The organism is Aliidiomarina celeris (genome assembly GCF_003316875.1).
GTDB lineage: Bacteria > Pseudomonadota > Gammaproteobacteria > Enterobacterales > Alteromonadaceae > Aliidiomarina > Aliidiomarina celeris.
In genome coordinates, this window is sequence record NZ_QMIL01000001.1 from 1 (window position 1) to 115,343 (window position 115,343).

Consider the following 115,343-nt stretch of genomic DNA (forward strand, 5'->3'; position numbering starts at 1 on the left):
AAATCGATTCCACAATAATGCTGATGAGTGCTATTGTAAAAGTTCATTGGGTCTTCTCCTTTTTGGTTTGGTCGCCTCCCAGTTTAGCCAAGTTGGCTAAACTGGGGAGAAGGCTCAATGAGTATCAAGGCGTTTAAGACGGATTCACAACGCTTGGCATTTTGGGTTTGTAACAGGTTTAGTGTTTACGGCACAATGGTTTAGGTTTGGTGGTCGCGTTGTTCACCACTCAACGCGGCGTTATACGCTTTAGAGAAATAATTCAGGGGGAGAATTAAATGCCAAGAGAAAAGAAGTTAGAGTTAGGCGCAATCAATATTACGATGCATCCGCATTCACCAATCAAATATGTGGAACTATTCAAAGAGGTAAAAAACCTTCGCAACATTCAGCATATACATTCAGATAAATATGGAATGCTTACCTCGGTAAATTACCTTGATAAGAAAAAAGGTGAAACAAGCCCAATTACTGGTGATTTATATCGATTCACAAATATAAAAGTCGATGGTCAATGGTTCAATATAGATACTTATGATAAAGCGGAGGAAGAAGAGTTGGGAGAGGTGAAAATACCTAAAAACTTAAAACCTAACTCATCTAGATTCAGTTACCTATTTTTTCCTGAAGACCATCTCCTATTCTATGAGTGTTACTACGATGGGAATAAATTAGGGCCTACTAATGCAACTAAACTAGTTGATCGCCTGTTTAACCAACAGGAAATAAACGACAAATATGGAAAGATTGAAGTTACACATGTTCCATGTGTTGATGCATTATCCAAAGCATTGGGAATGAAAAAACTAGAAAAGCTAGATTTACACATAACCAGGCCAAATCCTGATGACCAAAGCGATGCGGAGAGAAAGTTTCTTAAGAGAATGAATAAGCTCAAAGTCGCTGAACAAAAGCAAGAATATAAGGCGATACCAGGGGAATCTATTGAATTAGATGAGGAGCTTAAAACCCTAACAAATATAGCTGCGAAAAACGGGGAGGTCTCAGCTAAAGGAAAGGATGAATTGTCAAAGCCTGTTTTTTATTCAACCTCAAAGCATCCTTGGATAGATAAGCTATATTATGACCCAAATGTTGAGTCGCCGTTCGATATGTTTGTTCTTAAAGCAATGGAAGTTAAAGATGAGATATTGTCATGGTTCAAGAGGCCGGGGTAATAAGTAGGTACTGGAAATCCTATGGAGGGTTCAAAGCTCTTTTTACCAGTGGGTATTTCTATGTATCAATAGTAATTACGATCTTTCTATTTCCTCACTGGCTAAATGGTGAGTGGTGGGAAATTGTGCTTTCTATTATGCCTAACGTATTGGGTTTCTCTCTGGGTGGCTATGCGATGTTTTTAGCCATTGGTGATGAGAAGTTCAGGAAGATTATAAGCGGCCCTGAAGATGATGGTGAACCATCGCCATTTATGGAGGTTAGCTCCGCGTTCGTGCATTTCATAGTTCTGCAGATATTAGCTATTTTCATGGCCATATTTGCAGATGCCTATAACTTCCCTTTGTCTAAGGATTGCGTATTGGTAAAAGAGTATTACGAGTACATTCGTGGTCTGTCTATAGCGGGCGCATTTCTTGGTTATTTTGTTTTCATCTATGCACTTTCTTCCGCCCTGTCAGCGACGTTTGCGATTTTACGTGTATCATCGTGGTATGACCATTATTCAGGTAGAGAATAGTCGCGTATAACAATGGCGGTTGAGAGGGACATACCTCCGCGGCGGTTAATTGTGTGCTTCAATAGCACACAATTCCCACCATTACGGCATGCCCCTCACCGCTGGCGTTGGCCTTCTAAGAACTCAAGTCCCAATAACTAAGAGGTTACGAAAATGCTCATCAGATTATTAGCATTTTTTATGTTTACAGCGTTCTTACTCACGCCGGTGGCGGTGAGTGCTGAGCCTGAGGATAACTCTGAGTTACAACGGTTGTTTGAAGCAGACCAGAATGCCCGACGCGATCCGAATATGAGCTGGGATGAAATCGAAGCTTTAGATGAGAGCAATCGCTCGGAGGTGCTGTCGATGCTTGCGCGTGGGGAGATAAGAACTGGGCTCGATTATTTTCATGCTGCGGTGATTTTACAGCACGGTGAGCGTGTTGAAGAGATACGTTTGGCCCATTCTTTTGCGACAATCTCAAATCAGCTTGGGTATGAACGTGCAAAGTGGATGCAAGCCGCTTCATGGGATCGCTTATTAATGTACTTTGAGCAACCTCAGTGGTACGGCACGCAATTTACGGTAGATGATGAAGGTAAATGGCATTTGTATGAGGTTCAAGTGGGGGCTGTAACCGACGATCAGCGAGCTGAATGGCGGGTTCCTTCATTGTCTGAATCTAAAGCGCGCGCTAGTCAACGTAATCAGAACTGAAACTAGCATCAATCAATGTCACAGCTCATTCTTTTTTGTTGACGATAGTGGTGCTGTTACCATCGTGCCTATCGACTAGCAACAACCTCAATCCAATGCTATAACTAGAATTACTTAAAATCCTGTCAGGAATATGGCGTCATTTTCCTGACAATTTCAAGGTTAAGCATGTGTCAGAAAGTATTGAAAATAAAGTAATTTCCCGCATTTATGCTAAAGGTAGGGGCTGGTCGTTTTCTCGAATCGACTTTTCGGATCTTGGTAGCGCTGATTCGATCGATCAAGCCTTGAGCCGATTAGCAAGATCGGGGCGAATTCGCAGAGTTCTTCGCGGGCTTTATGATTTTCCTAAATACAGCACTTTTCTGAAGCAAGAGCTTTCGCCCGAGCTGGATCAAGTAGCCATGGCGCTTGCTCGAAAGTTTGGGTGGACCATTCAAGTCTCTGAAAATACGGCTTTGAACTTATTGGGTTTATCGACACAGGTGCCGACCCGGTTTGTTTACCATTCCGATGGGCGCTCAACCCGCTACGTGATCGGGAATCAAACATTAGAGTTTGTGAAAAGCACGCTGAAGGATACTGGGCTAAAATACGATAAAAGTGCCCAGTTAGTGCAAGCAGTGAAAGGGCTTGGTCAAGGTGAGTTAAGTGATGATGAGCGCAGGTTACTTCGGGAGCAATTTAGCGACCAAGAACGTAAACGTATTTTGAAAGATACTCGCTACGTAACGAGTTGGGTGTACGACGAAATTAAACGGATATTAAAGGTAGTGCAGTAGCTAGTGCAATCGAAAACCTGATCAGGTTACAGCAACATATTTTGACTATCCGTGGTCTTTCGAGATGTTTATCGTATATGGTTTGGCCATTCTTATCGAATGATTATTATTCATTGATATAAAAGGTCTTTATAAATTGAATTCCTATCTCGAATGTCGTATATTTGGAGTCATCTTGTGTCGTAAATTTGTGGATTTTTGCTGTGTCTCTAAATTCGTTGAAAAGTAGAGTGAAATACCGGATTAGCCGGAGTAAAGACACTGTGTTTACTCCGAAGGATTTCTTTGATCTCTCTGATCGCGATCAAGTGGGTCGCGTTTTACGCCAGCTTGTAGAAGATGAATGTTTGATCAAATTTGGCCAGGGGCTCTACGCTAAAGCTAAGCGCTCATCATTAACGGGCAAATTGATACCGGTTAAGCCGTTACCTGAACTTGCCGTTGAAGCACTTCGTGATAAATTGAAAGTGAAGGTGGTACCTGCCAGTGATTTGGAACGCTATAACAGTAGACAAAGCACGCAAGTACCGACCGGACGAGTGATCGCTGTTAAAGGTCGTGTGTCTCGTAAAATGGCGTATGACGGTAAGTCGATAAAATATCAATATGTATCTTAAGCCGGAAATTATTGATGAAATCGCAGCTGAGTTGGCGATTGACCCTGCTTTCGTTGAAAAGGACTGGTATTCAGTACAAGTTTTAAAAGCGATTGCTGAACACCAAAGTGATTCGATTGAAACTATATTTGCTGGGGGAACAAGTCTTTCAAAAGGATACGGTTTGATTCAACGCTTCTCCGAGGATTTAGACTTCCGTTGTCGTTACCGAGTTAAAAGTTCAGGTAATCAAAATAAAAAAGCCCGTAGCGTTTATCGCTCAAGCGTACTCGAATGTATTCAAACCATCGACCACATTGGATTGGATGATACAAAAGTAGCTCAAGCGAGTAACTATATTAAGTTTCCATTAAGCTATCCAAAGCAGTACAGTCCTCACTCCTCGTTACGCCGTGATTTAGAAATTGAATTCAGCTTTACTCAACCACAACTCGAACCTCAACGCATGCCAATTCAGTCGATGGTTGCTAAATATACAGAAGCCACGCCGGAAACGAGCATCTTGTGTTTATCTCCAATTGAAACTGCTGCTGATAAGCTTAGTGCGTTGACATGGCGAATATTAAGGCGAAATCGTAACCACGAAAATGATGATCCGGCCATGGTTCGGCATTTGCACGATCTTTCTGCTTTAACGCCTATCTTTAAAGAAGAGCAAAGTTTATTTATTCAAACTGCTATAGACTCGTTCAACATCGACCAACAAAGCGGTAGGCGCGATACCAATGCTGAGTTTTATCCATCTCTAAAATCTGCGGTGGAACAGCTAAAGAGAGATGAGCTGTATGAAAAAGAATATCAACAGTTCGTCGATGCGATGTCTTATGCTGACGACGAAGACACGATTACTTTCGAACATGCAATTGCAAACTTTGAGTCAATGATTTCGCTATTCGATGTTTAATTTCAAATATGAACGTCCTAGCCTCCGAAGATATTTTACCCAGCTCAGCAAATAAGCTAAATTAAACCAATTGAATTTAAAGGATTAACGGAATGACCGAAGATCAGTTGGAACAGCAATGTTTGGCTTGGTTTGCCGAAGGAGGTTGGGAAATAGCGCATGGGCCGGATATCGCCCACGACGGCCCGACACCCGAGCGTACCGACTATAAACAAGTGTTGTTGCTTTCTGATCTTGAAGCGGCGCTTGCTCGCATTAATCCTCATTTGCCGGAAAGTGCGCTTGAACAGGTGGTTGCTCTAGTGGCGAAGCCTGAAAGTTTAGATCCGGTCGTTAGTAACCGTGCGTTTCATCGTTTGTTATTGGAAGGCGTGCCGGTTGAATATAAGCGCGACGAGAAAGTGGTTCACGATCGCGCATTTCTTATCGACTTTAATAACATCGTTGCGAATAGATTCCGCGCTATTAATCAATTTACCATTGAAGGGACAAAGCGGCCTCGACGCCCTGATGTGATTTGTTTTGTCAATGGCTTACCCATTGCGCTACTGGAACTGAAAAGCCCAAATAGCGAGAATGTGAGCATTTGGGACGCGTTTCATCAAATCCAAACCTATAAAGACGAAATTCCTGATCTGTTTGCCTATAACGAAGCCTTAGTTATTAGCGAAGGGTTTAATGCGCGGGTGGGCTCCCTCACAGCCAATCAAGAACGTTTTATGCCCTGGCGTACGGTAAAACATGAAGACGACCGACCGTTCTTCGAGTGGCAATTAGAAACCATGGTGCGTGGTTTTTTTGATCGCGAATTGCTGCTCGATTACATTCGCTTTTTCGTGATTTTTGAATCCGATTCAGGCCGCTTAATTAAGAAAATCGCTGGTTATCACCAGTTCCATGCGGTTCGTGAAGCTGTGCGCGCCACGGTAATCGCGGCTCGCGGTGACGACCTCACCCTGGAAGACAAACGCGCAACCTATGCTGATAAAGTAAAACCGGGAAGTAAAAAAGCAGGGGTGGTGTGGCACACGCAAGGCTCGGGGAAGAGTATTTCCATGTGTTGTTATGCGGGTAAATTGCTGCAACAACCCGAAATGAACAACCCCACGCTTATTGTGGTGACAGATCGAAACGATCTCGACGGCCAGTTATATGGCACCTTTACTGCGGCGAAAGAGTTATTAAAACAAGAGCCTGCGCAAGCGTTAGACCGAGACACCTTGCGAAAATTACTGGCCGAGCGCGAGTCGGGCGGCATTATTTTTACGACGGTACAAAAGTTTGCCCTGCTCGAAAACGAGCAGGGACACCCCATTCTGAATGATCGCCATAACATTGTGGTCATTTCTGACGAGGCGCACCGAAGCCAATACGGTTTAACCGCCACGTTGAAAAAAGACGGTACTTACAAATTCGGTTACGCTAAACATATGCGCGACGCCTTACCGAATGCCTCTTTTATTGGCTTTACCGGAACGCCTATTGCCAGTGAAGACAAAGACACGCGCGCAGTGTTTGGCGACTATGTGTCGATTTACGATATTAAAGACGCCATTGATGATGGCGCGACCGTTCCCATTTACTACGAATCGCGCTTGGCGAAGCTTGATATTAACCGCGAGCTTATTGAAGAGCTTTCTGATCAAGTCGACGAAGTGGTTGAAGACGAAGAAGATATTAGCCAGCGCGAAAAAACTAAAGGCGAATGGAGCCGACTCGAAAAACTGGTGGGGGCAGGGCCTCGGCTCAAGCAAGTGGCAGAAGACTTGATTGCCCACTTTGAAACTCGCCAAGAAACTCTTGAAGGCAAAGCAATGATTGTGGCTATGAGTCGCGAGATTTGCGCGCACTTGTATAACGAGATTGTTGCAATACGACCAGAATGGCACGACCCAGACCCGGAGAAAGGGGCGATTAAGATTGTCATGACGGGCTCTGCGTCAGATAAGTCGCTGTTACAGCCTCATATTTACAGCAAGCAGGTAAAACAGCGCTTAGAAAAGCGCTTTAAAGACGTGAATGATCCGCTAAAACTCGTGATTGTTCGTGATATGTGGCTAACAGGCTTCGATGCGCCTGCGTGTCATACCATGTATATCGACAAGCCGATGAAAGGGCACAACCTGATGCAGGCTATTGCGCGGGTGAACCGTGTGTTTAAAGACAAGCCTGGCGGATTAGTGGTGGACTACATTGGGATTGCCAACGAACTTAAACAAGCGCTGAAAACCTACTCCGACGCAAAGGGACGTGGCGAACCGACACATAGCTCTGAAGAAGCCTATGCCATTTTCCTTGAAAAGCTCGACGTGATTCACGGCATGTTGGCTAAAACGCCAGACTATCCCGGTATCGATTTCCGTGGCTTCGCGGAAAACCCGATGCCGTTGGTGATGCCAATAGCAAACTACGTCGTGCGTTTGCCCGACGGCAAGAAACGATTCCTGAATGCGGTGTTGGCAATGAGTAAAGCGTTTAGCTTATGCTCTACGCTTGATGAAGCAAAACCGTACAAGAAAGAAGCCGCGTTTTGGACCATGGTGAAGTCGGCTATTAGTGAACACACTGTGGTCGACAGAAAGCTGCGCGAGGAAAATAAGAATAGCGCCTTAAAGCAGATTCTGGATAACGCAATTTTGGCAGAGGGTGTTGCTGACGTCTTCGCGCTGTGTGGCCTCGATAAGCCCGATATTAGTTTGCTTTCCGACGAGTTTTTAGAAGACGTACGGCAAATGCCTTATAAGAACTTCGCGGTAGAACTTCTCGAAAAGCTGCTGCAAGACAACATTAAAGCCAAAACACGCAATAACGTGGTGCAGGAAAAGAAGTACTCAGAACGTCTTCAAGAAACGCTGCGCAAGTACAACAACCGCGGCATTGAAACCGCACAGGTGATTGAAGAATTGATCGCGATGGCGAAACAGTTTCAAGAAGAACTTGCCCGTGATGAAGCCCTAGGGCTCAACCCAGACGAAGTTGCTTTTTACGATGCACTCGCCAATAACGAAAGCGCAGTGCGTGAGTTGGGCGACGACATTTTAAAAGCCATTGCTGTAGAGCTGACTCAGCGACTTCGCGCCTCCACCACCGTCGACTGGCAGGTACGCGAAAGTGTGCGCGCGCAATTACGTATTCTTGTCCGCCGCACCTTACAAAAATATAAGTACCCACCGGACAAAACACCCGCGGCCGTTGAACTGGTTATGCAGCAAGCGGAAGCGCTTTCGAATGCGTGGACTGGTTAGGTTTTATTGTTAGGCTCAGAGTCGATAAAGCGGACTTTTTGATGAGTTTCCATATCGCGTTTCAATGCAAGAAGTACCGGGGCTCTGTCGGGGCCGGCGAGATACGCGATTTTCGTGGTGCCACAGTCGGGCGCTCAGATCGCGGTTTGTTCATCACCACCGGCACCTTCACCAAAGGCGCAATCGAGGAAGCCAACCGTGACGGTGTGCCGCCGATTGATCTTATCGATGGTGAGCAATTAGCCGATAAGCTGAAAGAGTTGGAGCTTGGTGTTAAAACTGAGTTGGTAGAGAAAGTTACATTGAAACCAGAGTGGTTTTTGTCCTTATAGCAGGGGAAAGGTCAGTAGCAGAAGCACAAACACAAATCGAGTACGCGGCTAATAAACCGTTTGGGAATGTTGGCTGGGAGGACTGCAAAGAATGTTAAGTGTAGAACTCCAGAGCGCCATTGCTAATCTGAAAATAAACGATGTTTATATCGATAAGATTGATGCTGTTGTCACAGACCGTTCTTTCAATTTCGATGAACAAAAATTCGATATTGAGCACAAGTTTGGTGTTAAGGCTTTTGAACTTAAAGATTTACAGGAGCAAAAAGCGGTTTGCTTTTCTTTCGAAGCAGGCGTGCGATGGCTCTCAAGCCCAAAGCGTTCGAATGAAACCGACGATGATAAAGACCAACAAGTCATAGCTCGAATCGAGTGTGTCATTGTTGGCTGTTATCTTATGAAAGAATTGGTCAGTGAAGAAGCACTCCGAGAGTTTGCGATTAAAAACTGTGGTTTTCACGTATGGCCATACTGGCGCGAGTTCTTAACGAGTCAAAGCGAACGTCTACGGTTACCACGCGTGATGCTGCCGATAACCCAGTTCCAAGCCCTTAACGATGGCGAACCGAAGAAATCAGGTACATCCAATTGATCTCCTGAAAAACAGCACCCACATCAGGAGAGTATTTGTATGACGAAGATCCGGCTAGTAAGTCAGGTATGCTAAATATTTTGGAGCCGCTCGGTAAGGTTCAGTTGGCTATCATGGTGAATGAAAGTACTTTGCCCGGAGCTTCAAAGTAGTAGTGCTGTAAACCTAGTGAGTGTTTCTGTATGCAGGAGCACTTGCTGAGCGGCACTCTGTGGCCCAAGAAAGAAATACTCACATTACTCTCTCGGTCTGGTTATCTCCTACAGGATTGAATAATAAACTCCGTTATGTGGCTTTTATCTTAAAATCCTCAGGCGTCAAATTGTGTCGTTCAACGTCTTTATCGTTAAAGCGACACAACCGATCGGCCTAAGCTTCTAAACTGCCCAAAAAACGCCACTGTTAGCTTATGAGCACGCGCGAAATTGGGCGGATCGGTTGCACCGATTTGCCGACAACGCCGAACAAGCAAAGGAAAACATTCTGTTCGCTGTTGAGCCGCCAACGGAAGAAACCCACGTTACCGCGTTCAATGAAGCATTAGCGTTCATTATCGACCAAGGCATGCAAACCGCTACAGACGACAACGCAATCATCGAGTTTGCGAAGCTTAATTAACAAGCCCACAGCCGCTTAGCAATCAGGAAGAAATATACAAGCGTCATCCCTTGTGAGCGAGCGGATGAACAGCTGAACCTGAAAAATGAGAGCCGACGCGTACATTACCGAAGTAATGAAGAGGCGTCGGGCGTATTAATAAGAAGTATAAGCGAACCTAGACAGTAGTCACATAAGTTTTTTAATGGGCAGGCTTGGTTTGCTGAAGGTGACTGGGAAGTATCACTTTTATGAAAATAATGCGCCAGTACTACGCTGCAAGCAGCCGCATATCAGCTCAACGCACTGCACACTATCAACTTGCTCAATGGCCTAAAGCCGTTTATGGTCTACTTTATCGAATAAATAATCAGCAAGCATGGGAATGCAAACGAGCATGCGCGTTTCGAACCACGCGAACACAGGGAGCCGTTCATGAAATCCTCAGTATTCATCGACCCTACAAGCCGTTTTTGGTTCTTGATACACCGCGCATGCTTAGTATACAAATGTTACGCGTAAAAGAACTTTGAGAAATGTTGAAAAGAGATGAGATACGAGCTTAGAAAGAAAATTGCTGAGGTTTGCGCCAAGAAGATTCTTCTCAAAGGTGATTCGGTCGGAGTATCATTTTATGCATTCTTTGCCAATAAAAACGATGACCCAGAGCTTCTAATGGAAGCTGCAACCTGGTGGATTGAGACACACCAGCTCGACCATTTTGAAAAGGCGCTGAAAATCAAGAGAATGGTAGAGGCGGGGCTTTGACGCAGATCCGGCGTAACAAAGCCATTAAGTTCGCGCACTTCGTGCGCCGGACCTCGTTTCACTCGGCCGCTTATGGCTGGCGTTAAGCCAAAAGGAATTCCGTGAATAAAGAGTTGCAAGAAATTCTGGCGGCAGCCAAAGACGTTGCTGTTCGCTTCAAAAATTTGACGGGTAAGCCACTTGGGATCACGGGCGAAATAGCTGAATTCAGCGCCGCCAAATTGCTTGCTTTGGAGTTGGCGGAGGCAAGGCAGGCTGGTTACGACGCTATCGATAGTTCAGGCCGAAAGATCCAAATCAAAGGTCGGTGCCTGCCAGAGAAGCCAGGGCCCGGGCAACGACTCGGATCAATTCGTCTCGATCATGAATGGGATAGTGTCCTTTTGGTTTTGCTGGACCAAAGTTTTGAGGTCATAGAAATGTGGGAGGCCGACCGTCCCGCAGTGCAAGAGGCAATCCTTGCTCCGGGCTCCAAAGCGCGAAATGAGCGGGGTGCCCTGGCTATTGGAAAATTCAAACAGATCGGAACCAAGGTGTGGCCTACAGACAAGGCTTAACAACGGCGTTAGGAGTATCGGATGAAGCTGACCCTATTTCTTTTTGCGGTGGCGCCTTTTTTCGTGTTTGCTCAATTGACATCGGAACAAGAGGCAATGTTTGAGCGAATGGAGGAGATAGATCGCTATATTCACCGTGCTCCGATATTCCTAGATCGCTCCTCCCAGAAGAGCCTTCGATCAACCGGGGAGATTCGTGATGAAAGCTGTGATGAGGTCGAGAACCCCCACGCGAATGGTCTTTTGACGTATTGCACTATTCAGTTTCAAGGAGATCTGGAAGTTCGGTATCGCGTATTTGGTGAGCCCCAAAGGCTTCATATCATTCGGGTGGATATTCAGTCTTCCCAGTGGAATTTGGAGCGTGATGTTGCGGTTGGCCAGCCACTAGAACGTGTAATTGAGGCCTTGGGGGAGCCGACGAAAAGAGAGCGAGAAAGATTGGTATACTCTGGCGAGACTGAGCAGGCAATATTCGAACTTGGTGATGGAAGCGTGACCCGGATTAGGCTGAAGTATTATGCAGGCTGAACTCCTAACCACAGCGTCAACGCGGATCGGGATTTCTGCTGACGCTCCAAAACCGACCGGTTACGCTGGGCGTTACAACGTCATTTCTTCCGCTTCAGGTCGCGGTAGAAGTTTTCGTGTGATCCCAGAGCCATCAGCTCAAGGACAAGAGCGCCATCATCAAAACTGTAACCCAGCAGAGTCAGTTGCTTATTCATTTTGAACTTATGGACTCGTAAAAAGGCCAGGTCTCCTTTCTTCTGCTCACCACTGTTGGGATTGGCCATTAGATCCTTAACGGCCAAATCAAGGTCTTTTTTCTGGTTGGGCTTGAGCTTCTTCACCGCTTTTTTGAAGGTAGGGGTTTGTAATACGCTGGTGGCTTTAACCAAAATCGTAAGCCTCCAGCTTGCCGGCGTCCCGCTCTGCTTGCGCGATGATGGCTTGCCTTACAAACTCGTAGGGTAAATCCGGGTTGTCTTCCATCATCTCGCCGATTTTTGCCCAATGTTCTATTTGCTTGGGCGGGGTTCTATTAAGTGCTTTAGCTATAATGGTGGCTTTTTCAATAAGGTTTTGATCTAAGCGAATGCTCTTGGTAGCCATTTGTACCTCCTACGTTGATTGTCTTATATTGTAGCAATATGCCACAATTGAGACAAGTTGTAACAAGACGCTGTTGTCGGACTGCTTTTCCGCTGGTGCTACAAAACAGCCGCAAAGAGCGGCGTTAGCTGGAATTGCCTTACCCAAAGTGATACTATAGTGTCACTTGAAATTTAGAACAGGGTGAACCCATGAAAGTTGAGCTAGTTACGAACCTCAAGCGCCAAGCTACAAAGATTCTGGCAGATCTGCGCTTGTCGAAAGAGCCCGTATTGATTACGGAGCATGGCCAGCCATCTGCATACCTTGTTGATGTGCAAGATTATGAATTCATGCAGCGTCGGCTTGAGCTGCTTGAGGGGCTCTCTCGGGGAGAGCGTGCTGTACTTGAGGGAAGAACGTATAGCCAAAGTGAGGCCAGAGAGAAAATGAGTAAATGGCTGAAGTAATCTGGACAGAGCCAGCCCTCCAAGAACTTGATGCTATTGCTGAGTATATTGCTTTGGACAATCCTGCTGCCGCAAGCGATCTCGTTAAGGAAGTTTTCGGTAAGGCAGAGCGTTTGGAAAATTTCCCCAAATCGGGGCGAATTCCTCCAGAGCTCCCGGATTCGGTATACAGGGAGGTAGTGGTTCCACCGTGTCGCATTTTTTATCGTGAGGATGAGCAGCGGGTTCTCGTCCTCTATGTCATGCGAGAGGAGCGGCAACTTCGTGCGTTCATGCTTGGAAACAGCTAACAATCTGCGTCATTCGGGGTTTTCGACCCCTGCGACGCTCACAAGTTCGCATGTTCCATTAGCTGTACAAGTTGGTTTTTTAGTCATATACTTGTCTCATTAAACGTACATGTGGAGGTTTTATGAGAATTGTATCTTTTACCGAAGCTAGAAATAGCTTGAAGAGCGTTTTGGATGCTGTTGTTAATGACGCAGATACAACCGTGATCACGCGTCGTGATTCTGAAGATGCCGTTGTTATGTCACTGGATTATTACAATAGCTTAATGGAAACGGTTCATTTACTTCGTTCTCCGGCAAATGCTGAGCACTTACATCGTTCAATTGCTCAGTTTAAAGCGGGTAAGGTGAGCCAAAGAGATTTAATCGATGAGTAGTCGTTTATTATCTTGGACTGATGAATCTTGGAATGATTATGTTTATTGGCAGACGCAAGACAAGAAAACACTTAAACGTATAAATAAACTCATCACGGATGTTAAGCGTTCTCCTTTCGAGGGCATAGGTAAACCTGAACCACTAAAAGAAAATTTATCTGGTTTTTGGTCGCGACGAATAGATGATACGAATAGGCTAGTTTATGCGGTTGATGATAGTGCTATCACAATCATTTCTTGCCGTTACCACTATTAATTTAGGCTTTATCGTCAGGCTGAGAATATCGTTCCTGCGTAAACCCTACGCTTAGGCACGACGCAAAAAACGCACCTACAGGAAACTGAGGTGCGTTTTTTTGTGGTTGTAAGAGCGCCGCTATTTAGCGTAAATGGCTGCCGCCTTGGCCGCGAACTACGTCTATGCGTTTGGTTATACGTTGTTTGAGTTCACTTACGTGCGAAATTATCCCTATGGTGCGGCCGCTGGCACGTAAGTTGGCGAGCACGTCGATGGCAAGGTCGAGCGCTTCGCTGTCGAGGCTGCCAAAACCTTCGTCAATAAAGAGCGTGTTTATTTTTATGCCGCCGGCGTACTGCTGCACCACGTCGGATAAGCCGAGCGCGAGGGCGAGTGCGGCCATAAAGCTTTCCCCGCCCGAGAGGGTGTTCACTTCGCGTTGCTTGCCGGTGTAACTGTCGCTGATCATGAGGTCGAGGCCGCCTTGTTGGCGTTGGTCGCCGCCATGGGTACGGCGCACTAATTCATACCGTTGTTGCGACATTTGTGCCAGCCGTAAAGAGGCTTCGCGTAGCACATCGTCGAGCAAAATAGACAGCACAAAGCGGTTAAGGCTTATGCGACCGGTGCGTGTGCCTGAAAGGGTGTCGGCTAAATTGCCAAGTACAGCGTAACGCTGCTCTAGATTGGCGCTTTCGGCTGCGCGGTTTTGGTAGTTTTGAATACTCTTTTGCAGTTCATTGTAGCGTCGGTCGAGGCTTAGCCATTCGTTATGGGCGTTGTTTTCGGCGCTTGCGGCGCTTTGTGTTGCCGCTGCTAATTGGGTTAAGTCGGGTTGTTCTTGCGCGCCAATGGCTTCTTGTTCTGCTCTAATATTACTGTTTACCTCGACCACTTTGTTGCGATAGGCGTCGTACTGCTGTTGTAGTTGTTCGGCTTGGTGCGGCGTAATGAGTGCAGCGAGGAAATGATCAAGATCGTCAAACGAGGAAGCCGCAAGCGCTTGTTGCCAGGCGTTTTCATGCTCGCTGAGCTGTTGTTTGGCGTTGTTCAGTTCAATGCTGGCGTTCGTTGCTATTGTTTGTGCTTGCTGTTGCTTTGTTTCTGCAGTTTTTAGCTGTAATTGTGCCTGATCAAACTCTTGTTTGAGCTGGTTACGTTGTTGCTCTCGCTGCTGGGCTTCCGCCTGCAAGCGCTCGATCGAGAGCGTGCGAAGCTCTCCTTGCGGGTCGAGTGTATGGAGCTGACTCTCGTTGCGCGCTTGTTCAGTTTGAGCGGTTGCTAGCTCGGCGCTGAGCCTAGTCAATTGCTGCTCTTGAGCGCTTATTTGGGCATTGAGTTCAGTTATTTTAGTTTCGGTGCTGGCTTCTGCTTCGCGATCCGCGTGCTGGGCGCGCTCAACGTCTGTGAGTTCCGTAAGTGCGCTTTGTAATTGTTCGCTGCTCACGTGGGCGAGTTCGCCCAGCGATTGGCGGAACTCGATCTGTGCAATTTCGGCGTTTTTAACTTCGCGTTCGGCTAAATTAAATGCATTTTGTGCCTTTTGTTCGGCGTTTCTTTTTTCATTTAAGTAGCTTTCGGCCTGATCAAGCTGCGCTTGGCTCACCAGTTCATGCTCCGCTTCTAGGTGAGCGGGAGCGGGGTGCTCGGTGCTACCGCACACCATGCAGGCTTGGCCGGGTTGTAACTTCTGGGCGAGCGCTTGTGCTTGTTCTTGGTACCAACGCAAGAATAGTTTATCGCGCTGGCTTTGTGCGTGCTCGGTGTCTTTTTTTGCCTGAGCTAACGGTTGCTGTGTGGCGGTAAGTGCATGCTGTTGCTCGGTCACCTTGGCGGCGAGCTGTGCTAGCTGTTGGAGCTGCTGTTGTTGGCTCTGTAGTTTTTGTCGCTGCGCTTCGGTGTTTTGGTGTTGTTTTATGCGGGCGCGCAGTTCTGTTAATGCGGTGGTTGCCGCGCTGTGTTCGGCTTTTAGCTGTAGTAGGGTGTTTTCGCCGGTGTATTGAGCTTTTTGTGCGCTTTCTACTGCCTGTTGGTTTTGGGTAATACGGGTAAGCAGTTGCTGTATTTGGCCAACGGTTTGTGCTTGCTTCTGTAGCTCTGGAATTTGTAAATTCAGTTGCTCAATTTGCGCGGGGAAGTCGGCTACGGCCTGTGCCTGCGCTTGCGCGTTTTGCGCTTCGTTATTGGCGTGCTCGGCGTTTTCTAATGCTTGCGTATGCAACGCGGTGCGGGTGTGTACTGCCTTTGTGCTTGCCTCAAGTGCTTGCCAGAGGGGCTGTAAATGCAATGCCTGTGCGTGGCTTTTTAGCTGCTGTTGAATAGCCTGCATGGGCTCTTGTTGCTGATCAAGCGACTGTTTAATGGCTTGGTAGGCAGCAAGCTCGCTAAAGCGCTTGGCAAGGGCTTCGGCTTTGGTGTATTGCGTTTGTGCCTGTTCAAGCACGGCACGCGCCTGTGCATGGGCGGCTTTAGCTGCGGCTAACGGCTGCTCTTGCTGTGCTAATGCACAAACTGCAGCTTCGATACTGGGCTGGCTCATGTCGGCAAGCTTTTGGTGTAACTCTTTATTGAGTGCACTGTAGTCTTGCTTAATTTGCTGCGCCCGCTGCGCTACGGCCTCTTCAATGCGCTTGAAGCGCTGTGTTTGAAATAGGCTTTCGAGTACCGCCTCACGATCAGCCGCCTTGGCCACCAATAACTCGCGAAAACGGCCTTGCGGCAACACCACAACCTGGCGAAATTGATCAAGGTTAAGGCCAAGTAATGCCTCAACTTGTTTGCTCACGTCGCCTACTTTATTGCCCAGTAATTCTGCGGTTTCCCAGTTTTGCGCCGCGCTTTCTGTGCTCGGCGTGAGACGATACAACAAGGCTGTGGCTTGCCGTGTGGTTTCGCCGCTGCCCCGTTTGGCCTGTACGGTTTGAGTGGGTTTACGCTCAAGCCGGTAGGTGTGTTCGCCGTAACTAAAAATAAACACTACTTCGGTTTCAGTTACGCTCGACGCGTGGTCGCAACGCATGTTTTGCCCGCTGCGGTCGCCGGTGGTACTGCCAAATAGAGCGAAAGTCATGGCGTCGAGCAGGGTGGTTTTGCCCGCACCGGTGGGCCCGTTAATAAGAAACAGCGGGTTTTCGCCGAGCGCAGTAAAATCGACCTTTTGTTCGTTTGCAAAAGGGCCAAAAGCGGTCATAGCAAGATAAATCGGTTTCATTTGTGGTTCCTATGCGCGTTTACTGCTGCGTTCGGTGTCGGTATTGTTTAACTCGGTTAACACGTTTTGCAGGATTTGCCGTTGCTCGTCGGTTAAATGTTCATTGTTCATGGCGTGATAAAAGTCGTTAATTATGTCCATTTCTGAGCGCGCCAGTTGTGCTCTACTACGTTCCGAGTTTGTGCTGCCTTCGTTGTTACGCACTTTCACCAAGTCGAGAATGTTGGGGTATACCTCACGCAGCGACGCCATGGGGTCGAGCAGCGCTTCTTTGTTGGTGAGTTTTACTTGCACGTAGTCGTGGTTGTTTGGATCTTTTTTGCCTTGCGCGAGCAAGTCGGCCAGTTCACCTTCAATAATGCGCACGTTGCGTTTCGGCTCTAGCGGCACATGTTCAATGTTGCAGCTTTGGTCGGCATGAAAAGAAACAATGCTCACCCCTTTGTTGTGGTTTACCTCGGAAAAGCTGTATTTCAGTGGCGAGCCGCTGTAGCGAACATGCGAGTAACTACGGTGTTGAGCCTGGTGCAAATGGCCGAGGGCGGTGTAGTGAAAGTCTTTGAATAAATCGGCGCTCACGCATTCGGCGCCGCCAATGCTGAGTGAACGTTCAGAATCACTTACACTCGCGCCGGCAATAAAACTATGGCTGATTACCACATGGGTGGCGGAGTGCGGGTAGTGGCGGGCAATGTGCTCGTGCAAGAGCTGGGTAACATGCTCTTGTGCGCTTTGGTGGTCGGTTGTTTTAACCTTGTAATACTGGTTCACATGCTCAGGATCACAATAAGGTATTCCCCAGATAACAAGGTCGGAGCCTTCAGCCTCTGAAAGAATAACGGGTTCAAGCAGTTGGTCGAAGGAGGTGAATAGGTGCAAACCACTGTGCTTCAGCAGGCTGGAGCCAAAACCAAGGCGCTGCGCGCCGTCGTGATTGCCAGAAATCATAATCACCGGAATATTATGCTCGCCAATAAGGGTGTTGAGTGTGCGGTCGAGTAAAGCAACGGCGTCTGCGGGCGGTAGGGCGCGGTCGTAAATATCGCCGGCCACAATAACGGCGCTTACTTGGTGGTTTACCGCCTGCTGAATAATTTCTTGCAAAATATAGGCTTGGTCGTCGAGTAGTGACTGCTGATTAAAAATGCGGCCTAGGTGCCAGTCGGAGGTGTGAAGAATTTTCATAATGCGCCCGTTTACTGTGCTATTTTTCAATGGTGCTTACTTTAACGGATTTAACCGACGAATCGTGTCGTTACCCAAAATAAAATAACGGCGCGACAGGCGTTGTCGGTTACCACACATAGAATTAGAAAAAAGCTGAGGAGGGCGCAAGCATGACATCTTTCGAATTTATTAAAGGAAAATACCCACAACTGTTTGAATTGGCGACTGACGCGGAGCGCTACGCGTCTATTGATCATTCAGTGTTTGTACTCAAAATTCGTCAGTTTTTAGAAATTTGGGCGCATGAGATTGACTATATTCACTCGCACGCGCTTGCCCTTGAAGAGTCGCTGTTCGAAAAGCTCAACCGCATGGAAAAGTGGCGTTATGTAAATGCCGAAACCATTACTATTGCCCACAACCTAAGAACACTGGGTAATTTGGGCGTGCATGTAGGCTTTGATGAAGAGCAGGGCTTTCGCCATACCGTAACCTTGACCGGGCACGACAAACAAGAAGCGTTAATTGGCTTGCACCGCTTGTGTTTGGCATTGCTCAACGACGAGGATCTCGCCCGCCACTATGGCTATGAGCCTTCCACCACGGCGGTTATCGACTCTATAGTGGCGGCTGCATTTTGGGGCGACGCGGAAAAGTGTTTGCGTATAGCCCAACAAATTCACAGTAACTTAAAAGACCGCTTGCGAAAGCCCGACTTTACGGTAGCAGATTTACAGTTTTGGTTAGAAAAAAGCTTGGCAAAACACTATGAACCGGCGCTTGAGTTCACCGCGAAGCTAGCGTTTGAAAGAAGCTACAGTCTGTTCGATTTCAATTATTTAGAGCGTACATTAGAGAAGTGCTTTCGCGACATCAAAACAGAAAAGTGCGGCGAAGAAAGGATCTAAGTATGCCAAGCAACTGCTCAACCAAATGAGCGGCCGCTATGGCCGCGCCTTTGGTTAGCTTTTTTCTTTGCTAAAAAAACGTATTAACGCCGTGGGCGGCGCGGTGGCCGTTGCCCACCCCGAGGTGGTGGTGGCGTTTTACCGGTGAGTTCTACCGGAGCAAAACCTGCGAGCTCTTTGCGTTCAATGGCTTGGCCAATTAACCGCTCTATGGCTTTTAAGGTTTTGAACTCTTCGTCCATAACCAGTGAAATGGCATGGCCTACTTGGCCGGCGCGCCCCGTACGACCAATACGATGTACATAGTCTTCTGCAACTTGCGGTAAGTCGTAGTTTATTACATAGGGTAGTTTGTCGATGTCGAGCCCGCGTGCGGCAATGTCGGTGGCGACCAATACTTGTACTTTACCGGCTTTAAAGTCTGCGAGTGCTTTGGTGCGTGCACCCTGGCTTTTGTTGCCGTGAATGGCTGCCGCCAAAAAGCCGTCGCTGTCGAGCTGTTTTACCAAACGGTTTGCACCGTGTTTGGTACGCGAAAATACAATAACTTGCGGTAAGTTGAGTTCGCGTAAAATTTGCATAAGCATGCGTGGTTTGTGGTTCTTCTCTGCCGCGTACATGACCTGCTCAATTCGCTCTGCTGTTGCATTTGGCGGTGCGACAGAAATTTCCACTGGGTTATTCACCAAGCTTTTGGCAAGGGTGCGAATGTCGTTAGAAAAGGTAGCCGAGAACATTAAGGTTTGCCGTTTAGCGGGCAATAGCTTAATGATTTTTTTTATGTCGTGAATAAAACCCATGTCGAGCATACGGTCGGCTTCGTCGAGCACTAACAGGTCGAGATTAGGGAAACGCACGGCATTTTGTTGGTATAAGTCGAGTAAGCGGCCCGGTGTGGCAACGAGAATGTCAACGCCTTTGCGGAGCTTCATCATTTGCGGGTTAATTTTCACCCCACCAAATACTACGGCGTAATTCATGGGTAAGTTAGCGCCATAGGTAGCCACACTTTCGCCAACTTGGGCGGCAAGTTCGCGCGTAGGGGTGAGAATAAGTACCCGCGCAGTATTCGCTTTGGCTCGCTCGCCGCCTTTGATCATTTCTAAAATAGGTAAAGTAAAGCCCGCGGTTTTACCCGTGCCCGTTTGCGCTGCTGCCATTACGTCGTTACCTGCCAGTACAGCAGGAATAGCTTGCGCTTGAATAGGGGTGGGTTCGGTGTAACCTTGGCGAGTGAGTGCGGTAAGAATTTCAGGGCATAGCCCGAGTTCTGAAAAAGTCATGTATAGGTGTACAACTCAATAGCGATATGAATTCGAAGGCGCCATTCTAACCTAGAACGGCGCAACACGCAGTTTTATTTATGCGGTGCTTTTTTGCGGCTGACACAACCAAACGGCAAAAAGAATAACGCTACCGCCCAATAAGAGTGAACCCCACTGCACATTTTGCCCCCACAGCAGGTAATTGACCAAAAGCCCCGCGGGTATAAGGGCGTTGTTCATGGTGGCCAGTTGGCCGATGTTCACTTTTTTGCTGGCGAGGCTCCACACCAAATAGCCAGCTCCGGAAGCACCAAGGCCAAGCCAAACTAACACCGCCCAATGGGTCGCCGTTGTGGGTAGCCTGCTCATATTGCCAAACAACAACATGGCAAGCCCGCTGATGAATAATGCGCCTAAGAAAAACAGCGCGTAATGCTGAATTTGTGTTGTAGTGTGGTTAGGTGCAATACGTTTATAGGCCACTTGGCCGAGGGCAAAGCAGAGGTTAGCGCCTTGAATAAGTAAGAAACCCGTTAAAAATTCAGTGCTCACGCCTTGGTAACGAATAATGCCGGCACCCACTACCGACAGCCCTGCGGCTAGCCACCAGCGTTTAGGTAGGGGTTTGCGGTTCAGTAGCCATTCGTCGATTAAGGTTATGTAAAGTGGCGTAAAAATGGTGAACAACAATACTTCGGCCACGGAGATATACAGGAAGGCGTGGTAAAGCAGTAAGTACATAATGCCAATTTGCACGGCGCCAATGGCCATGAGTTGCCACTGCAATTTGCGGGTGTGCTGGCTTAAACGAAGCATGGGGGCAAGGAGCAGAAACGCCAACAGCATGCGAATAAATACGGCTACATAGGCGTCGACGCTTGGTGCCAGTAACTCACCAATGAGGGAAAAGCTAAAGGCCCAAAGCACAGTAACAAGAATAAGGTAATGCACAGAAATACTCGCTGTAACAGGAAGAAAGCGCCGTTAGTGTAACGGTTAAACAAAAGGGGGTAAATGAAAGCGGGTAAATTCGCCAAACACACGAAAGATTAGCGAAAAGAACCACTAATGTATTTTGGTTTTTTTGCAAGTGGCTGTATTTAATAGGGTATTCAAGTTGGCAAGCAAATTGCTTTATTCGCGGTGTACTTTTTAATGTGACCAAAAGGAAAATAACAAATGAAGAAATTGGCTCTTGTTAGCGCGGGTGTATTGTCTTTAAGTTTGCTCACGGGTTGTATTGTTGTGGTTGACGGCGACAAACGGGTTGAAAACCAAAGTACCACTGAGCAACGTGAAGAAAGCAATAGAACGGCTATTGCTAACTTAGATTTAGGCAGTTCGCCGGCGGTGGTGCTGAATAAAATGGGAACGCCCGATTTCGACGAGCGAATGAACAACGGTGACGTGGAGTATCGTGTTTTGTACTACCGCACGCAGCGCGTGAAAGGCGACGGTATTACAACCAAAGACGAATGCACACCGCTGGTTTTTGCCAACGGAGCGCTGATTGGTTGGGGTGAAGGCAAGCTTGAATCGATTTGGTAAGCGTTTAAGCTCGAACGTTAAGTGCCGGGTGGTGCTGAAACTGGAGCAACGAGCTGTTGATGCAGCTCGTTGACATGTTTTAGCGCCGCTGAACCATACCAAGGATACATTTCAACGGTTAATCGACCCGCCTGCACTGCAGGATCTCGCGCTACGAGTTCCTCGGCTTCTGCCAACGTGCTTACATTCAAAATAAAAATTCCGCGATAATTACCAATGTTCGCCTCGTCGGTGGCGTAGAACGGCCCCGCAACAGCGAGCAGGCCTTCCTCCGCCAGTTGCTGTATATTTGCCATGTGGCCCGCTTGTAAGGCTTGAGCGCGTTCAGGGTTTTGATTGCGTTGCTCACCGGCTTTTAAAATAACCATGACATAACGGCTCATGCCCCATTGGTCTGCGCCCAGCTGCTCAGCCAGTTGAGCGTTGTAGGCAGGCTTCTGGGCCGTATTTTCACTTTGTGGTTGACCCTCGCTACCTTGCGCAGAACTGTGTACGTTTGTGCTGAATGTAAGCACAGTTAGCGTAAACGCACTGGCGAGCAGCGTTGTCGATAATCGAACTGTCATTTTTGCTCCTTTAAACGTAATCCGCTGGCCTGCCAAACGGCAGACCAATGACTACGCCAGTATAGTAAACGTGCATAAGCATGAGGTACAAAATACAGGCTGGTAAGGGTAGAAAACAACAGCCCTGAAATTATAGTAATGGCCATAGGTGCGTAGGGTGGGCCGTCGCCGCCGATTTGAGTGCTGCCCAAGGCCAACGGCAAGAGCCCAAGTATGGTGGTAGCCACGGTCATTAATATAGGCCGAACGCGCCGCGCTGAACCTTGTACTATGGCTTCTTCTAAACTGTAGCCTTCGTTCACCAGTTGGTTTATTTGGTCGACCAGCACAATACCGTTGTTCACGACAATGCCCATGAGAATAAGCAAGCCGATCAGTGCCATCATGTCGAGCGATGTGCCGGTAAACATAAGCCCCCAAAACACTCCAGTAATAGCAAGCAGGAGAGAGCCGATAACGGCGCTGGGTAGCAGTAGCGATTCGAACAGTGCGGCCATCACCATATACACTAAACACACGGCCAACAGCATATTCACCAGCATTACTTGGTTCTGTTGCTGCTGTTGGCGAAAACCGCCGTCGAGGGTCCATTGGTAACCGCTCGGTAAGTTTTGTTGGTTCATGACTGCGGTTATGGCGTTCCGTGCTTCGGGTAGCGTGATGTCGTTCATATTGGCAGAAATACGCAAGGCGGTTTGCCGATCAAAACGGTTAATTTGGTTGAGCCGTGGTACTTGCACGAATTGTGCAACTTGGTCGAGCTGTATCAGTTCATTGCCTTGGCGGGCAATGGTCATGGTGGCAAGGCGGTTTAGCTCGTGTTCGTACTGCTCGGGGTAAGTGGCCCGTATTCGCACGTCGCGTTCTGGGTTGTGACGAAACGAACGTAAGTTCGAGCCACGCAGGGCTGTGCTCACTAAGCTGGCAATTTGTTCCGTCGACAAGCCGTAGCGCTGGGCTTGCTCCCGGTTGACCACTAACTGCAGCTCGTCGGTGCTGTTCCCTGTGTCGGTTTGTACGTCTTCAAGCCCCGGAATTTGGTTGAGCAAGGGTATAAGATCGTTCGCTAAGGTTTGCAAACGTTCTGTGGAGCGACCGCGCAAGGTAATTTGCACACCTTGGTTGTCGCCACCCTGAAAACCAAAGCGCGGTCGGCTACGTGCCAGTGGTGGCATGTTTTCACGAATTTGCGCCTGAATGTCGGTAACGCTGAGGCTGCGCTCTTCTTTTAGCATGAGCGTAGATATTGCGTAACCGGGTGTGTAATAGCTGTATACGTCTTCCAGTTCAAATTGCTCTTTGTTGGCGTATAAATAGGCTTCTAAGCTGGCAACCTCAGCCGCCACTTCGCTTAACGCGTATTGCGATTGAATATCGTAGTCTATGAACAAACGGTTATTGTAAGCCGTGTCGGTTTGATTACTGCCTACTTGCGAGAAGGGCAGCGCGGTGCTGGCTAACACCACCAAAATAATGGCGGTAGTGGCGCGCGGGTGGCGGTAACCCCAACGTAGGCTTTTTAAATAACTGCGTTTGAGCCAGGAGTCTTTTATCGCTATTTGTTGTGGCTTTACTTTGAGTTTACTGAGCAGCAGCGGAATTAAGGTTTGCGCTATAAGCAACGAGGACAGCAGTGAAATACAAATGGCAACTGCAACGTGTTCAAGAAATACGGTAATTTCTTCGGTAGCGCCGAAAATATTGGGTAGAAATACAATTGCGGTAGTGAGTGTTCCGGCAATGATGGCCAGCGACACGCGCGAAGCGCCGCGCTCTACAGTGGCGGCATTGGGCATAAGGCCATTGGCCAATTCCTCTTCTTGCTCTTGGCGCACACTTTCGCTCACCACTACAGCATTGTCGATCAGCATACCCACGGCGAGCATAAGCCCCATCATTGAGAGAATATTTAGCGAATAGCCGAGTAAATACATGGCGCCCAAGGTTAGGCAAATGGCGATAGGCACCGACAGCACAATTACCAAGGTAAGCTTCCAGTCGCGCAAAAATGCAAACAAAATGGCAATAGACAGCAGTGCACCCACTAACCCTGCTAACAGTAAGTCGGACAGCGACGATGTAACACTCTCGGCGAGATTGTCCATCATCATTAATTGAATACCGCTAAATTCTGGAAGAGTAGAGGCTTCTTCAATAACACTGACTGCGCTGCGTGCTACGTCGACCAAGTTCGCGGTTGAGTCTTTGTACACGCTAATACCAATCGCGAATTTTTGATTAAAATGGCGGCCTTCTTTTTGTTCCGGAAGTTCGTAGCGAACGTCGGCGAGATCGCTGAGGCTTAGATAACGGGTAATGGGTAAGTTGCGAATGTCGTCAAGGTTCTGAAACTCACCATTTGGCGTAACACGAATACGCGCTTGGGCGGTTTCCATGTAGCCCGCTGAGCTGGAAAAGTTGGCACGGCGCAATTGTTGTAATACGTTGCGCTCGGTGAGCCCGGCTGCAACGATTTGCTCGGGGTTTAAACGAATAAGAATTTCTCGGGCTTGTACGCCGTATAGCTCAACTTTCGACACCCCTTGGGCGCGCTCTAAGGGTTGTTTAAGCTGGCGATTGAGTAAGTCCCAAGCGAGTGAAAGATCGCGGTCGCTGGAAATCCTTATTTGCAAAACTGGCATGTCGTCGGTGTTGAAGTGCAACACATACACGCGCTCTACGTCTGTTGGCAACTGACCGCGAACCGCTTCTACTTTTTCGCGCACTTCAATGCTGCGGGCGTTAATGTCTTCACTCCAACTAAAACTAAGCACAACAGTGCCGCCGTTTTCGCGGGAAAAAGAGCGTATTTCTTGAATGCCAGAAATAGTGGCCAACTGTTCTTCCAGTGGCCGCACAATTAACCGCTCCACTTCTGCGGGTGTAGCGTTGGGGTAGGGAACCTCTACCACCAGCTGCGGAATGTCGATAGTGGGAAACTTTTCGAGCGGAAGTAGCCGCGCCGAAGCCAGCCCGAGCACTAAGAACGCCAGAAAAATCATCCAAATGGTAACCGGCCGGCGCATAGCTAAGCGCGTGAGCGGCGCTGCGAAGTTACTCTCTTGTGCGTTCGGCTTACTCATGGCTCACTCCTCCGTGTTTGGCGCCCGCCGATGAGAACGACTTCATGTCGAACAATTGGTATACCACCGGTATAAACAGCAAGGTAAGTAAGGTTGCAAACAACAGCCCACTAATAACTGTAATTGCCATGGCCGAGGTAAGCTCGGCACCTTCTCCTAACCCTAAAGCGAGTGGTATTAAACCAAGCACAGTGGTGAGTGTGGTCATTAGAATAGGGCGTAAACGTTGTGCTGAGGCTTGGCGAATAGCACCGAGTTTGTCTACCCCTTCTTGGCGTAACTGATTGATCCGGTCGACTAATACAATGGCGTTGTTCACCACAATACCGGCCAGCATGATCAAGCCAATAAACACCACGACACTGAGTGGGGTTTGGGTAATCCAAAGTCCCAATACAGAGCCTGATGCCGCTAGGGGAACCGAAAACATAATAAGGAAGGGGTGACCGAAACTTTCAAATTGCGAAGCCATCACCAAATACACCAGAAATACCGCCAAAGCGAGAGCAAACAGGAGTGAGCGGTAAGAGGCTTCAAGCACTTCTCCTTGGCCGCCCACGCGTAATTCAATACCTGGAGGGGTAGAGAAATTGGCGAGTAGGCTTTCCAGTTCTGTTTGTGCATTGCGAATATTACCGTCGACCACGGCGAATTCTAGAATGGCAACCCGTTGTTGATTCACACGACTAATTTCGCCGGGCCCTGTAATGAGCTCAATATCGGCCACTGCTGAGAGCGGTAACTCGACCTCGGCGCCGGGGTTAATAATGAGCTGGCGCAAGGCTTCTGGGTTATTGCGAACGCTATCGGGTAGGCGCACACGAATATCGATTTGGCGGTCGTCGAGGCTGTATTTTGTGGCCACTGCGCCGCCAATTTTGTGGCCGATCACTTCGGCTACTTCAGGCGCACTCATGCCTGCAAAAGCCAGCCGTGCGTGGTCGAACTGAATACTTAGCTCGGGTTGGCCTTGTGCAATACCGGCACGAACGTCTTGTACATTCGGTTGTTGCTCAAGGAGTTCGGTAAGCCGAGCGGCCGTTTGCCGCAGGCGTTCGAGATCATGGCCCTGAACTTCAACGGTAAGCGCCATGTTGGTGTCGATAAGCGCCGGGAAGCCAATTTGCGTTTGTACATTCGGAATGCGTTGAATGCGGTTACGCACGGTGTCGATTAAGGCATTGTGTTGCTCGCTGGTTAGCTGCGCTTCAGTCACCACGTTAAGCCGGCCCCAATAGTCGCCCCCTTGTTTTGCCGACACCTGCATAAGGCTGCCGATACCGGCTACCGAGTAGGTGGTTGCAATGCCTTCGAGGTCGCTAAGTTGCTGGGCCATTTGCGTGAGCGTGGCGTCGGTCGCTTGTATGGGGGTGCCCCGAGGCATTTCAATGTCGATAAAAAATTCGCGCTGCTCCATGGGCGGAATCAGCTGCGTTTTGAGGTGCGGTAAGAGCAGAAAGCTGGCGCTTGTGATCACCACAAACAACATAAAGAAGGGTACTGGCGTTCGCTGAATGGAGCCTAGCGCCCGTTGTTGACCGTTCGAAAGGGCGTGAAGGCTCTTGTCGAAGCCGTTTAATAACGGGCGAGTGAGAAATACGGTGAGGCGAACCAGCAGTGAGCAAGCGCCGCGCAGCAATTTGAGCACGACCCGAGGCAAACCAATAAAAACTGCATAACGCAGCCAGGCTAGAGGCCAAAACACAACGCGCCAGCCGTGTGGGCGAGCGGGGGTGGCTAAGCCTGTTTCCACCAGAGCTGTGGTTTCGCTTGGCTCTTGGTTTTTACCTCGAGCCGCCAACATAGGAATAAGTGTAAGTGCAACCACAAGAGACGCAATGAGCGCAAAGGTAACGGTTAACGCTTGGTCGATAAACAGCTGACCGGCTAAGCCACTGACAAAAATAAGCGGTATAAAAACGGCGAGTGTGGTTAAGGTAGAAGCGGTAACGGCACTGGAAACTTCTTCGGTGCCCGCTACTGCCGCTTCGGTACTGGAGTCGCCGTCTGCTTTGCGGCGAGAAATGTTTTCGAGTACCACGATGGCATTGTCGACTAATAAGCCTACGGCTAATGCAATACCACCGAGTGACATAATATTAAGCGTTAAATTCGCCGAATACATAAGGAAGAAAGTGGCCACTACCGAAACCGGAATTGCAACAGAAATAATAAGGGTCGGCTTGAGCTGGCGCAGGAACAGCAAGATCACCAACATGGCCAATAAGCCGCCATAAACGGCGTTTTCTTTTACCGACGCAATGGCATTACGAATAAAATGAGACTGGTCGGTGAGAATAACCAGTTCATAGCCACTGGGTAATTCACTTTGTAGTTCCGGCAGGCGAGCGCGAATGGCGTCGGCTACGGTTACCGTGTTTGCGCCGCCTTCGCGGTATAAGTTGAGCTCAATGGACTCTTGCCCGTTTACGCGGCTAATGGAGGTACGATCTTTATTGCCTAAGCGCACTTCGGCAATGTCTTGTAGTTGAATTGGGGTGCCATTTACGCTGGTAATATAGATTTGGCGCATGTCGTTGAGGCTACGGAACTGATTAACGGTGCGCACCAAAAATTCCATACGGCCACTGCGCACGCGGCCACCGGCGTAGTTCACGTTTTCTTCGTGCAAGCGCTGGCTCACAAGTTGGGGAGAAATATTCAGTTGGCTGGTGATCGATTCGTTGATCAGAATTTGAACTTCGTCTTCTAAGCCACCGCCGGTGCGAACGGCTGCAACACCCTCAATACTTTCCATGTTGCGCTTGAGCTCTTCGTCGGCGAAGCGGCGCAGTTGTTGTAGGTTAGCGACGCTGTTTTGTGTGGCGCTGTTCTGGCTAGCGCTGAGGCCAAGCCGAACGATAGGCTCCATATTGGGGTCGAAGCGCAAGAGCAGGGGTTTTTCGATGTCAAGAGGAATAGGCACCATGTCGAGCTTTTCGCGCACTTCAATGGCGGCCATGTCCATGGAAGTACCCCAGGCAAACTCCATTACAATGTCGGACTGGCCAGCACGGGCATAGGAGGTCATGGCGCGAATTCCGCGTACTGTGCCTAACGACTCTTCTATTGGCCGGTTAATCAGTTGTTCTACTTCAGCGGGTGCGGCACCAGGATAAGCTGTGCGTACCGTAAGCGTGGGGTAGCTTAAATCGGGCAGTAGCGTGAGCGGTAAACGGCCCAGCGCCACTAAACCAAATAGGGCGACAGCAAGGGTGAACATAATAACGGTAACGGGGCGGCGAACCGCTACAGAAGCCATACTCATAGTTCGATAACCTCAACTTTTGCGGCGTCGCGCAGCATGGTGTGTCCGGTTACGATTAATTTTGCGCCAACGGTTAAACCTTCATTAATTTCAACCCAGCCGTTGTCGCTTAAGCCTGTGATGACTTCAATTTTTTGTGCAATACCGTCGTTTACGGTGAACACATGAGACTGATTGTCGGCTTGTATCAGTGCGTCTTGGGGAATGCGCACTACGTTGTTGCGCTCGGCATAGTGAATTTGTACGCGGGCAAACATACCTGAACGCAAATTGAAGTCGTTGTTGGGGACTTCAATCATTACCCGAAAGGTGCCCGATCCAGAGTCGATCACAGGACTTACTCGGGTAACTTGCGCAGATACAAAACCGGCTTGAGGGAGCGCTTGTAGGCTTATTTGAGCCGCTAGCCCGGGCTGAATGTGCGATAGCGCATGTTCAGGTAAGTTTACGGTGGCGCGGAGCGTACCGTTATTCACAATGTGGAAGAGCGACTCGGGTTGCCACGCTTGCACTAAACGCCCGGTACGTGCATGGCGTTGGGCGATATGGCCCGCAATGGGTGCACGAATAATGGTTTCTTCAAGGTCAATTTGGGCCAATTCTAGGCGCGCTTGCAGGCTGTCGAGTTGCGACTGCAGGCGTTCAATATTGTCGGCACTCACCATTTGCCGTTCTGCAAGTTGGCGGTGGCGCGTTAATTCTTGGCGAACATGGCGCAGCTCGGCTTCAATTTGGTCGACGGCAAGGGCGTAACGTGCCGATTCTAATTTGGCGAGGGGCTGGCCTTTTTCAACGTAGTCGCCTTCCTCCACGTGAATGGCTTCAAGTACGCCATTCACGCGGGCAATTACGTCGGTGCTGTCTTCCGCTTCAAGTACCGCGTTGGCAAGGTAAGTGGCACGCACTTGGCCGGTACTTACGTTAAGCACCTCAACGGGAACGCCTTTTTCTTCCGGTTCGGCTTCTTTACTGCTGTGCTCGGCACCCGCTTGGCTGCAGCCATTCAACGCCAGAACGAGCATGCCTGCAATTACACCGGTTGTAAGCCACTTTTGATTGAACATTTTTACTTCCCCCAACTGCCTAAATTTTCTGCTTAAACGAAAGTGGAATAACTTAGATAACCCACTTATTTAAAACGTTTGATTGCAGCTGCTATGCCAACTTTTTAATGTGAACCTAATCTATTGATTTAATTATGTTTATGGTTTTGATTGTATACTTTTAGTTCACTAACGAATGGGAGAATGCGTAAGGGTTGGTGAAATACGCTAATAAAATTAGTGAAATTTACAATTGACACCATAGATGTTTAGATGGCTAAATGTCTGTATGTCTAATTGATGCTCTGGAGTTTTTATATGTCTGAACACAGGTTACGCCTTGAGTCGTTAGCTTTACACCATGGCTACGAATCGGATCCCACCACTAAAGCGGCGGCGGTGCCCATTTATCAAACCACGTCGTTTACTTTCGACAATACGCAGCACGGGGCCGATTTATTCGACCTAAAAGTGGCGGGAAATATTTATTCGCGGATTATGAACCCGACGAACGCGGTGCTCGAAGCACGACTGGCCGCAATAGAAGGCGGCATTGGTGCGCTGGCACTCGCTTCCGGTATGGCGGCTATTACTTACACTATTCAAACCATTGCTGGGGTTGGCGACAATATTGTTAGCATTAGCCAGCTGTATGGTGGTACCTATAATTTGTTTGCCCACTCACTCCCCCAGCAGGGCATTACTACTCGCTTTGCCGACGCAAATGACGTTGCTGGATTGGAAGCATTAATTGATGATCGCACCAAGCTAATTTTTTGCGAATCGATAGGCAACCCAGCTGGCAACATTGTTGATATCGAAGCATTAGCAAAAATAGCCAACAAGCATGGTGTGCCCTTGGTGGTTGACAACACAGTTGCAACACCGGTGTTGTGCCGCCCCATTGAGCTCGGTGCTCATATTGTTATTCATAGTTTAACCAAGTATATCGGCGGCCATGGCACCACTGTTGGTGGCATTATTGTCGACAGTGGTAAATTCGACTGGGTTGCTCATGCCGCGCGTTTTCCCCAGTTAAATACCCCAGACCCGTCGTATCATGGTGTGGTGTATACGGAAGCGTTGGGAGAGGCAGCGTTTATTGGTCGCGCCCGTGTGGTGCCGCTGCGTAATACTGGCGCTGCGTTGGCTGCACAGAGTGCTTTCAATATCTTGCAAGGGCTAGAAACGTTGGCATTGCGGGTTGAGCGCCATTGTGACAACGCACAAGCTCTTGCCGAATACTTGGCGCAGCACCCCGCGGTTTCGTGGGTGAACTACGCGGGCTTACCCGATAATCAATATCATGAAATAAGCCATCGTATTACGTCGGGTAAAGCGTCGGGTGTTCTGAGTTTTGGCATTAAAGGCGGGCGCGAGGCAGGAGCGCGATTTATCGACGCGCTGCAGTTAATTCTGCGCTTGGTGAATATTGGCGACGCAAAGTCTTTGGCAACGCATCCGGCCAGTACCACCCATCGTCAGTTAAGCCCTGAGGAGTTGCAAAAAGCCGGCGTTTCGGAGGATTTGGTACGTATATCGGTGGGAATTGAGCATATTGACGACATAATCGCCGACGTTGAACAAGCATTGATACGATCTCAGACCTTATAACTCCAGAAAATCTGAGCAGGATGCGCGGCATTGCCGCGCTTACCCGTTGAAAGTTCCACCGCTGCGCTTTCTAGCTCGAAATACCGCTCAGCCAGTTGTTCATGATCTGAATACCAAACTGGCGCCATTCTCTGGTAAATTCCGTGAGCTGTGCAGCATTACTGAAATCCGCCTCAACGTTGACCGGGAGCACGGGATTTAAGCCATTATTCTGATCGCGCAGATATTCCTTCCATAAGGTGTCGGCGCTGTATTCTGGGTGCCCCAACAGGTAATAGGTGCCGTTACGCTGTGTGATCAGTGTTGGGCCTGCTTGCGCGGAGTCCAACTCAATCTTGAGTTCGATGTGGCTGCGGAGTGCTAACAGATTAAGTTGACCATATCGAGAGTGGGGGAGCATTAAGTTGCCGGCGGCCGAATGGTGTTCAAAGACACCACTTAGCTTTCTTGGCATTCGCGTAATTTCGATGCCGTATTGCAGATGAAGGGCGACATTCGCGGCCCAGCAGCTGTAAAAAACAGGTGTATTGCGCTGCGCAAGCAATTCAATAACAGACTTGAGTTCCGCAAGGTAGTGAATATCGGCTAAATTCTTTTGGCCCAGCGGGGCTCCAGTAATAATAAGCCCGTCGAGCGACTCGAGCGTGCTAAACGTGGCTGGAAAATAATAACGTTCTAAATAATCTGTTGGCGTGTTTTTTGGGGTATAGCTGGTGAGCTTGAGCAGTTGCAAGTTCACCTGCAACGCACCGGGTGCTATTAATTCAAACCACTGCTGCTCCGTTTCTTCTTTATTGGGCATTAAATTTAATAAGCCAATGCGCGGTGCTGCGTTATGCTCCGTTGAATGAGGCATATGTGCGGCAAATTTTTGTGAGGGGGTTGTTAAAAACAGCGCCATGCAGAGTTTGGATTCAGTGAGAATAGGACATAAAAAAGGCTAACTTATTTAAGTTAGCCTTTCCATTAAAATTCACGTTCGAACGTGCAGATTTGTTACTTTTTCAAAGGTGAAAAATTGCGTTTTGCTTCACCAGTGTAGAGCTGGCGTGGACGACCGATTTTCTGGGTCGACTCGCTCAGCATTTCATGCCAGTGTGAAATCCAGCCCACTGTGCGAGACAGGGCAAAGATAACCGTGAACATGCTGGTTGGAATGCCGATGGCTTTTAAGATAATGCCTGAGTAGAAATCTACGTTCGGGTAGAGTTTCTTCTCAACGAAATACGGGTCTTCCAGCGCAATACGCTCAAGTTCCATGGCTACGTCGAGTAATGGATCTTGAATATTGAGCTCTTTCAGTACTTCGTGGCAGGTTTCACGCATAACTTTGGCGCGCGGATCAAAGTTTTTATAAACGCGGTGACCAAAGCCCATGAGGCGGAACGGGTCGTTTTTGTCTTTGGCTTTGGCAATGAACTCAGGAATACGGTCAACAGAGCCGATTTCGTCGAGCATGACCAAACAGGCTTCGTTCGCACCGCCGTGAGCAGGGCCCCACAAAGACGCAACACCTGCAGCGATACAGGCATAAGGGTTAGCCCCTGAAGAGCCGGCTAAACGCACGGTAGAAGTAGACGCGTTTTGTTCGTGATCCGCGTGCAAAGTAAAAATACGGTCCATTGCTTTGGCAATGATGGGGTTCACGTTGTAGTCTTCGGCTGGTACTGAGAACATCATGTTGAGGAAGTTTTCAGAGTAGCTCAGGCTATTTTTTGGATACACAAACGGCTGGCCAATGCTGTGCTTGTAGCACATGGCGGCAATCGTTGGCATTTTTGCCACAAGGCGATAGGCACTGCGAATGCGTTGGTCTGGATCGGCAATGTCGAGGTCGTCATGATAGAAGCTCGACAACGCACCCGTTACCGCGCATAGCATGGCCATAGGGTGCGAGTCGCGGCGGAAGCCATTGAAGAAATTATGCAAACCTTGATGCACCATGGTGTGCTTGGTAATGGTGTCGCGGAACTTGCTGTATTCGTCGCTGTTTGGTGCTTCACCATGAATAAGCATGTAGCAAACTTCCAGGTAGTCTGCTTCAGTTGCCAGCTGCTCAATAGGGTAGCCGCGGTGGAGCAAGATACCTTGGTCACCGTCGATATAAGTGATTTTTGATTCACATGAGCCTGTGGCGAGGAAACCCGGGTCAAAAGTGAAATAACCGTGTTTGCCTAATGTACGGACGTCAATTACGTCATAACCTGCGGTTCCAGACAGGATTGGCAGCTCGACAGTAGTGCCGTCGACTTGCAAAGTGGCCTTTCGGTCAGCCATAAGGAGATCTCCTTGCTTTCGTTGCATCTCGGGTAAAAAAGTGCGCTAGTTGTACTTGATCCGACCAGTGTTTGTCAATTTTACGTAAGGTGTATGACGTTTATTTGACCAGCTCGGAAAGAATGAGCTGAAATTACTGCGCGCGTGATCTGTTGCTGCTCTATAACGTACAAAAGTTAGATTCAGTTCACCTCAGCTTTCGTTTAATACTTTAGTCTAAGTTGGACTGTATCGTTGAAAATTTGAGCAAAAACTACTGTTTTTTATGCAGTATCGGCTGCAATTGGAAGCGGTTTTGCCATTGTATTTATTGGCTCTGTTGAATATACTTGGCGCACCGACATCCATTGCGTTTTAACAGAAGGCAACAGTGGTGAAAAAACAAAGACCTGTAAATTTAGAACTGAACACCATCAGTTTTCCTCCATCGGCGATTGCATCGATTCTTCATCGTGTGTCTGGCGTAATTATGCTAGTGCTCGTTGGCTTGTTAGTGTGGTTGCTTTCTACTTCTTTATCTTCTCCTGAAGGATTCGCAAAAGCGCAATCGGTGATGTTTCATCCCGTTGTGAAATTTGTAATCTGGGGCTTCTTGACAGCCTTGGGCTATCACTTGTTGGCGGGTTTACGCCACATGGTGATGGACATGGGCTATTGGGAAGAGTTGGATTCAGGTAACACCAGCGCGAAAGCGATTGTAGTGTTGGCTGTAATTCTCTCTGTGCTAGCAGGAGTTTGGTTATGGTAAAAGTTGCATCTACTTTTGGTCGTAGCGGAACGCACGACTTTATTCTTTTGCGTGCCAGTGCCCTTGTTATGGCTGCTTTTGCAGTGTTTCTTGTGGTTTGGTTGGTTTGCAACCCCGGCGTAGACTACGCAGGTTGGGTGAGCTTGTTTAGTGGTATGGGTATGAAAGTGTTTACCTTGCTTGCGCTAACAGGGCTCCTTATTCACGGTTGGATTGGTATTTGGCAAGTGCTTACCGATTACGTGAAATGCTCAAAGCTTCGCGGTGTTATTCAGTACATCGTGGTTTTGGCGCTTGCAGTGTACTGGTTCACCGGCTTATTCGTATTGTGGGGTGTGTAAGTGAGCAAGTTAAAAGAACTCCAATTTGACGCAGTAGTGATTGGTGCGGGTGGTGCAGGTATGCGCGCCGCATTACAAATTTCTCAAAACGGCATGACCTGTGCGCTTATGTCGAAAGTATTCCCAACGCGCTCGCACACGGTATCTGCCCAAGGTGGTATCACCGTTGCGCTTGGTAATGCGCACGAAGACAACTGGGAATGGCACATGTTCGACACCGTGAAAGGTTCGGATTATATCGGCGACCAAGACGCCATTGAGTATATGTGCAAAACGGGCCCAGAAGCGATTTTAGAGCTCGAGAACATGGGCTTGCCTTTCTCGCGCTTTGAAGACGGCCGCGTGTATCAGCGCCCATTTGGTGGTCAGTCGAAAGAATTCGGCGGTGAGCAAGCAGCGCGTACAGCAGCCGCGGCAGACCGCACTGGCCACGCGTTATTGCATTTGCTTTATCAGCAAAACGTAAAAAACAAAACAACCGTATTTTCCGAGTGGTATGCCCTTGATTTGGTGAAAAACCAAGACGGTGCTGTAGTGGGTGTAACCGCTATGGATATCGAGAGTGGCGAAACCGTGTTTGTAAAAGCCAAAGCTGTTGTGTTAGCTACGGGTGGTGCAGGGCGTATTTATGCGTCGACCACGAACGCTCATATTAACACCGGTGATGGCGTGGGTATGGCGTTGCGTGCAGGCGTGCCGGTACAAGACATGGAAATGTGGCAGTTCCACCCCACCGGTATTGCCGGTGCGGGTACCTTGGTAACTGAAGGGTGCCGTGGTGAAGGTGGTTACCTGTTAAATAAAGACGGTGAGCGCTTTATGGAGCGTTATGCGCCGAATGCCAAAGACTTGGCTGGCCGCGACGTTGTTGCCCGTTCGATGATGACCGAGATTCGCGAAGGCCGCGGTTGTGAAGGCCCTTGGGGTCCTCACATTAAACTGAAGCTTGACCACTTAGGCCGTGACGTGTTGGAAAGCCGTTTGCCGGGCGTTTGTGATTTAGCCAAAACCTTTGCGCATGTAGACCCAGCGGAAGAGCCTATTCCAGTTATTCCAACCTGCCACTACATGATGGGTGGTATTCCCACCGACGTGAATGGTCAAGCGTTACAAATTGACGCTCAGGGTAAAGCAACACCAATTCCAGGTTTGTTTGCCTGTGGTGAGATTGCGTGTGTGTCTGTGCATGGCGCGAACCGCTTGGGCGGTAACTCGTTACTCGACCTCGTGGTGTTTGGCCGTGCAACCGGCTTGCATTTAGGCGAAGCGTTGGCGGCAAACACTGAGTCACGTGAAGCGAGTGCGTCGGACATTGAGCAAGCAATGGCTCGTGTGAATCGCTGGAACAACACTCAAAAAGGTGAAGACCCAGTACAAATTAAGAAAGACCTGCAACAATGTATGCAGTTGAACTTCTCGGTATTCCGTGAAGGCGACGCTATGGCTGAAGGTCTAGACCAGCTTCGTGAAATTCGTGAGCGTTTGCAACACGCACGCTTAGACGACACCAGTGCAGAGTTTAACACCCAGCGTATTGAGTGTTTAGAGCTCGACAACTTAATGGAAACCGCGTTCTCTACAGCGGTGTCTGCAAACTTCCGTACGGAAAGTCGCGGTGCTCATAGCCGTGCAGACTACCCAGAACGTGACGATGAAAAATGGTTGGTGCACACCGTTTACCGCCCTGAAACTGAAGGCATGGTAACGCGCGAAGTGAATATGCAGCCGAAGCTGCGTGAAGCATTCCCGCCGAAAGCGCGGACTTACTAAGGCAAGGTGATAGCGATGAAGAAGTTGAACGTTTCCGTTTATCGTTACAACCCAGACGTTGATAAAGCGCCTCGTATGCAAGACTACACGGTTGAGGTAGAAGCAAACCGTGACATGATGGTGCTCGACCTGCTGTTGTTATTGAAAGAGCAAGATCCAACCTTATCGTTCCGCCGCTCATGCCGTGAAGGTGTGTGTGGTTCAGACGGTTTGAACATGAATGGTAAAAATGGCTTGGCCTGTATTACACCATTGTCGGCGCTGAAAGGTGGCGACAAAAAAATTGTAGTGCGGCCGTTACCGGGTTTACCTGTGGTTCGCGACCTCATTGTTGATATGACTCAGTTCTATCAGCAATACGAGAAAGTGAAGCCGTATTTGATTAACGACGACAAAACGCCACCGGCGCGCGAGCGCCTGCAAAGCCCTGAAGAGCGCGAGAAGCTCGATGGCCTTTACGAGTGTATTTTGTGCGCATGTTGTTCAACTTCATGTCCGTCGTTCTGGTGGAACCCAGACAAGTTCATTGGGCCTGCTGGCTTGTTGCACGCGTACCGTTTCTTAGCAGACAGCCGCGACACTGCAACTGAGCAGCGCCTTGACGACCTCGATGACGCATTCAGCGTATTCCGTTGCCACGGTATTATGAACTGCGTAAACGTGTGCCCGAAAGGTTTGAACCCAACGAAGGCGATTGGACACATTAAATCAATGCTGTTAAGCCGCGCCGTTTAGCAAAACGGTGTAGGTTTGATATAGTAGTGGTGAAAATGTGAAGAATAGCCATCCCACTATGGATGGCTATTTTTATAAAACAGTTAGTGTTTATTCATTTAACCACGGTTGTTTTTCGCGGTTCACGTAATGGAAAGGAAAAGCAATGCAAGAAGGCGCAATGCAAGCCTGGATTGAATCCTCACCTCTGGCCGGAGGTAACGCGGCCTACGTTGAAGAGTTATTCGAACTCTTTCTTGACGACCCCGGCGCAGTTCCCGCTGAATGGCGCGAACTTTTCGAACAGCTTCCACAAGGTCCTGGACTAGACGTTAAACATAGCGAAATCCGTGACCAATTCCGTGAAGCAGCCAAAAATAAACTAAAACAAACAGGTGCAAGCTCGCTCAACGCCGAAGAGGCGGAAAAGCAAGTGCGCGTATTGCAGCTGATTAACGCCTATCGTTTTCGCGGCCACCAGCATGCTCAGCTTGATCCCTTGGGCTTGTGGAAGCAAGAAACGGTAGCGGACCTGTCGCTTGAATACCACAACCTTAGTAAAGACGACTTAAACACAGAGTTTAACGTTGGCTCTTTGGTGATCGGTAAAGACACGGCAAAACTTGGCGATATTCACAAAGCGCTGGAAAGCATTTATTGCGGTTCGATTGGTGCAGAATATATGCACATTGTGTCGACCGAAGAAAAACGTTGGATTCAACAGCGTTTAGAGTCGCAACTTGGCCAGCCCAAGTTCAGTGACGAAGAGCGTAAGCGGATGCTGAAGGAATTAGTCGCGGCTGACGGTTTAGAAAAATATCTTGGCTCTAAGTTCCCAGGTGCAAAACGCTTCTCGCTCGAAGGTGGCGACGCCTTAGTCCCCCTGATTAAAGCCTTAATTCGCCGTTCGGGCGAGCAGGGCGCAAAAGAAGTTGTTATTGGCATGGCCCACCGTGGCCGCTTAAACGTGCTGATTAACGTGCTGGGTAAACACCCACAAGAATTGTTCGACGAGTTTGCTGGTAAAAATACCACCGACAAAGCAGGCGACGTAAAATACCACATGGGTTTCTCGTCTGACTTTGAAACCAAAGGCGGCAATGTGCACTTGGCGTTGGCCTTTAACCCGTCGCATTTAGAAATTGTAAACCCAGTAGTAATGGGCTCAGTGCGTGCGCGCATGGACCGCCGTGGTTGTAAAGACGGTAGCCAAGCATTACCTATTACTATTCACGGTGACGCCGCTATTGCAGGGCAAGGTGTAGTTCAGGAAACCTTTAACCTGTCGAAAACCCGTGCGTACCAAGTAGGCGGTAGTATTCGAATTGTGGTGAACAACCAGGTGGGCTTTACTACATCGAAGCGGGAAGACGCGCGTTCAACACAATACTGTACCGATATTGCGAAAATGGTGCAGGCGCCTATTTTCCATGTTAACGCCGACGACCCAGAAGCCGTATTGTTTGTGTCGCAATTAGCGGTTGATTATCGCAACACCTTTAAGCGTGACGTTGTGATTGATTTGGTGTGTTATCGCCGCCATGGTCACAACGAGGCCGACGAGCCAAATGCAACGCAACCGTTAATGTATCAAAAAATCAAAAAACACCCAGTGCCGCGTGAAATCTATGCTGAGCGTTTAATCGCGCAAAAGGTAGTGAGTGAAGACGATATTAAAACCTTGGTGTCGAATTACCGTGATGCCCTCGACAAAGGGGATTGCGTAGTCGACGAGTGGCGGCCGATGTCGGCGCATTCGGTAGACTGGTCGCCGTTTATTGGTAAAGACTGGAACGTGGACTATAACGCCACTATTACGCTGAAGGAACTCACTGATCTGGGTGTGAAAGTAAGTACGGTTCCCGAAGGCTTTAAGCTAAACAGTCGGGTAAACAAGGTGTACGAAGAGCGCATGAAAATGGCGAACGGCGAACGCCCACTCGACTGGGGTATGGCGGAAAACCTAGCTTATGCGTCATTGGTGAAGCACGGCGTTCGGATTCGTATGACAGGGCAAGACTGCGGCCGTGGTACGTTCTTCCACCGCCATGCCGTATTGCACAACCAAAAAGACGCCAGTACACACATGCCGCTTACAGCTATCGACGACAAGCAAGCGCCAATTGAAATATACGACTCGGTGCTTTCTGAAGAAGCGGTATTGGCGTTTGAATACGGTTATGCCACAGCGGAACCCAACACCATGGTAATTTGGGAAGCGCAGTTTGGTGATTTCGCCAACGGTGCACAAGTTGTAATCGACCAGTTCTTGAGCTCCGGCGAACAGAAATGGGGTCGCTTGTGCGGGTTGAGTATGTTCTTGCCGCATGGTTATGAAGGCCAAGGCCCAGAGCATAGCTCGGCGCGTTTAGAGCGCTTCTTGCAGTTGTCGGCAGACCACAACTGGTCGGTATGTGTGCCTACCACACCTGCTCAGGTGTTTAATATGATTCGTCGCCAGCATTTGCGCCCCGTGCGCAGGCCACTAATTGTAATGACACCGAAGTCTTTATTGCGCCATGCAGACGCCGTATCTACATTAGAGGAGTTAGCAGAGAGCAAATTCCACAATGTTATCGGTGAAATCGATGACCTCAATCCAAAGAACGTGAAACGGGTTGTGTTCTGTAGTGGTAAAGTATACTTCGACTTACTCGCCGCCCGCCGTAAAGCGGAAAGTAACGAAGTAGCCATTATTCGGGTGGAGCAGCTGTATCCGTTCCCACACGAAGAAATGGCAGAAATTTTAAAACCGTATCAGCATGTTAAGGATTTTGTTTGGTGTCAGGAAGAGCCGCAAAACCAAGGTGCTTGGTACTGTAGCCAGCACCATTTCTGGGAAGCAATTCCTAAAGGTGCGAACTTGGTGTATGCCGGCCGAGCTGCTTCGTCTTCCCCTGCGGTAGGCTATGCTTCTGTGCATAAAGAGCAGCAAGAGAAACTCGTGAACGAAGCGCTAAGCATTAAATAGGTGAGAATAAACCATGGCAATTGATATTAAAGTACCTGAATTACCGGAAAGTGTTGCAGACGGAACCATTGCAACATGGCACGTAAAAGAAGGCGACACGGTAAGCCGTGACCAAAACCTTGTCGATATTGAAACCGATAAAGTTGTGCTTGAAGTTGTGGCGGAAGCAGACGGTGTAGTGGGTAAAATTACTGCGCAAGAAGGCGATACCGTTGAAGGCCAGCAAGTCATTGGAAACATTGAAGAGGGTTCGGCTTCAGGCAGCGACAAGGCAGACAGCAAAGACGCTGACAACAGCGACGCCGATGCAGCCGAAGACAACGCTGCTGATGACGCTGACGACAGCGACACTGAAGAGCAAGGCGACGATACCAGCGGTGAAAGCATTGAGGTTGTAGTTCCTGAATTGCCTGAGTCTGTGTCGGAAGCAACGATTGCAACTTGGCATGTAAAAGCAGGCGACAAAGTAAGCCGCGATCAAAACCTCGTGGACATTGAAACCGACAAGGTTGTGCTTGAAGTTGTTGCTGAAGCCGACGGCGTGTTGGAAGAAATTATTCACGACGAAGGTGCGAATGTTGGCGCTAAAGAAGTGATTGGTAAAATTGTAAAAGGTGCAGCGGCGAAAAGCTCAAGTTCGAAAAGCAAGAGCGAGAGCAAAGCGTCGAACGAAAGTGCAGAGAGCAGTTCAGACAAAGACGCTTCAGATGCAATCAGCCCGTCTGTGCGTCGTTTGTTAGCCGAACATGATTTAAAAGCCAGTGACGTGAAAGGCACCGGTAAAGACGGTCGTTTGACCAAAGAAGATGTGGAGAAGCATGTGAAGTCTGCGGGTGAGAAGAAGTCTGCAAGCAGTGCTGAAAGCAAATCTGCGCCGCAAGCAGTAGGTGGCGATCGCACGCAGAAGCGTGTGCCGATGACACGTTTACGCAAAACCATTGCGAAACGTTTGTTAGAAGCAAAAAATTCTACGGCTATGTTGACCACGTTCAACGAAGTGAACATGAAGCCAATTATGGACTTGCGTAAAACCTACCAGAAAGAGTTCGAAGACCGCCACGGTATTCGTTTAGGTTTTATGTCGTTCTACGTGAAAGCTGTGGTAGAAGCCTTAAAACGCTTCCCAGAAGTGAATGCGTCGATTGATGGTGATGACATTGTATATCACAACTATTTCGACGTAAGCATTGCTGTGTCTACGCCGCGTGGATTGGTAACGCCAGTATTGCGCGACGCCGACAAGTTGAGCTTGGCTGAGATTGAAGCCGGCATTAAAGAGTTGGCGATTAAAGGCCGTGACGGCAAGCTTACCCTTGACGAAATGCAGGGCGGTAACTTCACCATTACCAACGGTGGTGTATTTGGTTCATTGTTGTCGACACCGATTTTGAACCCACCACAAAGTGCAATTTTGGGTATGCACAAAATCCAAGATCGTCCTATGGCGGTTGACGGTAAAGTAGAAATTCTTCCGATGATGTATTTAGCGTTGTCTTATGACCACCGCATTATCGACGGAAAAGAATCGGTGGGCTTCTTAGTCACCGTGAAAAACCTGCTCGAAGATCCTCAGCGTTTATTGTTGGATATCTAACGGCACTTGTGGCGGCAGCATTGAAAGCTGCCGCTGTTCTTTCGCGTGGTAGCAACGACGCGTGTAAAAACGTATAATACGGCGCGAAAATTCGGGTAAGCAGCTACGGCTGCTTTCGTTTTGAATGAACAGACGGAACAAGCATCATGAATTTGCATGAGTATCAAGCAAAACAGCTTTTCAGAGAGTTCGGCCTACCGGTATCTGACGGATACGCAGTAGACACGGCAGACGAAGCTGTAGAAGCAGCTAAGAAAATTGGTGGCGACAAGTGGGTCGTTAAATGTCAGGTACACGCCGGCGGCCGTGGTAAAGCGGGTGGTGTTAAACTCGTTTCTAGCCTCGACGAAGTACGTGCGTTTGCCGACAACTGGGTGGGTAAAAACCTAGTAACCTATCAAACAGACGCAAACGGTCAGCCGGTTGCGAAAATTCTCGTTGAAAGCTGCACTGATATTGCAAAAGAGCTTTATTTAGGCGCAGTAGTTGACCGTGCAACACGTAAAATTGTGTTCATGGCTTCAACTGAAGGCGGCGTAGAAATTGAAAAAGTTGCTGAAGAAACGCCAGAAAAAATTCTGAAAGCCATTATTGACCCTACGGTAGGCCCGCAGCCTTTCCAAGGTCGTGATTTAGCTTTCCAATTAGGTTTGAACCCAGACCAAGTGAAGCAGTTCACCAAGATCTTCCTCGGCTTAGCCAAAATGTTCGAGCAATACGACTTTGCGTTGTTGGAAATCAACCCGCTGGTGATTACCGACGAAGGGAACTTGCATTGCTTAGACGGTAAAATCAACATCGACAGTAACGCGATGTACCGTCAGCCTAAGCTTAAAGAAATGCACGATCCTTCACAGGAAGATGCCCGCGAAGCGCATGCTGCCAAGTTCGAACTGAACTATGTAGCCCTCGACGGCAATATTGGCTGTATGGTTAACGGTGCTGGTTTGGCAATGGGAACCATGGACATAGTGAAATTAAGCGGCGGTGAGCCAGCCAACTTCCTAGATGTTGGTGGCGGTGCAACCAAAGAACGTGTTTCTGAAGCGTTCAAAATCATTTTGTCTGACGACAACGTAAAAGCAGTATTCGTAAACATCTTCGGCGGAATTGTGCGTTGTGACATGATTGCAGAAGGTATTATCGGTGCAGTAGAAGAAGTAGGTGTTAAAGTTCCTGTAGTGGTTCGCCTTGAAGGGAATAATGCAGAGCTTGGAACGCAAAAACTCGCCGAGAGCGGCTTAAATATTGAAGCTGCTACTAGCTTGACAGACGCAGCTCAGAAAGTTGTTGCTGCCGCAGCCGGAGGTCAATAATGTCTATTTTGATCGATAAAAACACCAAAGTGATTTGCCAAGGTTTTACAGGTGGTCAGGGTACTTTCCACTCAGAGCAAGCAATTGCTTATGGTACACAAATGGTTGGTGGTGTGACCCCTGGTAAAGGTGGCCAAACGCACCTAGGTTTGCCAGTGTTTAACACAGTAAAAGAAGCAGTAGCAGAAACAGGTGCAACAGCGTCTGTAATTTATGTTCCTGCCCCTTTCTGTAAAGACTCCATTATTGAAGCTGCAGACGCGGGTATTGAACTGATTATCTGTATCACTGAAGGCATTCCAACTTTGGATATGTTGTATGTGAAAGAGTACCTTACGCACAAAGGCGTGCGTATGATCGGTCCAAACTGCCCAGGCGTTATTACCCCAGGTGAATGTAAGATTGGTATCATGCCAGGTCACATTCACAAGCCAGGTAAAGTTGGTATTGTTTCTCGCTCTGGTACGTTGACGTACGAAGCAGTGAAACAAACCACCGATGAAGGCTTCGGACAGTCAACCTGTGTTGGTATCGGTGGTGACCCGATTCCAGGTTCTAACTTTATCGACATTTTAGAAATGTTCGAAAAAGATCCTGCCACTGAAGCGATTGTAATGATCGGTGAAATTGGTGGTACCGCAGAAGAGGAAGCAGCTGAGTACATTAAGCATAATGTAACGAAGCCGGTTGTTTCTTATATTGCCGGTGTTACTGCGCCTCCAGGTAAGCGTATGGGCCATGCCGGTGCGATTATTTCTGGTGGTAAAGGAACAGCAGACGAGAAATTTGCTGCTCTAGAAGCTGCGGGCGTGAAAACTGTGCGCAGCCTAGCCGATATCGGCGCTGCATTGCGTGAGAAAACAGGCTGGTAATTCGCTTGCCTTAAAAAGCAAGTACAGTAAAAAAAGCGCCTTCGGGCGCTTTTTTGTTGCTCTTGTGGGTCTCACCCCGTTGGGGCGCGTGTCGGTTTCCCTTGAACTGGCACGTTAAACTGCTTACGAATTCGTGAGTTAGGCTTGAAGCGTGGTAAATCGTTACTGTAGACTGCCTTCTGTGAATACAACCTCGATTCCTGTCGATACAAAGCAAAGGACGTGTCGAGCAGGCTAAAAAATAGAATAATAAAAAGAAAAAATGGATGTAACCAATGAGAGATTACCAACTTTACATGCGTCATCTGAATCGGCGCATGCTCGCCATTGCTATTATTTTGTTCGTATTTTGGATTGAGCACCTGTACTGGCCGTTTATTCCTCAAACGTCTGGGGTGCTGAATTACGTTGTTGGGCGTATTTCTGAGTTTTTGGCGCTGATGGCGTGGCCGTACTTTTTGATTATGTTTGTGCAACTCATGCTAAATCGTTTCTTCTTCTATGGTTTAGACGGGGAAGTGCGCGCCGCTACCTTTAGCTATGAAATTCGTGGCTTCTTTCAACGTGCTTATCTTTATTCAGCGTTTCTGTTCGCGGCTATTATTGTGCTGCGTACTGCGAACGCTATTAGTGAAGTGGGTTTTGAAGCGTGGCAAGCACAACTTACGAACCCATTATTTGTGCATATAACGGTACTTGTTGTGCGCGCGTTTACCTTAGGTTTAAGCCAAAGTGACGCCACCTTGTTGTCGACATTCTTGTTCGGGCTTGGTTTTGTGGCACTTTATTTTGCTCTAAGTGTTATGGTGCATTTGCCACTGGGAGACCGCGACAAACGGGCGGCACCAGGCCAAGAGAATTCCAAGTTTGAAGAGCCCCACAATTCATGGATTAGAAGCTGTAAAGAGAACCAACGTTGGTGGCTAATTATCGGGCTGGTTTTTGCAACCTTATTTGCGTTTTGGACTTTTTTAGCCCTCGACAAGTTTGCAATATTTATTATTATCGTGGCGTCTTCTGCCCTAGTGGTGATCTTCAAACATGTATTTAGCTACATTCATTATGGCTGGAATAAAGTATTCAATGTGCACGATCTTGAACCGGTTGAGCGTACTTCGTATTACAGCGCTGCCGATTGGTTGGAAAGTGACGCCTATAACAGAGAATGGAAGCACAGGAAGCCTAGCTCGCTGTTTCGCTTTTCTTTTCGCAAGGAGAATTTGTGGCCACTGCCGCTACGGCTAGCCTATGTAATAGCCATAGAGTTGGTTTTTATTTTCATTATCCTCGCAGTACTCGGCATACTGAGTTTTGGCACCAACTCGCCGTTCTATGAGCGGGTAACTGAACTCAATTTAAGTGCTATGGCGCAGGCCGTATGGGCAAGCTCAGGCTTGATTATAAAAATATTACTGGCTCTTTATGGCGCCTGGCGTTTGTTTATTCGCTTGCGCCAGTTTTCTTTTCAACTCAAATACAGTGCGCTTAATTTTGATATTGACCGCTTTGGGTCGTTGCCTAAGTTCATTTTTATTTTGGTTACTGAACTATTATTGTTTGCATTGGTTTTGGCCATTGCCGGCACGCTCATGTTCGATTTTCACAAAGCCTACTTAAATATGGTGTTTAGTTTCGACCTGTTAAATATGCTGAAAGCGGTCTACGAAGGTTCTGGCTTTATGTGGAAGGCGATTCTGGGCGGATATTTGGGTTGGCGGGCCTTGGTTCGAATTGGTAACTTTAGGCTTGGTTTATTTGATTTGCTTGGTAATTTTATACCGAGCGACGATTAATAACGGTTCACACAAGCGGGAACTTTGCATGATAAAAACAATGCTGGGCGTTGCACGGCTTAACTTTCTTACATTGTCGCTCGCTTGTGTGTTTCTTGTTTTGAGCTATAGCCTGTATCTTGGCGCTCCGTTTAATGTGGGCGTGCTTATATTGGTCGTTACTATGGCAATAGCAGCTCACATTAGCGTAAACGCCTTCAACGAGTACTTTGATTTCCGCTCTGGGCTGGACTTTCTCACGCCGAAAACGCCGTTTAGTGGGGGTAGCGGTGCATTGGTTGCCGATCCGTCGGCTGCACGCTGGGCTCTTTTGCTTGCCGTATTCAGTTTAATGGTGGTGATTGTACTGGGCCTTGTATTAGTGGTACGTTTTGGTGCTGCATTGCTCTGGATTGGTATTCCGGGTGTGTTGGTGATTTATACCTACACACATTATTTAAATCGCTCTGCCATTGCATGTTTGCTCGCACCGGGGGTTGGTTTTGGCTTACTGATGACTTTGGGAGCGTTTTGGTTGTTTATCAGCGCAGGCTCTATGCAGCTTTCTCCGGTGAGCAACATTCCGCTGGGCGGCTGGATTCTGGCGCTTATGGTTACTGTGTTGGTTAGCAATTTGCTGTTGGTGAATCAGTTTCCCGATCTTGAAGCCGACAAAAAAGTAGGACGACGGCATTTACCCATCGTTATAGGGCGGAAACGAAGCACGCTTGTAGTGCTTGTGCTGCACAGCGTAGCGATTGCGTGCTTGGTTATCGGCGTTCTTGTGGAGGCGTTACCCACACTAACTTTATTGGTACTTGTTAGTAGTGTTCTGCTTGTAAAGCTTATTCTGGGTTTGTATCGGCTGAGCGAGCAGTGGCACCTTGAAACGGCGGTACCACTGCTGGCGACTAATGTAGCCTTTATTCACATTTTTATTCTGGCGACCGCTTTGTTGCTATTGCTCGCTTGATTGTGAACTTTCAGCCGTCACCCAGTACTGGATCGCAATTGACGAATCCGCAGGCTGTCTCTCATTGCTTCATAGCCGGGGAATAGCGCAATAATAAGCAAGGTAATTCGAAAGCTCTTTTGGAATGACTCACTGTCGATAAATGCGGACCATGCAAAAGACGAGCTTTCCAAAACGGGAACGAAAAGCGCGAGCCATGCAAAAACCGCACAAAACGCAACATTTACCACAACACTCAGTGTGAGCATAGGCTTGCTCCAAAGCCGGGTAAAAAGTTGCCAAACGCTCAAGCCGACCCCAAGCACAATAAAGAGACTAAAAACTTTCAAGATATTTAGAGCTTGCTCGGTAAATAAGCTGTTCTCAAGGCTGCCGAAAGGCGACATGGGGTACCAAATCAACACCAGTAGGAACACATAGCTGCCAAGGTCGGTAAAGCTGTCTTGTAGGCTAATGGTGCTCCATTTTTGCTCGGCTGCCGGAAGTGTTCTCGGGTTCCATTTTTTTTGATTTGCGCCACTTTTGTTTGCTGGCTGCTGCGCTGATATTGCAGCGAAGATCAGTGTTATGGCGGTAAACACCAGTAATGCTTGGTCAAAGAATCGCCCACCCACAGCGAAGACAAGTGCAATGAAATTAGTGCTCTGCGCGTCTAACCATCGCCCTGTGGTTTGTATTAACGCCAGCATAAACATAATAATGAGTGCGACAGACAGCGTATGCAGGTACAAGGCTTTGTGCTGGCCGCTTATAAACGCTTTAGGCGGACTGAATTGCAAAGCCACATGGCGCGGGTGGCCAAGTTCTTTTAGCAATTCGATTAAATCCGCCTCGTTCAGCTCTGCGCCTTGTTCGGCTTTTTGTTCCGACAGTGCGTCTACTTGATCCATAATATTGGCATGTAATTCGCGCCCAATGTCTTCGCGTTTGTTGTCGGGTAACTCCCGTTGCACCGCTGCAATATAACGATTAATAAGTTCCATCGGTTAGTCCTCTTGTACTGTAGTTTGGAGTAGCGGAGCAATGGCGCTATTCAGTGTTGCCCATTCTGCACTGAGCTTTTCGAGTAATTCACTACCAAGTTCAGAAAGTTGATAGTAGCGGCGTTCACGACCGTCGCCTTGTTGCCATTCACTGTGGAGTAGGCCTTGGTCGGCCAGCCGACGAATGAGTGGGTAAAGGGTGCCTTCGTCGATATCAACGCCCGCCTGTTGCAGTTGCTTGCGTAGTGAGTAGCCATAGTGCGGTTTCCTCAACGAGGCGAGTACGGCCAGCACCAGAACGCCGCGCCGTAGTTCGAGCCTAAGTTTGTCGAATGGATCTGTTGCCATAATGTTCCCTTGTTGAAGCCTCTTGCCGAAAATGGCAAGTGTAAAGCGGCGTATACTGTTTGTTGCATACTATTTACTGCCTACTGTTTGTCACATACCGTGTGTTGCACAGCACCAAGATACTAGGCCACGCACAGTAAAAGTGCAAGAAAAAAAGGGGATTAACAATATAGCTTTGTAATTGCATTTGTTTTCGCTACTGTGAAGCATAAATAAAAGAGAAATGAATGAAGGAGTTCACAATGCAAGATGCGGTGTTGTCGTTTTGGTTTGAAGAAATAGAGCCACAGTTGTGGTGGCAGAAAAACGCGGACTTCGATGCTGAAATCGAGCGTCGATTCAGCGCGCTGTATAATCAGGCGTATAGTGGCGAACTTTATGGGTGGCGGGAAACACCCGCAGGCAGTTTGGCTGAAATTATCGTGTTAGATCAGTTCTCACGTAATATGTATCGCGACACGCCTGCAGCCTTTGCCAGCGATCCGCTTGCACTGGCGCTTGCGCAAACGGCCGTGGCAAAGGGGTTTGATCATCAGTTGCCAGAAGTTCAACGGAGTTTTCTTTATATGCCTTATATGCATAGCGAGTCGGCTGTTATTCATACAGTTGCATTGCGCCTATTTGAGGCCCTAGGCAATGCCGAAAACCTAGACTTTGAAGTAAAACACAAAGCAATCATTGACCGGTTTGGTCGTTATCCTCACCGAAACGCTATTCTAGGTAGAACCTCTACAGCGCAAGAATTAGCGTTCTTGCAAGAGCCTAACTCAAGCTTTTAATAAGGTGCACTACATGCATTTGAGTTAGCGTATATTAATGGTCTGTTTAACTCGTTCGCTTTTTGCAAGTGAGTTAACTTTGCTAGGGCATGGATACAAATGAGCATCAGAAACGTGTTTCGCGGTAAGCGATTTATTGGCGGCTTTATCATACTGGTACTGATCGTTGCGACCTACAATGCTTATAAACCCCTACCGGAAGGGCTTAACTTAAGCGCTGAGCCGCGCAACGTAAGCGCCCCTGAATTCCTTGCCGACGTGAGCTTTACCCTTGCCGAAGGTAAAGGCGAAGGTGAGCGTAACGTGCAGCAGACTATTTTCGACGCGATCATGCAGATGATAGCGAACGCTGAGCAGCTTATTGTGCTGGACATGTTTTTGTTTAACGACTTTCTTGGTATTGAAAGCGAAGCCAGTGTGCATCGCGGTTTGTCGAGCGAATTAACGGAAGCGTTAATTGCCCAGCAAAGAAAGTACCCGACAATGCACATTCAAGTAATTTCGGACCCACTCAATACGCTCTATGGCGGCGCTGTGTCGAAACATTTTGCAGCCTTAGAAGAGAACGGTATTCATGTGTCGCTGACGGATTTAACCGAGCTGCGCGACAGTAACCCATTATATTCAGGTATGTGGCGGTTGTTGATTAAGCCATTCGGCAATAGCACCAATGGTTGGCTGCCTAACCCTTTTGGCGAGGGTCGTGTTTCTTTGCGCAGCTACCTTGCTTTGCTGAACTTTAAAGCGAATCATCGCAAGTTACTGATAGCTGATCAACAAGGACAGTTAACGGCATTGGTAACTTCGGCTAATCCTCACGACGGTAGCAGTGCGCATGGCAATGTGGCGTTGAAGTTTGGTGGCCAAGCCGCCTGGGATTTATTGGCTAGCGAGCAGGCAGTGTTGGCGTTTTCAGATGTTAACGCGCATGCTCAGCTCAATCGCTTTTTGGCAAGCAGTGGTTTACAGCGTAAAGCGGTGGCGAACGAGCAGATGCACGATAAGCCTGCGCAGTTACAGATATTAACCGAACGCGCAGTAGAGCAGGCGTTACTGGCGTTAATTGAGCATGCTCGAGTGGGTGAAACCTTGAGTATGGCGGTGTTTTATTTGTCGGATCGGCAGGTGGTTAACGCGCTTAAACGGGCCGCCAAACGGGGTGTTGATGTTCGCGTATTGCTGGACCCAAACAAAGACGCTTTTGGCCGCGAAAAAAATGGTGTCCCGAATCGACCTGTTGCTCATGAACTTGTGCAGGCTGGGGTAGCGGTGCGTTGGTGTAATACCCAAGGTGAGCAGTGCCATGCGAAATGGGTTATGCATGAAGGTAGCGAAGTGTCGATGTTGTTGGGCTCTACTAACTTTACCCGCAGAAATATGCATAACCTCAATTTAGAAACCAGCGTTTTGCTCACTGGTGCGGCGAATGAACCGGCACTGGAAGCGGGGCGCGCATGGTTCAATAGGCAGTGGCAGAACACCGAAACACATCGCTACAGTGTGGACTACGCGGTATATGCTGACGCTAGCGTTTGGAGTGCTATGCTTTATCGTTGGATGGAATGGAGTGGACTGAGCACCTTTTAAGCCAAAGAAAGCGAGAAAACCTATGGGGAAAACACAACCGATCAATAATGTAAGCAAGTTACGGGCGGTGGAGCTCTTGAGCCGAGCGGAGTTATTTAAGTCGTTGAGCTCTGAAGACAAGCGCCAGTTTACGTTGGCGCCAGGGCTGTTTCAGTATGCTGCCTCAGGCGTTGAATTTATTCAACAAGGCGAGCCCGACTACTGCATTTATGTGGTCATGAGTGGCAAGGCGAAGGTGTATCGAGACCGAATTCATGTAGGTGACATAGCGGCAGGACAATTCGTTGGCGAGGTGTCGTTTGTAACCCGTGAACCACGAACGGCCACAGTACAGGCGGTTACCGACATGATTATGCTGCGCATTGACGCAGAAAACTTTAGAAAGTTACCTATTTTGGCGCGCGAAATAATGAAAGATAAAATTATAGGCGGGCTGAACGCACGTATCGGTTTAATGAACAAGGAAATGCAGGCATTGCGAATTCGTAACGAAGAGCTTGATCAGAATGAAGAGGTTGAGCTGAAAGCCGAAAACAACGACGAAGCCACGTGAGAAAACGACGAGCCTAGTGCGAATTTCTGGTCAGTCCAGTGTAAGTTCGCTAGGATGAAGCACACTACAAAAACAACAAGAGAGCCGTTTTATGCTTATGGGTCATTCCGAGCAGGCGCAACATTGGTATGGGCGCCTCAAGCACTTCATTACACAACATATTGAACCCTTCGAAGCCGAATATTTTAGTTGGTTACACGGCACCAATGCACACGGGAATTGGCAAGACTGGCAAGTGCACCCGCAGATTAACGCGTTAAAAGAGCTGGCCCGTGCAGAAGGCCTATGGAATTTATTTTTACCCGACGAACATTTAGGCCAAGGGCTTGCTACTGCAGACTACGCGCCGTTAGCGGAGCTTATGGGGCGAAGTGTAATTGCACCTGAGATATTTAACTGCAATGCGCCCGACACAGGCAATATGGAAGTGTTGTATCATTTTGGTACCGAACAGCAGAAGAGTGAGTGGTTGGAGCCCCTGCTTGCTGGCGAAATTCGCTCCGTATTTGGTATGACCGAACCGCAGGTTGCCAGTTCCGACGCCACCAATATGCAAACACGAATTGTTGCCGACGGCGACGACGTTGTTATTAGTGGGCGAAAATGGTGGTCGACAGGGCTTGGTCACCCGAACGCGAAAATAGCGATTGTGATGGGCCTAACAGACCCGAACGCCGACAAGCACGCGCGCCATTCCATGGTGTTAGTACCGCTCGACGCGCCGGGCGTAACTATTCACCGTATGCTTCCGGTGTTTGGTGACTTCGACGCCCCCTATGGCCACGGTGAAGTGGAGTTTAATGAGGTGCGTGTGCCGAAGGCGAATGTAATCGGCCGCTTAGGCGCTGGCTTTGCTATTGCACAGGGGCGCTTGGGGCCAGGCCGTATTCACCACTGTATGCGGGCAATTGGTGCGGCAGAGCGATGCTTGGAGTTGTTGATTAAGCGCGCAAGCCAACGCACGGCTTTTGGACAACCGTTAATTAAATTAGGCGACAATGGTAGCCGCATTGCACGGCATCGGATGGCGATTGATCAGGCGCGTTTGTATACCTTGCATACGGCGCGGGTTATTGACGAACGTGGGGTAAAGTATGCGGCCAGTGAAATTGCCGGTATCAAAGCGGTGGTGCCACGTATGTTAGAGTCGGTGGTTGATCATGCGATACAAATTCATGGCGGTGGCGGCTTAAGCAACGATTATCCACTTACAGCGTTTTATGCGGTTGCGCGTTCACTGCGCTTGGCCGACGGCCCCGACGAAGTACATGAAGCCATGGTGTTACGCCAAGAGTTGAAGAAATATCGGGAGCCTTCATGAGTGGTGAACAAGGAATTGATACTGGCGTAGCGGTACGCGAACAAGAAAAGTTCAATGTTGCTGCGGTAGACACGTGGCTAAAGCAGCGTTTACCTGAATTAGAGGGGGAGCCTGAGGTCACTCAGTTTCCTGGCGGTGCGTCGAATTGGACTTATCGACTGGCGTATAAAAACGCTGATTTGATATTACGCAGGCCACCGGCAGGCACCAAGGCGAAGTCGGCGCACAATATGCAGCGTGAGCATGACCTGCAAGCTGCGCTCGCGAAAGTTTACCCAGCGGTACCGAAAATGGTGGGCTACTGTGCCGGCACCGAAATTATTGGCAGCGACTTTTATGTAATGGAACGTATTGCCGGTATTATTCCGCGCAAGAACTTACCCAAGGCGGTAACACTCAGTGAAGCTGAGGTGCGGCAATTATGCACCCATATGCTCGACCAATTAATAGCGTTGCACCAAGTGGATTATAAAAGCGCGGGGCTAGAGTCACTGGGTAAAGGTGAAGGTTATATTGAGCGCCAAGTGGCGGGGTGGAGTTCACGGTATCAAAAAGCAAAAACGTGGAATGTACCGTCGGCAAAAGGCCTTATGAAGTGGCTGAAAGAGAATCAACCACGGCAAGAAAGCTTATGCATTACCCACAATGATTTTCGCTTCGACAACGTTATTCTAAATCCTGATAACCCCACTGAAATTTTAGCCGTACTGGATTGGGAACTGGCCACTATTGGCGACCCTTTGGTAGAGCTGGGTAATTTATTGGCGTACTGGGTGCAAGCCGACGACGACAGAATTGCGCGCGCTACACGTCGCCAGCCGACCCATTTGCCGGGCATGTTTACCCGTAAAGAAGCGGTTGCTTATTATCTGGAGAAAACAGGGCGCAGCGAAACCGACATGCGCTTTTATGAAGCTTTTGGTTTATTCCGGCTGTCGGTCATTGCACAACAAATTTATTATCGTTATCACCACAAGCAAACGCGCAACCCCGCGTTTAAAAACTTTTGGTTTCTTGTGCACTATTTGCAATGGCGCGCAAAACGCGTGATTCGGGGCAAGGGGGTGTAAATGGCGTTAGTCACTCTTGTACGCCATGGCCAAGCCTCGTTTGGTGCCGAAGATTATGACCAACTCTCTGAGCTCGGCGCGGAACAGGCCAAGCGGCTCGGGGAATTTGTCATGAATAATGAAGAGCCGATAGAATGCTTAATTCATGGCACACTCAAGCGCCATCAACAAAGTGTGAACGCTTTCCTTGGTGCGTTACCCTATGAACCCATTTGTGTAGACGACGCCTGCTGGAATGAATTTGATCACCGTGCTGTTATTCGCGTTTATGTGCACGAAAACCCAAGCAGCCTCGCCGATGTATTGTCGAAAGAACCCGAACGTGTACTGCCGGTATTTATGAAAGCGGTAGAGCGATGGCAGGCAAGACCAACAGATGATGAATACCCAGAACCTTGGGCGCATTTTACTGAGCGAGTAGAGCAGGCGTGGGTACACTTAAACGATGTAGTGAAAAATTATGATCGTGTTTGGGTGGTAACTTCGGGTGGGCCAATTGCCTGTTCGGTGATCAACACGTTACAAATGCCTTTAGCGCATTTAATGACCTTAAACGCACGTTTAGTAAACACCAGCTTAACCCGCTTTTTGTTTCGGCGCGAGCAGCGCGAATTACTGACTTTGAATGAACATAGCCATGTGAGTGGAAAATACCAACACATGCTTACTTATCGATAGAACAAGGTACCGTTATGACACGTAAAACCATACTGATTACGGGTGCAAGCTCTGGCTTGGGCGCAGAAATGGCGCGTCAATTTGCAGCCAAGGGCAGAAATTTAGCGCTTTGCGCACGCCGGGTAGAACGCTTGCATGAACTGCAAGCAGAAATTGAGCAAAAATGGCCGCAGGTAAAGGTGAGTTTAAAAGCACTAGATGTGAATGACCACGACGCGGTGTTTACCGTATTTAATGACTTTAAAGCAGAGTTTGGAACGCTCGACCGCATTATTGTAAACGCGGGTATGGGGAAGGGCGGTTCGTTAGGAACTGGGCTTTTTAAACATAATAAAGCAACCATTGAAACCAATTTAGTTGCCGCTTTGGCACAATGCGAGGCAGCGTTGGAAATTTTTAGAGCGCAGAACAACGGCCATTTGGTAACGGTGTCGAGTGTTAGTGCGCTACGTGGCATGCCGCGTGCTATGACCGCTTATGCTGCCAGTAAGGCCGGCTTGGTGAATATGAGTGAAGGTATTCGCGCCGATTTAATTCGTTCGAAAAGCCCGATAAAAGTAAGCTGCGTAATGCCGGGTTTTATTCGTTCAGAAATTAATGAAAAGGTAAAAAGCACGCCGTTTATGATCGATACCGTACCGGGTGTAAAAGCAATGGTTGCCGCCATTGAAAAAGAAAAACCAGAGAGCTACGTGCCGGGCTGGCCGTGGAACCTGATTGCGTTTCTAATGAAGCGCTTGCCCCTGAGAACCGTTATGAAGTTAGGTGGCTAAGATGATTCGGGTGCCGATTTATCAGGTAGACGCCTTTGCCACCGAGGTTTTTGAAGGCAACCCCGCAGCGGTTTGCCCTTTAGCCAGTTGGTTTCCTGACACGCTATTGCGGGCGATAGCCGATGAGAACAATTTATCGGAAACCGCGTTTGTGGTGAAAGAAAATGAAGGTTACCGTATTCGTTGGTTTACCCCTGAAGCAGAGGTAGATTTATGTGGTCATGCTACGCTTGCGGCGGCCCATGTGCTATTTGAACACCTTCATGTAACGGGCAACGCTGTTGAATTTCAAAGCCGCAGTGGGCTTTTAACTGTGGCAAAAGAAGGGCGCTTTTTGGTGATGAATTTCCCCGCAGCAACGCTCACCGAAGTAACAGTTCCGCCAGCGTTACGTATGGGATTGCCGGGCAATCCGGTTGTTGTATATAAAGATTTTGACTATTTAGCGGTTTATGAAAGTGCAACCGAGGTTCGATCACTCACACCAAACTTTCTTGCGCTCGCAGAGCTAGACGGGCGTGGTGTTGTGGTAACCGCTCCCGCCGACGATGCCGCCGCCGCCCGTGGCGCTGACTTTATTAGCCGTTGCTTTTACCCCAAATTGCGGGTGAATGAAGATCCCGTTACTGGCTCGGCACATTGTATGTTGGCTCCATATTGGGCAAAGCGGCTGGCCCAGCCAGTGGTGAAAGGCTTTCAAGCCTCGCGCCGTGGTGGCTGGGTTGACTGTGAGTTGAAAGGCGAGCGGGTACTCTTAAAGGGCAGAGCCGTCGACTTTATGAAAGGCGAGTTAATGATCGCTAAACGTTTAACCAAAATCACCCCATAAGGATACTCATGAAGCTTTTGAAATGGCTCGCTGTAGGCTTATTTGCAATTTTGTTCCTGATTATTTTGTGGGTTATGACACTGCATTGGCGTAACCACAATGAGTCGACGCACTTCAATGAGCAGGTAATGCAGCAGGCACCGGGCGACTATGTAAAGCTAACAGCAGGGCAAACGCACTATCAGCGCTATGGCAGTAGCGGTGATTGGGTAGTTTTGGTGCATGGCTTTAGTATTCCGGCAACAGCATGGGGCGACATTCCCAGCCGCTTGGCGGAGCAGGGCTTTCGGGTTCTTACCTTTGACCTATACGGGCGTGGGTATTCAGAACGGCCCGACATTCCCTATACGGGAGCGCTTTATGAACAGCAGGTTATCGAGCTACTTAACGCGCTGAATATCAATGATCCGGTGCATATTGTTGGATTGTCGATGGGCGGCGCTGTTGCTACGCGGGCTGCCGCGCAGCATCCTGAACGTTTTGCGCGGGTAGGTTTAGTGGCGCCTTTGCATGAACCTATTCTACCGCCCGGTATTCCAGCTGGCTTGGGCTATTACATGGTTTCGGCGTTTTATATTCCGATGTTGGAGCAAGGCTTAGCCGATGAGTCGGTTTCCGCCGAAATTACGGCGAGTTTAGTTGAAAGTTATCAGCATCAGCGGGAAATACGTGGGTTCACGCGAGCACTTACGTCGAGTATTTATAACTTTACGCCGGACAATCATAGCCGTTTTTATCAGCAATTACGTGATCAGCAAAAACCAGTATGGCTGGCGTGGGGAACAGCAGACACCACAGTGCCGTTTGTGCTCAATGAGGCGGTGCGAAGCGACGCGGGCGTTCTTGATAGGCACTTCGAAGTATTTGAAGGGGCGGGTCATATGCCTCATTTGGAGCATCCTGTACGCTTTTCGCAAGCCTTGAGCACCTTTTTGCACGGAAACTAAACGGAAATTAAACGCACTGGTGTATTTTTGATCTTTTGTAAACATTCCGTTAACCTTGTTCTAAACTTATAAAGGTGGTGTGCTCAGCGCGCCACCTTTTTTAAGAACTTCACACTTAGAGCAAGGCAGAAAGCAGTCGCCTTTCATTAATAACGCATTAGGTGACACGGATGATAAATACAAAAAAACTCTTGGCTCTGTTTAGTGCAGGGCTGCTCGCAGCGGGCTGTATGTCTACGCCCAAATCTGATATTGAACCCGATTGGCTCGCGCGCGAAGAAGCTCGCGATTTAAGCCCTGTTTATGTGCTTCACGACGGCGAACGTATTGCCTTTAGTACGGGGCGGAACGTATATCTACTCGATGGCGCAGACGGCCGCGTGGTGAATTCTCTTGAGGAAAGCTGGTTACAAGCGTTAGGTCGCACCACCTCAGTGACGGTGCGCGGGCTCTCGGCCACTGCCGGCCAGTTTATGGCTGCGAATTACGACATTAAAGCCTTTGGGCAACACAACATGTTGTTATTGTTCGACTACCAAGCAAACCGAGAAGTAGTGATTGCCATGGACTCGGTGAATGGTGAAATTTTGTGGCGGGCTAACGACTTGGAGTTCAGTTTAAATAAATACGAGGCGTTGATAGACCGTGGCGCCGATATGATAGGCCGTGGTTTAGCGAACCTATTAGGGGCTGAACATGAAGGTGAAGATCGTGAAACGCGACGCGCGCGGCAAATACGTTTTCTCGACACGGTAGTACACGCGGTACCCGATTCAAACTATTTAGTGTTTAAAACGTTCGACGGGCTCTATATTTTAGACCCTCGTAGTGGTGAACGGTTAGGCCATGTGGCTAACTTTAGAGGCGCGGGTATTGCCGATGTAATGCGTGTAGATGATGATATTGTGGTTGTAAGTGGAGCACAAAACATTGATGCCACACTCGGCTTAGCTACAGCGTACGACATTGTAAGAACCTCGTTGCAGGGCGACGTGCGGTGGAAGGCAGAGCATTCGGGCCGTAAAACCATGGGCTTGGTGCGCGCTGGCAATGTGGTGCTGGTCAATGGTGGACCTACCGAAGCTTTTGACCTTAGCACGGGTGAAAAGCTTTGGGAAAATGAAGTGAGCTTGAACTGGCCCGATAAACATCATGTGCTTGTCGACGGTAACTACGTTTATTTTGCTTCCGACCTTAAGGGCCGCGTTGGCCGTGTTGAAGAAAGTAAAATATGGCGCCAACATGCACGAACCGGCGAGGTTTCATGGGAAACAAGTTTGCAGCGGGGTTACTATGTTTCATTTGAAAAGCATGGAAACAACTTGGTTGCTGGAGGCTCGGGCCGCATGTATACCGGTGAAGGCGAGGGGGTATTGGTACTAGACGCGCAGAGCGGTGAGCTGAATTGGCAGTCACCGCAGTTTGAAAAAGCCAGTATTTTTTCTACCTCACAAAGCTTAACGGCGCCTATTGTTGTGAACGATACGGTTTATGCAGCTGATCTTAAGCGTGTGTATGCGTTCGACTTGAACAACGGCGCGGTAAAGTTCCAGAATAATCATGCCGATTACGGCACCAATAGTGTGGTGGGCTTGTACAGTTTTAATGACCGGCTCTTTATGATTGGCCGCGACGCGGTGGTGGCCTATGCGCTGGGTACGGGTGAATGGCAGCAAACGCTGGAAACAGAGCGCAGTGCAAGCCATAAAATAAAGGGCGACCGTATTGTGTTGAGCAATGGTCGTGGTATCACCCAAACGGTGAACATGCGCACTCTGGTCGCGTCGCCGGTAGTACGCCACTCGATAGAGAATCGTTATTTTGGCGACATTGACCAAGATGCCTACGTAACCCAGAACGGTCGGTATAAATATACCGTCACGGATGAGGGATACGTGGCACGCTTCTCATTCTAAGCAACCAACATGTAAGGAGTAAGAGGGCTCACAGCTGGGTTTAAACCCGTGGCGTGAGCCCTTTTGTTAAGGCTGCTCGGAACGCTAAAGTTGCCGGTATAAAAGCCAATAAAACGGCAAGTCCTAGGGCAATACCACTATACACGAGCAATTCCATACTTAATGGGTTGCTTTCAATAAGTACACCAAAACGCTCCACTATGGTTTGCTGTGCGCTGGCTAGAATGCTCCACAGCAGGCCGATAGACAAAACAATGGCACTCACCATAATAAGCACCACTTCGGCTTGAATGAGCATAAAAATATGCCATGGCCGTGCCCCGGTGGCGCGTAAAATCGCAATTTCACGTTCGCGCTCTTTCATAGCCGCCAACAGCGTAGTGGTAAGCCCGACTAAACAAGCAATAAGCACCATAAAGCTAATGAGCCTTAACATATTCTCGAAACTTGCCAGCATACGCCAGAGCTCCGCCATCGCTACGCCCGGTATAATGGCGCTGAGCGCCTCACCGCGATAGGTGTTAATTTGGCGCTGGATCATTAGGCTTGCGGCGCGGTTGTCTACCCCCACCAAAATAGCGGAGACACTGGCTGGGGTTAAGTCAAGTGTGCGCGCATGCTCGGCGCTGTTGGTTGCTGTGTTGGAGGCTTTAACACCAGGCCCTTGCAGGTTTGTTGGGCCAGCGACATGAAGCGCCTGTAAGCCCTCAAGCGTGATATGCACACTTTGATCGACTGGTGTGCCGGTTGGTTCAAGAATGCCGACAATACGAAATGGTTTGTCGTCGTGCTGAACGAAACTGACACTACCAGTACCGTGTGCGAGGGTAATGCTGTCGCCTAGGCTATAGCCGAGAGCACGCGCTACGTCGGCACCGATAACTGCGTCATAAAGATCGTTAAACGGTTCGCCGGCTTGGAAGTTAAGGCCGCGATCACGGGCATAACGAAAGTGTTCAAAATAGTTAGAGTTGGTGCCAATTACAGCATAGCCGCGGTGAGAGTCGCCGAGCGATATTGGAATGGTCCAACGAATACGCGGCATATTTTGAATAGTTTGAAAACTATCCCAACTTACGTTTGCGGTCGGATTGCCGATTCGAAATACCGAATAGAGTAAAAGGTTAAGTTGCCCACTACGTGCGCCAACAATAAGGTCGGTGCCGGACACCGCTTGGTAAAAACTGCCACGAGCCTGCTCGCGCAAATGCTCAATCGCAAAAAGCAGGGTAAGGCTGATGACTAATGAAGCTAGGGTCATGACGACTGTGCTGCGCCGGTTCATTAGGCTCTTGCGGGCAATAGAGATTAACATGGCTGCACCCCCAAACTGAGTTCGTGCATATTGAGTTGGGCCTGAAAGTGTTTCCGCAAACTTTGATCATGGCTAACAAAAATAAGCGTGGTGTCGGCTACGGCAGCTTCACTTAGCAAGAGCTCCATGAAACGATCACGGTTGTCTGCGTCGAGTGCAGAGGTTGGCTCGTCGGCAATAATTAGCTCGGGTTTGAGCACGAGGGCACGAGCTATTGCCACACGCTGTTGTTGACCAACACTGAGTTGCTGTGACGGTTTGTGCCACGCCGCTGGCGGCAGTTCTAGGGCGTTAAAAAGGTAGCCAACACGTTCAGCCGAAGCTTCAACGCCAGCGAAGCGTGCGGGTAGGCGCACATTTTCAACGGGGCTTAAATAAGGAATCAGATTCAGCTGCTGAAAAATAAGCCCGAGATGCTGCGCGCGAAAGCGATCTTTTTTGGCGTTTGACAGTGTGTTTAGGTTTTGACCACAGACTACAAGTGTTCCCGACTGTGGGCTGAGCATACCGCTCAGCAAATTCAGTAAGGTCGATTTTCCGGAGCCAGAGCTACCCAAAATAAACAAGTGCTGACCTTTTTTGAGTTCAAGATGGGGAATGTTGAGCTGCCAAGGCGCACTATTTGGGGATTTATTGTGACGGTTCGGCCATGCGAATGACAACTGCTCAATATCAACAACCAACGATTGGCTCATAGTTCACTCTCAATGCATAAAGTTATGTACGGCATAGCGCTTTTAGCTGATTTAGAAGCTTCCTTACGCTAGTTATACCTTGGCTTTTCGCAACTTAAGGCGTTAAGCGCAGCCTCGTTTGGGCGGGGGTTAAACTCGCTACTCCTTGTGTTTGTTCGGTTAACCATACCACGTTCAACAGGTTTAAACTGGAGTAGCGCTCGAATAATTGTGTATCGATATATTGCAAGCGACTCGGTTGTTGGCAGCTATACCGTGCCGACACAATGAGGTCTCCATGGCCAGATTTATTGCCGCCAAAAGAAAGGTTAGCGTCTGCAAATTCGCATTGTGCGTTGCCGCTCAATATTAGCCAGTCGCTACTCATTAAATACTCTTGTTGCTCATTGAAATGGGCCTGTTCTTGCTCCGTTTGTGGTTCGTGTTCAAAACCGAGAATGTCGCTGGCAGGCAAATTGCCGCGAATAAGTACGAAGCTACCCTCGAGAACAATTTCAAGATCACCACGCCCGTGTTGGTGAGCACTCGTAGCATGAGTGTCTGCGGAGTGAGCATGTGTGTGCCAGTCGTTGTGAGAAGTTTCGGCTGAAGAGTGCTCGTGAGTATGTTCACTACTGGAATGTTCGTGGTCGCTACACGCAGTGAGGCTAAAAGTTATAATACATAGTGGTAACAGAGACGATAACCAACGAGCTGCAGTATATTGAGGCATAAAAACTCCAAATAAATAATTCCAAAGCTTCGTTTCATAACGCGACAACCCGTGTACGGCCCGCATTCCAACAAAGAGCCATAGTACCCAAATATGAGAAAGATGTAACGTTGAGCTGAACGGCTTTTATCGGTATCTTAACGGTTCTCGAATTTCCTATAAACAAGAACAAGAAGGACTTATTCATGCGCGCTTCATTTCCTTTAGCAACGCTGTCGTTGGCGGCCGTTGCGTTATTAACCGCCTGCGGCGGTGCCCCTTCGAATACGGAACAAAGTACTCAAGCTGAACAGTCTCACGGAGGTAAAGTGAGTTATCCTGAAACTGCACGTGGTAATACCGTAGACACCTATTTTGGTACTGAAATTGCCGATCCTTACCGTTGGCTTGAAGACGACCGCTCGGCTGAAACCGAGGCCTGGGTACAAGCGCAAAATGAAGTAACTTTTGACTTTCTTGAGCAAATTCCATTTCGTGACACTATTCGCGAACGGTTAGCCGAAGCGTGGAATTTCGAACGCGTAGGTGCGCCTTTTGTAGAAGGCGACTACACCTATTTTTACCGTAACGACGGCCTCCAGAACCAGTTTGTAGTGTACCGCCAAAAAGACGGTGGTGAGCCAGAAGTGTTTCTTGACCCTAATAGCTTTAGCGAAGACGGTACAACCTCGCTTGCTACCCTTAGCTTTTCGTCCGACGGCTCGCTTGCTGCTTATGCTATTTCAAAGGGCGGTAGTGATTGGCGTACGGTTTATGTAATGAATGCAGAAACCAAAGAATTTATTGGTGAACCACTGGAAAACATTAAATTTAGTGGCATTGCTTGGCGTGGCAACGAAGGCTTTTATTATTCGAGCTATGATCGCCCAGAAGGCAGTTATTTGTCGGAAATGACCGACCAACACAAGCTTTATTACCATCAGCTCGGCACGGCGCAAAGTGAAGATCAAGTGATCTTTGGTGTTGCAGAGGGCCAGAAACACCGCTACGTAGGTGCAGGCGTTACTGAAGACAACCGCTTCTTGTTGGTGTCGGCGGCGAACACCACTTCGGGCAACAAGCTTTTTATTAAAGATTTAGCGCAAGAAAACAGTGAGTTTGTGGTGGTTGTCGACAACGAAGACTCCAGCACTGATGTGCTCACCAATAAAGGCAGTACGCTCTTTTTAACCACTAATTTAGACGCGCCAAACCGCCGCTTGGTGAAAGTAGACGCCAGTGCTCCGCAACCGGCAAACTGGCAAGATGTAATTCCAGCCACTGAACATGTGTTAAATGTAACCAGCGGCGCTGGCTACATTTTTGCGCGTTACATGGTAGACGCCATTTCTCAAGTGAAGCAGTTTAATTTTGAGGGTGAATTGGTGCGTGAAATAGCATTGCCGGGTGTTGGTTCAGTCGGCGGCTTCTCGGGCAAAGACAACGCAGAAACCCTGTACTATTCGTTTACGAACTACATTAATGCGTCGAGTATTTACGCGTTTTCGCCTGCGGAAGGTGAGTCTGAGCTTTATTTTAAATCGGGCGCAGACTTCAACCCAGAAAACTATGTGTCTGAACAGGTGTTCTACACCTCAAAAGACGGTACGCAAGTGCCCATGATTATTAGCTATAAAAAGGGCCTTGAGCGGGACGGATCGAACCCCACCATGCTTTATGGTTACGGTGGCTTTAACGTAAGCCTAACGCCGTCTTTTAGCGTGGTAAACGCGGTTTGGATGGACTTAGGGGGCATTTATGCGGTGCCTAATATTCGCGGTGGTGGCGAATATGGCCGCGCATGGCACGAAGCCGGTACGCAGCAGAACAAGCAAAATGTGTTCGATGATTTTATTGCTGCAGGTGAGTATTTAGTCGCTGAAGGTTATACGTCACATAACAAGTTGGCCATTAGCGGCGGTTCCAACGGTGGCTTGTTGGTTGGTGCAGTTATGACGCAACGCCCCGACTTAGCACGAGTAGCGTTACCTGCTGTAGGTGTGCTCGATATGCTGCGCTATCACACCTTTACCGCGGGTGCGGGCTGGGCATTCGACTATGGTACTGCAGAGCAAAGCGAAGAAATGTTTAATTACTTGTTAGGCTATTCGCCAGTGCACAATGTAACAGAAGGCGTGGCTTACCCTGCAACTATGGTGACCACTGCTGATCATGACGACCGTGTGGTGCCAGCCCATTCATTCAAATTTGCCGCTGAGTTGCAAGCTAAAGACGCGGGTGTGCACCCACAGCTCATTCGCATTGATGTGAACGCAGGGCACGGTGCGGGTATGCCGACCTCAATGATTATTGATCGGGCTGCCGACGTGTTGAGCTTTAGCTTGTACAACATGGGTTATGAACAGCTCTAAGGTGATTGAATACGAACTCACAAGGCGCAAGATGAAGAATATTCGCTTGCGCGTTGTCGGTCCTGAAGGGCAGGTGAAAGTGTCGGCACCACACCGGGTGCCGCATTCTTTTATCAACGATTTTGTGCAGCAAAAGGCTAATTGGATCGCTATGCAACAACAGGCTATTCGTGCTTTGCCTGCGGCGCAAATAGCCGATGAAAACGCCTGCCGAGTTGCCTTAAAAGAGCGCGTACCGCCGCTAATTGACTATTGGCAAGCGCAACTGGGTGTGCGCTGCAACGGCTTTCGGGTGCGTAAAATGCACACGCGCTGGGGCAGTTGCAACATTCGAACAGGGTGGATTAACCTGAGTTTAATTCTAGGCGCAGCGGAGCATGAGCTACTTGAATACATAGTGGTGCACGAACTTGTGCATTTGCATGAGCGCTACCATAACGCCCACTTTTACAGTTGGATGGCGCGCATGCTACCCGACTGGAAGGCGCGCGAGGCTAAACTGAGAGCGCTCAACCTTCGATTTCAATGAAACAACAACAAATAAGGACAACACTATGATTATGCGTTACGCAATAATCGCCACCGGAGTAGCAGGGGCTGTGCTTGCTTTGGCTGGGCTAACAAGCACGCCAGCGCAGGCCAATGTCATAAAACCAGCGCCAGTGGTTTCCATTGCAAGCCACGACGCTTTTTTCGACCATTTACGTGCCCATTGCGGCAAGGCTTATGAAGGGCAAGTGGCCATGAATAATCCTGAATCCGCAGGGTTTGAAGGTCGTTTAGTCATGCATGTGCGTAAGTGTTCTGAGCATGAATTACAGATTCCTTTTCACGTTGGCGACAACCACTCACGAACTTGGATACTCACTAAAACCGGCTCTGGCATTAGCTTAAAGCATGATCATCGCGAAGCCGACGGCAGTTACGACGAACTAACGATGTACGGTGGCCATACCCTAGATGCGGGTTATGACAGAGTGCAGTCGTTCCCTGCAGATCAATACTCTAAGGAACTGTTTGTAGCGCTTGGCTTGGCGGTGTCGAACACTAATGTTTGGCAAATGTATATTTATCCTGAGGTGTTTACCTACCGGCTAACCCGTGAAGGGCGAGAATTTAGGGTTGAGTTTGACCTAACAGAGCCGGTACCGCTGCCTCCGACGCCCTGGGGCTACGCAGATTAATCCCAGTGTGCGCGAAGAAATAGGTGAATGAGATGAAAAAGAGACTACGGTCTCTTTTTTTGTACCCTATAAAATCAAATGAATTTAAATTCATTTTCAATGAATAATAATATTGCAATTTACGCTGTGCTTTCTTATCCTAGACACCATAATTTTGGTAAATAGGTTATTTTGTTTTGATTCAGTGTATCGTTCTGGGTGCAAGTGGTTACAGCGGCAGCGAATTACTTTCTTTATTGCATAAAAATTCACACTTTAATGTGGTGGCGGCTTTCGGTTCTGAGCAGCGTGAAGCGATGCCATGGCATGCGGTTTCGCCAGCAACCTTTCAGCAGGCGTTGCGCTCTGCCGTGCAACGCGACGCGGTAAAAACGCAAGTTATTGAGCCTTGGAATGAGCAAACTTTTGCGCGTATTCATCAGCAGCATGCTATTCAAGCTGCTTTTTTAGCGCTTCCTCACGAGGCCAGTGCGGTGTTAGCGCCAAAGCTTGCGGCGCAGGGTATCAAAGTGTTCGATCTTTCCGGCGCTTATCGCTTTAAAGATGCAAAACGCTTTGCCGAAACCTATGGCTTTGAGCATCCTGCCGCGGCTGAATTGGCTCAGGTTCCCTACATGCTAATGCCGTTTTTACCTGAATTTGATCAAGAGCAGGCTATCTTTGCCATCCCCGGCTGTTACCCGACCGCCAGCCTACTGGCCTTAAAGCCACTCGTTGAGCATTCCTTACTCGCAACAGATTGTACACCTGTGATCACTGCAATTAGCGGTGTGTCGGGCGCGGGGAAAGGTGCAAATTCGCGTACTTCATTTTGCGAAGTAAGTTTGCAAGCCTACGGTGTTTTGTCGCACCGGCACCAACCTGAAATTGCTCAGCAACTGGGTTGTAATGTTATTTTTACGCCAATACTTGGCCCCTATGCGCGGGGTATCTTGGCGGTGTGTGTTGCGCACTTAGCGGTTGAACAATCTGTGGAGTCGGTGCGTGCTTACTATGAGCAATGTTACACCGCGCACGAATTAGTGCAGTTGGTAGAACAGCCTCCAGCCGTTGCCGAAGTTGCCAATACGCCGTTCTGTTTGTTGCATATTGCGGTAAAGAACAAGCAAGTGGTGGTGACCGCAGCCATAGATAATTTAATTATGGGTGCTGCAGGGCAAGCCATGCAAGCGGCGAATAAGGTGTTTCAATTACCTCCTTACGCGGGGTTGATGCCATGAATGACACGCCATTGGTAGTAAAAATAGGTGGTGCTGCTTTAGCGGAACCCAATACCTTGGTTCGTTTATTAGAAGCACTTGCGGTTGCGTGTAACCAACGACCTTGGCTATTAGTGCATGGTGGTGGCGCTATGGTCGATCAATGGTTGGCGCAGGCGGGTTATGCAACAGAAAAAAAAGACGGGCAACGTATTACCCCGGCAGAGCAGATACCGCTGATCAGCGGTGCATTAGCCGGCTATTCCAATTTACAGTTTGTGCAACTTGCCCAACACGCTCAATTACAGGCGGTGGGTTTAACTTTAGCGGATGCCGGCGGGGTACCGCTGACAATAGCTCCAGAACTCGGCGCCGTGGCAAGCCCGAATTGGCGTGGTTTAACCCAAGCGCAAGGTTATAAAAATTTGCTTTCCCACTTATGGGGCGCAGGCTACACACCGGTTGTTTCAAGCATTGGCGCTGTCGACCATCAACTCGTAAATGTAAATGCCGATCTTGCGGCCGCTGCTTTAGCGTCGCTTTGCCAAGCGGAGTTGTTGCTGTTGAGCGACGTTCCAGCCATTTTGGATGATCAGGCGAATCCTATTCACTCTCTTCCTCTGTCTGCTGCTGATACCTACTTGGCAAACGACACTATTCAAGGCGGTATGCGGGTAAAACTGCTAGCGGCCATTGAAGCTGCACGATTAAGCCGACGAAGCACGGCCATCACGTCTTGGCAACATGCAGACGCAGTGGTGGCCTTGCTTAACGGCGGTACCGTGGGTACTCGCATTACTTTTTAATTCTGGTTAGGACTTCTATACATGAATGTTTTGTCGTTATTCGACTTAAGCGCGTCGCAAATTAAACACGTGCTTGAATTAGCAGGCGCCATTAAGGTGCACCCTGCGGGTTATCAAAGCTCGCTGAAAGGGCGTTCCATTGCCATGTTGTTTGAAAAGCCAAGCCTGCGCACTCGCGTAAGCTTCGAGGTGGGAATTCACCAGCTTGGCGGGCAAGCTATTTATTTAGACGCTCAAATGGTGGAGCCGGGGCAGCGCGAAACCGAAGAAGACATTGCTCGTAATCTTGCGTGTTGGACACAGGGTATTGTGGCTCGCGTATTCAAACACGACACACTCAAGCAGCTCACTGCCTCAAAGATTCCTGTGATCAACGCACTTTGTGATCAGCATCATCCCTGTCAGAGCCTCGCCGATATACTGACCATTCAAGAGCGTTATCCGGTGGACTTGCGTGTGGTTGATATTTTGTATCTCGGTGAGGGCAATAATGTTTGCCAAAGTTTAATGGTGGGTGCGGCGGCACTTGATTTAAAACTGACGGTTATTACCCCGCCGCAGTTTGGCCCGAACCAAGACTTTATGGCGCAACTGAATGCACAGTATCCGCACCATAAAGTGGTGGTAGGGACTGACTTGAATGCGGTTGAACATGCCGACGTGGTGTACACCGACACTTGGCTGTCGATGGGTGACACGCGTTCAGAACAAGAAACCTTGGCTGCATTTTCCCCTTACCAAGTGAATCAGGCATTGGTGGAACGCCTACAAGCTACCACCGTACTTCACTGCTTACCGGCCCATCGTAACCATGAGGTTACTGATGAGGTGCTCGACGGACCACTGAGTTCAGTGTTGCAACAAGCAGAAAACCGTTTATATGTACAAAAAGCACTCTTACACATGATTTATCAGGAGCTCGGCGCATGACTACTTCGTTAAATACCTCAATTAAAAAGGTTGTATTGGCCTACTCAGGTGGCTTAGACACCTCGGCGATTGTTCCTTGGCTAAAAGAGAACTACGACTGCGAAGTTATTGCATTTGTTGCCGACGTGGGCCAAGGCGCTGAAGAGCTCGAAGGCGTGGAAGAAAAGGCCATAAAAAGCGGTGCGTCGTCATGCTATGTGGTCGACTTAAAAGATGAGTTTGTGAACGACTTGATTGCACCGGCAATGCAAGCGGGTGTGCTGTATGAAGGTGAGTATTTGATGGGTACCGCCTTAGCGCGGCCCGTGATTGCAAAAGCACAGGTAGAACTTGCGTTGCAGTTAGGTGCAGACGCTGTTGCGCATGGCTGTACCGGCAAGGGCAATGATCAGGTTCGGTTTGAGAGTACGGTAGCTGCCTTAGCGCCAGAACTGAAGATTATTGCGCCTTGGCGGGAGTGGACGATGCGCTCGCGGCAAGACTTGCTCAATTATTTAGCGAGTAAGAATGTGGCTACTACGGCCTCATTAACCAAGATTTACAGCCGCGACGCGAACTTGTGGCATATTTCTCACGAGGGTGGGGAACTGGAAGACCCGTGGCACGCACCCACTGAACAGGTGTGGACCATGAGTGTGTCGCCTGAACAAGCGCCAGACCAAGCCGAAGAAGTTACCTTAAGTTTCGATCAAGGTGAGTTGGTGGCCGTGAATGGTGAACCAGTAAACGGGGTGGCGGCACTGGAGCAACTCAATGCCCTAGGCAGTAAGCATGGCGTTGGCCGTATTGATATTGTTGAAAATCGTTTGGTCGGTATGAAATCGCGTGGGTGTTATGAAACGCCGGGCGGCACCATTTGGTATCAAGCCTTGCGTGGGCTTGAACAGTTGGTACTCGACCGTGCGAGTTTGCGCTTTCGCCAAGAGCTTGGTGTAAAGCTCGCCGATTTATTGTACGACGGCCAATGGTTCACCCCGGTGCGGGCAGCAATGGTGGCTGCAGTACAAAGCCTTGCCACCGTTATGACTGGCGATGTGCGCTTACAGCTTTACAAAGGCCAAGCCACGGTTGTGGGGCGTCGCTCGCCGTTTAGTTTGTATTCTGAAGCCTTTGCCACGTTTGAAGAAGACGAAGTGTACAACCAGAAAGACGCCGCGGGCTTTATTCGCTTGTTCAGCTTGAGTTCGCGTATTCGCGCGCTCACGCAAGGAGGTAAGCCATGAGTATGTGGGGCGGGCGGTTTCAAGGTTTAACCGCCTCTGAATTTAGAACCTTTAATGACTCACTCAGGTTCGACTACAAACTTGCACCATTTGAGCTGCAATGCTGCTTAGCATGGATTGAAGTATTGCACGACAAAGCGGTGCTCAATGCGAATGAATTGGAAGTGTTGCAGCAGGGGCTTGAGGGGCTTGCCAGCGATATACAAGCGAACCCAGAGTTACCTTTAGCCACTGGCGCCGAAGACATTCATGGCTGGGTGGAAGAAGAACTAGAGCGTCGATTAGGTGTAGTAGCGCGTAAGCTGCACACGGGCCGCAGCCGCAATGATTTGGTGGCTACTGATCTGCGTTTGTATGCGCTCGACGCTTCCCAGCAAGTGGGTACGGTGTTATTAGCGGTGGTGGAAGCGTTGTTAGCTTTTGCAGAACGTTACGAACATCAAGTGATGCCGGGCTATACCCATTTGCAGCGCGCGCAACCGGTTTTGGTGGCGCATTGGGCGCTTGCCTATGTGGAAATGCTCGAGCGTGACTTTCAGCGGTTGCAGCAGGCACGGGAGAGGATGAGCCAATGCCCGCTCGGCTCAGGTGCACTCGCCGGTTCAGGGATCGAAATTAAGCGCACGGAGCTAGCCAAAAGCCTTGGTTTTGCTGGCGCGTGCCGAAATAGCCTTGATGCGGTGTCGGACCGTGACTTTGTGGTGGATCTTCTTTATACCGCAAGCCTCACAATGATTCATCTTTCGCGCTTGTCGGAAGATGTGATTTTCTATGCCTCGGGTGAAGCCGGCTTTTTTACTGTGAGCGACCGTGTTGCGAGTGGTTCGTCGTTAATGCCGCAGAAAAAGAACCCGGATGTTTTCGAGCTCATCCGTGGTAAAACGGGGCGTTTGATAGGGCATTTGAACGCCATGATGGTGAATTTGAAAGGCCTTCCGCTTGCTTACAACAAAGACTTGCAAGAAGACAAAGAAGGCTTTTTCGACGCCATGAATGAATGGCAGCAGTGTTTGTCTATTCTTGCCTATGTACTGCCGGAAGTGTCGGTGAATGGGCAAAAAGCACAGCGCGCTGCCAAGTTAGGCTATAGCAATGCCACAGATTTAGCAGACTACCTTGTGGACCGTGGTATAGCTTTTCGTGACGCCCATGAAATTAGCGGCCGTTTAGTTTTAAAGGCAATAGAAAAAGGCGTTCCGCTCGAGTCACTTTCGGTTGACGAAATGCAAACGGAATGTGAGCAGATTGACGTTGACGTATTTGCAGCGTTGTCGTTGCAAGCGTCGCTGGCGCGCCGCAATGTTTATGGTGGCACTGCGCCAAGCCAAGTGGCCGAGGCTTTGCGGCAAGCGAAAATGCGCTTTCGCGGGGAGCGCGCGGGGCTAGCACACGTACGCCAAGCAAGGCTGTCCGACGTTCCGGCAATTGCCGAGCTTATTCGCTATTGGGCCGCCGAAGGTGAGCACTTGCCGCGAAAACCAGAAGACATTATGCAAGCTATTCATACTTTTGCGGTTGCTGAGTATGAAGGCCGTGTGGTTGGCTGTGGTGCGTTGTATGTTTATGGCACGGGCCTTGCGGAAATTCGCTCTTTAGGCCTTTATCCGGACTTTACTGGGCAAGGGTTAGGCGCAGAATTGGTTGAGTTTTCGTTGGAACAAGCGCGCCAGTTAGGTATTTTGCGGGTAATAGTGCTTACGCGTCGGCCAAAGTTCTTTGTTCGCTTAGGTTTTACCGTTGCCGACAAGGCAACCTGGCCTGAAAAAGTAATGAAGGATTGTGAATATTGCCCGCGTAAACACGCCTGTGACGAAACAGGTTTGGAGTTGTGGCTGGGTAAAAAGCAAAAAACTGTTGCGGCAGACCGAATTTTACTGGCTGAATTACCGAACTTAGCGCTATAGTTAAAAAGCGAACAGTAGCGGAGCACAACGATGAATAAAGTTAAGTTAGCAGTGATGATAAGCGCCGGAGCTTTAGCCGTAGCAATGGCGCCGAGTTTAGCGAAAGAAAAAAACGTGGGGCCAAATTGGCGCGCAGCACCGGTTTTCACCACAGCGAATCTTGCGGCGGGTTTTAATCCAGACCCGTGGACCTACGACATGCAAGCGGGCGGAAGCCAAGAGGTGAGTGACTTAGGTGCGGGCTGCGGAGGGTATATAAACTTTTCGGCGCCCGACATAGACTTAAATTATGAAGCGGGAAGTATTCTGCCGCTGCATATTTACGTGCGTTCAAATTCAGATACCACCTTAGTGGTTTATGGGCCAGACGGTCAGTGGCATTGTAACGACGACGCCAGTGGTTTAAACCCCATGGTAACCTTCAATAGCCCGCGCTCAGGGAACTATAATATCTGGGTTGGTGTGTTTGGTGGCAGTGCCTTGCAGGCGGCAAGGGTGCATATTTCTGAGCTCTCTCCCGAATAATAAAAAAACCTACGAAAGTAGGTTTTTTTTTGATTTATATCATGATCTTTGGGGGTACATGGAGTATTGTATTAGGAGTAACTCATATATAGGAGTATCTCATGGAGCTCGACCCCATACTTATATCGCGCATACAATTTGCGTTTGTTGTTTCCTTTCACGCTATCTTTCCTGTTTTCACCATTGGTCTTGCCTCTTACATTGCCGCTCTTGAAGGACTTTCACTAAAAACCGGTAACCCTCAGTGGGAGCGTTTATCGCGTTTTTGGATTCAAGTGTTTGCAGTGGTATTTGGTATGGGGGTGGTGTCGGGAATTGTGATGGCATTTCAATTCGGCACCAACTGGAGTAATTTCTCGTTGGCCGCTTCAAACTTCCTCGGCCCAGTGCTGAGCTATGAGGTGGTTACGGCATTCTTCTTGGAAGCTGCATTTTTGGGCATTCTTTTGTTCGGCCGTGGAAAAGTGCCACAAGGCGTGCACTTTTTTGCTGCACTTATGGTTGCAACCGGAACCTTTATTTCAAGCTTCTGGATTTTGTCGGCCAACAGCTGGATGCAAACCCCTGCCGGCGTAGAAGTTCGCGACGGCATGTATTTTGTAGTGAGCTGGGCGGAAGCCATTTTTAACGCTTCACTATGGCCTCGCTTTTTCCATATGGCGTTAGCGTCGTTCCTTACCGGTGCCTTTGTGGTGTTGGGGGTAAGTGCTTGGTATGTGCTGCGTAACCGCGACGTCGACTTACACAAAAAAGCACTGTCGATGTCGTTGTGGCTTATTTTGGTGTTAGCCCCAGCTCAGGTTGTGGTGGGTGACATTCATGGTTTAAATACCCTTGAGCACCAACCTGTGAAAGTCGCGGCTATGGAAGGAAACTGGGAACGTAGTGAAGGGGTACCATTACTACTATTTGCCATTCCTGACCAAGAGAATCAAACCAACAAGTTTGAGATTGGCATTCCAAAATTAGCCAGTTGGATTCTAACCCACGACGCGGACGGTGAAGTTCCGGGTATTACTGACGTACCGCGAGACGAACAACCACCGGTTGCAATTGTGTTCTGGGCATTCCGAATTATGGTGGGCTTGGGCATGCTTATGGTGCTGTTTGCCGTATGGGGCCTCATTCTGCGCCGTAAAGAAGCGTATTTGCACAACAAGCCGTTTTTAACAGGCTTGAAGTTTATGAGTTTTGCTCCCTTTATCGCGGTGCTAGCCGGCTGGTTTGTTACGGAGGTTGGCCGCTCGCCATGGCTTATTTATGAGCAAATGCGATATGCCGACGCCGTTACGCCTTCACTTACGGGTGGTATGGCATTATTTACCTTGATTGGGTACATCCTTGTGTATGCGTTGGTGTTCGCTGCAGGTGTTTACTATCTCATGCGCGTTATCACTGTCGGCGCTCCAAGCCATGACGAGATTGTTGAAGATCGACTCGAGCGCAGAGCGAAACGTCCATTTTCAGCTGCAAGTGCAGCATGGGAAGCTGAGGAGACACAGTCATGAGTGAACCCGTATTCGATTTAACAATTATTTGGGCTGCTATTATCGCCTTTGGCGTAATTATGTACGTGCTCATGGACGGCTTCGACCTAGGCCAAGGTATTTTGTTTCCCTTTGCCCCAAATGAAGACGCCCGTGACGTGATGATGAATTCGGTAGCGCCGGTTTGGGACGGTAATGAAACCTGGCTGATACTGGGTGGTACGGGCTTACTGGCCGCGTTCCCATTGGTGTATACCATTTTCTTGCCAGCGCTTTATATAGGCGTGTTTTTAATGTTAGCGGGCTTAATATTCCGCGGTATTGCCTTTGAGTTTCGGTTTAAAGCGCGCACCTCGCGCTACCTATGGAACTGGTCTTTTGCCGGCGGCTCTATTGTTGCGTCGTTTGCCCAAGGCGCTGTAGTAGGTGCTTATATTCAAGGGTTTGCGGTGGAAAATGGCCGTTACGTTGGTGGTGCACTCGACTGGCTTACGCCCTTTACTGTGTTAACCGGGCTTGGCATGGTGGCCGGCTACGCTTTGCTTGGCGCTACTTGGTTGATTATGAAGTCGGAAGGGGAAGTACAAGAGTGGGCCTACAAAATAACGCCACCCTTGCTCGTGGCCGTTATGATTGTATTTGCCATTATTAGTATTTGGACACCTTGGGTAGACAGCTTCGTGGCAGACCGTTGGTTCTCTGGCATTACGCCCATTTATATTTTGCCCATTCTGGCCATTGCGTGCGCGTGGAAAATATCTTCCTCGGTACGTAAACGCCGAGACGGCTCCCCGTTTGTGGCAACTATGGGGCTGTTTATTTTCACCTATTTGGGCTTGCTGGCGTCGAAATTCCCTTATGTGGTACCTCCAAGCTACACCCTGTGGGACGCTGCCTCAGCCCATGAGAGCCAGTTATTTTTACTGTTAGGTTTACTGTTTGTAATTCCAATTGTGTTAATGTACACAGCTTGGACTTATTGGGTATTTAGAGGAAAAGTGCGTGCCGGAGAAGGCTATCACTAAGCACCAACAAGTAAGCACCGAAGCTCAACAAGCGCGCCAATATTTGGCGCGTTTGCGTATGCATTGTTCGAAAAACGTGCGCTACGTTGCGTTTTTAGCTACTCTTGCACAATGCCTGCAGCTTGCACTGATCGCAGTGATGGCTTGGTTACTGAGCGGCTGGGCCGCCAAAACATTAGCAGTCGCGGACAGTATAGTGTGGCTTGCTGTAGCGCTGGCGTTGATCTTGGTGCGTGCACTAGTGCAGCGACAGAGTGAGCAAAAGGCCGATCAATTAGCGCTTCATATAGAGCAGTTTGCCGCCAAAGCGCTGATGCAACAATGGCATCAACGTGCTGGCACACAGGTGCCAAGTGAAGAAGTGAGCTTGCTGCACGACGCCATTCCTGCCTTAGGAAGCTACTTCGCACGATTTTTACCGCAGCTTTGGCTCGCCACTTTAATCCCTTTGGTTATTTTGCTTACTGCCTTTAGTCTCGACTGGATTGCAGCATTGTTCTTGCTCTTGGCGGCTCCGTTAATCCCATTATTTATGGCGCTCGTAGGTATGGGAGCAGAGCGTTTAAATAAACAACATTTTGAGAGTGTGCAGCATTTATCTGGGCTTTTTATTGATCGTTTGCGCAACGTAGCGGGGCTTACCTTGTTCAACCGAACGGGCAAAGCGGTGGCGCAAATTGAGAAAGCGTCGCAGCTGAGTAAACAGCTGAATATGAAAACCTTGCGGGTGGCCTTTATGTCGTCTGCGGTATTGGAGTTTTTTACCGCCGTAGCGATTGCAGCGGTCGCTATATATGTAGGTTTTGCTTTGCTTGGTTATTACCAATATGGCCCGGCTGCTGAAATGACCTGGTTTGTTGGGTTATTACTCCTCATGTTAGCGCCGGAATTTTTTCAACCGTTACGGGTACTTGCAGGGTTCTATCACGACCGGGCCGCTGCGCTCGGAGCCGCAGAGTTACTGGCCTTGTCTGAACAACGGGCGAATGATAAGCAAGCGCTCAGCGCGACTCGGGAGGCCGTTGTATTGCAACCGGATCATTCCTACTCCCTGCAATTAAAGCAACTGGTGAGTGGCTTTACCCATGATCTTCACGGCCCGATTCATCTCACTGTGCAGAGCGGTGAACTGCTCTGGCTGAACGGCCCTTCGGGAGCGGGTAAATCGACCTTATTGAAAACCATTGCGGGATTACTTGCGCCCCGTTCGGGCGCTGTTGGGTTGGAAAATGGGCAGCACGAAACACAGAATACGGCTTCGCTTTGCATTGCTTATTTAGCTCAACAGCCGTTTTTTCAAACCGGAACCTTGGCTGAGAACTTACAACTTATGGCGCCAAAGGCCAGCGATAGGGAAATGACCAAGGCGTTAGTTAGTATGGGGTTGGGGACTTTTTTTGCGCAGTTACCGGCGGGATTAAATACACCAATAGGGCCTAACCAATACGGGCTTTCCGGTGGGGAAGCGCGGCGTGTAGCATTGGCGCGTATTGCGCTGGCCAAACAGCCCTTAATTTTGCTCGATGAGCCGACTGCAGGGCTCGACAGTTGGAGCGCACAAGCGGTTATTAATGCCTTACAAACCCTGCAACAAGAAGGTCATATTCTAGTGGTGGTAAGCCATGACACCGCCTTTGAGCGAATAGCGACGCAGAGCCTAACGCTGGGGGGTGGGGTATGAAGTTGAGCCTGTTGTCTCATGCCTTTTGGCAACCCTTACGGCCGTGGCTAGCGGAACTCTGGCGGCTTCGCCGTGGCGCTTCAGTCGGGCTTATTTGCGCGTTGGTTGCAGCTTTAGCCGGAATTGGCTTATTGGCTTTAAGTGGTTGGTTTATTACCTCGTCTGCTTTTGCGGGCGTTTTGGCTTTTGGATTGGTGTTTAATATTTATACGCCGGGTGCTGGGGTTCGCTTGTTTGCCTTATTGCGTACGGTGGGCCGCTATTTTGAGCGACTGTTTCAACACGACTTTATTTTGTCGCTGCAAAGTCACTGGCGGGTGCTGTTGTTCCGTGGTTTAGTGAATTTGCCGTTTGAGCAGCAGGCCAGCGCCCATACCGGCACCCAAGTACAGCGCCTCATGCAAGACTTGAAAGTACTGGAAAACCTCTGGCTTGGGTGGCTTTCACCTACCGCAGTTGCACTTGTGAGTGTTGTATTTGTGGCACTGCTAAGCGCCTTTTGGAGTGGTGTTATAGCGTTGCTTGTACTCGTGTTTGGGATTTTAGTGGGGGCATTGTTACTGCGTCTTGCGGCTAACACGGGTGCGCAACAGGCGCACGTTTCACAGGCAGAGGAGCAACTGCAACGCAACACACTGGATATGGTCAATGCGCTTGCTGAACTCAGCGCGTGGGGTTTAACACCGCACTATATCGAGCAAACGTTAACCAAGAGAGAAGTGCAAACCCAAAGCAAAATAGCCGTTCGTGATCAAGCGAATCGCTGCCTAGCCCAGTTGCACGTTTTACACGGTATTTTAGTGCTGTCGGTTGCTGGGTTCGCCGCCTGTTTTTATCAGCAGGGGCAGCTTACAGGACCTGTTGCTGTACTTTTGTCTATTGCGGTATTGGCCTTGTCGGAAGTGCTCAATGCGCTGCCAACTCAGTTCGCGTTAGCAGGGAAAATACAGGCGTCGGCAAAGGCGTTAGCGCAGCTTACTCGCACCGAGCAACAGTCGGAGGCTTTACCGAGTGTGCTGGGCGACATTGAATTTGTGCAGCAAAACGGAAAATTGAGCGCTATCCAGTTTCATCACTTTGCAGTGCAGCAAGGGCAAAGAATGCTGTTGCAGCCTGTGTCGTGTACCATTCACGGGCAGCAACAGGTTACTTTGTGTGCGGCGTCTGGAGCGGGGAAGAGTAGCCTTGCTAACGCGCTGGTGGGGGCGGCACGGCGACAGGGAATTGCGGTGCATTACCTCACCCAGCAGAATTACTTGTTTAATGGCACGGTGTGGCAAAATTTAACCTTAGTACGACCCATGTTAACCGAGGACGAAGCGTGGCAGGTACTGGACATGTGTGACTTAAAAACATGGCTAAGTAACAGTGCAGATGGGCTCCACACCGAAATTGGCGAAAACGCAGACAAAATATCAGGCGGCCAAGCACGGCGTTTAGCGCTTGCGAGAATTTTATTGATGGATCCAGAATTACTGGTGCTCGATGAACCTTTTACCGGTGTAGACGAGGCGACGCGTAGCAAGGTATTGAATCGTATTGGGCCGTGGTTGCGGGGGCGAACCTGTTTATTTATTGGCCACCAACAAGATGTTTTACCTCCAGCGCATGTGCATTATCTGCTCTATGAACAGCGTTTACATACCTTGCCGCAAATCCATGGCTAGAATTTTACTACTTTATAACCCGCTTCCAAATGCGGCGCGCAAGCGTGTTCTCGATCGCCTGTATCAACGTTTAAGTAAGGATAATGTTCCTTATATATCAGTGCCGACTCATGCTGATTTAACGGAAACGAAAGCGCAGGTGAAGGCGCTGCAACAGCCTATTGAGCGCGTTATTGTGGTTGGCGGAGACGGCACGTTACACCAAGCGGTGAATCTTTTTCACCACAGTAAAGTTGTAATTGGCTATATTCCTGCTGGCACTGGCAATGATTTTGCCCGTAGCTGGTTTGCCCAGTCGCGGCGGCCGCGCCGGTTTCCTAACTGGAATCGCGAGAATACCTGTGAGCGAATGATTACCAGCGCACTTTATGGCGAGCCGATGGCAATCGATTTAGGTTGCGCGCGCGTTTCGAGTCAAGCACCGCGTTATTTTATAAACTCTGTTGGTATTGGCTTTGACGGCGAGTTGATAGCGCAACAACCGCTTAAAACATTATGGCTGCCCAAACTAAGTTACTTACTGCACGCGTTACACACGCTGTTTCGGTATCGCGGCAAAATGGTGTCGGCGATGGCCGATGGAATTAAATTTGAGAGTTGCAACGGCGCGCCACTCTTTATGCTGGTAGTGGCCAATAGTCGCTATTATGGCGCTGGAATGAAGATAGCCCCGCAAGCCGAGCTCAATGATGGCAAACTGGCTTACATTTGCATTGAAGAATGTCGATTAGTTACTAAATTGCTGGCTATTTCTTCGATCTACTCTGGTCGTCATGTCACTAAAAGCATGGTGACTTCAGGTCACTTAACTCAATTAGCGCTACGCACCGAAAATATAGCGATGCAAATTGATGGTGAATACCTAGGCCGAACCCCAGTTGAAATTAATGTGGTGCCCAATGCTGTGTTAATTGCCAAAGAATGCGGCTACTGACGTGTTCGCTCTTGAACTATTACTGTGGCATTAACCCACAAGGCGCGAGCAGTTGCTGCCAGGCTTCGGCGTGCTGTTGGCTTGCGCGCGGAATTTCATAAATTTGTGCTTCGAGATATTGTAAATAACTACGCCAACTCTCGGTTTCACTATACGCCGACATGCGTTGCAATAATGGGGCAAGGGTGCGGCCAAGTTGGTCAAGCTGGGCCATTGTGGCTTGAATAGTGTCGGTGTATGGGCCGAGTAGCACGTTGCTTAAGTAACGGGCGGTTTGGTTCGGTTGGCCCTCACGGCAATTTAAACTCTGAGCTTGTTGCAGCAGCCCAGTGAGTTGGTCCAACTTGGCCACGCTGTGGTTGAGTGTTTGCCAATAACTCCCCCAGTGTGCCCGTTGGCTACTGTGTTGGCCAAGTACACGAATATGGTGTAGCCATTGCTCTTCGTTTAACTGCTCCGGTTTGTCGAGCGCGTCGAGAATAGCTGCAAGCGCCTGTGCTGCTGAGAAAATGGACTCCATGTCTGAGTCGCTCAAAGGCGCATTCAGGTTCGCCACACTAGGCCGTAAAAGTGCACGAATATGCTCGTCGGTGGTGAGGAAATTATGAATTACTGTGCTGCGTTGTGCTTGTTTTTGCGCTAAGGCACTTTCCAATTGGCTAGCGAGGTCAGTACTTAAATTACCTTGTGCAATGCATGTCCGCAGCGCGGGAATAATTTGCAGTTCATAAAAGAGCAGGGCGCTTGGACTACGTACTTTGCCTAATGAACTGTTACGCTCTGCGACCAGCTGGCCTAAGGTGCAATGATTCAGCCGCATACTGTCGAGTAATGAAAGCGACACTCGCGCTACGTCAAGCCGTTGGCTACTTATCGTAGGTATGGTCTGTGGGTTAGCTTGCGGCGCTGTTGGGGCGGCCTGCTCGAGCAAACGTTCAAGGCGCTGTTGGTAATCTTTGAACGCGGCATCGGCGCCACCAGAGCAGGCACTGAGGAGAAAAAAACACAAGAATGGCACACTAAGCCGAAGCCGAAGGTTCAACCCGCATGGTATTCGGCGTAGAATACCCAACCACTTATTTTGATTGAAAAACCGAATAAGGTTTAACCGAGTCATGGAGCATTCGCCTATATGTTTACAGGTATAGTACAAAGAAAAGCTAAGGTTAGCGCGCTTGAAGACCATGAGCAATTTCGGCGGCTCACATTAAGCGTTCCGAGTTCGGCGCTCGTGGCACTCGAAATTGGCGCGAGTATAGCGGTGAATGGCTGTTGTTTAACCGTTACCGCGTTTAACACCGACAGCGAACAAGGTTGGGTGCGTTTCGATATTATCGACGAGACCTTGCGGTTAACCAACCTTGGTGCGCTGGTTGTCGATGATTGGGTAAACTTCGAACGCTCGCTTACCTTTGGTGCAGAGCTCGGTGGCCATATTGTGTCTGGCCATATTCATGGTACGGCGAGGCTTGCAGAGCGTGTAGACACCGCGCAGAACTGTCGTTTGTTCCTTGAGCTTGCGCCGCAGTGGTTAGAATATGTGTTGCCGAAAGGGTTTGTAGCGGTAAATGGCGCAAGCCTCACGGTGGGTGAGGTAACGAAAACAGGGTTTTGGTTGCATTTAATTCCCGAAACTTTGGCAATAACCAACCTAAACGAAGCCACTGCAGGCACCTTGTTAAATATTGAAGTGGATCAACAAACCATGACTATTGTTGAAACCGTGAAAAAGGTGCTGGCGCAACAACAGCGCTAATGCCGCCCTTACTACGGTGCTAGTAGAGTTGTTCGTCGTCTGCATTTATGAGCAAATGCAGGCGATCATCGCCGGTGTTTAAAAACAAGTGTAGGTGAATGTCGCCACCGCATGCTTGGCATTCGTCTAAGTAGTCTTGCTCGTCTTCCGACAAGTCTACTGGAACATGAACATGGTGCCCACAATGGGGGCATGTAATGCGAGTGATCCGTACCAGTACTTTTGGACACCGAGCTAAGTGAGTAAAATCACTTAACGAGGTGAATCATGAAAGCAAATAAAACACGCAAAGTCCACACACAAGAATTTAAAGCAGAAGCCCTGAAATTAGCTGAAAGAATAGGCGTTGCAGCGGCGGCTAGAGAACTGAAAGTCTACGAATCCCAGCTGTACAGTTGGCGGACTGCGGCGCAAAAAAAATCTAGCACGAGCGCCAGAGAAGCAGAGCAAGCCGCTGAAATTGCACGATTAAAACGTCAATTAGCTGAACAGGCAGAGGACCTGGCCATATTAAAAAAGGCGGCCACCTACTTCGCGAAGAACCAAAAATAGCCAGATTTGAGTTTATTCTTGAGCACCAGCATCAATTCAGCTTAAAGCGGATGGTGAACGTGCTCAACGTATCGCGTAGTGGGTATTATGCTTGGCGGAAACATGGTCAGACAGTCAATCCTCGAGAGCAGCGTCAAATTGAGCGAGATGAGGCGATTAAGCAGGCATTTATTGACTCGAAAGAGCGCAGCGGCGCTCGGCGTATCCAAGTGGATTTGGCAGAGCTCGACATGACACCCGACATCAAAACTATTCGCAATAGTATGGTACGCCAGGGCCTTGTACCTAAGGCTGCACGTAAATTTAAGGTCACCACGGATAGTAAGCACAATCAGCCTGTGGCGCCAAACTTGCTGGAGCACGATTTTACGGCAAGTGCTCCGAATCAAAAGTGGGTTGGCGATATCACGTATTTATTCACTAGTGAGGGCTGGCTGTACCTAGCGGTAATCATCGATTTATATTCACGCTCGGTTGTTGGCTGGTCGATGAGTAACCGAATGACCGCAACGTTGGTGTGTGATGCTCTGAAAATGGCTTTATTTCGCAGAGGCTTTCCCGAAGGGATCATTGTTCACAGCGACCGAGGTAGTCAATATTGTTCAAACGATTATCGATATTTAATTAAAAAAAACATAGACTTACTCAGAGTATGAGCCGAAAAGAAAATTGTTGGGATAATGCCTGTGCCGAAAGCTTCTTTCACTCATTAAAGGTCGAAGCCTTGCAGGACGAGCCCATCATGGATCGAGAAAATATGCGCCGAGCAGTCTTTGAGTACATCGAAGTTGATTACAACAAGACAAGAAGGCATAGTGCTATTGGCTATCTCAGCCCAGAGAACTTTGAATTAAAAAATAGTGCTTAGCAAAGTGTCCACTTTTAGTGGTACGGATCAATATGCCACATAACAAGAACAATGAACGTTTGAATTTTTTAATTCACAAGCGCTCGCCATTGCTTCATCGTGTTAATTTGAACTCGCGGCTTCTGTCTACGCGAGAATTTATCAAGCGCTGTAAGCAATATGATGAGATAAAATTTAAACGTTCGGGCAAGGGGAGTCATCAGATCTGGACTGGGCCCTCAGGTCGAACAGTATCTATTCCAGCGGCCAAGGACTTACCAATTGGAACGCTCAAATCTATTTTGGATGAACTAGGTATTCGGAGTTCTGTTCATGAATTTTCGAGAGGTAGTTGACGTTATATCAAAAAAATCGCCATCAGTTTGTGATGACAAAAATCAACCAATAAGGATAAAAATGTGAGTGATTTGAATGTCGTAAGTGAAGTTTTAAGCTTGGCACAAGAGCTTGTTGGAAAGCAGGGACCTATCGAGTTAAATACCGGTATTTATGACCATAATATCTTTCTCGAAGAAGACCGTTCTGCAGAAGACATTGTCGTGTTAGGCGAAGATAAGTCTGAAATTACTTTTGCGCAACTTATCGAGTTGTTTGAGCAATTAGACAGCCTAGTCGATGATCTTTCTGACGAAACTGAAAGAAGCTACTTCTTCGAGGGAATAACTAAAAATTCTGCCACCAGCTACAGTTTTAATTGGGGCTCTTGAGCGTTTTTATCGGAACCGCTAGTGCTAGCGGTTCCTTTTTCAAAAGAATTAGTGCGTGTATTTAGCAATAATATCCGGTGCTTTTACCGTACTCGCATTTGCCTGTTGCGCTTGCTGATTTGCTTTCATCTTTGCTTTTTCGAATTCTTTGATTTTGCTGGTGGCAATAAAAAGAGTTGAACTCCAGACTTTATCAAAAGCTCGGAATAAAGCGTATGACTGAAGGCTGAATTGAGGCTCGATTGACTTAATCAAATAATGAGAAGACAAGAACGAATGCACGTCTGAGTTAACGAACTTTTCAAGCTCACTCACTTGTTCTTGATTTGAAATATCAAATTCCGCATCGGCTTCAGTGAAAATCAAAAAATAGTCGGTGTCGAAATTTGGGTCATCTAAATAGTCCGGAAACGCAAGAAGCATACCTTCGATTTCATTTGGTGTAATTATTGGTATTAGGCTGTCACATTCGTCCATTGCAGAATGAATGAAGTTGCAACCGGCAACGCCAAAAAAGTCCCACGCAACTAGGTTAACTAATTGATCTGGATTAATTTGCACTACTGAGCCATTAGAGAGCTTTTCTTCGTTCAATAGGAGCTCGGCTTTGTCGGCTTTTACTTCATATTGAGTTTTAGTTACATTGCCGTTCTCGTCATATTTTTTAAGAGTCATCATTCGGCTATGTAAATTTAAGGTTTTTGGCTTTTTTCCTTTGGCAAGCTTTTGAGCTTTCCGTTTATCTAGTATTTTTTGCGCTTTTGGTCCTTCGTTAATTTTTTCATCTGTTTTCCTTAATGTTAGTGCGATATTCAGTCTTTCGCGTTCGAACCTCGCGCTCTTTCGCGAAGGTCTGTTCATATAACGGCTCAGTTTTCATATTGTTTTTGCAGGTGCTTGTAAACGTAATCGATTTAATCATGCGGTGTGTATCGGCTGCAAAAAGATAGTGCGCGACAAATCGCGAATAATGATTTGCAAAGCGCTGTAATGCGGTTGTTTTATCGCTAATACTCTGGTGTTTGTACTTCAATTGGTAGGTCTTTGGGTCGTATCCAACGTCCTTTACAAATAGCATGTCCCGAAGTTCACTTAGTGCGATATTCACTAACAATGTATCGCCGTTTAATTCTAATCTTGATACAAAGCTAAACTCATCGATATAGGCTTCGGGCTGGGGTATGGTTTCATAAACCTTTTTCATGTAGTCGAGCACGTTAACGGCTTCACCATTTTGATAGCCTTCAATGATTTCTTTAATCTTTTTGTTTTGTACTTTTATTTCTTGATCGATCCGATACCATTCGGACATTTCTTGTTCGTAACGAATTTCGGCTGCTTGATTGGACTGAGTACGAGATCTTATTTCGGCTTTCCAGCGGGCCATGGCCTGGTGATATTCATTTTGCTCACGTTGACGTTGTCTATTGGCAAGCAGTTTAATATGGCGCGCTAAAGATGAAAGTGCTCGGGAAAAATGCTCAGGTTGCGGTTGTGAGGGCAAGATGAGTGGGCGAGGCATCACTGGAAGAGCAGGGGGCTTCAATGGTGAGACCAACATACTTATAGGATCGAATTTGAAACCGTTTGAATCACGCTTCGATTTGTATAGTTCAAAGTAAAAATATTTGGTGGTATTAGCTAACTGATTAAGTCTAGCGTACTCATCAATTGCAGCTATTTCTGTCGTATATTTCACATTCTGCTTGGCAATACGATCTTGCTGGCGTCGCCATTTTGCATCCCATTCTGCAAGAATTTTGGCGGCTTTTTCATTAACTTCATCTTTTGTTACACCAAGTACGCGTCGTGAAAGCCCGAGCCCCTCATGCTCAATGTCGCAACACCAGTTATTTTTTCGTGCTGAAGAGCCGAGACCCGAAGCGGTTGACCATTTAGGACGGCGCCGTGCGTGCCCAAATAACATACGACGACTCATTGCATATCCTTATTGAGTGCGTGAAAACTTATAATTTTCAAAGTTATATGAAAATTTACTAGAAATAGCAACTGATTTAATCAAGTAGCGACACATTACGTCGCGCTTGTAATTTAGGTTGATCATCCAGGTGATTCAATTTAAATTTGTCACATAACTACAACAATAAAATAAGCAGTACATTACATGGACCAATGCAAAGTTTGGATTAATGAGTTTCTGTTCACCCGTGAGCTGTTTCAAGGGCCTCAGGGCGCTCCGCTGTATTCTTACCAAGTTACTCCTGACGAGTTTAAGCAACTTATTAAGCTTTTGACTCATGCAAACCTGTATAAGCACCCGCCAAAAGGCTTACCGCACTATACGGGCGCAGCGTTTTGTCTGTTAGTCGCTGAATATTATCGCCGACAGTATTCGGGGGAATTTTCATGGGGACCTGTGGAAGATCTTATTTCACAGCAACTATCTCCGCAGAACACTTCTAAGCTAACTCTAGGTGGTTTAGCTTATTGGCGTCGCGAGCCGGTGAAAACTGAAAGCCGAACGTCTTATCTAGGCTCATTGTTTGCTGAAGGTGGTTTGCCGTGGCCTCTGTTAAATAGTGATACGCATGGTTTTGGTAAAGCAATTCGCCGTGGTATTGGGGCGTACTATAAAATAGCTGCAATGGATAAGTCTTTAACCTCATTGATGTTAGAAAACCAGGATGAGTTACCGCAAGTGTTTCGCACTATTCATACTGCGAAGCTACTTTCGGGTATTGTTGAGCGCCTAACGAAGCTTACTGAAACGCATCCGCTGCGCGAGGTCCAAAACCCAGCTGAATATTTGGATGAGCACGCTAAGGGGTGGAATAAAGATTTTCCGATACCGTTAGATATTGAAAATGGTCGCCGCTTGATTAACGACTGGTTAATACAGGCAGAAAAGAGCCGTCATCAAAGTGCTCTCGAGAAGAAGGGCCAAGCTGAGCTATTATCTGAATTCACATCAGACAACTACTTTCAATTATCGAACCGTGGTGTTGATGTTACTTCTGAGGTGGTTATTCCGCGGGAGTTAAAAATTAAGCGCAGTGAGCACGAGATAACATCGACGCGATTTGAACCTTTAGTTTATGAAGGCAACAGGCTTATTTATCGCGGCTCACCGATTTATGCGAGCCTCGATCAGCAACAAGAGTGCATTCAGCTAGTTTTTAAACGCACGCGAATAGAGGTTAAGCGGAGTGCCTGTGCGGAGCCGCTTACTTTCAAATTAGTTTCACATGGTAGTGTTATTTTTAATCGCACTATTGAAAACAGTTTTCTCGATTTGGATTCTTCTCCTTTGGTTCTTACCGAGCAGGCCGACCGTTGGTTTATTGCTGGCTTCGAATCCTGTTCTGTTGCCGAAACAAGTGCCCGGTTATGGTTACCGAAACAATGCCAGTTTGTTGAAGGTGAATCGGCTGCAGAGTTTATTCAGGCGTATGATTTCGGTGCTTTGTATGAGTTATCGGCGAATGCATTGATCAAAAATTCCACTAATGATGAATTTGAAATTCAGCTTCGGACAGCTCAACCGCGTTCGTTCATTCGGCTGATAGGGCATGAAACCAATTGGTCGACGTTACCGATTACAACTTATTTTGAATTTCCTAAACTGAAATTAAGTGATGACGCAAACTTTGCACTTGAAGATTTGCGCATATTTATCAACGACAGACGGGTTTTGAATCTGAATCATTTGTCGAATATTTATGGTCGTGTTCGGTTGGTTATAAAAGACAACTTAGATAAAACGCTATTTCGACGGACCTTCGGTGTCGTGCCTCACGATTTAAAAATTCGTACACGGCCTGCGCGAGTAGAAACGCCCGCGTTTATTCAATTTATAACTTCGGCGCGTTGCCAGATAACGCCTAATGTTGCCAATGGCGTAGCTGATTATGTTGTGATTCATGAATTGGATGCTGGCGAATTCAGTTTAACCACGCGCGATAACAAAGCTCCAGTGTCTTTTAACGTCGATGTTTGCAGTGACAATTGTTCTGAATCGGTAACACTTCGTGTGCCATTCCCAGTGGCAGGTGCGCGGATTATTACACCTGATGGCGAAGCGTTTGAGGGGACATCACTGCTACTTGATGGGCTGTTAGGGCATCGGATTCAATTAACAAATAGCAGTGACAACAGACAGCGTTTCAATATCGCTTTAAACGTGATGTCAAAAGGGCAGGTTAAGTTCCACAAAGATGATGTCGTATTTGTCGACCATGTACCGGTTGAAATTAGTTTGTTTGGTATGCATCGAGAAATTACTAAGTTACTCGGTAATTTAAGCGATCAAGATGCGGCTGTGCAGTTAGTTATTCAGCTTGGTCAAACGGTTTTAAAACGGGTAATTATTCAGCGTTATAACGCCTATTTGGAACGCGAGGGCTATGAGCTTGTTACCAAAGACTATGACGGGAATGAGGTTCGTGCTCCTACTACTTTGCGGGCGATTAATATAAGTAACCCTGAAGAACGGACGCTGAGTATTGAGCCGATTTTATCGGCTGAAACGCCCACCGGACGTTATGCAATGGATAAGCTGATCGATTCGGCTACAACTTGGATTGTTCATTCTGATGCCAATGCGGTATTGAAAGTTCGACCTTATGTTCAGCCGGGTGACGACGTGGAAACCTTGGTTGCGTCGACTGATTTAGAGGCGTTAACCTCGTTACACTCAGCCTGTAATTTCTTTCATCCGATCGAGCGTCCGAGCCTAATTCGAGAGCAAATCGAAAAAATGGCTACGGATTACAATCATTCTGGTTGGGACTACCTAAGTATTTTAAAGCAAAAATACGACCATCTTCCGCTGTCAAGTTTCGAAGCCTGGCGTGCGTTAGGGCGCAATAGTGAAGCAATTGCTTTAGCGGTATTTCGACTTGAACTTGATTCAACGTTTTGTGAGCGCATTAGTGACGAGTTGGCAGTGGTCTGGGAATTTATTCCCGTGGACACTTGGCGAGCAGCGCGAATGATATTTGCTGATGCGATTATGAAATTAGGCGTTCCTGAAAGTTACGTGGGTATTACCGTTCGAGAGCGCGAATTAGCGTTAAAAGATATCGTCTCGGCGTTTGAATATTTGACGGACTATTTGCAAACGGGTGAGGTTCAAGCCGTTCGTCAGTTTCCGTATGAGATTATTATCCCCGGTTGGTATCAAGAACTGCGGCGCTTTTTTGCCGAAAACGATAATTGGCCGATTGATTTGTCACATGAGTTAAAGGCCTTTGTGATGGCGTCGAACTTAGGCGATGGCTTCAAGCGGGTATCGAGTATTGGCTACACCGATGCGGTGGTTTATTTGCCGATGTTTGTTGCCTGCGTTACTGCCGGACTTGCCGGACCGAAAAGTTTGGGTGTGCCAACTTCGCAATTAAAATTTGCGATGGCAAACCTGTCTGATTTTGGCCGTGAAATGTGGTTTAGACCGGTACATGCCGCAACCACTGCTTATTTAATCGCGAAAACGAATAATCCAAATTAAGAGTAAATCATGAAATTTTTCCAGGCACTAATTGAACAGTCTCAAAACCGTATTAAAGAAGCAACGCTGGGCGTATTAGGTTTACGTAACGAAGGCCTTCGCCGCCATATTGAAAAGCAATTTAGTGATTGTTTAGGTGCGGAAGGTAGCTTTTTGGCCAACCCCGTATTTGAGCATACCTTTGGTTGGACGCCTGGAGAAAAAAGTTTTGCGGAATTGAGCCCCGAATTATTGCATCCGCAATTAATTAAAACCTTACACGAGGCACCTAAATACGAGTTTCATAAATCAATTAAACCATATAAGCACCAAGTGGAAGCTTGGCGGGTGTTAACTGATAAGAAGCCCCGCTCAGCGGTAATTACCACCGGCACAGGCTCAGGTAAAACCGAGTGCTTTATGGTGCCTATTCTGGATGATTTAATTCGCGAGCAACAAGCAAATCAGGGGCCATTAATAGGTGTGCGAGCACTGTTCCTTTATCCGCTTAATGCCTTGATAAACTCACAGCAAGAACGACTTGATGCGTGGACACAGCAGTTTGATGGCGATATTCGCTTTTGTTTGTATAACGGCAAAACCGAGCACCACGCTAGTAAACCTGAGGTGCGCAAGCGCCAAGCGATATTAAAAAACCAAATACTTTCGCGCGAATTATTACGAAAAGAACCGGCTCCGATTTTAATGACCAACTCAACCATGCTTGAGTACATGTTGGTGCGCCAAGTTGATAGCCCTATTTTGGAAATTTCAAAGCAGCAGCAGTCGTTACGCTGGATTGTATTGGACGAAGCTCACACTTATGTCGGTTCGCAAGCAGCAGAGCTGTCGTTGTTATTGAAGCGGGTGGTGAATGCGTTTGGGCGTCGGTCGAAAGATATTCGCTTTGTAGCGACGTCGGCAACCATTGCGGACGCTAATGCAGAGGAAAAGCTTCAGCAATATTTGGCCGACTTGGCTGGTGTTCCTATTGAGCAAGTTTCGGTTATTACGGGGCGTCGAATTACCCCTCAGTTAAGTGGTGGTTTGCCGGGGCAGCCAGCCACGTACACACTTGACGACGTTATGGCAATTGAGAGCGATGTGGAGGTCTCTTCAGCACGTTTTCAAGCCCTAACGTCGAGCGCTATCGCGAGTAAATTACGCGCGACAATTCTTGATACTGACAAGCCACAGCGACTGGATGATTTAGTGGCAAGTGTTGCGCCTTTATTGGAGGGGGAAACACGGCAACAGCAACAAGTCGAAGTTCTGCGTTGGTTAGATGTGATGACTGGCACCAAGGCCGATAAGCAAAACGATCCGTTTTTGAAGGTTCGTGCGCACTTTTTCCAACGGATGCTGCATGGCTTATGGGGCTGTGTTGACCATGGTTGCAGTGTCAAACCAACCGAACTCAATGGCTTTCCGTTTGGAACTGTGTACGTTACTGAACGCTCGCATTGTGATTGCGGTGCGCCAGTTTTTGAAGTGGTATTTTGTAATGAGTGTAGTGAACCGCATTTATTAGCGGCAGACCAACGCGGGAAATTAACCCATCGAGTTGCTCGGGGCGTTGATGAGTTTTCATTGAATATTGAGCAAGATGATGGTGAGGAAACACCTGCGGACGATGAAAAGGAAAGCGCTGTGCGCGGCGTAAGTTCCAATGTTGTTATAGGTGCTGTGACCTCTAAAAACGAGCATTATTGTCTGCAGAGTCTTAATAGGCAAACAAGCGAGCTCGCTGTTATTAACGATGAGTACATTTCCATAAAAATAGGGGTAGGCGAGACAGAAAACTGTTCGGCTTGCGCTAGTGAGACGGATGCAAAAGGTGATTTCTATCGTGGCGCGCATTTAGGTGCTCCGTTTTACATAACCAATGCGGTGCCGACCGTTCTTGAGTTTTGTCCTGATGCGGATAAAAAAGAATCGAATAACCGTAGTCCAGAAGAGCTGCCAGGCCGCGGTCGGAAGCTCATTACATTTACTGATAGCCGCCAAGGCACAGCACGAATGGCCGTGCGCATGCAACATGAAGCTGAGCGCTCGCGTATTCGAGGTTTGGTCTTTCAATTGCTTCAGCAAAAGAACCAAGAATTAGCTGGTGAACAACACGCCGCTGCCGTCGATAAAGAGATTGATGAACTACGCGTGATTATTGCGTCATTAAAACAAGCAAAGCTGCATGACCTAGCACATAAGAAAGAACAAGAGCTTGAATACTTACTTAAACAGCAGCAAAACCCGCCAACGATAAAGGTTGCTTATACCGATTTGGAGAATCGTTTTATTGAGCAGCATGACATTAAAAGTGCCATGCTCAAATACAATAAGTACGCGAATCCACGCTTATTTGGTGACGAAGGTGGGCCTCGTCGTCTGACACAGTTGCTGATGATGCGTGAGTTTTCGCGCCGCCCGAAAAAGCAGATTAGTACCGAAACGTTGGGCTTAGTGGCGGTAGGCTATGAGGGGCTTGAGCAGATTCGCACATGCCCACAATTCTGGGAAGAAACGACAGCACAAAGCGCAACAGATAAATACGGTGAACACTCGAAGCTCACGCTTGAAGATTGGAGGAGCTTTCTAAAAGTTGCATTGGATTTTTATGTGCGAGAAAACCGCATGATGCGCATGGACGATGATTTACAGAACTGGATGGGCAGCTTGTCGACGCAAAAGTTTTTGTTTTCGCCTAATGCTGACATTCAAGAAAACCCGCGTATAAGAAAATGGCCGCAGGTGCGAACAGCGAATAAAAACCGCTTGGTCAAGCTACTTGAATTAGCAACTGGGCTTTCAGCCGATCAAGCTGAAGACAAAGACAAAATCAACCTATGGCTGATGCGGGCGTGGACTGATCTAACGCATAATCAAATTCTTAAGCAATCTGGTAGCAATGGGTTTCAGTTAGAATTGTCATCGTTGAACTTTTCGTTGCCACGCAAAGCGTGGTTGTGTCCGCATACCTATCGGCTTATTGATAGCACCTTTAGAGGGTTAACACCGTACTTGCCGCGCAAGCTTACAGATGCTGATTATCGCTGTGAACAGGTTACGATGCCCGACTTTACTCAGTTATCATCGTTTGAGTCGGGTATTGCGCGGGTTCAAGAAATACGCGAAAAGTTAAATAGTGATTCGACAGTGCGCGAATTACGCCTCAAAGGGGTGTGGAATAACCTCAGCGATCGAATTGTTGAAGGTGGTTTCTATTACCGTACAGCGGAACATTCAGCGCAGCAATCGGCAAAAACATTGTCAAACTATGAAGATTTATTCAAGTTAGGCGATATCAATGTCTTAAACTGCTCAACTACGATGGAAATGGGCGTCGATATTGGTGGTATATCAGCCGTTGTGATGAACAATTTGCCGCCGCACCCAGCCAATTATTTGCAGCGAGCAGGCCGTGCTGGTCGACGCAAAGAGTCACGGGCAATTGCTTATACTTTGTGTAAGGCCGACCCGCATAACCAGCGTGCTTTCCGTAATCCAATGTGGCCTTTTGTAACAGCCATTCCAGCCCCCAAAGTGATACTGAGTTCGCGCTCAATTGTACAGCGCCACGTGAACGCGGTGCTGCTAGCTGCGTTTTTAAGAACGTTGCCTGATGAGGGCGATCGCACGCGGTTATCGGCTGAGTCATTTTTTGGCGGCGAGCCATCAGCATGTGAAACGATGTTGGCATGGATGGATGATTCGCGCGACGAGTTTGCGGATGCCATTAAGTCAGTGATTAATCAAACTAGCCTAGCCGGTGAGTCATTAAGTCAATTAGTTTTAGCAGCGAAAGACAAGCTTGCTGATATTCAAACCGAATGGTTGGAAGAGCGTCAACGTATTCAAGCATTGCATGACACCGCGACGGATGAGCCCTATAAGCGCGCACTAGCGTTTGAGTTAAGCGCGCATAACAGTCAGTTTTTATTGAAGGAACTGATTAGCAGCACGTTTTTACCAGGGCATGGCTTCCCAACTAATGTGGTCGAACTTGATCACAAAAACATTGAAGACTTTAAAGAAAACAAACGCCAAAAAGAATTTAATGAACGTGAAGACAACGTGTTTGTAAACAAAGAAAAGCCTTCGCGAAGCCTAAACATTGCGTTACGTGAATATGCTCCTGGAGCCACGTTAGTTATTGATGGGCGTGTGTATCGTTCAGAAGGCATTGTGATAAAAGATTTCACGAAACCAGGTAATAATGATGATGTTCATTTTGCAGTTGCTTGGCGTTGTGAGAAGTGCGGTACAACAGGTGTGCGTGAAAATGCGTACGCCAATAGCCGCGATCTATGCTGTTCGAATCCGCAATGTCGCGCTTTAATTCCCGAGCGTGAAAAGGTGAGCACCCTAAGACCCACTGGATTCTTAACCGACTTTTGGAAGCCAACAAGCAACGATATTCTCACGCAGAAGTTTATTCCGGTGGCTGAACCTCGAGTTAGTCTGGTGGGCGAACAAGTTACGCTACCCAACAAAGACTGCGGCTTCGTGCGGTTTGGCCATAATGGGCAAATTTTCCATCACACCAAAGGTGAATATGGTCATGGCTTCGCAGTTTGTTTAGCCTGTGGTCGCGCGGCTTCAATGACCGCGGCAGATACGATTCCGGCTGAACTGGATGTGTTGAAAGATCACCGACCATTAGGTGGGGCCGTTGCCGGAGGTTTAAAGGAAACCTGTTCGGGTGGGCATGTTAAATCAAATATTGCACTAGGCTATCAAGTGCGCACGGACGTGCTGGAAATATGCTTGCGTAAACCACTGCAACAGCAGTGGTTAACAACCAGTGATGAACACCATGTGGTTGCCAATACGTTGGCAATTGCGATGCGCGAGGTGCTGGCTGAGCAATTGGGTATTTCGCCGCAAGAAATTGGTTTTTCCACGCGCGAAGAGCTCGATTTGGAGAATGGCGCACCACGCATGGTTATTCAACTGTTTGATGAAGCTAGCGGTGGCGCGGGTTTTGTTATTACTGCGATAGATGACTTAGTTGGGTTAATACGCGCAACGCGCAAACAGCTTGAATGTCCAAGTCAGTGTGACACGGTCTGTTCGCATTGTTTGGCCGGCAATGACTCAAATGTCGAACGTTTTGAACTCGACCGTCGGGCCGCGATCGCTTGGCTTGACGAGAGTCAAATTCTTGAACACCTTGAGTTACCACAAGAATTTAAACAAATTCCTGATGCGGCTTTTTGTTCATCTGGCGTTTTACGTGCGTTCCATATGTTAAAGAATCGCGCCAAACACAAGAATGAATCCATTCGCGTCATATTACCTATGAATGGCGATGCTGAGCGCTGGGATGTAAGTGCAGATGCGTTTCGCTCGTTTATTTTAAACCTGATTACCATCGATAAGGTTAGCGTAACACTGGCTTTGAATGACAAGCAGGTATTAGCTAATGATTTGAAACGCGCACTAAAAAACCTTGAGTATTTAGGCGTTGAAATAAGTAACGGGAAGACAACTGAACTGCCGAAGGGCATCACTCTTGGCTTTCAATTATTAGCTGGCGACAAAACATTTAGCTTATTAAGTAACTCTGAGCGTACAACTGAAATTAATGGCGATTGGCTATCTGATGAGCATGCGGTTTGGGTTAGTTCGAGTCAATTCCCTTCATTACAGCTAACCCCATGCGACACAACCAAATGGGGTAACTATGAAGGCGCGGTTACCACCAAAATTGTGTATGTTAAACAGGAGCTTGATGGCGCTTTATTGCAGTTGCCACTGCGTATGGTTGGCGTACTTCAACGTGAGTTCCCGTTATTATTAGAGTTGATTAAAAACGATACATTGCTCTCTATAAGTTATTCCGATCGCTATTTGAAAAACCCATGGGCTGTCATGATGCTTATGAGTTTCACTAAGTTGTTTAGTCGATGCGAGCCGAAATCAATTGCCATTTCAGCATTAAAATCTGAAGCGAACACAGAAGGTCGTTTGGTCTTCCATGATTGGAGCTTTGATTACGAGCAGCGAGAATTTATGGAGCAACTAATCGGCACGGCTTGTCCAAGTGCAAATGGCACAACCATTACACTTAAAGATAAACCGGAAGAGCTGCAGCATTCTCGCAAATTTGTATTGGAGTGGGCTTCAGGCCGAACCATTGAAGTGATATTTGATCAAGGTTTTGGTTATTGGAAGGCGTTCAGTACAAACTATGCAGCGCGTCAGTTCCCGTTTGACGCAGACGTAAGTGGCCAGGTGGAATGGGCAAATGAATCTATTGAGCAATTGCAAATGCGTCACTCGGGTAATTGGCCAACCATTATTACGTTTAATGAAGTGTAATGGCTAAAACACTACATGTTCATGATGTATGTTTTGCAATCTCGAGGTATGCGATTCTGGTTAATTTTAGTTTGTCGAATGGAACCCAACTCATCCGTTTCTAAACTTCACCACAGTTGCGCTAACAAGTTTTTACCAAGCAAAAAAATGAGTGGAAAAGACACAATTAGGAGGCTGAAGCCTCCTAATTGTATTGACTTACTTGAAAAATCGCAGCTATTCAATAAAGATGCATTGTTTAATCCCGTGCTCGCACTCACTGTCCTCCATGAGATCGAAAACACCGTCATCCCAGTCCATGTTAGGGCGAAATATGAATTCTGAATACTGGCTTGCTTCCTTAAGATATTCAATATTTTCCTTTGCCCAGTCAATCCGATAAGAGGGCGCGTCATCGTCGAACTCTTTAGCCATTTCGACCATAAATTCAACTTGTTTTTCTAATGATGTAATAAGTTGAGCAATCACCTCGTGCTGGATCACCCAGCAGTAGGGGTATGCTTCAAGGAAAAGGCTTTCAGGCCCATGCTCGGGATTTTTCAGAACCTTTGGGAAATTGCCAATCCTTGGAAGTTCTTGATAATTGGCAGACAAATCAATTGTGAACCCGTACGTAAAAGCATCGTCACAAAGAAAAGCATTTGCACTATTTTCACTGTGGATATTTTGTAAGTCGGTAACAGGAACAGTTGATATTTGGAAAACGCCAAGTAAGTTCTTATCTCGCAATGTATCTATCAGCCCATACATCGGAGAAAAATATTTCTTTTCTGTTTCTATATCTAATGTAATGCCGCCATGATTAAGAATTATTTGTGTTGGTAATTTTTTGGAATAAGACGCTCATATTTTGCATCTAAATCTTCAGGCGCATCTGTGTTTTTCTCTTCTTCTGGGCTATTCATTGTCATCAAGTCTTCCCGAGTATTTTATGTAATATTATCAACAAGCTTATCTTCATGCTGGTAGAGTACGATTTCATGCGTAGTGTTTCAACAATAAAAGTGATCCGTACCAGTACAAAAGAGAGGTAGAAAAAAGTATAGTATTAATGCGCACCATGATAAGTGTCGTATATTGAAGTTAGAAATTTTAATGATAAATGATGAAAAGGAAGTTTTATGTATAAATACATTTTAGTCATGGCAATACTGCTTAGCGCTCCCATAATAGCAAGCGCTTCTGAAACAAGGCTAGGGTTCGGTGTTGGTGCTGGTTGGTGTAGTAGAGATAGTGGTGATAGTGAGGAGACGTGTTCGTCGCAAGAGTTTGTTAGAATTAGCATCGAGCAGGAACTTAGCTCACAATTTTCACTTGATTTTGTCGGTGACATCAAAGCATTGCAGTATGACGAACGTTTTAACAGTTTCGGCATTAATCTAAAATACGCATTTTCATCTTCACCAAGCTCAGCATATATCAAAGCTGGACCTCATTATTATGAACGCAGAGAACCTGCGCCAGGTTTATTTAATACTCAGGGGCGCTATGGCATAGGTTTATCAACGGCACTTGGTTGGCAGAAAAAATCAGAATCGAGAATGGGATACGGTGCTGAAGTTTGGTATCGCACTCTGGATATTATAGATGCGCATGGCGTATCGCTCTTTATAACTATACGGATTTAATTTATTTAGAACTAAGGAAGAAAAATGAGAGTGTTTAATATTTTATTTGGCTGTCTATTTTTAATTATATTTACGTCGAATGCTTCAGCTCGGGAAAACTGGGGCTATGTTGAGTCAATAGACTCAATAGATTCTGAAATTGTTGCTTCTTTAGAAAATTCATCGGCGACGGTTCGATATTATCGACGAGACCTTGCGGTTAACCAACCTTGGTGCGCTGGTTGTCGATGATTGGGTAAACTTCGAACGCTCGCTTACCTTTGGTGCAGAGCTCGGCGGCCATATTGTGTCTGGCCATATTCACGGTACGGCAAGGCTTGCAGAGCGCGTAGACACTGCGGAGAACTGTCGTTTGTTCCTTGAGCTTGCGCCGCAGTGGTTAGAATATGTGTTGCCGAAAGGGTTTGTAGCGGTAAATGGCGCAAGCCTCACGGTGGGTGAGGTAACGAAAACAGGGTTTTGGTTGCATTTAATTCCCGAAACTTTGGCAATAACCAACCTAAACGAAGCCACTGCAGGCACCTTGTTAAATATTGAAGTGGATCAACAAACCATGACTATTGTTGAAACCGTGAAAAAGGTGCTGGCGCAACAACAGCGCTAATGCCGCCCTTACTACGGTGCTAGTAGAGTTGTTCGTCGTCTGCATTTATGAGCAAATGCAGGCGATCATCGCCGGTGTTTAAAAACAAGTGTAGGTGAATGTCGCCACCGCATGCTTGGCATTCGTCTAAGTAGTCTTGCTCGTCTTCCGACAAGTCTACTGGAACATGAACATGGTGCCCACAATGGGGGCATGTAATGCGAGTGTCTCGTACACGTTCTTCGCTCATGGTGGCCTCCTCGGCGCCGCCTCAAACCTTTGTATGAGTTTAGCAACAGGACGCGGCTTTGCAGGCTCTCTACGGCAAAGAATATGTAAGCTATCGAGGATTCAATAAATTTTGTTTGTTGAAGCAAAGTTGGGTAGGCAAGTGCGGTGTTAAACGGCTTAGGCGAATAGCGCGACGATGCCGAGCATAGCAAACAGTGTTCCGCTAACTGCGCGCAGGCTGACACGTTTACCCTGCGCTGCATGTATGGCGAGTATAAAAAGAGGCGCGGTGGAAAGTAGCGTTTGCGCGATTCCCGGTGTTACGTGAGCAACAGCGATTTGTTGCAGCCATATAGCGCAAAAGGTTCCGAATACAATTGCAGTAAAAAGAGTTGCTAAATGAGTTTGCTGCAAGCCTTGGTAGGTGCTTCGCAGCAAACACGGTTTGACAATAAGAATACCAAGGGTGAGTGCAAGTGTGCCGCCCAAAATTCTTACAAAAGCGGCTTCCGCTGGAGCAACATTTGTTTGCTGAAACGCGTAAAAGGCCATGACCAAGCCAACGGCTTGGCAAAGTGCTGCGCCAATACCAAAGAAAATACCGGAGCGACTGAGCGGGGCTTTGCCAAGCGTTTGGCGCTCAGTGAGTACAATCATTACCCCGGTAATGACTACCGTGGCGGCAATACCTTGTAATAGGCTAATGGTTTCGGCGAGCACGAGCCATGCAATAACGGCCGCTAATGGCGGCGCGAGGTATTCAAACAAAACAGCGTGAGCGGGCCCGAGCCGGCGCAGAGCTGAGAAATAAAAACTGTCGCCGAGGGTAATGCCAATAATACCGCTCAGTGTCATCAGCAAGAAAATAGGAAGCTGCCAACCTGCTCCGGTAGCACTGGGTAGCAGCATAATGCCAAGCAGCAATAACGGTGTGGCGACCAAACCTTTGACTAAATTCAATTGAATAGAGCTTAAATGATGGCTGCTTTTGCTGTAAAAAAGCGTAGCGACAGCCCAGAGGAAGGCGGCGAGTAGGGCGGCAAGCTGGCCAAAATACAACGACATGAAGAACCCTTTAATAGAAATCAGCTGTGCATACAGGAGAAGTTGCGCAAGAGTAGCTTGAATTGAGCAGAAAAGGTAGCGCTTCGATTGCGTCAAAGCCTCATTTTCGTTATAGTTTCGGCTCTTTCTTGGGTTGAATTTGTAACGGCTTTTTTCGCCTCGTTCAGCCTGTTTGTGTACAAGTGGCACTTGGTGCGTGTCACCACTGTAAAAAAGGAACCTCATTTCATGCCTGTAATTACCCTTCCCGACGGTAGTAAACGCGAGTTTGCGCAACCTGTTTCTGTGCTCGACGTAGCATTCGATATTGGTCCAGGTCTTGCCAAAGCTACTGTGGCCGGTCGCATTAATGGCGAGTTAGTCGACGCCTGCGAGATGATCGAAAACGACGCGAAGTTGGAAATTATCACCCCAAAAAATGACGAGGGTGTAGACATTATTCGCCATTCTTGTGCGCATTTGCTCGGCCACGCCATTAAACAATTGTGGCCAAATACGCGCATGGCGATTGGTCCAGTTATTGATAACGGATTTTACTACGACGTTGATCTCGACCGTCCGTTGCATCAAGACGACCTTGATGCACTCGAAAAACGCATGAAAGAACTCGCCAAAACCGGTTACAACGTGGTGAAAAAGAAAGTGAGCTGGGAAGAAGCGCGAGAAGTTTTTGTGCAGCGCGGTGAGTCGTACAAAGTTGAAATTCTCGACGAAAACGTGGCGCGTGATGATCGCCCAGGGCTTTATCATCATGAAGAATACATTGATATGTGCCGTGGCCCACACGTACCGAATATGACGTTCTGCCAGCACTTCAAAATTATGAAAGTAGCGGGCGCATATTGGCGTGGCGACTCAAACAACAAAATGTTGCAGCGTATATACGGCACAGCGTGGGCTGACAAAAAGCAGTTAAAAGCGTATTTACAACGCTTAGAAGAAGCAGAAAAGCGTGATCACCGTAAAATTGGTAAGGCGCAAGACTTATTCCATTGGCAAGAAGAAGCACCCGGGATGGTGTTCTGGCACCACAACGGCTGGACCGTTTTCCAAGAGCTTGAAAAATATATTCGTGAAAAGCTCAACGAGTACGACTACCAAGAGGTAAAAGGCCCATTAATGATGGACCGCGTGCTGTGGGAGAAGTCAGGCCATTGGGAAAAGTTTTCGGAGCTGATGTTTACTACAGCGTCGGAAAATCGTGAATACGCAGTAAAACCCATGAACTGCCCAGGCCACGTGCAAATTTTTAATCAAGGCTTGAAGTCGTACCGTGATCTACCTTTGCGTATGGCTGAGTTCGGTTGTTGCCATCGTAATGAGCCGTCGGGTGCCTTACACGGCTTAATGCGCGTCCGTGGTTTTACTCAAGACGACGCCCACGTTTTTTGTACCGAAGCACAAGTGCAAGAAGAAGTGGCCAGCTGTATTCGCATGGTGTACGAAACTTACGCAACCTTTGGTTTTAACGAAGTAGTAGTAAAACTCTCTACTCGCCCAGAGAAGCGCCTCGGTGACGACGCCATGTGGGACCGCGCTGAAACCGCTTTGGCCGAGGCATTGAAAGCCAATGATATAGAGTTTGAGTACTTGCCTGGTGAAGGTGCGTTTTACGGACCCAAAATTGAATTTACCCTACACGACTGTATTGGTCGTGCTTGGCAATGCGGCACCATACAACTCGACTTTGCTTTACCCAATCGACTCGGTGCGAGTTATGTAGGTGAAGACAACGAGCGCCATGTGCCGGTAATGATTCACCGCGCCATTTTAGGGTCGCTCGAACGCTTTATGGGAATTTTGATTGAAGAATATGCTGGATTTTTCCCTGCTTGGTTGTCGCCAACGCAAGTTGTGGTAATGAATATTACCGACAAACAGGCCGATTATGTGAAAAACTTAGTGTCTGAACTGAAAAATCAAGGATTTCGCGCGACAGCCGACTTGAGAAATGAGAAGATAGGCTTTAAAATTCGCGAACATACATTAAAGCGAATTCCTTACTTGCTCGTTGTTGGTGACCAAGAGGTAGAACAACAGCAAGTAGCGGTGCGTACACGCCGAGGTGAAGACCTAGGTAAACTTGCAGTAACAGACTTTATTGAGAAGCTAAGTACGGAAGTAAAAGCACGCACTATTTCTTAAATTTGTTGGAGGAACGAACCATTAAAGGTGGAAGAAAAGGTCAAAAGGCCGATAAAACACGGATTAATGATGCCATTACTTGCCCTGAAGTGCGCTTAATTGACGCAGAAGGTGAACAGGTTGGTGTTACTGGGCTTAGCGAAGCACTACAGTTGGCTGAAGAAGCGGGTTTAGATTTGGTTGAAATCAGCCCAAACGCGGAGCCCCCGGTCTGCCGCATTATGGATTACGGTAAGTTCCTCTACGAGAAGAGCAAGCAACAAAAAGAAGCAAAGAAAAAGCAGAAACAGATTCAGGTTAAGGAAGTTAAATTCCGACCTGGCACAGATGAAGGCGATTACCAGGTAAAACTGCGCAACCTGCGTCGCTTTCTTGAGGGTGGTGATAAAGCAAAAGTCACCGTGCGTTTCCGTGGCCGGGAAATGGCACACCAAGAATTGGGTTTACAACTTCTGGAGCGGATTAAAGCCGACCTCGAAGATATTTCTCAATGCGAAAGTTTCCCTCGACGGGCTGAAGGGCGCCAAATGATCATGGTCATGGCCCCGGAAAGTAAGAAGTAGCAGAGGTTTACAAGTAAGGTACCGGTTTGGTCCTTCACCCTGTAACTCAATTGGCAACCAAATGCGGAGTTAGCAATGCCAAAAATGAAAAGTGTTAAAAGCGCCACTAAGCGCTTTAAGAAAACCGCTTCAGGCGGATACAAGTGCAAACAGTCTCACTTGCGTCACATTTTGACCAAGAAGAGCTCTAAGCGTAAACGTCACCTTCGTGCGAAAAACATGGTTCACAAAGCAGATGTGGCCCTTGTTGATCGTATGTTGCCTTACGCATAAGAGAGGAGATAGCAAATGGCACGAGTAAAACGTGGTGTGATCGCGCGTGCGCGTCACAAGAAAGTCCTGAAGCAGGCGAAAGGTTATTATGGTGCTCGTTCACGTGTTTATCGCGTAGCGTTCCAAGCTGTAACTAAAGCCGGTCAATATGCATACCGCGACCGTCGCGCGAAAAAGCGTCAATTCCGTCAATTATGGATTGTTCGTATTAACGCAGCGGCACGTCAAGGTGGTTTGTCATACAGCCGCTTTATCAACGGTTTGAAGAAAGCGTCCGTTGAAATCGATCGCAAGATCCTCGCTGATATCGCTGTTCATGACCAAGCAGGTTTTTCTGCTTTAGTTGAGAAAGCGAAAGAAGGCTTGTCTGCGTAAGCAGCATTCTTTATTTAGCGTTCTAGAAGGGAGCCTTTTGGCTCCCTTTTTGTTGCTATTCTGGTACAATTCCGCCTTTCAAAATTAAACTCGAGCAACAGCCGGGTTGGTATGGTAAACACAGAGGAATCTCATGGATTTACAAGCGATTCTAGAGGCAGCCCGCGCTGCTGTTGCAGCGGCAAATACGCCGGCTGAATTAGACGACGTTCGCGTTAGTTTTCTGGGTAAAAAAGGGCAAATGACTGAGCTTTTAAAAGGCTTGGGTAAGCTCAGTGCTGAGGAACGTCCGCAAGCGGGGCAGGCCATAAACGTTGCGAAAGAAGAAATTCAAGGCTTATTGAATGCGCGTCGCGACACCTTAATGGCCGCTGAAATGAACGCGCGGCTCGAGGCTGAACGCATCGATGTGAGTTTGCCGGGCACCGCAGTAAAACCCGGTAACTTGCATCCGGTAACACAAACCATTCAGCGCATTGAGCAGTATTTCGGTCAGCTCGGTTTTGCGGTTAAAGAAGGCCCTGAGGTTGAAGACGACTTTCATAACTTCGATGCTTTAAATATACCTACCAATCACCCAGCGCGGGCCGATCACGATACTTTCTATTTTACTCCGCACACGATGTTGCGTACGCAAACGTCGGGTGTGCAAATTCGCACGATGGAAAATGAACAACCACCGCTGCGAATTATTTCCCCAGGCCGAGTGTATCGTAACGACTACGATCAAACCCATACGCCAATGTTCCATCAGGTTGAAGGCTTAATGGTCGACACCGATGTTAGCTTTGCTGAGCTCAAAGGAATTTTACACGACTTCCTGCACCACTTTTTTGAGGAAGACTTAGAGATTCGTTTTCGTCCGTCTTACTTCCCATTTACTGAGCCTTCAGCGGAAGTTGACGTGCGCCGCAAGGGGGGTGATTGGTTAGAGGTCTTAGGCTGCGGCATGGTACACCCGAATGTGTTGCGGGCGGTGAATATTGACCCAGAACAGTACACAGGCTTTGCTTTTGGTATGGGTGTTGAACGCTTAACCATGATTCGCTACGGCGTAAATGACCTTCGTGCCTTTTTTGAAAATGACGTGCGTTTTTTGAAACAGTTTGGTTAAGGGAGTTTTGACACAATGAAATTTAGTGAAAAGTGGTTACGCGATTGGGTCAATCCTGCTCTTACAAGTGAACAATTAGCTGAACAACTCAGCATGGCAGGCCTTGAAGTAGATGGCTTAGAGCCCGTGGCTGGAGCGTTCAGTGGCGTTGTGGTGGGCGAAGTAGTAACCTGCGGCCGCCACCCCGACGCAGACAAATTGCAGGTAACCACGGTAGATGTGGGGACCGGTGAATTGCTCGATATAGTGTGCGGCGCACCGAATTGTCGTGCAGGCCTAAAAGTAGCGGTTGCAACCGTGGGTGCGGTTCTTCCGGGCGACTTTAAAATTAAAAAAACCAAATTACGGGGGCATCCGTCGCATGGCATGTTGTGTTCGTTCTCTGAACTGGGCATGGGCGATGATCATGACGGTATTGTTGAATTACCAACTGACGCACCAGTAGGAACCGATTTGCGCGAATGGTTAGACCTTGACGACGTAACTGTCGACGTGGATTTAACCCCGAATCGTGCCGACTGCTTGGGTATCCGTGGCCTAGCGCGCGAAGTAGGGGTACTGAACAACCTCGACGTAAACGCGCCGGAAGTAAAAAGCGTTGCGCCCAGCATTCGAGATACCTTAGCAATTGAACTTGAGGCACCTGAAGCCTGCCCACGTTACTTAGGGCGAATTGTGAAAGGTGTTGATGTAACGGCAAAAACACCACTTTGGATGAAAGAGAAACTACGCCGCAGTGGTGTGCGCTCTATTGATCCGGTGGTGGATATTACCAACTATGTTTTGCTTGAACTCGGCCACCCTATGCATGCCTTTGACTTGGCAGCAATAGAAGGGAAAGTGAGCGTTCGTTATGCCCACCCAGATGAAAAACTTACATTATTGGACGGTGAAGAAGTAAGCTTGCAAAACGATGTTTTGGTGATTGCCGACGCGCAAAAAGCCATGGCGATAGCAGGTATTTTTGGTGGTCAAGACAGCGGCGTTACCGCGGCAACGCGAGATGTGTTTTTGGAAAGCGCATTCTTTAGCCCCGCGGCCATTACCGGTAAAGCGCGTCGCTTTGGTTTGCACACAGACGCGTCGCACCGCTATGAGCGAGGTGTAGATCCTGAACTACAGCGCACGGCAATGGAACGCGCCACACAATTGTTGCTAGAAATTTGTGGCGGCGACGCAGGGCCGATTACGGAAGCGAAAAGCGAGGATCACATTCCAACTTTTACGATCGTAACTCTTCGTGCTTCGCGTTTGTTGAAAGTTTTAGGCGCAGAAATTGCACCACAGCAGGTAACTGAAATCCTTCAACGGCTTGGCTTTTCAACGAAGTTCAGCGACGAGCAATGGACGGTGAAAGTACCGGCATACCGTTTCGACATTGCCATTGAGGAAGATTTGATTGAGGAAGTGGCGCGGGTTTACGGTTATAACAACATCGCCTCTGCTGCGCCCTTGGCTCGTTTACGGATGTATCGCAACAGTGAAGCGAAGGTGTCGTTGCGTACATTGCAGCAGCGGGTTTTGGCGCTCGGCTACCAAGAAGTGATTACCTACAGTTTCGTTGACCCTAAGCACCAAGCGCTGCTGTATCCAAACCATACCGCGTTAAACTTACCCCACCCAATATCGGTGGATATGTCGTCTATGCGGTTAGGCTTATTGCCAGGGCTTTTAACAGCCGCAGGCTATAACCAGAAGCGTCAACAACCGGCAATCCGTTTTTTTGAAACAGGGCTTCGTTTCACACCTAATTCAGATGCGGAAAATGGCATTTTGCAGGAGCCGGTAATTGGCGGTGTTGCGGTAGGTTCAGAAGTTCCTGAGCATTGGAAACTTGGCAATGCGGCTGTTGATTTTTATCAAGTGAAGGGTCATGTAGAGAATCTTTTGGCGGCCAACGGCGCTACAAATGAATATTCTTTTGTCGCGTCGTCGAACCCCGCGCTTCATCCGGGGCAGGGTGCCGACATTTACCATAACGATCGCTATGTAGGCTTTTGTGGAGCGTTACACCCACAGTTCGACAAAACCTTTGGGATAAAAGGCCGTGCTTTTGTGTGGGAACTGAGTGTTGAAGCTATTTCGACACGTGCAATTCCTCGGGCAACAAGCATTTCTCGTTATCCGTCTATTCGGCGTGACATCGCTTTTGTAGTGGAACGTAGTTTAGCGGCTGGAGATGTATTAAATTCGATAGAGAAAGTTGGCGCGAATCATATAGTTGAACTACACTTATTCGATGTTTATCAAGGTGATAACTTACCTAGCGATAAACAAAGTTTAGCGATAGCGTTAACTTTGCAGGCAGCGGACCGGACCTTAACAGACGAAGACGTGAATGCGTCTGTGAATCAAGTGGTTACGGCATTAGAAACAGAATTTAATGCAGTGTTGAGGGATAGTTAATATGGCACTAACGAAGGCAGATATTGCAGAGCACCTGTTTGAGAAAGCGGGTTTGTCGAAACGTGAAGCAAAGGATTTGGTTGAATTGTTCTTTGAAGAAATACGGGCTGCGCTAGAGAACGGTGAGCAGGTTAAAATATCTGGTTTTGGTAACTTCGATTTACGCGACAAGTCTGAGCGACCGGGGCGAAACCCTAAAACAGGTGAAGACATTCCAATTTCGGCACGGCGGGTAGTTACCTTTCGACCGGGTCAGAAATTGAAAGCGCGTGTAGAAGATGCTGATATAAAACAATAAGCCTGAAACAGACGGCAAAGAAAAACCCGCTTCCTTTCGGAAAGCGGGTTTTTTAATGTGTTCAGATTCTTTCTTCTCGCTACAAAGAAAACTAGCGGAAGAACAAACTACTGAATGGATTCAGCAAGCGCGAAATTCCGGAAGTGAAGTGCAAGGGAGCGTCGAGTGCAGCCAGCGTTAGGCAGTCTTCGTCTTGCGTTTCCGGCGTATGGTGCTGTGAGCTATCCATCAAAATGAAGTCGCCATCGGTATATTCGTCACGTTCGTCGTTAAATACACCGTTCACCACCAAGGTCACTTCTTGCCCTTTATGGGTGTGCTCAGGTACACGGCTGCCTTTGTCCATATAAATTAAATTAATGCATTCGTCGCTACCGATGTCGATAGGCGCTCTTAGCATCTTGCCAGGAACCCGGCTCCAATGGCCAATTCGGTTTTGCTGGCGTGCCAAAGTAGGCGGTAAATTAAATAGCTTACCGTCCAAATTCAGCACATTTGAATAATCGTCGTTGCTTGCTTTTGGCGCGGGCGCTTGGCTGGTCATAATTTGCTCGAGCATAGCGTCCAGTGCATGGCTGTTTAACCGAGGCTTCGGCGCCTTGGTTAATTGCTCTGCCATAAGCTGTTCGGCGTCTAACACCTGCTTTTGGCAGTGTGGACACATGTCGACGTGAGTTGATATCACCACACTTAACGCTGGGTTAAGACTGCCCGCGGCAAATTGATGAATCATTTCGTCAGAAGGATGAAATTTAATCATGAGTTTCAATCATCTCTCTTAGTTTTTGAAGCGCAAGTCGCGTTCTTGATTTTACGGTTCCGAGTGGTATTCCTAATCCGTCGGAAACCTCTTGTTGCGACTTACCTTCCAAGTAAATCTGTTCAATTACTACACGCTGGTTGTCTGGCAACTGCTGATAATAGCTAGCAATTTGCTGTAGTAATATATTCTGGTCGAGGGCGTAGTCGTCGTCTAAGCCTTCGTTGGTTTCGGCCAATATTGGCCACAAGTCGTCGGCGCTTAGGTCATTTTGCCGATGCTTATTTTTCCGTAAGAAGTCGAACCGTATATTCCGCGCTATGGTAAAAATCCAAGTGGCGGGGGAACCTTTATCGGCTTTGAATAAGTGCGCCTTGTGCCAAACGTTTGTCATGGTTTCTTGCACTAAGTCGGAAGCGATTTGTTCATTGCCGAACTGACGCGTTCCATAGGCAAGTAGCCGAGGTGCGAAATACTTAAATAATTCGCTAAAAGCGGCTCTGCATTGCGTGGCGGCAATCTTGGAAAGAAGTCCCGCTAAGTGCTCGGCAGACTCAGTTCCGTCTGTCGGTACTGGGCTCGTAGTCATGTTTCGCGTATTTTCTTTTTGCTGCATAAGTTGCATATGTAGTCTACGCCTTAATGGTTGAAATACCAAACAATCTACCGTTATTTACGTTTACTACGTCCTCGGCTTCGTTAGGGATCAAAAGCACTCAAACAATGTACAAATATATTCAGATATTTTTTTCGGGCATTGCGACGATATCAGCTCTTGCTTCACGTTTGGGTCTAGGGGGAGTAACTCAAGCCAACGCCCACACAACCAGCGAATGTCGTCATAGTGCTTTTCTGGATAAAGTTCATCGAGCTCAGGATAGGTAGCAAAAACCTCTTCAAGCCTCGCCACCAGAGCCGGGTGCTCTTGGTCACACACAGGTGCTTGCCAAGGACTTTGCCACTCAATCTCGCCGATGCGCAAACCGTCTTTTTCGGTGTGAATGGACTTTATATTGAAGAGTTCCCCGCCCTCAATGGTAATGCCCAACATACCGTCGTTCAGCGCTTCAAAGTCAATGACCTGAACGTGCGTACCGACAGGGAAAATATGACCATTAGACTCCACATTACCTTGCGGATTTAACATGCATAAGCCAAAGCCGTTGTTCTGCTCGAACGACTCCTTGACCATGCGCAGGTAGCGTGGTTCAAAGATACGCAGTTTCATTCTACCGCCGGGCAAAATGTGCGCCGTAAGCGGGAATAATGGAAGTTGATGGGCTGCGCTGTTCATAATGTAACTTTGCCTTTTAATTAATCGATGCTTCTTTGCAGTAACTACGGCAAGATGAGGAAAGCGGATCTATTTGTTAAAAAATAGTGCCGCTGCTCGTACAGCAGAGCCAAGAAGCGGGAAAAAACCGTGCGTTTATAGAGGGAAACACCTAATCTACTTCGAACATTTAAACGTACTTCAATTTTTGCTGAGTAACTGAAGCGTAAAGTTCAGGATCGCAAAGCAATGAATAGCAAAGTACCAAATAGCAAAATACGGAATGAAAAGGCAATGAAATGGAACACACCAAATTGAGCGAAGCTGAACAACTGAAATCTTCTAAAGCCAAGGTAGGTATTAGCGCCTGCCTGCTCGGCCAAAAAGTGCGTTATGACGGTGGTCACAAAGGGTCTGATTTTTGCCAACACGCGCTGCATGAATTCGTTGATTATCTGCCGCTTTGTCCGGAGGTGGGAATAGGTATGACGGTTCCGCGGCCGACGATTCGCCTAGAGCGAGGAGGACAAGACGAGGTAAGAGCTGTAGTGCCGAAAACTGGACAAGATGTAACCGATGAGCTGAGTGCTTTTGCAGATCGATACCGCGACAAAATTGCACAGTTGAGTGGTTACATCCTTTGCGCTAAATCTCCGAGTTGTGGAATGGAGCGGGTTCGGGTTTATGAGCCAGGCGAAAAACATAATGTTAAAGAAGGCATGGGCATTTTCGCTCAGCGCCTTCAACAGCTCGAGCCCGCGTTACCAATGGAAGAAGATGGTCGTTTAAACGACCCTTTGCTGCGGGAGAATTTTGTTGCGCGATTGTTTGTCTATGCTGAGTGGAAAGCGCTTAACAAGCCTGTGAGTAAAAAGGACTTGTATCAGTTCCATACAAGGCACAAGCTATTGTTACTCGCGCACGATCAGCCGTTATATCGTGAGCTCGGACGGCTACTTGGAGACCTTTCTGAACTCACCTCGGCGTTTGCCGACGATTATATTTTAAAAGTAATGAATGCGCTTAAAGGCCCAGCTTCAAAACGTGACCATACGAATGTGCTGCAGCATGTGCAGGGCTATTTTAAGAACGACTTATCGGCCATTGAGCGGCAAGAATTAGCGGACATTATTCTACAGTATCGACAGGGTTTAGAGCCGCTATCAGCACCACTTACGCTAATCAAACACTATTTACGGCTGTTTCCTAAGCCTTATTTGTTGGGGCAAAGTTACTTTCAGCCTTATCCAAATGAATTACGATTAAGGTACGGGCTTTAATAATGAGTGCATTAATTTGGTACCGCCAAGATTTGCGGGTGCAAGACAATTTGGCAGTGGCACATGCTTGGCAAAATCATGAATGCGTACACGCCGTTGTAGCCATTACGGAAGTGCAATGGCAACGCCATGACTGGGCACCGATCAAGCGTGATCTTTACGAACGTCGGCTGAATGCACTTGCAGCAGAATTGGGCGCGTTAGGGGTAATATTGCATACTGTTGTTTGCGATACCGACAAGCAGCTACCGGCAGCATTATTGGCGCTCGCGCAAGAGCTGCACGTGGACGCGCTCTATTTCAATCGTGAATACCCGCTTAACGAAAAGCGTCGCGACAACGCGGTAGCCGCTTGGTTTGAGCAACACGGTAAGGCCGTTCATAAATTTGACGATTTGGTGGTGGTTGCGCCTGAACGTATTCAAACGGGTAGCGGCAGTTACTATAAAAAATTCACACCTTTTTATAAAACTTGGTTAAAGGTTGTTGCTGAGCAGGGTGTTTCTGCCCCAGAAAATCTAAAACCAAAGGGCGAACCGCTGGAGCCAACGCCAATTACCCTCTCTGGCGATAAACGCGACAGCTCAGCTTATGGTGCTGATACCAGCGACCTACAACAGCGTATGCAACGCTTTATTCACGAGCGTGTTCATCACTATAGTAGCGCCCGCGACCTACCAGCAAAGCCCGGAACGTCTTTACTTTCACCATATCTAGAGAATGGCGGATTGGGCGTACGCACGCTGTTGCGCGGGCTTGCTGAACAAGCGCCAGACTTCCCCTTTGGGCTGGGCAAGGGCGCCGACACCTGGTTGTCGGAACTCGCGTGGCGCGACTTTTACCAACATTTAATGTGGCATGTGCCGCGGTTGAGTTATGGCAAAGCGTTCATTACCGAGACCGAACAATTTCCTTGGCAACAAAACGATGCGCATTTTCAGGCGTGGGCGAGTGGCAAAACTGGTTTTCCTATTGTTGACGCGGGTATGCGTCAACTTGCTGCCGAAGGCTGGATGCACAACCGTGTGCGTATGATTGTAGCGAGTTTCTTTGTTAAAGATCTGCAGCTTGATTGGCGGTTGGGAGAGCGGTTTTTTATGCAAAATTTAGTGGACGGCAGTTTTGCGGCGAATAATGGTGGTTGGCAGTGGAGTGCGTCTACCGGCACTGATGCAGTTCCCTATTTTAGAGTATTTAATCCGGAGCGCCAAAGTGCAAAATTTGATCCCTCGGGCGAATACATTCGTAGATGGGTAAAAGAATTACAGCAAGTTCCAGTGAAGGAAATTCATGCGCCACATCGTTGGCTTCGTCAATATGACCGTAGCAACAACTATCCAGCTCCGATTGTGGATCACAGCGAAATGCGTGAGCAGTTTATTGAAACATTTAAGAAGGTAAAAAATGGCTCAATCTAAGCACGTACAGCGGCTTCAAGACTTCTACGCGCACTTTTCCTTGGACAAGTTGGCGCAACTTGGCGAGATTTATGCGCCGTCAATTCAGTTTGAAGATCCGATTGAAAAAGTCGAAGGTATAAAAGAGCTTAGTGACTACTTTCGCCATGGTTTAGGCAATGCCCAGTCGTGTTCTTTCCATTTTGAGCATGTACTCGAGGGTACTGAAAGCACATTTTTGGTGTGGACCATGGAGTTGTCGCACACTGCTATTAATAAAGGAAAAATGATTAGGGTGCCAGGAACCAGCTACATTCAGTTCGATCCTGATTCAGGCCTGATCACCCACCATCGCGACTTTTACGACTTAGGGGCCATGGTGTATGAACACCTTCCTGTTATTGGTTTTTTAATTCACCAAGTTAGAAAGCGACTGGAGTATAAATGAATATCTTAATTACAGGCGCTACCTCGGGTATAGGTCGTCAACTGGTTTTGGATTACAGTAAAAGCGGGCACCGGGTTTATGCGTGCGGCCGGTCACCCGACAAACTTGAAGCTTTGAAGAAAGACTGCGGTGAGGCAGAAGAGTACGTGCAATTGCTGCAATTTGACGTGACTGATCGCGAGGCGGTTCGCACCACCCTTGGTTCGCTTGAGCAGGTGGACCTCGTGATATTGAACGCGGGCGTTTGTGAGTACGTGAACGAACTCAGCGACTTTGAAAGCGAGCTGTTTGAACGTGTGTTTGCGGCCAACTACTTTGGTGTAGTGAATTGTGTAGACGCATTGCTCCCGAAGTTGGGTGCGGGTTCACGATTAGCGATTGTAGACAGTATGGCGCGGTTAATGCCTTTTACCCGCGCAGAGGCATATGCCTCGAGCAAAGCGGCGGTACACTACTTAGGGAACAGTTTAAAAGTAGACTTAGCACCACATGGCATTGCCGTAACGACCATATCACCGGGTTTTGTAGAAACGCCAATGACAGACGCAAATGACTTCGAAATGCCAATGAAAATAACAGTTGCTGATGCGTCGAAGGCAATTCAAAAAGGCCTAGCAAAGGGCAAGGCTCAAATTTATTTCCCCCGTGTTTTTGGTTGGATTTTACGGTTTATTCATAAGCTTCCGTTACGCTTGCAGATAGCTATTTCCCGCCGAATGAAAAATGCTCAATAAAGGACCTCGTATGCGAATTGCAATTATCGGCACAGGTGTTGCCGGACTTACTGCTGCTCATTTGTTACACAAAGACCACGACATTACCGTATTTGAAAAGAATGCAAAAATAGGCGGACACACAGCCACTGTAGACGTAGAAGTTGACGGCGAACAGTATGCAATAGACACGGGCTTTATTGTTTTTAATGACCATACCTATCCGCTGTTTCGCGCACTCATGCGTAGCTTGGGAGTACGGTGGAAAGACACGGAAATGAGCTTTAGTGTGCAAAATCCAACGACAGGTTTGGAATACAACGGGCATAACTTAAACACCTTATTTGCTCAGCGCCGGAATGTATTGAAACCTTCTTTTTATTCGTTTTTGAATGAAATAGTAACCTTCAATAAAGCGGCAAAAGCGGCACTCGAGAATGCCGAAATCGATGTGGACAACACCACCTTGGAGGCTTTTGTTGAGCAACTGGGGTTGAGTGCCCAGTTCCGCTTTAATTATTTGTTTCCTATGTGCGCCGCCATTTGGTCTGCTAGTTTAAAAGAGGCCTCGCAATTTCCCTTGGGTTTCTTTTTACGATTTTTCATGAATCATGGCTTGTTAAATATTAAAGACAGACCACAGTGGGCGGTCATCGAGGGCGGTTCGCGTAGTTACCTTGGCCCACTCACGGCAGGTTTTACGGATAAAATTAATACAAGCGCAGACATAACCGGTGTGCGGCGGACCGAAAATGGTGTGGTGATTCGCTTCAACAACAGCAACCCAGAGCTATTGTTTGATGAGATTATTTTTGCTTGCCACAGTGACGAAGCGTTGGCATTGCTTGACGACGCCACTACCGCGGAGCAAGAGGTTTTAGGTGGTATACCCTACCAAGCCAACGATGTTGTGCTGCACACGGATATTAACCAGTTACCAAAACGCAGAAGAGCATGGGCGAGCTGGAATTACTTGCTACCAGAGCAGCAAAATGGTGAAACACGGCCCGCAACGGTGACCTACAACATGAATATACTGCAAGGGTTAACGGTAAAACCGACATTTTGTGTCACACTGAATAACTCAGCGGCGATTGATAAAAACAAAATTTTACGTAGCTTTGTTTATCATCACCCGGTTTATTCACTGAGTTCCTTTGCGGCGCGTAAGCGTCGGAAAGATATCTGTGGGCAGAATAGAACCCATTTTTGTGGTGCCTATTGGTATAACGGCTTTCATGAAGACGGCGTGCGCAGTGCGAATGACCTTGCTGCGCGCTTTCAAGTGGCGGCAATTGCACCACAACCTAACGACGGCGTAATGCATGAGCACGAATAGATTAGACAGCGGTGTTTATTGGGGGGTAGTTCGCCATCGGCGCTATGTTCCCAAAGTGCACCGTTTTCAATACAAATTGACGCAATGGTGTTTGGCGCTCGATGAATTGGCCGAGGTTCAACAACAAAGCCGTTGGTTAAGTACCGAACAGAACAAGAGAGCACTGTTGCATTTTAAGCCGACCGATTACCTGCGCGATTATTACCAACCTTCGCAAGAAAAATTGCAAGACGCGGTGTTGCGTAAGATGTCGGAATTGCATGGCGAAACGCTTACCGGGCGTGTGTTTTTTCTCGGAAATATTCGAACCTTTGGTGTTTTTTTTAGCCCATTGAATTGTTATTTCTTGCAGACTGCCGCTGGCGAGTTCAGCCACATGCTTGCGGAAGTGAGTAATACACCGTGGAATGAGCGTTACTATTATTTAGTAGATCTCAATAATCAAAAAGAAAGTGAGAAACGTTTTCATGTATCGCCCTTTAACCCACTCGAAATGACGTATCACTGGCGTTTAAAGGCACCTACTGAGCGTGCACTTGTACATATTGCGGCTCACCGTGAGCAGCTTGAGTTCGACGCGACCATGACCTTAGAACGCAGAGCGTTAAACCGAAAGGAAATTTCTCGCGTATTACGTATACATCCGCTCATGACAACGAAGATTGTGATGGGTATTTATTGGCAAGCACTTAAACTCTTTATAAAAAAGGTGCCGTTTTACGGTCACAAAAAGGCGCAGCCAAACAACAACTAGGAATAAAGTATGACTCGTATGCCGCAAACAGACACAGTGGTCCAAGCGAATAGCAACGCAAGTTTAATGGAACGCAGTGCACGAAAAGTATTATTTCGTATTTTGTCGCACTTAAAAGTAGGGCAGCTCACCATTGTCGAAAATGGTGAGGTAATGGGGGTTTTCGGCAGTGCAAATAGCCAACCGCAGGCGCGGATTGAAGTGCATAACGCTCGTACTTATACCCGTTTTTTAACGCAAGGCGACATTGGTGCTGGTGAGGCCTTTATTGATAGTGACTGGACCAGCTCGGACGTAACCCAAGTTATTCGGTTGTTTGCTGCTAACTTGCATGCGCTCGATAGCTTAGAGCGTAAAGTAGGGTGGATGAGTTGGCCCTTGCGAATGATTGGTCATATTCGACGTCGGAACAGCAAGCGCAAAGCAAAAGAAAATATAGCTGCGCATTACGATTTAGGGAACGAACTGTATACACGTTTTCTCGATCAGCGTTTGCAATACTCGAGCGCAGTGTACCCGGCTCAAGAGGCAACGCTAGAAGAAGCGCAAACCTATAAATTATTTCGCTTGTGCGAAATGTTAGAGCTTAACGAAAACGATCAACTGGTAGAAATTGGTACCGGTTGGGGCGGCTTGGCTATTTATGCGGCGCAGAATTACGGTTGCCATGTCACCACGACCACTATTTCTGAAGAGCAGTATGCTTACGCCAAAGCGCGTATAGAAGCCTTAGGGTTGACCGACAAAATAACCTTATTGAAAGAAGACTATCGCGATTTAACCGGCACCTACGACAAGCTCGTGTCGGTGGAAATGATTGAAGCTGTGGGCGCGGAGTATTTGCCAGAGTTCTTCCGCAAATGTTCCAGCTTACTGAAGCCTGATGGGCGTATGGTGCTGCAGTCGATAACTATTGCCGACCAACGTTTGAAAGCTTACAACCGTAACGTTGATTTTATCCAAAAGCACATTTTCCCAGGTGGCTATTTGCCGTCAATGGAGCTGCTGGCAAAGATGTATCGCAAATACACCGACATGAATATTCGCTTAGTTGACGACATTGGTTTGCATTACGCGGACACTTTAAAAGACTGGCGTGTGAACTTTAACCAAAAATTGAACGAACTAGAAGCCTTCGGTTACGACGATCGTTTTTCTCGGTTATGGAATTATTACCTGTGCTATTGCGAAGGCGGATTCCGTGAACGCACCGTGAGTGCTGTACAACTAATGGCGACAAAATCACAATGCAAAGTCTCCTTAAAAGGGTGTCCTTACAACGCCTAGTTCATATTGTAGTATTCGACCTTGTATGGTTCGCAGCGGTAGCTGGGCGTGACCCGTGGTTGTGGGTAACCATTCCATTGATTGGCCTGATGTTCTTTGTGAACTGGAAGCCATTGCTGCTGAAACGTAAGTCGTTGCTGCTCTTTGTGCTATTGGGCTTATTCGCAGAGTGGTTGGTGATTCAACTCGGTGTTTTGCGTTTTACGGGGACCGAGGGCTTGCCGGCATGGCTTATTTGGCTTTGGATCGGCTTCGCGGCGATGGCGTTTACCGCGATGGACTGGCTCGGCGGCCGTTACATTGTGTGTGCGCTGTTTGGCCTTATTTTTGGGCCCATCACTTACTTGGCCGGTGTGGGCTTCGGTGCCGCTGAAATGCTGACCAGCATGACATCATTGGTAATTGCCTACGCACTGATGTGGGGTGGGTTAATGACGGTGTTCTGTTACTTAGCAGCACAGCATTCACGCGCGAACATGAACGAGCGCCAACCGGCTCCGTAGATGAAAATGTGAGGAGGAGTTATGTTTACCAACAAATGTGCTTGGCTTGTAGCGTTTTTATTGGCGGCAACAGCATCTACTGAAGCCCACTCAGCGCAGTGTTTAGAGGCGATCGACTTACCGCAGAAAGTGGAGCGGGTGGGCGAAACGCGCTTACGCGTTATGTTCTTTAAAGTGTACGACGCCTTACTGGCGACTAACACGGGCGATTTCCCCAATTACCAAACCTTAGCCCTCGAATTAAATTACTTACGCAATATCAAGGCTGACACTTTAGTCGACACCACTGCAGACGAATGGAAAAAGCAAGGTATCGAAGTAACAGCGGAACACGAGCAGTGGCTTACAACCTTGCGTTCTATTTGGCCCGACGTGCAAGAAGGCGACTGCTTAGTTGCGTTACACGAGCGCTCGCAAGGTTTGCGTTTTTATAATGCCAACGGTGAGTTAGGGATAATCGAGTCTGACACTTTCGCGGAAGACTTTCTCGCGATTTGGCTCGGGGAAAAGTCGAGCTTCGAGAAAAACCGCGATCAACTACTGGGAGTAGAGTGATGAATACAGTTTGGAAAATGGCCGCAATTGGCTTTGGTTTGTTGTTCTTGAGTGGTTGTGCTGCGCATATCGATGATTATGCAGACAGCACACCCACGCTGAAGCTTGAAGAGTTCTTCAACGGGCCGTTAGTTGCCTACGGCATGGTACAGGACCGTAGTGGTAAGGTTACCCAGCGCTTTGAAGTTGAAATGGTGGGTACTTGGGAAGGCAACGAAGGTGTTTTAGATGAACAATTCGTGTGGGACGACGGGCGCGAGCAAGAACGTATTTGGTATATCACCAAGGTTGGTGAAAATCGTTACAACGGCCGCGCCAGTGACGTGGAAGGTGTTGCTGAGGGCACAGTGCAAGGGCATGCATTGCACTGGGTTTATAAGCTTCAAGTACCGGTTGGAGAGCGCACCTTGAGTATTACCTTAGACGACTGGATGTACTTGCTCGACGAGCAGCGATTGTTGAACAAAACTGAAATGCGTTACTTTGGTTTCCGTGTTGGAGAAATAACGCTTTATATTGAGAGAAAGCTCTAGTTATTTTGCTTTAAGCCGATAGAATGGGTGTCTCTTCTTCGGCGAGGTTATGTTGTTATGCATCCGCAGGTTACCTTTATTTACAATGACCCTGATTTTCTCGGGCAAACTATTTTTGTAAAAAGAGGCAAGCACCAAGGCAAGCTCGGTATTGTGAAGCGCGTGTTGAACAGCGAAACCTTTGAAGTGTCTGGCGGCGACTTTGGCGCTGAGGCGGTTCGCTTTCAGCGTAAAGAATTTTTAGTGTACCGCTACCGTAAACTGAAAATGCGTGCTGATAAACTCCGGCAGCACGCTAATTAATTGCTTTTCAATCTCGCTTTTTCCTATTGTAGGTGCCGCTAAAAGAGTCGCCTCTGTGATATTATCCAGCTGTATTCAACGCCAAGTCATTTTCTTGCCAGTGTGTGACCAAGGTCTGTAAACACCTGGCATTGCTGCTGGAAAACGTGGAGACCTTATGCA

Annotated in this window: 106 protein-coding genes and 2 pseudogenes (1 of these 108 running past the window's edge); 81 read left to right on the top strand and 27 right to left on the bottom strand. The window is 48.0% G+C overall.

Annotation, left to right across the window (positions count from 1 at the left end; genetic code table 11):
- The first annotated feature begins 278 nt into the window (after positions 1-278).
- The 13 genes from DQW12_RS00005 (at position 279) to DQW12_RS00065 (ending at position 11,323) form a co-directional block, all read left to right on the top strand.
- A complete protein-coding gene (locus DQW12_RS00005) occupies positions 279-1,178 on the top strand; it encodes a DUF4747 family protein (protein ID WP_113905672.1) in 900 nt (299 codons plus the stop codon).
- Positions 1,157-1,699 (top strand): hypothetical protein, encoded by a 543-nt coding sequence (locus DQW12_RS00010; protein WP_113905673.1) that lies wholly within the window; start codon positions 1,157-1,159, stop codon positions 1,697-1,699. Before DQW12_RS00005 ends, DQW12_RS00010 begins: the two co-directional genes overlap by 22 nt.
- Before the next feature lie 153 nt (positions 1,700-1,852).
- Entirely contained in the window at positions 1,853-2,398 is a 546-nt protein-coding gene (locus DQW12_RS00015) for a hypothetical protein (protein WP_113905674.1), read from the top strand.
- 170 nt (positions 2,399-2,568) lie between these two features.
- Positions 2,569-3,180 (top strand): DUF6088 family protein, encoded by a 612-nt coding sequence (locus DQW12_RS00020; protein ID WP_113905675.1) that lies wholly within the window; start codon positions 2,569-2,571, stop codon positions 3,178-3,180.
- A gap of 230 nt (positions 3,181-3,410) precedes the next feature.
- Positions 3,411-3,797, top strand: a complete 387-nt coding sequence (locus DQW12_RS00025; RefSeq protein ID WP_269800904.1) for a DUF6088 family protein — start codon at positions 3,411-3,413, stop codon at positions 3,795-3,797.
- Complete coding sequence (locus DQW12_RS00030; protein ID WP_113905677.1) at positions 3,787-4,701, top strand: nucleotidyl transferase AbiEii/AbiGii toxin family protein; 915 nt, start codon at positions 3,787-3,789, stop codon at positions 4,699-4,701. Before DQW12_RS00025 ends, DQW12_RS00030 begins: the two co-directional genes overlap by 11 nt.
- 92 nt (positions 4,702-4,793) lie before the next feature.
- On the top strand, positions 4,794-7,946 hold the full coding sequence (locus DQW12_RS00035; protein WP_113905678.1) for a type I restriction endonuclease subunit R: 3,153 nt from the start codon (positions 4,794-4,796) through the stop codon (positions 7,944-7,946).
- Positions 7,934-8,278, top strand: coding sequence for a restriction endonuclease (locus tag DQW12_RS00040; RefSeq protein ID WP_232819848.1), 345 nt, complete (start codon positions 7,934-7,936; stop codon positions 8,276-8,278). Before DQW12_RS00035 ends, DQW12_RS00040 begins: the two co-directional genes overlap by 13 nt.
- Positions 8,279-8,369: 91 nt before the next feature.
- Positions 8,370-8,870 carry a hypothetical protein gene (locus DQW12_RS00045; protein WP_113905679.1) on the top strand — a complete coding sequence of 167 codons (501 nt, stop codon included), beginning with the start codon at positions 8,370-8,372 and terminating at the stop codon, positions 8,868-8,870.
- Between the two features lie 438 nt (positions 8,871-9,308).
- Positions 9,309-9,488 (top strand): hypothetical protein, encoded by a 180-nt coding sequence (locus DQW12_RS00050; protein WP_113905680.1) that lies wholly within the window; start codon positions 9,309-9,311, stop codon positions 9,486-9,488.
- A gap of 528 nt (positions 9,489-10,016) precedes the next feature.
- The gene (locus tag DQW12_RS00055) at positions 10,017-10,235 is read left to right on the top strand and encodes a DUF6500 family protein (protein ID WP_113905681.1); all 219 of its coding nucleotides are present in this window, start codon (positions 10,017-10,019) and stop codon (positions 10,233-10,235) included.
- A 101-nt stretch (positions 10,236-10,336) separates the two neighbouring features.
- Entirely contained in the window at positions 10,337-10,792 is a 456-nt protein-coding gene (locus DQW12_RS00060; RefSeq protein ID WP_113905682.1) for a DUF6998 domain-containing protein, read from the top strand.
- 21 nt (positions 10,793-10,813) lie between these two features.
- Complete coding sequence (locus tag DQW12_RS00065) at positions 10,814-11,323, top strand: hypothetical protein (RefSeq protein ID WP_113905683.1); 510 nt, start codon at positions 10,814-10,816, stop codon at positions 11,321-11,323.
- A gap of 80 nt (positions 11,324-11,403) precedes the next feature.
- Here the strand turns inward: DQW12_RS00065 and DQW12_RS00070 are convergent, their stop codons facing one another.
- Both DQW12_RS00070 and DQW12_RS00075 read right to left on the bottom strand, forming a co-directional pair.
- On the bottom strand, positions 11,404-11,694 hold the full coding sequence (locus DQW12_RS00070; protein WP_113905684.1) for a type II toxin-antitoxin system RelE/ParE family toxin: 291 nt from the start codon (positions 11,692-11,694) through the stop codon (positions 11,404-11,406).
- Positions 11,687-11,908 carry a TA system antitoxin ParD family protein gene (locus DQW12_RS00075; protein WP_113905685.1) on the bottom strand — a complete coding sequence of 74 codons (222 nt, stop codon included), beginning with the start codon at positions 11,906-11,908 and terminating at the stop codon, positions 11,687-11,689. The genes DQW12_RS00070 and DQW12_RS00075 overlap by 8 nt, the downstream gene beginning before the upstream one ends.
- A gap of 191 nt (positions 11,909-12,099) precedes the next feature.
- Between DQW12_RS00075 and DQW12_RS00080 the strand changes: the two genes are divergently transcribed.
- From DQW12_RS00080 to DQW12_RS00095, 4 genes are all read left to right on the top strand, one after another.
- Positions 12,100-12,357 (top strand): type II toxin-antitoxin system Phd/YefM family antitoxin, encoded by a 258-nt coding sequence (locus tag DQW12_RS00080; RefSeq protein WP_100689219.1) that lies wholly within the window; start codon positions 12,100-12,102, stop codon positions 12,355-12,357.
- Positions 12,345-12,647: a type II toxin-antitoxin system RelE/ParE family toxin gene (locus tag DQW12_RS00085; RefSeq protein ID WP_113905686.1), complete on the top strand. Its 303-nt coding sequence runs from the start codon at positions 12,345-12,347 to the stop codon at positions 12,645-12,647. Before DQW12_RS00080 ends, DQW12_RS00085 begins: the two co-directional genes overlap by 13 nt.
- 122 nt (positions 12,648-12,769) lie before the next feature.
- Complete coding sequence (locus DQW12_RS00090) at positions 12,770-13,024, top strand: type II toxin-antitoxin system Phd/YefM family antitoxin (protein WP_009836585.1); 255 nt, start codon at positions 12,770-12,772, stop codon at positions 13,022-13,024.
- Entirely contained in the window at positions 13,017-13,280 is a 264-nt protein-coding gene (locus DQW12_RS00095; RefSeq protein WP_010318499.1) for a Txe/YoeB family addiction module toxin, read from the top strand. Before DQW12_RS00090 ends, DQW12_RS00095 begins: the two co-directional genes overlap by 8 nt.
- 124 nt (positions 13,281-13,404) lie before the next feature.
- Here the strand turns inward: DQW12_RS00095 and DQW12_RS00100 are convergent, their stop codons facing one another.
- Together DQW12_RS00100 and DQW12_RS00105 are read right to left on the bottom strand one after the other, a co-directional pair.
- A complete protein-coding gene (locus DQW12_RS00100; protein WP_113905687.1) occupies positions 13,405-16,473 on the bottom strand; it encodes an AAA family ATPase in 3,069 nt (1,022 codons plus the stop codon).
- Positions 16,474-16,482: 9 nt separating this feature from the next.
- Complete coding sequence (locus DQW12_RS00105; protein ID WP_113905688.1) at positions 16,483-17,658, bottom strand: exonuclease SbcCD subunit D; 1,176 nt, start codon at positions 17,656-17,658, stop codon at positions 16,483-16,485.
- A 152-nt stretch (positions 17,659-17,810) separates the two neighbouring features.
- Here DQW12_RS00105 and DQW12_RS00110 point away from each other — a divergent pair, with 152 nt between their 5' ends.
- Positions 17,811-18,548 (top strand): hypothetical protein, encoded by a 738-nt coding sequence (locus DQW12_RS00110; protein WP_113905689.1) that lies wholly within the window; start codon positions 17,811-17,813, stop codon positions 18,546-18,548.
- Positions 18,549-18,631: 83 nt separating this feature from the next.
- Here DQW12_RS00110 and DQW12_RS00115 read toward each other — a convergent pair whose 3' ends face one another.
- Positions 18,632-19,831 (bottom strand): DEAD/DEAH box helicase, encoded by a 1,200-nt coding sequence (locus DQW12_RS00115; RefSeq protein ID WP_113905690.1) that lies wholly within the window; start codon positions 19,829-19,831, stop codon positions 18,632-18,634.
- A 78-nt stretch (positions 19,832-19,909) separates the two neighbouring features.
- Positions 19,910-20,764 (bottom strand): EamA family transporter, encoded by an 855-nt coding sequence (locus DQW12_RS00120; RefSeq protein WP_113905691.1) that lies wholly within the window; start codon positions 20,762-20,764, stop codon positions 19,910-19,912.
- Positions 20,765-20,992: 228 nt separating this feature from the next.
- Between DQW12_RS00120 and DQW12_RS00125 the strand changes: the two genes are divergently transcribed.
- The gene (locus DQW12_RS00125; protein ID WP_113905692.1) at positions 20,993-21,361 is read left to right on the top strand and encodes a DUF3192 domain-containing protein; all 369 of its coding nucleotides are present in this window, start codon (positions 20,993-20,995) and stop codon (positions 21,359-21,361) included.
- A 17-nt stretch (positions 21,362-21,378) separates the two neighbouring features.
- Here the strand turns inward: DQW12_RS00125 and DQW12_RS00130 are convergent, their stop codons facing one another.
- Genes DQW12_RS00130 through DQW12_RS00145 form a run of 4 tightly spaced genes read right to left on the bottom strand, consistent with a single transcriptional unit; the run spans position 21,379 to position 29,342 of the window.
- Positions 21,379-21,927 carry a YciI family protein gene (locus DQW12_RS00130; RefSeq protein WP_113905693.1) on the bottom strand — a complete coding sequence of 183 codons (549 nt, stop codon included), beginning with the start codon at positions 21,925-21,927 and terminating at the stop codon, positions 21,379-21,381.
- Entirely contained in the window at positions 21,924-25,010 is a 3,087-nt protein-coding gene (locus DQW12_RS00135) for an efflux RND transporter permease subunit (RefSeq protein WP_113905694.1), read from the bottom strand. Before DQW12_RS00135 ends, DQW12_RS00130 begins: the two co-directional genes overlap by 4 nt.
- Positions 25,003-28,278 carry an efflux RND transporter permease subunit gene (locus DQW12_RS00140; RefSeq protein WP_113905695.1) on the bottom strand — a complete coding sequence of 1,092 codons (3,276 nt, stop codon included), beginning with the start codon at positions 28,276-28,278 and terminating at the stop codon, positions 25,003-25,005. Before DQW12_RS00140 ends, DQW12_RS00135 begins: the two co-directional genes overlap by 8 nt.
- Entirely contained in the window at positions 28,275-29,342 is a 1,068-nt protein-coding gene (locus DQW12_RS00145; protein ID WP_113905696.1) for an efflux RND transporter periplasmic adaptor subunit, read from the bottom strand. Before DQW12_RS00145 ends, DQW12_RS00140 begins: the two co-directional genes overlap by 4 nt.
- A gap of 297 nt (positions 29,343-29,639) precedes the next feature.
- On the opposite strand from DQW12_RS00145, the gene DQW12_RS00150 reads away from it, so the two are divergent.
- Positions 29,640-30,935 carry an O-acetylhomoserine aminocarboxypropyltransferase/cysteine synthase family protein gene (locus DQW12_RS00150; RefSeq protein ID WP_113905697.1) on the top strand — a complete coding sequence of 432 codons (1,296 nt, stop codon included), beginning with the start codon at positions 29,640-29,642 and terminating at the stop codon, positions 30,933-30,935.
- Between the two features lie 70 nt (positions 30,936-31,005).
- Here the strand turns inward: DQW12_RS00150 and DQW12_RS00155 are convergent, their stop codons facing one another.
- The gene (locus DQW12_RS00155) at positions 31,006-31,791 is read right to left on the bottom strand and encodes a homoserine O-acetyltransferase/O-succinyltransferase family protein (protein ID WP_157957796.1); all 786 of its coding nucleotides are present in this window, start codon (positions 31,789-31,791) and stop codon (positions 31,006-31,008) included.
- 140 nt (positions 31,792-31,931) lie between these two features.
- Positions 31,932-33,212, bottom strand: a complete 1,281-nt coding sequence (locus tag DQW12_RS00160) for a citrate synthase (protein WP_113905699.1) — start codon at positions 33,210-33,212, stop codon at positions 31,932-31,934.
- Between the two features lie 373 nt (positions 33,213-33,585).
- On the opposite strand from DQW12_RS00160, the gene sdhC reads away from it, so the two are divergent.
- The 10 genes from sdhC to DQW12_RS00210 all read left to right on the top strand — a co-directional run bounded on the left by sdhC (position 33,586) and on the right by DQW12_RS00210 (position 46,283).
- Positions 33,586-33,960, top strand: coding sequence for a succinate dehydrogenase, cytochrome b556 subunit (sdhC, locus tag DQW12_RS00165; RefSeq protein ID WP_113905700.1), 375 nt, complete (start codon positions 33,586-33,588; stop codon positions 33,958-33,960).
- A complete protein-coding gene (sdhD, locus tag DQW12_RS00170; RefSeq protein ID WP_113905701.1) occupies positions 33,954-34,301 on the top strand; it encodes a succinate dehydrogenase, hydrophobic membrane anchor protein in 348 nt (115 codons plus the stop codon). Before sdhC ends, sdhD begins: the two co-directional genes overlap by 7 nt.
- Positions 34,302-36,071: a succinate dehydrogenase flavoprotein subunit gene (gene sdhA / locus DQW12_RS00175; RefSeq protein WP_113905702.1), complete on the top strand. Its 1,770-nt coding sequence runs from the start codon at positions 34,302-34,304 to the stop codon at positions 36,069-36,071. It begins immediately after the preceding gene.
- A 15-nt stretch (positions 36,072-36,086) separates the two neighbouring features.
- The gene (locus tag DQW12_RS00180; RefSeq protein ID WP_113905703.1) at positions 36,087-36,806 is read left to right on the top strand and encodes a succinate dehydrogenase iron-sulfur subunit; all 720 of its coding nucleotides are present in this window, start codon (positions 36,087-36,089) and stop codon (positions 36,804-36,806) included.
- A 145-nt stretch (positions 36,807-36,951) separates the two neighbouring features.
- On the top strand, positions 36,952-39,756 hold the full coding sequence (locus tag DQW12_RS00185; protein ID WP_113905704.1) for a 2-oxoglutarate dehydrogenase E1 component: 2,805 nt from the start codon (positions 36,952-36,954) through the stop codon (positions 39,754-39,756).
- A gap of 13 nt (positions 39,757-39,769) precedes the next feature.
- Positions 39,770-41,350 carry a 2-oxoglutarate dehydrogenase complex dihydrolipoyllysine-residue succinyltransferase gene (gene odhB, locus DQW12_RS00190; protein ID WP_113905705.1) on the top strand — a complete coding sequence of 527 codons (1,581 nt, stop codon included), beginning with the start codon at positions 39,770-39,772 and terminating at the stop codon, positions 41,348-41,350.
- A gap of 146 nt (positions 41,351-41,496) precedes the next feature.
- Positions 41,497-42,666, top strand: a complete 1,170-nt coding sequence (gene sucC, locus DQW12_RS00195; RefSeq protein ID WP_113905706.1) for an ADP-forming succinate--CoA ligase subunit beta — start codon at positions 41,497-41,499, stop codon at positions 42,664-42,666.
- A complete protein-coding gene (gene sucD, locus DQW12_RS00200) occupies positions 42,666-43,538 on the top strand; it encodes a succinate--CoA ligase subunit alpha (RefSeq protein WP_113905707.1) in 873 nt (290 codons plus the stop codon). Before sucC ends, sucD begins: the two co-directional genes overlap by 1 nt.
- 275 nt (positions 43,539-43,813) lie before the next feature.
- The gene (locus tag DQW12_RS00205) at positions 43,814-45,331 is read left to right on the top strand and encodes a hypothetical protein (RefSeq protein ID WP_157957797.1); all 1,518 of its coding nucleotides are present in this window, start codon (positions 43,814-43,816) and stop codon (positions 45,329-45,331) included.
- 28 nt (positions 45,332-45,359) lie between these two features.
- Entirely contained in the window at positions 45,360-46,283 is a 924-nt protein-coding gene (locus DQW12_RS00210) for a prenyltransferase (RefSeq protein WP_113905709.1), read from the top strand.
- A 17-nt stretch (positions 46,284-46,300) separates the two neighbouring features.
- On the opposite strand, the gene DQW12_RS00215 is transcribed toward DQW12_RS00210, so the two are convergent.
- The gene (locus tag DQW12_RS00215; RefSeq protein ID WP_113905710.1) at positions 46,301-47,266 is read right to left on the bottom strand and encodes a hypothetical protein; all 966 of its coding nucleotides are present in this window, start codon (positions 47,264-47,266) and stop codon (positions 46,301-46,303) included.
- Positions 47,267-47,269: 3 nt separating this feature from the next.
- Positions 47,270-47,614: a PadR family transcriptional regulator gene (locus DQW12_RS00220; protein WP_113905711.1), complete on the bottom strand. Its 345-nt coding sequence runs from the start codon at positions 47,612-47,614 to the stop codon at positions 47,270-47,272.
- A 227-nt stretch (positions 47,615-47,841) separates the two neighbouring features.
- Between DQW12_RS00220 and DQW12_RS00225 the strand changes: the two genes are divergently transcribed.
- The 10 genes from DQW12_RS00225 (at position 47,842) to DQW12_RS00270 (ending at position 58,067) form a co-directional block, all read left to right on the top strand.
- Positions 47,842-48,393, top strand: a complete 552-nt coding sequence (locus tag DQW12_RS00225) for a DUF924 family protein (protein WP_232819849.1) — start codon at positions 47,842-47,844, stop codon at positions 48,391-48,393.
- Between the two features lie 99 nt (positions 48,394-48,492).
- Positions 48,493-49,980 carry a phospholipase D family protein gene (locus DQW12_RS00230; protein WP_113905713.1) on the top strand — a complete coding sequence of 496 codons (1,488 nt, stop codon included), beginning with the start codon at positions 48,493-48,495 and terminating at the stop codon, positions 49,978-49,980.
- A gap of 22 nt (positions 49,981-50,002) precedes the next feature.
- Complete coding sequence (locus DQW12_RS00235) at positions 50,003-50,533, top strand: cyclic nucleotide-binding domain-containing protein (RefSeq protein ID WP_113905714.1); 531 nt, start codon at positions 50,003-50,005, stop codon at positions 50,531-50,533.
- Between the two features lie 91 nt (positions 50,534-50,624).
- A complete protein-coding gene (locus tag DQW12_RS00240) occupies positions 50,625-51,854 on the top strand; it encodes an acyl-CoA dehydrogenase family protein (RefSeq protein WP_113905715.1) in 1,230 nt (409 codons plus the stop codon).
- Positions 51,851-52,924 carry a phosphotransferase family protein gene (locus DQW12_RS00245; RefSeq protein ID WP_113905716.1) on the top strand — a complete coding sequence of 358 codons (1,074 nt, stop codon included), beginning with the start codon at positions 51,851-51,853 and terminating at the stop codon, positions 52,922-52,924. Before DQW12_RS00240 ends, DQW12_RS00245 begins: the two co-directional genes overlap by 4 nt.
- Positions 52,925-53,602 (top strand): histidine phosphatase family protein, encoded by a 678-nt coding sequence (locus DQW12_RS00250; RefSeq protein WP_113905717.1) that lies wholly within the window; start codon positions 52,925-52,927, stop codon positions 53,600-53,602.
- A 14-nt stretch (positions 53,603-53,616) separates the two neighbouring features.
- Complete coding sequence (locus tag DQW12_RS00255) at positions 53,617-54,375, top strand: SDR family oxidoreductase (protein WP_113905718.1); 759 nt, start codon at positions 53,617-53,619, stop codon at positions 54,373-54,375.
- Position 54,376: 1 nt separating this feature from the next.
- Positions 54,377-55,204 carry a PhzF family phenazine biosynthesis protein gene (locus tag DQW12_RS00260; protein ID WP_306418739.1) on the top strand — a complete coding sequence of 276 codons (828 nt, stop codon included), beginning with the start codon at positions 54,377-54,379 and terminating at the stop codon, positions 55,202-55,204.
- A gap of 8 nt (positions 55,205-55,212) precedes the next feature.
- Positions 55,213-56,151: an alpha/beta fold hydrolase gene (locus DQW12_RS00265; RefSeq protein ID WP_113905719.1), complete on the top strand. Its 939-nt coding sequence runs from the start codon at positions 55,213-55,215 to the stop codon at positions 56,149-56,151.
- A gap of 170 nt (positions 56,152-56,321) precedes the next feature.
- A complete protein-coding gene (locus tag DQW12_RS00270; protein WP_113905720.1) occupies positions 56,322-58,067 on the top strand; it encodes an outer membrane protein assembly factor BamB family protein in 1,746 nt (581 codons plus the stop codon).
- Positions 58,068-58,107: 40 nt separating this feature from the next.
- Here the strand turns inward: DQW12_RS00270 and DQW12_RS00275 are convergent, their stop codons facing one another.
- The 3 genes from DQW12_RS00275 to DQW12_RS00285 form a co-directional block, all read right to left on the bottom strand.
- Positions 58,108-59,382 (bottom strand): ABC transporter permease, encoded by a 1,275-nt coding sequence (locus DQW12_RS00275; protein ID WP_113905721.1) that lies wholly within the window; start codon positions 59,380-59,382, stop codon positions 58,108-58,110.
- Positions 59,376-60,077 (bottom strand): ABC transporter ATP-binding protein, encoded by a 702-nt coding sequence (locus tag DQW12_RS00280; RefSeq protein WP_113905722.1) that lies wholly within the window; start codon positions 60,075-60,077, stop codon positions 59,376-59,378. The genes DQW12_RS00275 and DQW12_RS00280 overlap by 7 nt, the downstream gene beginning before the upstream one ends.
- 94 nt (positions 60,078-60,171) lie before the next feature.
- Complete coding sequence (locus tag DQW12_RS00285) at positions 60,172-60,789, bottom strand: ZrgA family zinc uptake protein (protein ID WP_198683867.1); 618 nt, start codon at positions 60,787-60,789, stop codon at positions 60,172-60,174.
- Between the two features lie 185 nt (positions 60,790-60,974).
- Here DQW12_RS00285 and DQW12_RS00290 point away from each other — a divergent pair, with 185 nt between their 5' ends.
- From DQW12_RS00290 to DQW12_RS00355, 14 genes are all read left to right on the top strand, one after another.
- Positions 60,975-63,140, top strand: coding sequence for a prolyl oligopeptidase family serine peptidase (locus DQW12_RS00290; protein ID WP_113905724.1), 2,166 nt, complete (start codon positions 60,975-60,977; stop codon positions 63,138-63,140).
- Between the two features lie 31 nt (positions 63,141-63,171).
- Positions 63,172-63,669, top strand: coding sequence for a M48 family metallopeptidase (locus DQW12_RS00295; protein WP_198683868.1), 498 nt, complete (start codon positions 63,172-63,174; stop codon positions 63,667-63,669).
- Between the two features lie 31 nt (positions 63,670-63,700).
- Positions 63,701-64,324, top strand: a complete 624-nt coding sequence (locus tag DQW12_RS00300; protein WP_370444347.1) for a hypothetical protein — start codon at positions 63,701-63,703, stop codon at positions 64,322-64,324.
- A 176-nt stretch (positions 64,325-64,500) separates the two neighbouring features.
- On the top strand, positions 64,501-65,544 hold the full coding sequence (gene argC, locus DQW12_RS00305) for an N-acetyl-gamma-glutamyl-phosphate reductase (protein WP_157957798.1): 1,044 nt from the start codon (positions 64,501-64,503) through the stop codon (positions 65,542-65,544).
- Positions 65,541-66,329, top strand: coding sequence for an acetylglutamate kinase (gene argB, locus DQW12_RS00310; RefSeq protein ID WP_113905728.1), 789 nt, complete (start codon positions 65,541-65,543; stop codon positions 66,327-66,329). Before argC ends, argB begins: the two co-directional genes overlap by 4 nt.
- Before the next feature lie 21 nt (positions 66,330-66,350).
- Positions 66,351-67,259 (top strand): ornithine carbamoyltransferase, encoded by a 909-nt coding sequence (argF, locus tag DQW12_RS00315; RefSeq protein WP_113905729.1) that lies wholly within the window; start codon positions 66,351-66,353, stop codon positions 67,257-67,259.
- On the top strand, positions 67,256-68,482 hold the full coding sequence (locus DQW12_RS00320; protein WP_113905730.1) for an argininosuccinate synthase: 1,227 nt from the start codon (positions 67,256-67,258) through the stop codon (positions 68,480-68,482). Before argF ends, DQW12_RS00320 begins: the two co-directional genes overlap by 4 nt.
- Positions 68,479-70,386 (top strand): argininosuccinate lyase, encoded by a 1,908-nt coding sequence (gene argH, locus DQW12_RS00325; protein ID WP_113905731.1) that lies wholly within the window; start codon positions 68,479-68,481, stop codon positions 70,384-70,386. The genes DQW12_RS00320 and argH overlap by 4 nt, the downstream gene beginning before the upstream one ends.
- A 30-nt stretch (positions 70,387-70,416) precedes the next feature.
- The gene (locus tag DQW12_RS00330; protein WP_198683869.1) at positions 70,417-70,911 is read left to right on the top strand and encodes a hypothetical protein; all 495 of its coding nucleotides are present in this window, start codon (positions 70,417-70,419) and stop codon (positions 70,909-70,911) included.
- Between the two features lie 101 nt (positions 70,912-71,012).
- Positions 71,013-72,419 (top strand): cytochrome ubiquinol oxidase subunit I, encoded by a 1,407-nt coding sequence (locus DQW12_RS00335; protein WP_113905732.1) that lies wholly within the window; start codon positions 71,013-71,015, stop codon positions 72,417-72,419.
- Positions 72,416-73,423, top strand: coding sequence for a cytochrome d ubiquinol oxidase subunit II (gene cydB, locus DQW12_RS00340; RefSeq protein ID WP_113905733.1), 1,008 nt, complete (start codon positions 72,416-72,418; stop codon positions 73,421-73,423). Before DQW12_RS00335 ends, cydB begins: the two co-directional genes overlap by 4 nt.
- Entirely contained in the window at positions 73,401-75,104 is a 1,704-nt protein-coding gene (locus DQW12_RS00345) for an ABC transporter ATP-binding protein/permease (RefSeq protein WP_113905734.1), read from the top strand. Before cydB ends, DQW12_RS00345 begins: the two co-directional genes overlap by 23 nt.
- Entirely contained in the window at positions 75,101-76,771 is a 1,671-nt protein-coding gene (locus tag DQW12_RS00350) for an amino acid ABC transporter ATP-binding/permease protein (protein WP_113905735.1), read from the top strand. Before DQW12_RS00345 ends, DQW12_RS00350 begins: the two co-directional genes overlap by 4 nt.
- Positions 76,764-77,705, top strand: coding sequence for a diacylglycerol/lipid kinase family protein (locus tag DQW12_RS00355; RefSeq protein WP_157957799.1), 942 nt, complete (start codon positions 76,764-76,766; stop codon positions 77,703-77,705). The genes DQW12_RS00350 and DQW12_RS00355 overlap by 8 nt, the downstream gene beginning before the upstream one ends.
- 19 nt (positions 77,706-77,724) lie before the next feature.
- Here the strand turns inward: DQW12_RS00355 and DQW12_RS00360 are convergent, their stop codons facing one another.
- Positions 77,725-78,822 carry a DUF3080 family protein gene (locus tag DQW12_RS00360; protein ID WP_157957800.1) on the bottom strand — a complete coding sequence of 366 codons (1,098 nt, stop codon included), beginning with the start codon at positions 78,820-78,822 and terminating at the stop codon, positions 77,725-77,727.
- Positions 78,823-78,837: 15 nt separating this feature from the next.
- Between DQW12_RS00360 and DQW12_RS00365 the strand changes: the two genes are divergently transcribed.
- A complete protein-coding gene (locus DQW12_RS00365) occupies positions 78,838-79,461 on the top strand; it encodes a riboflavin synthase subunit alpha (protein ID WP_113905738.1) in 624 nt (207 codons plus the stop codon).
- A 19-nt stretch (positions 79,462-79,480) separates the two neighbouring features.
- Here DQW12_RS00365 and DQW12_RS00370 read toward each other — a convergent pair whose 3' ends face one another.
- Positions 79,481-79,678, bottom strand: coding sequence for a CPXCG motif-containing cysteine-rich protein (locus DQW12_RS00370; protein WP_113905739.1), 198 nt, complete (start codon positions 79,676-79,678; stop codon positions 79,481-79,483).
- 50 nt (positions 79,679-79,728) lie between these two features.
- On the opposite strand from DQW12_RS00370, the pseudogene DQW12_RS00375 reads away from it, so the two are divergent.
- The 3 genes and pseudogenes from DQW12_RS00375 (at position 79,729) to DQW12_RS00385 (ending at position 81,588) form a co-directional block, all read left to right on the top strand.
- Positions 79,729-80,881, top strand: a pseudogene (locus DQW12_RS00375) (IS3 family transposase).
- A 32-nt stretch (positions 80,882-80,913) separates the two neighbouring features.
- Entirely contained in the window at positions 80,914-81,216 is a 303-nt protein-coding gene (locus DQW12_RS00380) for a type II toxin-antitoxin system HicA family toxin (RefSeq protein ID WP_113905740.1), read from the top strand.
- 63 nt (positions 81,217-81,279) lie between these two features.
- Complete coding sequence (locus DQW12_RS00385) at positions 81,280-81,588, top strand: hypothetical protein (RefSeq protein WP_113905741.1); 309 nt, start codon at positions 81,280-81,282, stop codon at positions 81,586-81,588.
- 48 nt (positions 81,589-81,636) lie between these two features.
- On the opposite strand, the gene DQW12_RS00390 is transcribed toward DQW12_RS00385, so the two are convergent.
- Both DQW12_RS00390 and DQW12_RS00395 read right to left on the bottom strand, forming a co-directional pair.
- Positions 81,637-82,449 (bottom strand): hypothetical protein, encoded by an 813-nt coding sequence (locus DQW12_RS00390; protein WP_157957801.1) that lies wholly within the window; start codon positions 82,447-82,449, stop codon positions 81,637-81,639.
- The gene (locus tag DQW12_RS00395) at positions 82,370-83,527 is read right to left on the bottom strand and encodes a hypothetical protein (protein ID WP_157957802.1); all 1,158 of its coding nucleotides are present in this window, start codon (positions 83,525-83,527) and stop codon (positions 82,370-82,372) included. Before DQW12_RS00395 ends, DQW12_RS00390 begins: the two co-directional genes overlap by 80 nt.
- A gap of 186 nt (positions 83,528-83,713) precedes the next feature.
- Between DQW12_RS00395 and DQW12_RS00400 the strand changes: the two genes are divergently transcribed.
- Entirely contained in the window at positions 83,714-87,055 is a 3,342-nt protein-coding gene (locus DQW12_RS00400; RefSeq protein ID WP_113905744.1) for an STY4851/ECs_5259 family protein, read from the top strand.
- A gap of 9 nt (positions 87,056-87,064) precedes the next feature.
- The gene (locus DQW12_RS00405; RefSeq protein ID WP_113905745.1) at positions 87,065-93,355 is read left to right on the top strand and encodes a DEAD/DEAH box helicase; all 6,291 of its coding nucleotides are present in this window, start codon (positions 87,065-87,067) and stop codon (positions 93,353-93,355) included.
- A gap of 216 nt (positions 93,356-93,571) precedes the next feature.
- Here DQW12_RS00405 and DQW12_RS00410 read toward each other — a convergent pair whose 3' ends face one another.
- Entirely contained in the window at positions 93,572-94,105 is a 534-nt protein-coding gene (locus DQW12_RS00410; RefSeq protein ID WP_113905746.1) for a hypothetical protein, read from the bottom strand.
- Positions 94,106-94,476: 371 nt separating this feature from the next.
- Between DQW12_RS00410 and DQW12_RS00415 the strand changes: the two genes are divergently transcribed.
- Together DQW12_RS00415 and DQW12_RS00420 are read left to right on the top strand one after the other, a co-directional pair.
- Positions 94,477-94,983: an outer membrane beta-barrel protein gene (locus DQW12_RS00415; RefSeq protein WP_113905747.1), complete on the top strand. Its 507-nt coding sequence runs from the start codon at positions 94,477-94,479 to the stop codon at positions 94,981-94,983.
- A gap of 172 nt (positions 94,984-95,155) precedes the next feature.
- Positions 95,156-95,587 (top strand): annotated as a pseudogene (locus tag DQW12_RS00420) (riboflavin synthase subunit alpha); the annotation flags it as partial.
- A gap of 19 nt (positions 95,588-95,606) precedes the next feature.
- Here the strand turns inward: DQW12_RS00420 and DQW12_RS00425 are convergent.
- Positions 95,607-95,816, bottom strand: coding sequence for a CPXCG motif-containing cysteine-rich protein (locus DQW12_RS00425; RefSeq protein ID WP_113905749.1), 210 nt, complete (start codon positions 95,814-95,816; stop codon positions 95,607-95,609).
- A gap of 158 nt (positions 95,817-95,974) precedes the next feature.
- A complete protein-coding gene (locus DQW12_RS00430; protein ID WP_113906572.1) occupies positions 95,975-96,862 on the bottom strand; it encodes an EamA family transporter in 888 nt (295 codons plus the stop codon).
- A 228-nt stretch (positions 96,863-97,090) separates the two neighbouring features.
- On the opposite strand from DQW12_RS00430, the gene thrS reads away from it, so the two are divergent.
- The 7 genes from thrS to ihfA all read left to right on the top strand — a co-directional run bounded on the left by thrS (position 97,091) and on the right by ihfA (position 104,036).
- Positions 97,091-99,007, top strand: a complete 1,917-nt coding sequence (gene thrS, locus DQW12_RS00435) for a threonine--tRNA ligase (RefSeq protein WP_113905750.1) — start codon at positions 97,091-97,093, stop codon at positions 99,005-99,007.
- A gap of 5 nt (positions 99,008-99,012) precedes the next feature.
- A complete protein-coding gene (gene infC / locus DQW12_RS00440; protein WP_113906573.1) occupies positions 99,013-99,570 on the top strand; it encodes a translation initiation factor IF-3 in 558 nt (185 codons plus the stop codon).
- Positions 99,571-99,645: 75 nt separating this feature from the next.
- Positions 99,646-99,843 carry a 50S ribosomal protein L35 gene (gene rpmI / locus DQW12_RS00445; protein ID WP_113905751.1) on the top strand — a complete coding sequence of 66 codons (198 nt, stop codon included), beginning with the start codon at positions 99,646-99,648 and terminating at the stop codon, positions 99,841-99,843.
- 15 nt (positions 99,844-99,858) lie between these two features.
- Positions 99,859-100,218 (top strand): 50S ribosomal protein L20, encoded by a 360-nt coding sequence (gene rplT, locus DQW12_RS00450; protein ID WP_113905752.1) that lies wholly within the window; start codon positions 99,859-99,861, stop codon positions 100,216-100,218.
- Between the two features lie 133 nt (positions 100,219-100,351).
- Positions 100,352-101,332: a phenylalanine--tRNA ligase subunit alpha gene (pheS, locus tag DQW12_RS00455; protein WP_113905753.1), complete on the top strand. Its 981-nt coding sequence runs from the start codon at positions 100,352-100,354 to the stop codon at positions 101,330-101,332.
- A 15-nt stretch (positions 101,333-101,347) separates the two neighbouring features.
- Entirely contained in the window at positions 101,348-103,738 is a 2,391-nt protein-coding gene (gene pheT, locus DQW12_RS00460) for a phenylalanine--tRNA ligase subunit beta (protein WP_113905754.1), read from the top strand.
- A gap of 1 nt (position 103,739) precedes the next feature.
- Positions 103,740-104,036 carry an integration host factor subunit alpha gene (gene ihfA / locus DQW12_RS00465; RefSeq protein ID WP_113905755.1) on the top strand — a complete coding sequence of 99 codons (297 nt, stop codon included), beginning with the start codon at positions 103,740-103,742 and terminating at the stop codon, positions 104,034-104,036.
- Between the two features lie 91 nt (positions 104,037-104,127).
- On the opposite strand, the gene DQW12_RS00470 is transcribed toward ihfA, so the two are convergent.
- From DQW12_RS00470 to DQW12_RS00480, 3 genes are all read right to left on the bottom strand, one after another.
- The gene (locus DQW12_RS00470) at positions 104,128-104,796 is read right to left on the bottom strand and encodes a ChrR family anti-sigma-E factor (RefSeq protein ID WP_113905756.1); all 669 of its coding nucleotides are present in this window, start codon (positions 104,794-104,796) and stop codon (positions 104,128-104,130) included.
- Positions 104,789-105,412, bottom strand: a complete 624-nt coding sequence (locus DQW12_RS00475) for a sigma-70 family RNA polymerase sigma factor (RefSeq protein ID WP_370444348.1) — start codon at positions 105,410-105,412, stop codon at positions 104,789-104,791. Before DQW12_RS00475 ends, DQW12_RS00470 begins: the two co-directional genes overlap by 8 nt.
- Before the next feature lie 90 nt (positions 105,413-105,502).
- The gene (locus tag DQW12_RS00480; protein WP_113905758.1) at positions 105,503-106,090 is read right to left on the bottom strand and encodes an LON peptidase substrate-binding domain-containing protein; all 588 of its coding nucleotides are present in this window, start codon (positions 106,088-106,090) and stop codon (positions 105,503-105,505) included.
- Between the two features lie 278 nt (positions 106,091-106,368).
- On the opposite strand from DQW12_RS00480, the gene DQW12_RS00485 reads away from it, so the two are divergent.
- The 12 genes from DQW12_RS00485 to DQW12_RS00540 all read left to right on the top strand — a co-directional run.
- On the top strand, positions 106,369-107,349 hold the full coding sequence (locus DQW12_RS00485) for a YbgA family protein (protein WP_113905759.1): 981 nt from the start codon (positions 106,369-106,371) through the stop codon (positions 107,347-107,349).
- A gap of 2 nt (positions 107,350-107,351) precedes the next feature.
- A complete protein-coding gene (gene phrB, locus DQW12_RS00490; protein WP_113905760.1) occupies positions 107,352-108,767 on the top strand; it encodes a deoxyribodipyrimidine photo-lyase in 1,416 nt (471 codons plus the stop codon).
- Positions 108,754-109,194 carry a nuclear transport factor 2 family protein gene (locus DQW12_RS00495; RefSeq protein ID WP_113905761.1) on the top strand — a complete coding sequence of 147 codons (441 nt, stop codon included), beginning with the start codon at positions 108,754-108,756 and terminating at the stop codon, positions 109,192-109,194. Before phrB ends, DQW12_RS00495 begins: the two co-directional genes overlap by 14 nt.
- Positions 109,191-109,928 carry an SDR family NAD(P)-dependent oxidoreductase gene (locus DQW12_RS00500; protein WP_113905762.1) on the top strand — a complete coding sequence of 246 codons (738 nt, stop codon included), beginning with the start codon at positions 109,191-109,193 and terminating at the stop codon, positions 109,926-109,928. Before DQW12_RS00495 ends, DQW12_RS00500 begins: the two co-directional genes overlap by 4 nt.
- A gap of 10 nt (positions 109,929-109,938) precedes the next feature.
- The gene (locus DQW12_RS00505; RefSeq protein ID WP_113905763.1) at positions 109,939-111,246 is read left to right on the top strand and encodes an NAD(P)/FAD-dependent oxidoreductase; all 1,308 of its coding nucleotides are present in this window, start codon (positions 109,939-109,941) and stop codon (positions 111,244-111,246) included.
- A complete protein-coding gene (locus DQW12_RS00510; RefSeq protein WP_113905764.1) occupies positions 111,233-112,000 on the top strand; it encodes a DUF1365 domain-containing protein in 768 nt (255 codons plus the stop codon). The genes DQW12_RS00505 and DQW12_RS00510 overlap by 14 nt, the downstream gene beginning before the upstream one ends.
- Positions 112,001-112,018: 18 nt before the next feature.
- On the top strand, positions 112,019-113,287 hold the full coding sequence (locus DQW12_RS00515; protein WP_113906574.1) for an SAM-dependent methyltransferase: 1,269 nt from the start codon (positions 112,019-112,021) through the stop codon (positions 113,285-113,287).
- The gene (locus DQW12_RS00520; RefSeq protein ID WP_113905765.1) at positions 113,248-113,790 is read left to right on the top strand and encodes a DUF2878 domain-containing protein; all 543 of its coding nucleotides are present in this window, start codon (positions 113,248-113,250) and stop codon (positions 113,788-113,790) included. Before DQW12_RS00515 ends, DQW12_RS00520 begins: the two co-directional genes overlap by 40 nt.
- 21 nt (positions 113,791-113,811) lie before the next feature.
- Complete coding sequence (locus tag DQW12_RS00525) at positions 113,812-114,345, top strand: chalcone isomerase family protein (RefSeq protein ID WP_113905766.1); 534 nt, start codon at positions 113,812-113,814, stop codon at positions 114,343-114,345.
- Positions 114,345-114,878, top strand: a complete 534-nt coding sequence (locus DQW12_RS00530; RefSeq protein WP_113905767.1) for a DUF3833 domain-containing protein — start codon at positions 114,345-114,347, stop codon at positions 114,876-114,878. Before DQW12_RS00525 ends, DQW12_RS00530 begins: the two co-directional genes overlap by 1 nt.
- 57 nt (positions 114,879-114,935) lie before the next feature.
- Positions 114,936-115,181, top strand: coding sequence for a DUF3912 family protein (locus DQW12_RS00535; protein ID WP_113905768.1), 246 nt, complete (start codon positions 114,936-114,938; stop codon positions 115,179-115,181).
- A 157-nt stretch (positions 115,182-115,338) separates the two neighbouring features.
- A protein-coding gene (locus DQW12_RS00540; RefSeq protein WP_113905769.1) for a Nif3-like dinuclear metal center hexameric protein crosses the window boundary here: on the top strand, positions 115,339-115,343 show its beginning. It continues 751 nt past the right edge of the window; the window shows 5 of its 756 coding nt (coding positions 1-5); its start codon is at positions 115,339-115,341; the stop codon falls past the right edge of the window.

Bases quoted from the DNA above. Each gene is read 5' to 3' on its own strand.
- DQW12_RS00005 (WP_113905672.1), top strand. From the start codon at position 279: ATGCCAAGAGAAAAGAAGTTAGAGTTAGGCGCAATCAATATTACGATG.
- DQW12_RS00010 (WP_113905673.1), top strand. From the start codon at position 1,157: ATGGTTCAAGAGGCCGGGGTAATAAGTAGGTACTGGAAATCCTATGGA.
- DQW12_RS00015 (WP_113905674.1), top strand. From the start codon at position 1,853: ATGCTCATCAGATTATTAGCATTTTTTATGTTTACAGCGTTCTTACTC.
- DQW12_RS00030 (WP_113905677.1), top strand. From the start codon at position 3,787: ATGTATCTTAAGCCGGAAATTATTGATGAAATCGCAGCTGAGTTGGCG.
- DQW12_RS00035 (WP_113905678.1), top strand. From the start codon at position 4,794: ATGACCGAAGATCAGTTGGAACAGCAATGTTTGGCTTGGTTTGCCGAA.
- DQW12_RS00045 (WP_113905679.1), top strand. From the start codon at position 8,370: ATGTTAAGTGTAGAACTCCAGAGCGCCATTGCTAATCTGAAAATAAAC.
- DQW12_RS00055 (WP_113905681.1), top strand. From the start codon at position 10,017: ATGAGATACGAGCTTAGAAAGAAAATTGCTGAGGTTTGCGCCAAGAAG.
- DQW12_RS00065 (WP_113905683.1), top strand. From the start codon at position 10,814: ATGAAGCTGACCCTATTTCTTTTTGCGGTGGCGCCTTTTTTCGTGTTT.
- DQW12_RS00075 (WP_113905685.1), bottom strand. From the start codon at position 11,908: ATGGCTACCAAGAGCATTCGCTTAGATCAAAACCTTATTGAAAAAGCC.
- DQW12_RS00080 (WP_100689219.1), top strand. From the start codon at position 12,100: ATGAAAGTTGAGCTAGTTACGAACCTCAAGCGCCAAGCTACAAAGATT.
- DQW12_RS00085 (WP_113905686.1), top strand. From the start codon at position 12,345: ATGGCTGAAGTAATCTGGACAGAGCCAGCCCTCCAAGAACTTGATGCT.
- DQW12_RS00090 (WP_009836585.1), top strand. From the start codon at position 12,770: ATGAGAATTGTATCTTTTACCGAAGCTAGAAATAGCTTGAAGAGCGTT.
- DQW12_RS00095 (WP_010318499.1), top strand. From the start codon at position 13,017: ATGAGTAGTCGTTTATTATCTTGGACTGATGAATCTTGGAATGATTAT.
- DQW12_RS00100 (WP_113905687.1), bottom strand. From the start codon at position 16,473: ATGAAACCGATTTATCTTGCTATGACCGCTTTTGGCCCTTTTGCAAAC.
- DQW12_RS00105 (WP_113905688.1), bottom strand. From the start codon at position 17,658: ATGAAAATTCTTCACACCTCCGACTGGCACCTAGGCCGCATTTTTAAT.
- DQW12_RS00110 (WP_113905689.1), top strand. From the start codon at position 17,811: ATGACATCTTTCGAATTTATTAAAGGAAAATACCCACAACTGTTTGAA.
- DQW12_RS00115 (WP_113905690.1), bottom strand. From the start codon at position 19,831: ATGACTTTTTCAGAACTCGGGCTATGCCCTGAAATTCTTACCGCACTC.
- DQW12_RS00125 (WP_113905692.1), top strand. From the start codon at position 20,993: ATGAAGAAATTGGCTCTTGTTAGCGCGGGTGTATTGTCTTTAAGTTTG.
- DQW12_RS00130 (WP_113905693.1), bottom strand. From the start codon at position 21,927: ATGACAGTTCGATTATCGACAACGCTGCTCGCCAGTGCGTTTACGCTA.
- DQW12_RS00135 (WP_113905694.1), bottom strand. From the start codon at position 25,010: ATGAGTAAGCCGAACGCACAAGAGAGTAACTTCGCAGCGCCGCTCACG.
- DQW12_RS00140 (WP_113905695.1), bottom strand. From the start codon at position 28,278: ATGAGTATGGCTTCTGTAGCGGTTCGCCGCCCCGTTACCGTTATTATG.
- DQW12_RS00145 (WP_113905696.1), bottom strand. From the start codon at position 29,342: ATGTTCAATCAAAAGTGGCTTACAACCGGTGTAATTGCAGGCATGCTC.
- DQW12_RS00150 (WP_113905697.1), top strand. From the start codon at position 29,640: ATGTCTGAACACAGGTTACGCCTTGAGTCGTTAGCTTTACACCATGGC.
- DQW12_RS00155 (WP_157957796.1), bottom strand. From the start codon at position 31,791: ATGCCTCATTCAACGGAGCATAACGCAGCACCGCGCATTGGCTTATTA.
- DQW12_RS00160 (WP_113905699.1), bottom strand. From the start codon at position 33,212: ATGGCTGACCGAAAGGCCACTTTGCAAGTCGACGGCACTACTGTCGAG.
- sdhD (WP_113905701.1), top strand. From the start codon at position 33,954: ATGGTAAAAGTTGCATCTACTTTTGGTCGTAGCGGAACGCACGACTTT.
- DQW12_RS00180 (WP_113905703.1), top strand. From the start codon at position 36,087: ATGAAGAAGTTGAACGTTTCCGTTTATCGTTACAACCCAGACGTTGAT.
- DQW12_RS00185 (WP_113905704.1), top strand. From the start codon at position 36,952: ATGCAAGAAGGCGCAATGCAAGCCTGGATTGAATCCTCACCTCTGGCC.
- odhB (WP_113905705.1), top strand. From the start codon at position 39,770: ATGGCAATTGATATTAAAGTACCTGAATTACCGGAAAGTGTTGCAGAC.
- sucC (WP_113905706.1), top strand. From the start codon at position 41,497: ATGAATTTGCATGAGTATCAAGCAAAACAGCTTTTCAGAGAGTTCGGC.
- sucD (WP_113905707.1), top strand. From the start codon at position 42,666: ATGTCTATTTTGATCGATAAAAACACCAAAGTGATTTGCCAAGGTTTT.
- DQW12_RS00205 (WP_157957797.1), top strand. From the start codon at position 43,814: ATGAGAGATTACCAACTTTACATGCGTCATCTGAATCGGCGCATGCTC.
- DQW12_RS00210 (WP_113905709.1), top strand. From the start codon at position 45,360: ATGATAAAAACAATGCTGGGCGTTGCACGGCTTAACTTTCTTACATTG.
- DQW12_RS00215 (WP_113905710.1), bottom strand. From the start codon at position 47,266: ATGGAACTTATTAATCGTTATATTGCAGCGGTGCAACGGGAGTTACCC.
- DQW12_RS00220 (WP_113905711.1), bottom strand. From the start codon at position 47,614: ATGGCAACAGATCCATTCGACAAACTTAGGCTCGAACTACGGCGCGGC.
- DQW12_RS00225 (WP_232819849.1), top strand. From the start codon at position 47,842: ATGAAGGAGTTCACAATGCAAGATGCGGTGTTGTCGTTTTGGTTTGAA.
- DQW12_RS00230 (WP_113905713.1), top strand. From the start codon at position 48,493: ATGAGCATCAGAAACGTGTTTCGCGGTAAGCGATTTATTGGCGGCTTT.
- DQW12_RS00235 (WP_113905714.1), top strand. From the start codon at position 50,003: ATGGGGAAAACACAACCGATCAATAATGTAAGCAAGTTACGGGCGGTG.
- DQW12_RS00240 (WP_113905715.1), top strand. From the start codon at position 50,625: ATGCTTATGGGTCATTCCGAGCAGGCGCAACATTGGTATGGGCGCCTC.
- DQW12_RS00245 (WP_113905716.1), top strand. From the start codon at position 51,851: ATGAGTGGTGAACAAGGAATTGATACTGGCGTAGCGGTACGCGAACAA.
- DQW12_RS00250 (WP_113905717.1), top strand. From the start codon at position 52,925: ATGGCGTTAGTCACTCTTGTACGCCATGGCCAAGCCTCGTTTGGTGCC.
- DQW12_RS00255 (WP_113905718.1), top strand. From the start codon at position 53,617: ATGACACGTAAAACCATACTGATTACGGGTGCAAGCTCTGGCTTGGGC.
- DQW12_RS00260 (WP_306418739.1), top strand. From the start codon at position 54,377: ATGATTCGGGTGCCGATTTATCAGGTAGACGCCTTTGCCACCGAGGTT.
- DQW12_RS00265 (WP_113905719.1), top strand. From the start codon at position 55,213: ATGAAGCTTTTGAAATGGCTCGCTGTAGGCTTATTTGCAATTTTGTTC.
- DQW12_RS00270 (WP_113905720.1), top strand. From the start codon at position 56,322: ATGATAAATACAAAAAAACTCTTGGCTCTGTTTAGTGCAGGGCTGCTC.
- DQW12_RS00275 (WP_113905721.1), bottom strand. From the start codon at position 59,382: ATGTTAATCTCTATTGCCCGCAAGAGCCTAATGAACCGGCGCAGCACA.
- DQW12_RS00280 (WP_113905722.1), bottom strand. From the start codon at position 60,077: ATGAGCCAATCGTTGGTTGTTGATATTGAGCAGTTGTCATTCGCATGG.
- DQW12_RS00285 (WP_198683867.1), bottom strand. From the start codon at position 60,789: ATGCCTCAATATACTGCAGCTCGTTGGTTATCGTCTCTGTTACCACTA.
- DQW12_RS00290 (WP_113905724.1), top strand. From the start codon at position 60,975: ATGCGCGCTTCATTTCCTTTAGCAACGCTGTCGTTGGCGGCCGTTGCG.
- DQW12_RS00295 (WP_198683868.1), top strand. From the start codon at position 63,172: ATGAAGAATATTCGCTTGCGCGTTGTCGGTCCTGAAGGGCAGGTGAAA.
- DQW12_RS00300 (WP_370444347.1), top strand. From the start codon at position 63,701: ATGCGTTACGCAATAATCGCCACCGGAGTAGCAGGGGCTGTGCTTGCT.
- argB (WP_113905728.1), top strand. From the start codon at position 65,541: ATGAATGACACGCCATTGGTAGTAAAAATAGGTGGTGCTGCTTTAGCG.
- argF (WP_113905729.1), top strand. From the start codon at position 66,351: ATGAATGTTTTGTCGTTATTCGACTTAAGCGCGTCGCAAATTAAACAC.
- DQW12_RS00320 (WP_113905730.1), top strand. From the start codon at position 67,256: ATGACTACTTCGTTAAATACCTCAATTAAAAAGGTTGTATTGGCCTAC.
- argH (WP_113905731.1), top strand. From the start codon at position 68,479: ATGAGTATGTGGGGCGGGCGGTTTCAAGGTTTAACCGCCTCTGAATTT.
- DQW12_RS00330 (WP_198683869.1), top strand. From the start codon at position 70,417: ATGAATAAAGTTAAGTTAGCAGTGATGATAAGCGCCGGAGCTTTAGCC.
- DQW12_RS00335 (WP_113905732.1), top strand. From the start codon at position 71,013: ATGGAGCTCGACCCCATACTTATATCGCGCATACAATTTGCGTTTGTT.
- cydB (WP_113905733.1), top strand. From the start codon at position 72,416: ATGAGTGAACCCGTATTCGATTTAACAATTATTTGGGCTGCTATTATC.
- DQW12_RS00350 (WP_113905735.1), top strand. From the start codon at position 75,101: ATGAAGTTGAGCCTGTTGTCTCATGCCTTTTGGCAACCCTTACGGCCG.
- DQW12_RS00355 (WP_157957799.1), top strand. From the start codon at position 76,764: ATGGCTAGAATTTTACTACTTTATAACCCGCTTCCAAATGCGGCGCGC.
- DQW12_RS00360 (WP_157957800.1), bottom strand. From the start codon at position 78,822: ATGACTCGGTTAAACCTTATTCGGTTTTTCAATCAAAATAAGTGGTTG.
- DQW12_RS00365 (WP_113905738.1), top strand. From the start codon at position 78,838: ATGTTTACAGGTATAGTACAAAGAAAAGCTAAGGTTAGCGCGCTTGAA.
- DQW12_RS00380 (WP_113905740.1), top strand. From the start codon at position 80,914: ATGCCACATAACAAGAACAATGAACGTTTGAATTTTTTAATTCACAAG.
- DQW12_RS00390 (WP_157957801.1), bottom strand. From the start codon at position 82,449: ATGAACAGACCTTCGCGAAAGAGCGCGAGGTTCGAACGCGAAAGACTG.
- DQW12_RS00395 (WP_157957802.1), bottom strand. From the start codon at position 83,527: ATGAGTCGTCGTATGTTATTTGGGCACGCACGGCGCCGTCCTAAATGG.
- DQW12_RS00400 (WP_113905744.1), top strand. From the start codon at position 83,714: ATGGACCAATGCAAAGTTTGGATTAATGAGTTTCTGTTCACCCGTGAG.
- DQW12_RS00405 (WP_113905745.1), top strand. From the start codon at position 87,065: ATGAAATTTTTCCAGGCACTAATTGAACAGTCTCAAAACCGTATTAAA.
- DQW12_RS00410 (WP_113905746.1), bottom strand. From the start codon at position 94,105: ATGTATGGGCTGATAGATACATTGCGAGATAAGAACTTACTTGGCGTT.
- DQW12_RS00415 (WP_113905747.1), top strand. From the start codon at position 94,477: ATGTATAAATACATTTTAGTCATGGCAATACTGCTTAGCGCTCCCATA.
- DQW12_RS00425 (WP_113905749.1), bottom strand. From the start codon at position 95,816: ATGAGCGAAGAACGTGTACGAGACACTCGCATTACATGCCCCCATTGT.
- DQW12_RS00430 (WP_113906572.1), bottom strand. From the start codon at position 96,862: ATGTCGTTGTATTTTGGCCAGCTTGCCGCCCTACTCGCCGCCTTCCTC.
- thrS (WP_113905750.1), top strand. From the start codon at position 97,091: ATGCCTGTAATTACCCTTCCCGACGGTAGTAAACGCGAGTTTGCGCAA.
- rpmI (WP_113905751.1), top strand. From the start codon at position 99,646: ATGCCAAAAATGAAAAGTGTTAAAAGCGCCACTAAGCGCTTTAAGAAA.
- rplT (WP_113905752.1), top strand. From the start codon at position 99,859: ATGGCACGAGTAAAACGTGGTGTGATCGCGCGTGCGCGTCACAAGAAA.
- pheS (WP_113905753.1), top strand. From the start codon at position 100,352: ATGGATTTACAAGCGATTCTAGAGGCAGCCCGCGCTGCTGTTGCAGCG.
- pheT (WP_113905754.1), top strand. From the start codon at position 101,348: ATGAAATTTAGTGAAAAGTGGTTACGCGATTGGGTCAATCCTGCTCTT.
- ihfA (WP_113905755.1), top strand. From the start codon at position 103,740: ATGGCACTAACGAAGGCAGATATTGCAGAGCACCTGTTTGAGAAAGCG.
- DQW12_RS00470 (WP_113905756.1), bottom strand. From the start codon at position 104,796: ATGATTAAATTTCATCCTTCTGACGAAATGATTCATCAATTTGCCGCG.
- DQW12_RS00475 (WP_370444348.1), bottom strand. From the start codon at position 105,412: ATGCAGCAAAAAGAAAATACGCGAAACATGACTACGAGCCCAGTACCG.
- DQW12_RS00480 (WP_113905758.1), bottom strand. From the start codon at position 106,090: ATGAACAGCGCAGCCCATCAACTTCCATTATTCCCGCTTACGGCGCAC.
- DQW12_RS00485 (WP_113905759.1), top strand. From the start codon at position 106,369: ATGGAACACACCAAATTGAGCGAAGCTGAACAACTGAAATCTTCTAAA.
- phrB (WP_113905760.1), top strand. From the start codon at position 107,352: ATGAGTGCATTAATTTGGTACCGCCAAGATTTGCGGGTGCAAGACAAT.
- DQW12_RS00495 (WP_113905761.1), top strand. From the start codon at position 108,754: ATGGCTCAATCTAAGCACGTACAGCGGCTTCAAGACTTCTACGCGCAC.
- DQW12_RS00500 (WP_113905762.1), top strand. From the start codon at position 109,191: ATGAATATCTTAATTACAGGCGCTACCTCGGGTATAGGTCGTCAACTG.
- DQW12_RS00505 (WP_113905763.1), top strand. From the start codon at position 109,939: ATGCGAATTGCAATTATCGGCACAGGTGTTGCCGGACTTACTGCTGCT.
- DQW12_RS00510 (WP_113905764.1), top strand. From the start codon at position 111,233: ATGAGCACGAATAGATTAGACAGCGGTGTTTATTGGGGGGTAGTTCGC.
- DQW12_RS00515 (WP_113906574.1), top strand. From the start codon at position 112,019: ATGCCGCAAACAGACACAGTGGTCCAAGCGAATAGCAACGCAAGTTTA.
- DQW12_RS00520 (WP_113905765.1), top strand. From the start codon at position 113,248: ATGCAAAGTCTCCTTAAAAGGGTGTCCTTACAACGCCTAGTTCATATT.
- DQW12_RS00525 (WP_113905766.1), top strand. From the start codon at position 113,812: ATGTTTACCAACAAATGTGCTTGGCTTGTAGCGTTTTTATTGGCGGCA.
- DQW12_RS00530 (WP_113905767.1), top strand. From the start codon at position 114,345: ATGAATACAGTTTGGAAAATGGCCGCAATTGGCTTTGGTTTGTTGTTC.
- DQW12_RS00535 (WP_113905768.1), top strand. From the start codon at position 114,936: ATGCATCCGCAGGTTACCTTTATTTACAATGACCCTGATTTTCTCGGG.